88 protein-coding genes, 1 other RNA gene and 1 pseudogene are annotated in these 88,840 nt (G+C 63.8%); 40 read left to right on the plus strand and 50 right to left on the minus strand.

The window, feature by feature from the left end:
* Positions 1 to 724 precede the first annotated feature (724 nt).
* Both B7G52_RS09575 and B7G52_RS09580 read left to right on the plus strand, forming a co-directional pair.
* Positions 725 to 997 (plus strand): hypothetical protein, encoded by a 273-nt coding sequence (locus B7G52_RS09575; protein ID WP_096697387.1) that lies wholly within the window; start codon positions 725 to 727, stop codon positions 995 to 997.
* 67 nt (positions 998 to 1,064) lie between these two features.
* Positions 1,065 to 2,090, plus strand: a complete 1,026-nt coding sequence (locus tag B7G52_RS09580; RefSeq protein ID WP_096697388.1) for a hypothetical protein — start codon at positions 1,065 to 1,067, stop codon at positions 2,088 to 2,090.
* Positions 2,091 to 2,472: 382 nt separating this feature from the next.
* On the opposite strand, the gene B7G52_RS09585 is transcribed toward B7G52_RS09580, so the two are convergent.
* From B7G52_RS09585 to B7G52_RS09600, 4 genes are all read right to left on the minus strand, one after another.
* Positions 2,473 to 3,435, minus strand: coding sequence for an N-carbamoyl-D-amino-acid hydrolase (locus B7G52_RS09585; RefSeq protein WP_096697389.1), 963 nt, complete (start codon positions 3,433 to 3,435; stop codon positions 2,473 to 2,475).
* A gap of 80 nt (positions 3,436 to 3,515) precedes the next feature.
* A complete protein-coding gene (locus tag B7G52_RS09590; RefSeq protein ID WP_096697390.1) occupies positions 3,516 to 4,751 on the minus strand; it encodes a Zn-dependent hydrolase in 1,236 nt (411 codons plus the stop codon).
* Entirely contained in the window at positions 4,748 to 5,980 is a 1,233-nt protein-coding gene (locus B7G52_RS09595) for a diaminopropionate ammonia-lyase (RefSeq protein ID WP_096697391.1), read from the minus strand. Before B7G52_RS09595 ends, B7G52_RS09590 begins: the two co-directional genes overlap by 4 nt.
* Before the next feature lie 14 nt (positions 5,981 to 5,994).
* On the minus strand, positions 5,995 to 6,852 hold the full coding sequence (locus B7G52_RS09600; RefSeq protein WP_096697392.1) for a MurR/RpiR family transcriptional regulator: 858 nt from the start codon (positions 6,850 to 6,852) through the stop codon (positions 5,995 to 5,997).
* A gap of 209 nt (positions 6,853 to 7,061) precedes the next feature.
* Here B7G52_RS09600 and B7G52_RS09605 point away from each other — a divergent pair, with 209 nt between their 5' ends.
* The 4 genes from B7G52_RS09605 (at position 7,062) to B7G52_RS09620 (ending at position 10,073) form a co-directional block, all read left to right on the plus strand.
* The gene (locus B7G52_RS09605) at positions 7,062 to 7,859 is read left to right on the plus strand and encodes a transporter substrate-binding domain-containing protein (protein ID WP_096697393.1); all 798 of its coding nucleotides are present in this window, start codon (positions 7,062 to 7,064) and stop codon (positions 7,857 to 7,859) included.
* Positions 7,860 to 7,987: 128 nt separating this feature from the next.
* Positions 7,988 to 8,650 (plus strand): amino acid ABC transporter permease, encoded by a 663-nt coding sequence (locus B7G52_RS09610; protein ID WP_096697394.1) that lies wholly within the window; start codon positions 7,988 to 7,990, stop codon positions 8,648 to 8,650.
* A gap of 13 nt (positions 8,651 to 8,663) precedes the next feature.
* On the plus strand, positions 8,664 to 9,308 hold the full coding sequence (locus B7G52_RS09615) for an amino acid ABC transporter permease (protein WP_096697395.1): 645 nt from the start codon (positions 8,664 to 8,666) through the stop codon (positions 9,306 to 9,308).
* A gap of 3 nt (positions 9,309 to 9,311) precedes the next feature.
* Positions 9,312 to 10,073: an amino acid ABC transporter ATP-binding protein gene (locus B7G52_RS09620; protein ID WP_096697396.1), complete on the plus strand. Its 762-nt coding sequence runs from the start codon at positions 9,312 to 9,314 to the stop codon at positions 10,071 to 10,073.
* A gap of 474 nt (positions 10,074 to 10,547) precedes the next feature.
* Here B7G52_RS09620 and B7G52_RS09630 read toward each other — a convergent pair whose 3' ends face one another.
* On the minus strand, positions 10,548 to 11,501 hold the full coding sequence (locus tag B7G52_RS09630; protein WP_096697398.1) for a LysR family transcriptional regulator: 954 nt from the start codon (positions 11,499 to 11,501) through the stop codon (positions 10,548 to 10,550).
* Positions 11,502 to 11,692: 191 nt separating this feature from the next.
* On the opposite strand from B7G52_RS09630, the gene B7G52_RS09635 reads away from it, so the two are divergent.
* The 3 genes from B7G52_RS09635 (at position 11,693) to B7G52_RS09645 (ending at position 14,430) form a co-directional block, all read left to right on the plus strand.
* A complete protein-coding gene (locus B7G52_RS09635) occupies positions 11,693 to 13,030 on the plus strand; it encodes an acyclic terpene utilization AtuA family protein (protein ID WP_096697399.1) in 1,338 nt (445 codons plus the stop codon).
* Between the two features lie 3 nt (positions 13,031 to 13,033).
* Positions 13,034 to 13,336: a hypothetical protein gene (locus tag B7G52_RS09640; RefSeq protein WP_096697400.1), complete on the plus strand. Its 303-nt coding sequence runs from the start codon at positions 13,034 to 13,036 to the stop codon at positions 13,334 to 13,336.
* Positions 13,337 to 13,470: 134 nt separating this feature from the next.
* Positions 13,471 to 14,430, plus strand: a complete 960-nt coding sequence (locus B7G52_RS09645) for a tripartite tricarboxylate transporter substrate binding protein (RefSeq protein ID WP_096697401.1) — start codon at positions 13,471 to 13,473, stop codon at positions 14,428 to 14,430.
* Between the two features lie 471 nt (positions 14,431 to 14,901).
* Here B7G52_RS09645 and crcB read toward each other — a convergent pair whose 3' ends face one another.
* From crcB to B7G52_RS09665, 4 genes are read right to left on the minus strand one after another with little or no spacing between them, the layout of a single operon-like run.
* Positions 14,902 to 15,291 carry a fluoride efflux transporter CrcB gene (gene crcB, locus B7G52_RS09650; protein ID WP_096697458.1) on the minus strand — a complete coding sequence of 130 codons (390 nt, stop codon included), beginning with the start codon at positions 15,289 to 15,291 and terminating at the stop codon, positions 14,902 to 14,904.
* A gap of 43 nt (positions 15,292 to 15,334) precedes the next feature.
* A complete protein-coding gene (locus tag B7G52_RS09655; protein ID WP_096697402.1) occupies positions 15,335 to 16,636 on the minus strand; it encodes a TRAP transporter large permease in 1,302 nt (433 codons plus the stop codon).
* A 7-nt stretch (positions 16,637 to 16,643) separates the two neighbouring features.
* Positions 16,644 to 17,153, minus strand: coding sequence for a TRAP transporter small permease (locus B7G52_RS09660; protein ID WP_096697403.1), 510 nt, complete (start codon positions 17,151 to 17,153; stop codon positions 16,644 to 16,646).
* A gap of 9 nt (positions 17,154 to 17,162) precedes the next feature.
* The gene (locus B7G52_RS09665) at positions 17,163 to 18,131 is read right to left on the minus strand and encodes a TRAP transporter substrate-binding protein (RefSeq protein ID WP_096697404.1); all 969 of its coding nucleotides are present in this window, start codon (positions 18,129 to 18,131) and stop codon (positions 17,163 to 17,165) included.
* 158 nt (positions 18,132 to 18,289) lie between these two features.
* On the opposite strand from B7G52_RS09665, the gene B7G52_RS09670 reads away from it, so the two are divergent.
* From B7G52_RS09670 to B7G52_RS09680, 3 genes are all read left to right on the plus strand, one after another.
* A complete protein-coding gene (locus B7G52_RS09670) occupies positions 18,290 to 18,829 on the plus strand; it encodes a winged helix DNA-binding protein (protein ID WP_096665649.1) in 540 nt (179 codons plus the stop codon).
* A 33-nt stretch (positions 18,830 to 18,862) separates the two neighbouring features.
* On the plus strand, positions 18,863 to 22,504 hold the full coding sequence (locus tag B7G52_RS09675) for a hydantoinase B/oxoprolinase family protein (protein WP_240523382.1): 3,642 nt from the start codon (positions 18,863 to 18,865) through the stop codon (positions 22,502 to 22,504).
* Between the two features lie 90 nt (positions 22,505 to 22,594).
* Positions 22,595 to 23,128: a DinB family protein gene (locus B7G52_RS09680; protein WP_096697406.1), complete on the plus strand. Its 534-nt coding sequence runs from the start codon at positions 22,595 to 22,597 to the stop codon at positions 23,126 to 23,128.
* Positions 23,129 to 23,240: 112 nt separating this feature from the next.
* On the opposite strand, the gene B7G52_RS09685 is transcribed toward B7G52_RS09680, so the two are convergent.
* From B7G52_RS09685 to mtnP, 6 genes are all read right to left on the minus strand, one after another.
* Positions 23,241 to 24,179 (minus strand): succinylglutamate desuccinylase/aspartoacylase family protein, encoded by a 939-nt coding sequence (locus B7G52_RS09685; RefSeq protein WP_096697407.1) that lies wholly within the window; start codon positions 24,177 to 24,179, stop codon positions 23,241 to 23,243.
* A 248-nt stretch (positions 24,180 to 24,427) separates the two neighbouring features.
* A complete protein-coding gene (locus tag B7G52_RS09690; RefSeq protein WP_096697408.1) occupies positions 24,428 to 25,498 on the minus strand; it encodes a methyltransferase domain-containing protein in 1,071 nt (356 codons plus the stop codon).
* 34 nt (positions 25,499 to 25,532) lie between these two features.
* Complete coding sequence (locus B7G52_RS09695) at positions 25,533 to 26,198, minus strand: TIGR04282 family arsenosugar biosynthesis glycosyltransferase (protein WP_096697409.1); 666 nt, start codon at positions 26,196 to 26,198, stop codon at positions 25,533 to 25,535.
* 7 nt (positions 26,199 to 26,205) lie between these two features.
* Entirely contained in the window at positions 26,206 to 26,889 is a 684-nt protein-coding gene (locus B7G52_RS09700) for a TIGR04283 family arsenosugar biosynthesis glycosyltransferase (RefSeq protein WP_096697410.1), read from the minus strand.
* A 23-nt stretch (positions 26,890 to 26,912) separates the two neighbouring features.
* The gene (gene arsS / locus B7G52_RS09705) at positions 26,913 to 27,875 is read right to left on the minus strand and encodes an arsenosugar biosynthesis radical SAM (seleno)protein ArsS (protein WP_096697411.1); all 963 of its coding nucleotides are present in this window, start codon (positions 27,873 to 27,875) and stop codon (positions 26,913 to 26,915) included.
* A 20-nt stretch (positions 27,876 to 27,895) separates the two neighbouring features.
* Positions 27,896 to 28,774 carry an S-methyl-5'-thioadenosine phosphorylase gene (gene mtnP / locus B7G52_RS09710; protein ID WP_096697412.1) on the minus strand — a complete coding sequence of 293 codons (879 nt, stop codon included), beginning with the start codon at positions 28,772 to 28,774 and terminating at the stop codon, positions 27,896 to 27,898.
* Positions 28,775 to 29,003: 229 nt separating this feature from the next.
* Between mtnP and B7G52_RS09715 the strand changes: the two genes are divergently transcribed.
* The 3 genes from B7G52_RS09715 to B7G52_RS09725 are packed head-to-tail and all read left to right on the plus strand — an operon-like array spanning position 29,004 to position 33,080.
* Positions 29,004 to 31,166 carry an FAD-dependent oxidoreductase gene (locus tag B7G52_RS09715; RefSeq protein ID WP_096697413.1) on the plus strand — a complete coding sequence of 721 codons (2,163 nt, stop codon included), beginning with the start codon at positions 29,004 to 29,006 and terminating at the stop codon, positions 31,164 to 31,166.
* Between the two features lie 19 nt (positions 31,167 to 31,185).
* Positions 31,186 to 31,929: a DUF3047 domain-containing protein gene (locus B7G52_RS09720; protein WP_170954730.1), complete on the plus strand. Its 744-nt coding sequence runs from the start codon at positions 31,186 to 31,188 to the stop codon at positions 31,927 to 31,929.
* Positions 31,926 to 33,080 carry an FAD-dependent oxidoreductase gene (locus B7G52_RS09725; protein ID WP_096697415.1) on the plus strand — a complete coding sequence of 385 codons (1,155 nt, stop codon included), beginning with the start codon at positions 31,926 to 31,928 and terminating at the stop codon, positions 33,078 to 33,080. The genes B7G52_RS09720 and B7G52_RS09725 overlap by 4 nt, the downstream gene beginning before the upstream one ends.
* 122 nt (positions 33,081 to 33,202) lie before the next feature.
* On the opposite strand, the gene B7G52_RS09730 is transcribed toward B7G52_RS09725, so the two are convergent.
* Complete coding sequence (locus B7G52_RS09730; protein WP_096697416.1) at positions 33,203 to 33,718, minus strand: helix-hairpin-helix domain-containing protein; 516 nt, start codon at positions 33,716 to 33,718, stop codon at positions 33,203 to 33,205.
* A gap of 197 nt (positions 33,719 to 33,915) precedes the next feature.
* Between B7G52_RS09730 and B7G52_RS09735 the strand changes: the two genes are divergently transcribed.
* Together B7G52_RS09735 and B7G52_RS09740 are read left to right on the plus strand one after the other, a co-directional pair.
* Positions 33,916 to 34,368, plus strand: a complete 453-nt coding sequence (locus tag B7G52_RS09735) for a CBS domain-containing protein (RefSeq protein ID WP_096697417.1) — start codon at positions 33,916 to 33,918, stop codon at positions 34,366 to 34,368.
* Between the two features lie 10 nt (positions 34,369 to 34,378).
* Positions 34,379 to 34,729: a hypothetical protein gene (locus tag B7G52_RS09740; RefSeq protein WP_096697418.1), complete on the plus strand. Its 351-nt coding sequence runs from the start codon at positions 34,379 to 34,381 to the stop codon at positions 34,727 to 34,729.
* 21 nt (positions 34,730 to 34,750) lie between these two features.
* Here B7G52_RS09740 and rfaD read toward each other — a convergent pair whose 3' ends face one another.
* The 11 genes from rfaD to gyrA all read right to left on the minus strand — a co-directional run bounded on the left by rfaD (position 34,751) and on the right by gyrA (position 47,924).
* A complete protein-coding gene (gene rfaD / locus B7G52_RS09745) occupies positions 34,751 to 35,767 on the minus strand; it encodes an ADP-glyceromanno-heptose 6-epimerase (RefSeq protein ID WP_096697419.1) in 1,017 nt (338 codons plus the stop codon).
* A 16-nt stretch (positions 35,768 to 35,783) separates the two neighbouring features.
* Entirely contained in the window at positions 35,784 to 36,731 is a 948-nt protein-coding gene (gene rfaE1, locus B7G52_RS09750; protein ID WP_096697420.1) for a D-glycero-beta-D-manno-heptose-7-phosphate kinase, read from the minus strand.
* A 196-nt stretch (positions 36,732 to 36,927) separates the two neighbouring features.
* A complete protein-coding gene (gene lapB / locus B7G52_RS09755; protein ID WP_096697421.1) occupies positions 36,928 to 38,073 on the minus strand; it encodes a lipopolysaccharide assembly protein LapB in 1,146 nt (381 codons plus the stop codon).
* Entirely contained in the window at positions 38,063 to 38,335 is a 273-nt protein-coding gene (locus tag B7G52_RS09760; protein ID WP_096664683.1) for a lipopolysaccharide assembly LapA domain-containing protein, read from the minus strand. The genes lapB and B7G52_RS09760 overlap by 11 nt, the downstream gene beginning before the upstream one ends.
* A 52-nt stretch (positions 38,336 to 38,387) precedes the next feature.
* Entirely contained in the window at positions 38,388 to 38,699 is a 312-nt protein-coding gene (locus B7G52_RS09765) for an integration host factor subunit beta (protein ID WP_096664686.1), read from the minus strand.
* Positions 38,700 to 38,768: 69 nt separating this feature from the next.
* On the minus strand, positions 38,769 to 40,454 hold the full coding sequence (rpsA, locus tag B7G52_RS09770; protein ID WP_096697422.1) for a 30S ribosomal protein S1: 1,686 nt from the start codon (positions 40,452 to 40,454) through the stop codon (positions 38,769 to 38,771).
* Between the two features lie 150 nt (positions 40,455 to 40,604).
* The gene (locus tag B7G52_RS09775) at positions 40,605 to 42,587 is read right to left on the minus strand and encodes a bifunctional 3-phosphoshikimate 1-carboxyvinyltransferase/cytidylate kinase (RefSeq protein ID WP_096697423.1); all 1,983 of its coding nucleotides are present in this window, start codon (positions 42,585 to 42,587) and stop codon (positions 40,605 to 40,607) included.
* 10 nt (positions 42,588 to 42,597) lie between these two features.
* A complete protein-coding gene (locus tag B7G52_RS09780) occupies positions 42,598 to 43,476 on the minus strand; it encodes a prephenate dehydrogenase/arogenate dehydrogenase family protein (protein WP_096697424.1) in 879 nt (292 codons plus the stop codon).
* Between the two features lie 38 nt (positions 43,477 to 43,514).
* Positions 43,515 to 44,597, minus strand: coding sequence for a prephenate dehydratase (gene pheA / locus B7G52_RS09785; protein WP_096697425.1), 1,083 nt, complete (start codon positions 44,595 to 44,597; stop codon positions 43,515 to 43,517).
* Positions 44,598 to 44,688: 91 nt separating this feature from the next.
* A complete protein-coding gene (locus B7G52_RS09790) occupies positions 44,689 to 45,276 on the minus strand; it encodes a DUF2059 domain-containing protein (protein WP_096697426.1) in 588 nt (195 codons plus the stop codon).
* A complete protein-coding gene (gyrA, locus tag B7G52_RS09795; protein WP_096697427.1) occupies positions 45,276 to 47,924 on the minus strand; it encodes a DNA gyrase subunit A in 2,649 nt (882 codons plus the stop codon). The genes B7G52_RS09790 and gyrA overlap by 1 nt, the downstream gene beginning before the upstream one ends.
* Before the next feature lie 253 nt (positions 47,925 to 48,177).
* Between gyrA and ompA the strand changes: the two genes are divergently transcribed.
* From ompA to ssrA, 4 genes are all read left to right on the plus strand, one after another.
* Positions 48,178 to 48,813, plus strand: coding sequence for an outer membrane protein OmpA (ompA, locus tag B7G52_RS09800; RefSeq protein WP_096697428.1), 636 nt, complete (start codon positions 48,178 to 48,180; stop codon positions 48,811 to 48,813).
* 69 nt (positions 48,814 to 48,882) lie between these two features.
* Positions 48,883 to 49,590: a bifunctional 2-polyprenyl-6-hydroxyphenol methylase/3-demethylubiquinol 3-O-methyltransferase UbiG gene (gene ubiG, locus B7G52_RS09805; RefSeq protein WP_096697429.1), complete on the plus strand. Its 708-nt coding sequence runs from the start codon at positions 48,883 to 48,885 to the stop codon at positions 49,588 to 49,590.
* Between the two features lie 8 nt (positions 49,591 to 49,598).
* Positions 49,599 to 50,264: an HAD-IA family hydrolase gene (locus B7G52_RS09810; protein ID WP_096697459.1), complete on the plus strand. Its 666-nt coding sequence runs from the start codon at positions 49,599 to 49,601 to the stop codon at positions 50,262 to 50,264.
* 12 nt (positions 50,265 to 50,276) lie between these two features.
* Positions 50,277 to 50,663, plus strand: a transfer-messenger RNA (tmRNA) gene (ssrA, locus tag B7G52_RS09815).
* A gap of 127 nt (positions 50,664 to 50,790) precedes the next feature.
* Here ssrA and B7G52_RS09820 read toward each other — a convergent pair.
* Positions 50,791 to 52,050, minus strand: coding sequence for a phosphatidylserine/phosphatidylglycerophosphate/cardiolipin synthase family protein (locus B7G52_RS09820; RefSeq protein WP_240523383.1), 1,260 nt, complete (start codon positions 52,048 to 52,050; stop codon positions 50,791 to 50,793).
* 213 nt (positions 52,051 to 52,263) lie between these two features.
* On the opposite strand from B7G52_RS09820, the gene B7G52_RS09825 reads away from it, so the two are divergent.
* Positions 52,264 to 53,004, plus strand: a complete 741-nt coding sequence (locus B7G52_RS09825; protein WP_096697461.1) for a pseudouridine synthase — start codon at positions 52,264 to 52,266, stop codon at positions 53,002 to 53,004.
* 111 nt (positions 53,005 to 53,115) lie between these two features.
* Positions 53,116 to 53,748: a molybdopterin-dependent oxidoreductase gene (locus B7G52_RS09830; protein WP_096697430.1), complete on the plus strand. Its 633-nt coding sequence runs from the start codon at positions 53,116 to 53,118 to the stop codon at positions 53,746 to 53,748.
* 36 nt (positions 53,749 to 53,784) lie between these two features.
* On the opposite strand, the gene B7G52_RS23630 is transcribed toward B7G52_RS09830, so the two are convergent.
* Entirely contained in the window at positions 53,785 to 53,955 is a 171-nt protein-coding gene (locus tag B7G52_RS23630) for a hypothetical protein (protein ID WP_170954731.1), read from the minus strand.
* A 271-nt stretch (positions 53,956 to 54,226) separates the two neighbouring features.
* Between B7G52_RS23630 and B7G52_RS23805 the strand changes: the two genes are divergently transcribed.
* Positions 54,227 to 54,406, plus strand: coding sequence for a hypothetical protein (locus B7G52_RS23805; protein ID WP_205853045.1), 180 nt, complete (start codon positions 54,227 to 54,229; stop codon positions 54,404 to 54,406).
* A gap of 25 nt (positions 54,407 to 54,431) precedes the next feature.
* Here the strand turns inward: B7G52_RS23805 and B7G52_RS24040 are convergent, their stop codons facing one another.
* From B7G52_RS24040 to B7G52_RS09845, 3 genes are all read right to left on the minus strand, one after another.
* On the minus strand, positions 54,432 to 54,722 hold the full coding sequence (locus tag B7G52_RS24040) for a hypothetical protein (protein ID WP_240523384.1): 291 nt from the start codon (positions 54,720 to 54,722) through the stop codon (positions 54,432 to 54,434).
* A 38-nt stretch (positions 54,723 to 54,760) separates the two neighbouring features.
* Positions 54,761 to 55,144: a hypothetical protein gene (locus B7G52_RS24045; RefSeq protein WP_240523385.1), complete on the minus strand. Its 384-nt coding sequence runs from the start codon at positions 55,142 to 55,144 to the stop codon at positions 54,761 to 54,763.
* A 521-nt stretch (positions 55,145 to 55,665) separates the two neighbouring features.
* Positions 55,666 to 56,445, minus strand: coding sequence for an alpha/beta fold hydrolase (locus B7G52_RS09845; RefSeq protein WP_096697431.1), 780 nt, complete (start codon positions 56,443 to 56,445; stop codon positions 55,666 to 55,668).
* Between the two features lie 94 nt (positions 56,446 to 56,539).
* Between B7G52_RS09845 and B7G52_RS09850 the strand changes: the two genes are divergently transcribed.
* From B7G52_RS09850 to B7G52_RS09895, 10 genes are all read left to right on the plus strand, one after another.
* Positions 56,540 to 57,535 (plus strand): YncE family protein, encoded by a 996-nt coding sequence (locus B7G52_RS09850; RefSeq protein ID WP_371329008.1) that lies wholly within the window; start codon positions 56,540 to 56,542, stop codon positions 57,533 to 57,535.
* A 229-nt stretch (positions 57,536 to 57,764) separates the two neighbouring features.
* Positions 57,765 to 58,595, plus strand: coding sequence for a polysaccharide deacetylase family protein (locus B7G52_RS09855; protein WP_096697432.1), 831 nt, complete (start codon positions 57,765 to 57,767; stop codon positions 58,593 to 58,595).
* A 4-nt stretch (positions 58,596 to 58,599) separates the two neighbouring features.
* Positions 58,600 to 59,568 carry a sterol desaturase family protein gene (locus B7G52_RS09860; RefSeq protein ID WP_170954732.1) on the plus strand — a complete coding sequence of 323 codons (969 nt, stop codon included), beginning with the start codon at positions 58,600 to 58,602 and terminating at the stop codon, positions 59,566 to 59,568.
* Positions 59,569 to 59,605: 37 nt separating this feature from the next.
* Positions 59,606 to 60,532 (plus strand): EI24 domain-containing protein, encoded by a 927-nt coding sequence (locus B7G52_RS09865; protein WP_096697433.1) that lies wholly within the window; start codon positions 59,606 to 59,608, stop codon positions 60,530 to 60,532.
* Positions 60,533 to 60,548: 16 nt separating this feature from the next.
* On the plus strand, positions 60,549 to 61,481 hold the full coding sequence (locus tag B7G52_RS09870) for a molybdopterin-binding protein (RefSeq protein WP_096697464.1): 933 nt from the start codon (positions 60,549 to 60,551) through the stop codon (positions 61,479 to 61,481).
* A 235-nt stretch (positions 61,482 to 61,716) separates the two neighbouring features.
* The gene (glnA, locus tag B7G52_RS09875) at positions 61,717 to 63,132 is read left to right on the plus strand and encodes a type I glutamate--ammonia ligase (RefSeq protein ID WP_096697434.1); all 1,416 of its coding nucleotides are present in this window, start codon (positions 61,717 to 61,719) and stop codon (positions 63,130 to 63,132) included.
* Between the two features lie 148 nt (positions 63,133 to 63,280).
* A complete protein-coding gene (locus B7G52_RS09880; RefSeq protein ID WP_096697435.1) occupies positions 63,281 to 63,802 on the plus strand; it encodes a hypothetical protein in 522 nt (173 codons plus the stop codon).
* A gap of 16 nt (positions 63,803 to 63,818) precedes the next feature.
* Positions 63,819 to 64,919 (plus strand): nitrogen regulation protein NR(II), encoded by a 1,101-nt coding sequence (gene glnL, locus B7G52_RS09885; protein ID WP_096697436.1) that lies wholly within the window; start codon positions 63,819 to 63,821, stop codon positions 64,917 to 64,919.
* Between the two features lie 48 nt (positions 64,920 to 64,967).
* Positions 64,968 to 66,512, plus strand: a complete 1,545-nt coding sequence (ntrC, locus tag B7G52_RS09890) for a nitrogen regulation protein NR(I) (protein ID WP_096697437.1) — start codon at positions 64,968 to 64,970, stop codon at positions 66,510 to 66,512.
* A gap of 228 nt (positions 66,513 to 66,740) precedes the next feature.
* Positions 66,741 to 67,004, plus strand: coding sequence for an HNH endonuclease (locus tag B7G52_RS09895; RefSeq protein ID WP_096697438.1), 264 nt, complete (start codon positions 66,741 to 66,743; stop codon positions 67,002 to 67,004).
* Positions 67,005 to 67,045: 41 nt separating this feature from the next.
* On the opposite strand, the gene xth is transcribed toward B7G52_RS09895, so the two are convergent.
* From xth to B7G52_RS09935, 8 genes are read right to left on the minus strand one after another with little or no spacing between them, the layout of a single operon-like run.
* Positions 67,046 to 67,837 carry an exodeoxyribonuclease III gene (gene xth, locus B7G52_RS09900; RefSeq protein ID WP_096697439.1) on the minus strand — a complete coding sequence of 264 codons (792 nt, stop codon included), beginning with the start codon at positions 67,835 to 67,837 and terminating at the stop codon, positions 67,046 to 67,048.
* A gap of 43 nt (positions 67,838 to 67,880) precedes the next feature.
* On the minus strand, positions 67,881 to 68,465 hold the full coding sequence (locus B7G52_RS09905) for a DUF4337 domain-containing protein (protein WP_096697440.1): 585 nt from the start codon (positions 68,463 to 68,465) through the stop codon (positions 67,881 to 67,883).
* 1 nt (position 68,466) lies between these two features.
* A complete protein-coding gene (locus B7G52_RS09910) occupies positions 68,467 to 68,964 on the minus strand; it encodes a dihydrofolate reductase (protein WP_096697441.1) in 498 nt (165 codons plus the stop codon).
* A gap of 25 nt (positions 68,965 to 68,989) precedes the next feature.
* Complete coding sequence (locus B7G52_RS09915; RefSeq protein WP_170954733.1) at positions 68,990 to 69,823, minus strand: thymidylate synthase; 834 nt, start codon at positions 69,821 to 69,823, stop codon at positions 68,990 to 68,992.
* A 1-nt stretch (position 69,824) separates the two neighbouring features.
* A complete protein-coding gene (locus tag B7G52_RS09920) occupies positions 69,825 to 70,139 on the minus strand; it encodes a CcdB family protein (RefSeq protein WP_096697443.1) in 315 nt (104 codons plus the stop codon).
* Positions 70,140 to 70,141: 2 nt separating this feature from the next.
* Entirely contained in the window at positions 70,142 to 70,381 is a 240-nt protein-coding gene (locus B7G52_RS09925; RefSeq protein ID WP_096664768.1) for a type II toxin-antitoxin system CcdA family antitoxin, read from the minus strand.
* A gap of 27 nt (positions 70,382 to 70,408) precedes the next feature.
* On the minus strand, positions 70,409 to 71,896 hold the full coding sequence (locus B7G52_RS09930; RefSeq protein ID WP_096697444.1) for an FAD-binding oxidoreductase: 1,488 nt from the start codon (positions 71,894 to 71,896) through the stop codon (positions 70,409 to 70,411).
* A gap of 7 nt (positions 71,897 to 71,903) precedes the next feature.
* The gene (locus B7G52_RS09935; RefSeq protein WP_096664773.1) at positions 71,904 to 72,290 is read right to left on the minus strand and encodes a DUF2069 domain-containing protein; all 387 of its coding nucleotides are present in this window, start codon (positions 72,288 to 72,290) and stop codon (positions 71,904 to 71,906) included.
* Between the two features lie 33 nt (positions 72,291 to 72,323).
* Between B7G52_RS09935 and B7G52_RS09940 the strand changes: the two genes are divergently transcribed.
* Positions 72,324 to 73,538, plus strand: coding sequence for a YihY family inner membrane protein (locus B7G52_RS09940; protein WP_096697445.1), 1,215 nt, complete (start codon positions 72,324 to 72,326; stop codon positions 73,536 to 73,538).
* A gap of 34 nt (positions 73,539 to 73,572) precedes the next feature.
* On the opposite strand, the gene B7G52_RS09945 is transcribed toward B7G52_RS09940, so the two are convergent.
* The 5 genes from B7G52_RS09945 to B7G52_RS09965 form a co-directional block, all read right to left on the minus strand.
* Positions 73,573 to 74,280 carry a ribonuclease activity regulator RraA gene (locus tag B7G52_RS09945; protein ID WP_096697446.1) on the minus strand — a complete coding sequence of 236 codons (708 nt, stop codon included), beginning with the start codon at positions 74,278 to 74,280 and terminating at the stop codon, positions 73,573 to 73,575.
* Between the two features lie 47 nt (positions 74,281 to 74,327).
* Entirely contained in the window at positions 74,328 to 75,263 is a 936-nt protein-coding gene (locus B7G52_RS09950; RefSeq protein ID WP_096697465.1) for a dihydrodipicolinate synthase family protein, read from the minus strand.
* Positions 75,264 to 75,322: 59 nt separating this feature from the next.
* Positions 75,323 to 77,350 (minus strand): TRAP transporter fused permease subunit, encoded by a 2,028-nt coding sequence (locus tag B7G52_RS09955; protein WP_096697447.1) that lies wholly within the window; start codon positions 77,348 to 77,350, stop codon positions 75,323 to 75,325.
* A gap of 90 nt (positions 77,351 to 77,440) precedes the next feature.
* Positions 77,441 to 78,400, minus strand: a complete 960-nt coding sequence (locus B7G52_RS09960) for a TAXI family TRAP transporter solute-binding subunit (protein WP_096697448.1) — start codon at positions 78,398 to 78,400, stop codon at positions 77,441 to 77,443.
* Positions 78,401 to 78,541: 141 nt separating this feature from the next.
* Positions 78,542 to 78,883 (minus strand): Mpo1-like protein, encoded by a 342-nt coding sequence (locus B7G52_RS09965; protein ID WP_096697449.1) that lies wholly within the window; start codon positions 78,881 to 78,883, stop codon positions 78,542 to 78,544.
* A 62-nt stretch (positions 78,884 to 78,945) separates the two neighbouring features.
* On the opposite strand from B7G52_RS09965, the gene B7G52_RS09970 reads away from it, so the two are divergent.
* Positions 78,946 to 79,335 carry a thioredoxin family protein gene (locus tag B7G52_RS09970; protein WP_096697450.1) on the plus strand — a complete coding sequence of 130 codons (390 nt, stop codon included), beginning with the start codon at positions 78,946 to 78,948 and terminating at the stop codon, positions 79,333 to 79,335.
* Here the strand turns inward: B7G52_RS09970 and B7G52_RS09975 are convergent.
* From B7G52_RS09975 to B7G52_RS09985, 3 genes are all read right to left on the minus strand, one after another.
* Positions 79,327 to 80,628: a cytochrome P450 gene (locus tag B7G52_RS09975; protein ID WP_096697451.1), complete on the minus strand. Its 1,302-nt coding sequence runs from the start codon at positions 80,626 to 80,628 to the stop codon at positions 79,327 to 79,329. The two genes, B7G52_RS09970 and B7G52_RS09975, sit on opposite strands and share 9 nt — an antisense overlap.
* 128 nt (positions 80,629 to 80,756) lie before the next feature.
* Positions 80,757 to 81,578: an alpha/beta fold hydrolase gene (locus B7G52_RS09980; RefSeq protein WP_096697452.1), complete on the minus strand. Its 822-nt coding sequence runs from the start codon at positions 81,576 to 81,578 to the stop codon at positions 80,757 to 80,759.
* Between the two features lie 85 nt (positions 81,579 to 81,663).
* Positions 81,664 to 82,962, minus strand: a complete 1,299-nt coding sequence (locus tag B7G52_RS09985; RefSeq protein ID WP_096697453.1) for an O-acetylhomoserine aminocarboxypropyltransferase — start codon at positions 82,960 to 82,962, stop codon at positions 81,664 to 81,666.
* Between the two features lie 169 nt (positions 82,963 to 83,131).
* Between B7G52_RS09985 and B7G52_RS09990 the strand changes: the two genes are divergently transcribed.
* The gene (locus B7G52_RS09990) at positions 83,132 to 83,596 is read left to right on the plus strand and encodes a CBS domain-containing protein (protein ID WP_096664800.1); all 465 of its coding nucleotides are present in this window, start codon (positions 83,132 to 83,134) and stop codon (positions 83,594 to 83,596) included.
* A 163-nt stretch (positions 83,597 to 83,759) separates the two neighbouring features.
* Here the strand turns inward: B7G52_RS09990 and B7G52_RS09995 are convergent.
* Positions 83,760 to 83,999: pseudogene (locus B7G52_RS09995) on the minus strand (cupin); the annotation flags it as partial.
* On the opposite strand from B7G52_RS09995, the gene B7G52_RS10000 reads away from it, so the two are divergent.
* From B7G52_RS10000 to B7G52_RS10010, 3 genes are read left to right on the plus strand one after another with little or no spacing between them, the layout of a single operon-like run.
* Complete coding sequence (locus B7G52_RS10000; RefSeq protein WP_170954734.1) at positions 83,998 to 84,936, plus strand: hypothetical protein; 939 nt, start codon at positions 83,998 to 84,000, stop codon at positions 84,934 to 84,936. The pseudogene B7G52_RS09995 and the gene B7G52_RS10000 overlap by 2 nt on opposite strands.
* Positions 84,937 to 84,966: 30 nt before the next feature.
* Entirely contained in the window at positions 84,967 to 86,061 is a 1,095-nt protein-coding gene (gene aroC / locus B7G52_RS10005) for a chorismate synthase (RefSeq protein WP_096697455.1), read from the plus strand.
* A gap of 13 nt (positions 86,062 to 86,074) precedes the next feature.
* Positions 86,075 to 87,304, plus strand: a complete 1,230-nt coding sequence (locus B7G52_RS10010) for an MFS transporter (protein ID WP_096697456.1) — start codon at positions 86,075 to 86,077, stop codon at positions 87,302 to 87,304.
* A 175-nt stretch (positions 87,305 to 87,479) separates the two neighbouring features.
* Here the strand turns inward: B7G52_RS10010 and B7G52_RS10015 are convergent, their stop codons facing one another.
* A complete protein-coding gene (locus B7G52_RS10015; protein ID WP_096697457.1) occupies positions 87,480 to 88,361 on the minus strand; it encodes a DMT family transporter in 882 nt (293 codons plus the stop codon).
* Positions 88,362 to 88,840: the final 479 nt, after the last annotated feature.

The following is an 88,840-nucleotide window of genomic DNA, read 5'->3' on the forward strand; positions in this document are numbered from 1 at the left end:
CTTCTTCCACCGCCGCGCTTTCAGGCGGCAACAACCGTGCTACTGCACGGTCCTTGAATGCTTGTCCGTATCGAGCCACTTCTATCCTTCATCGCCGTCCCCTGGGTTTTAGGTTCTATCGGGGCGACAACTATTGTGACGCGGGGGGGTCCGCAGCATGGAAACTGCCGAAACTTCAGTCTGTCACGACAAGTAAGTAACCAGTCCTCTGCTCTTGCCCAGAAGCCACTGCGAGCTCACCGATTTGGCTTGGCTGCCTACTCAAAAAACCAAGAGCTCGAATTCCAAGTTATCAGCATCGCCTTGGCCAATGTACGAATCAAAGCTCGAACCAATAGCATCAATCCAGACAAATGCTAGTGACTGCTTGAGGTCAAAGATCGCTGCGACATAGCGATGCAGATAGTCCCCAATCAGCCTGCAGGAGTCGTTGAGTTCTCATGGAACCTGGCTGCCAAAATTGAACGTCAGGTCTGGGGAAAGTTGTGGACCCGGATTGCAGCGAGAGCGGTATTTCGGCGGCCCCTCAAACGGGGGGCTGTTTAAACCACAACATAAGTTGCCGGGTTCGTCGCTATTTTTAATGGAGCGAACTTTCCAAATGAGACAACTAAAAATGCTAGTTTTTGTAGTTGAAGCCGCCACGTTATATCGCAACACCTTGCGGTATATATTACGTTAGGCGTCGCGAACCTCAACTCGTGCATCGCAAAGGAGAAAGTTCATGATCAACCAAACTCAAACCGAACTCGCCAAGACTCTCTGGGAGCAGTCGAGAACTGCCGCACTACAGGCCCACGAGGCATGGGACCTGGTTATGAAGTCCCAGAAGATCCTGATGGACTCGATACGTAGTGCAGGGATGCCTTTCGCACTTGCGGCCGATCAATATGACAAACTAATGGAGTTTCATTCCAAGCAATACAAGGCTGCGCTCGAGTACATGGACAAGATGTCTGTCGAGTACCAGCAGCTCTTGGCACAGCGTAAGAAGTGACGCCTAACCCTTTCATCGAGCGGCCGTTAAGGCTTATGAGCGACGCTTTTCGCCTCCGAGGACTCCCATGACTTTAGTAGCGGCTTGGGTTCGAGTAACGCCGGGAGGCGAAGAGCTTGTCGTTGCGAGTGACAGTCGATTAACCGGCGGGATCACGCTCGATCACGCGCCCAAGATTTTCAGACTTGAGCGGCAAGACGCGGTAATCGCATACTGCGGCCCAACTCTCGTCGCGTACCCAATACTCTTGCAGATAAAGGCTAGTCTGGATGGTCATGAAGAAACAAAATCCCGCATACTGGACATAGTTCACCTTAAATCTCACATCGAGAAGACGATCGAGTCACTGAGGTCAAAAGTTGTGGATCTTCCGAGCAAAGATGGAACTAATCGCGCTTTCAAGTTTCTTCTGGCAGGCTACTCTTGGAAGACAAGTGCATTCCGCATCTGGACATTCCGCTTTGATCTGAAGACTGGAGAATTCAACGCCCACTCTGCCAGGAAAAGTGGGGACTTCGTCTTTATGAGCGATAGCCCCAAGAACGAGAAGCTTGCACTGGATACTCTCGTTCGATGTATACAACTCGCCCCCCATCGATCTCTAAAGCGGCTTGATTGGGAGCCGTTGACTATCCTGATGGATGTAATTCGCGATACATCTATTGAAGACATCGGCGGCCCACCGCAGCTCGTCAAAATCTATAAGCATGCCAATACACTTCCGATAAATATTCTATGGCCGACCAAGGCCGTCAGCTACGGCATACCCTGCCAGAGATTTGAAGTGACTCATCTCGGCAGACCACTACTGGGCTACGAGCGCTCTAGATATCTCACTCTCGACCCCGAGTCTTGCGAGCTTGTGGAGCCATGGCACATCAATGCACGGCTCAATTTACACAACAGTCGCGAACAGGCCTTCGTTCTGACCCAGCTTCGGCTGCGGATTGTCCGTGCAATTGCCGAGGTACGAGATGCACGGGCTAGCAAGCAAGTATTTACTAGGCTGTTCAAAGAAGGTGCGAGTGTTCAAGCATTCCAACGCACCATGGAGCGCATACAGAACACTCACTTCTCTGAATGGCACGATTAGCCCTACACGAGTGGATTACCAAACACCTAAAGTGAAGACGTCTAACATTTCCATCGAGCGGACGCGACTGCTGTCGGCTGTCCCGAGTGTCCGCAGTCAGTCTGATGCGGGCCGCGAACCACGCCCGCGTGTTGCTCAACGCTCAGCATCGGCAGCTCTTTTGGATGCAACTAAGGCCTACAGCCCTTATTCAGAAAGAGCAAGCAGCTATCAAAACAAGAGCAATCCAGCTGATTCAACCTGGCCGCTCAAGCAGACGCGAGGTGCGGCCCGCACCCCGGCGACCGCCCCGAAAGTTACCCCCACACCCTGTGCCTAGGCTGTGGATAAGGTCCTGAACAACCCGCAAATGCCGCGCCGGGGCTGGCGATGCGCGGCATGCTCAAGAAACAGGCAGCTGCAGCGGTGAGCCGTCGGCGGCCAGCGTCTCACCCTTGCGCTCGACGATCAGGCCGTAGGCATGAGGTTGCCGGTGCAGGTCGAAGTTGAAGGTGGTGCGTTTGTAGACGGCGCAAAAATCCAGGTCGCAGCGGGCGATGGCCATCTCGTCGTCCTTGGTCAGGCAGCGCGTCACCACTTCGCCGGACGGGGCGACGATGCAGCTGCCGCCTATGCTGTCCACGCCTTCTTCCAGACCGGCCTTGGCCACGCCCACCACCCAGGTGCCGTTCTGGTAGGCGCCGGCCTGCAGGGACAGCTGGTTGTGGAACAGGGACAGGTCGTCATGCGCCGGCGCCGGCGCGTTGTGCACCGGGGTGTTGTAGCCGATCAGCACCATTTCCACGCCTTGCAGGCCCATCACGCGGTAGGTCTCGGCCCAGCGCCTGTCGTTGCACAGAGCCATGCCCATGACGCCGCCAAAGGCCTGCGTCACGCCCCACCCGGGGCCGGGGGTGAAGTAGCGCTTTTCCAGGTGCTGAAAGCGCCGCCAGGGCTCGTGCTCCTTGTGGCCCGGCAGGTGCACCTTGCGGTACTTGGCCACGATGTTGCCGCTGCGGTCCACCAGGATGGAGGTGTTGTAGCGCGCCGTACCCGTGGCCTCTTGCGCCAGCTCGGCATAACCCAGGTAGAAGCCCACGCCCAGCTCCCGCGACAGGTCGAACAGCGGCTGCGTCGCGGCGTTGGGCATGGACTGCTCGAAGAAGCTGTTGATCTCGGCCTCGTCCTCGATGTACCAGCGCGGGAAGAAGGTGGTCAGCGCCAGTTCGGGAAAAACGATGAGCTGCGCACCCACGGCGTGGGCCTGGCGCATGAGATCGCAGAGGCGGGCCACCACCTGGGTGCGCGAGTCGGCGCGCTGGATGGGGCCGAGCTGGCCGAGGGCGACGTTGAGATAGCGGGGCATAAGTGAACGGGTAAAGGTTGAAAAAAGGCAGGCTTCGACGGCTCAGCCCGAACGGAGGGAGGAGGGCATGGGCGCCGGCATTACGCGGGGCGATTGGCCAGCGCCAGCACCACCTGCAGCAGCAGCTGTGCGCCGCGCTGCAGGTCGGCAGGCTCGGTGTGCTCGCGCACGTTGTGGCTCAGGCCGCCTGCGCTGGGCACAAAAATCATGGCGCTGGGGCAGACACGGGCCAGCATTTGCGCGTCGTGCCCGGCACCGCTGGGCATGCGCTGGTGGCTGCAGCCCAGGGCCTGCGCGTGCTGCTCCACCAGGTCCACCACCATGGGGTCAAAGTCCACCGGCTCAAAACGGGCCAGTGCGCGTGAGGAGATGCGCACGCCTTCGGCCCGGGCTGCTTGCTGTACATAGGCGTGCAGGTCCGCCTCGGCCTGTGCCAGCGCGGCGCTGTCGGTGTTGCGCAGGTCCACGGTGAACACGGCTTTTTGCGCGATGACGTTGATCAGGTTGGGGCTGAGCCGCAGGGCGCCCACGGTGGCCAGTTGGCGGCCACCCATGCGCGCACTGAGCTCGCGCACAAACACCGCCACTTGTGCAGCCACCAGTGCGGCATCGTGGCGCAGCGCCATGGGTGTGGTGCCGGCGTGGTTGGACTGGCCTTCCACCGTGAACTCGGTCCACGAGATGCCTTGCACGCCTTCGACCACGCCGATCTGCAGGCCCATCTGTTCCAACACCGGGCCTTGCTCGATGTGCAGCTCCACAAAGCTGTCCACCACCGGCGCGCCCACGGGGGCCGTGCCCTGGTAGCCGATGCGCTGCAGCTCGGCCTGCACCGACACGCCGTCGGCATCACAGGTGGCGAGTGCGTCTGGCAGCGGCAGGCCGCCGACATAGACCAGGCTGCCCATCATGTCGGGCTGGAAGCGCGCGCCTTCTTCGTTGGTGAACACGGCCACGGCCAGCGGGCGGCGGGTTGGCAGGCCCGCCTCGCGCAAGGTGGCCACCACTTCCAGACCGGCCAGCACACCGTAGTTGCCGTCGTACAAACCGCCGGTACGCACGGTGTCGATGTGTGAGCCCATCATCACCGGGGGTCCCTCCTCGGTGCCGGGGAAGGTGCCAATGATGTTGCCAATGGCGTCCACCTCCACGTGCATGTCCAGCGCATGCATGCGCGCCGCCGTCCAGTCGCGGCCCTGGCGGTCGGCATCGGTCAAGGCCAGGCGGTTGACGCCGCCACCGGGCAGCGCGCCGATCTGGCCCAGCGCCTGCAGGCTCTCCAGCAGACGCGGGCCATTGATCTGTGGGGCGGTCATGCGGCCGCTCCGTCCTGCAGCACCTGGGCGGCGCTGCGGCCTACCAGTTGCTGGTACAGGGCAGGGTCGGTGTCGCCCTCGCTGCCGAACAGCAACACGCGGCTGTCCGGCCCCAGGCCCAGCGAGGCGCGGGCGGCGGGGTCTTGCGCCGTGAGCAGGGCCGCAGCCAGGCCCGCCACGGCGGACTCGCCGGCCACGATGGTTGGGTCGCCACCCTGCGGGCTGGCCAGCAGGCGCATAACATCGACGGCGGCGGCATCCGGGATGGTGCAAAACGCATTGGCGCCGGTGGCCAGGAAGTCCCAGGCCAGCAGGGACACCTCGCCACAGGCCAGGCCGGCCATCAAGGTGTCCAGATCGCCCTTGACCGCGACCACGGCGCCGGCGCGCGCGCTTTGCAGCAGGCAGTCGGCACGCTCGGGCTCCACCACCACAAACACCGGGCGTTGCCCGGTGTCGCGCTCCCAGAAATACGCACACACCGCTGCCGCAAAACCCCCCACGCCCGCCTGCACGAAGACATGTGTGGGCCATTGCGGCAGGGCGCTGACGGCCTCGTGCACCATGAGCTGGTAGCCTTGCATCACGTCGCGCGGGATGTCCATGTAGCCGGGGTAGGAGGTGTCGGAAATGACAAACCAGCCATTGGCCCTGGCATCGCGGTCGGCCTGCTGCACCGCATCGTCGTAATTGCCGGTAGTGCGCACCACCTGCGCGCCGTAGCGGGCAATCGCTTCCTTGCGACCCTCGCTCACGGTGGCGTGAATGTAGATGACACAGCGGCAACCCAGCATTTGCGCGCCCCAGGCGACCGAGCGGCCGTGGTTGCCGTCGGTGGCGCAGGTGACGGTGATGTCGGCACAGGCCTGGCGCAGCGCGGGGTCGCTCTGCAGCTCGGCGTGGCTCACGCTGCGGCCCAGGCGCTGGCCCATTTCGCGGCACAGCAGGCGAGCCACGGCGTAAGCCCCGCCCAGTGCCTTGAAGCTGCCCAGGCCGAAACGCGAGCCTTCGTCCTTGTAGTGGATGCTGGCCACACCTGCGGTGCGGGCGAGCCCGGACAGGGAACACAAGGGCGTTTGCGCGTAGCCGGACCAGGAGGTGATGACGGCCCTGGCTTGCTCCAGGGCCGCCGTGCTGAGCAGCGTGCTGCGGTGCGCACCATAGGGCTCGCCGGGTTGAAAGCGGGGATTGGGCAGCAGGGTGAAGGGGTGTTGAGCTAAAGCGTTCATGGGGGTGGGAGGGTTCAGAGAGGAGATTCAAGGTCGGCCAGTTGCGCATGGACTTGTTCGATGGCGGCCATGCGGGCGCGGGCTTTTTTGGGCAACTGGGCCAGCGTGGCGGTGGCCAGGTAGTTGATGAGGCTGATGGCGCTCACATAGGAGTCAAAAATCGGCTCGTCCTGCGGCGGGCAAATGAACAGGGCCTGGGCCCGCGCCGCCAGCGCCGACACGCGGGCATCGCTCACCAGCACCAGTGCGGCGCCGGCATCACAGGCAATGCCCACCACCTGGGACAGGCGGCGGGTGCGGCGGCGAAAGTCCATGGCCAGCAGCACGTCGTTCGGCTGGATTTCGGCCAGCAGTTCGGCGTCTTCACCCGTGCCTTCATTGAGCAGATGGACCTCGGCGCGCATCTGCGACAGCAGCGCCCGCGCATAGGACGCCGCCATGTAGCCGTTGCGGTAACCGACCACCCAGACGCGGGGCGCGCCCGCCAGCAGTCTGGCCGCCTGCTGCACGCTGGAATCGGTCACGCTGTCGGCCAGGGCCTGCAATTGCTGGACGTCTTGCGCCATGTGGTGTTGCAGCGGGCTGGCACTGGTGCCCTGCTGTGCCATGCGGTACAGCGGCGAGGGCTGGGGTGTGCCGTTGCGCTGGTGCTGCCGGAAGGCCTGGAAGTCGGCAAAGCCCAGGCGTTTGAAGAAACGCGCCGTGCTGGCCTTGGAGACACCGGCCAGCGCCGCCAGCTCGGTGGCGCTGTAGGCGAGCAGGTCCTTCTCGTGGGCCAGCACCACGTCGGCCAGTTTGCGGTCCACCAGGGACAGCGCCGAGTAGTGCGCCTGAATCCGTTCGCGCAGGGGGATGGTCTTGGCCTTGGTCATGGCAGAGCGGCTGAGAGGTTTTGGTGCCGATGCCCCCAAAAGAGAGCGTATGCACCATTGTGAAACATATTTTTCATGGATTTATGGTTAAGAAACACATATTTCATATTGTCCGGCCTCTGTTTGCAAGGGCAATGCCATGCGAAACAGGTGGCATACATTTTGCGAAAGAGGTGGGGTCCCCCCATCATCTTTACAGGAACCCTTCCATGAAATTCAAAGCACTCTCCACTCTGGCTGGCCTGTTTGCCAGCGCCGTCCTGATCGTGGCCACGCCGGCCCACGCGGCGGATGAATCCCTCTCGACCGTGCTGGCCAAGAAGTCGATTGCCCTGGGCGTCGCCTCCGACTTTCCGCCTTATGGCTACATGGGCGCGGACTTCAAACTCACCGGCGTGGACGTGGCCACAGCGCAACTGATCGCCGACAAGCTGGGCGTGAAGGCCGAGTTTGTGCCGGTGAGCACACCCAACCGCATCCCCTATCTGCAGACCAAGAAGATTGACCTGATCGTCTCGGCCCTGGGCAAGAACCCGGAGCGCGAGAAGGTGATCGACTTCACCGTGGCCTACGCCCCGTTCTTCCAGGCCGTGTTCGGCCCCAAGGCGCTGAGCATCAAGAGTTTTGACGACCTGGCCGGCAAGAGCATTGCCGTGACCCGCGGCACCATCCAGGACGACGTGCTGCAAAAGGTGGCTCCTCCCACGCTGAAAATCCAGCGCTTCGAGGACGATGCCACCACCGTCGCCGCCTTCATCTCCCAGCAAACCCAGTTGCTGGCCACCGGCGCCGCCGTGGCCGCGGCTGCAGTGCAGAAGAACCCGCAGGTGCAGGCCGAGTACAAGCTGCTGCTGAAAGACTCGCCCAACTTCATCGGCGTGCGCAAGGGTGAAACCGCGCTGCTGAACAAAGTGAATGAAATCCTGCGCGCCGCCAAGGCCGATGGCACGCTGGAGCAGTATTCGCAAAAATGGCTGGGCCGCGGCACCGGCGTGTTGCCTGATTAAGGCTGTTGGGCGTTTCATAAAACAAGACACGAATCTCATGCCCGTTCGCCCTGAGCCTGTCGAAGGGCTTCGACAAGCTCAGCCCGAACGGAGTGGGTGCATCGCTTCAGCAACATTCCTGAACCACCATGATTGAATTCAACTTTGTCACCGTGCTGGAACAGTGGCCCATGCTGCTGCGCGGGCTGGGCCTGACGGTGGCGCTCACCGCCGTTTCGGCGGTGCTCGGTGTCGTGGTGGGCACGGCGTGTGCCTGGGCCCGGCTGCATGGCGGCTCGGTCCTGAAACGGGGGGTGGGTGCCTATGTGGAGCTGATGCGCAACACGCCCTTCATCATCCAGTTGTTCTTTATCTTCTTTGGCCTGCCTTCGCTGGGTGTGCGCCTGTCGGTGGAAATGGCAAGCGTGCTGGCCATGGTGTTGAACCTGGGGGCCTATGCCTGCGAGATCGTGCGTGCCGGCCTGCAGTCCACGCCCAGGGGTCAGCTGGAAGCCGCCATGAGCCTGGCGCTGTCGCCCTGGCAAACCTTCTCGCGCGTGGTGCTGCCCCCGGCACTGGCGCGCATCTGGCCGGCGCTGGTGAGCCAGATCATCATTGTGATGCTGGGGTCGGCGGTCTGCGGGCAGATCTCGGCGGAAGAACTCTCGCAGGCGGCCAATCTCATCTCCAGCCGCACGTTCCGCAGTTTCGAGTCTTACATCATCGTCACCGTGGTCTATCTGCTGCTGGCGATTGGCGTGCGGCAGCTGCTGTACTGGGCCGGACCGCGCTTCCTTTTTTCCAGCCGCTAACGGGCACGCAACCATGGTTCAGTTTTCGCTCTGGGATATTTTTACCTTTTTGCTCGGCGCCCTGCGCTGGACGGTGGCGCTCTCGCTGATTGCCTTCGTTGGTGGCGGGCTGGTGGGCATGGGCCTGCTCTTGCTGCGGTTTGCCAAGGTGCGCGGCGCGGCCACGGCGGTGGCCTGGTACGTGCAGATTTTTCAAGGCACGCCGCTGCTGATGCAACTGTTTCTGGTGTACTTTGGCCTGGCCCTGCTGGGCATGGACACCTCGCCGCTGGTGTCCGCGGCGATTTGCCTCACCCTGTATGCGAGTGCCTACCTGACTGAAATCTGGCGCGGTTGTGTCAACGCCATTCCGAAAGGCCAGTGGGAAGCCTCCACCACCCTGGCGCTGAATTTCACGCAGCAGATGCGCCATGTGATCCTGCCGCAGGCGCTGCGCGTGGCCATTGCACCCACGGTGGGCTTTCTGGTGCAGATCATCAAGGGCACGGCGCTGGCCTCGGTCATCGGGTTTGTCGAGCTGACCAAGGCCGGCCAGATGATCTCCAACGCCACCTACCAACCCTTTCTGGCCTACACCTTTGTCGGCCTTTTGTACTTTGCCCTGTGCTACCCGCTGTCGTGGTGGAGCCAGCGGCTGGAAAACCGCCGTCTGGCCTGATTTATGACCCCACCATCACCTAATCCCCCGTTTGCACTGGTCGACATCCGGGGCCTGCACAAGAGTTTTGGCGCCACCGAAGTGCTCAAGGGCATCGACCTGCAGGTCGGGCGCAAGGAAGTGGTCTGCATCATCGGCAAGAGCGGCTCGGGCAAGAGCACCTTGCTGCGCTGCATCAACGGGCTGGAGACCTTCGAGCGCGGCAACCTGGCCGTGGACGGCCAGGCCCTGCAACACAGCGACGCCAACGCCATGCGCGAGTTGCGCCAGCAGGTCGGCATGATTTTCCAGAGCTTCAACCTCTTTCCCCACCTGAGCGCCGGGCGCAATGTGATGCTGGCGCCTACGCTGGTCAAGGGCTTGCCCAGGGAAGAAGCGCGCACGCGTGCCCAGGCGCTGCTCGAACGTGTGGGACTGGGCAGCCTGTTTGACCGCATGCCCGATCAACTCTCGGGCGGGCAGCAGCAGCGCGTGGCCATTGCGCGTGCGCTGGCCATGGACCCCACGGTGCTGTTGTGCGATGAGATCACCTCGGCCCTGGACCCGGAACTGGTCGGCGAAGTGCTGCAGGTGGTGGAGATGCTGGCCAACGAGGGCATGACGCTGATTCTGGTCACCCATGAAATGGCCTTTGCCCGCAAGGTGAGCGACCGCGTGGTGTTCATGCACCAGGGGCTGATTCACGAAGCGGGCACGCCGGACGAAATTTTCAACCGCCCCCAGACGCCCGAGCTGCGGCAGTTTCTGGCTGTCTTGCACGACTGATCGCGGAAAGCCTCGGTTGGTGGGGCTGGTGTTGTTCGAAACACAGCATGGGGCAGATGATCTTTATAAGAAAAAAGGCCTTCTGTCCTTATGTCGTGAGCGCAAGCAGCTATCAAAACAGGAGCGTTTCGGCCGGTTCAGCCGTGATCGGTAAAGACGGTTGGAGCTGCGGTTCCGCATCAGCGCCCCCCTCAAGTTACCCCCACGCCCTGTTGTCTAGGCTGTGGATAAGGGCCTGAACAACTCTCGAATGCCGCGCCAATGCTGGTTCTGCCGGGCTTGCTCAAGAAACAGGCAAGGGCGGCGCCGGAGGGCGGTGATGTTTTCATCAGTCATGACACCACACCGTTCGGGCTGAGCCTGTCGAAGCCTGTCCTGAGCTTGACGAAGGGCCCTTCGATCCTTCGACAAGCTCAGGACAGGCCAAGCTCAGGGCGAACGGTCGTAAATTGCCTCTGATGAGTTATTGAAGTCTCAATAGTCTTTCAGGTCCGGCACCAGGGCGGCCAGCTTTTCATAATCGAGTTCGAGGCTGCCAGGCTGCAGCAGCGACTGCATCTGTTTTCTGATGGGTTCGGCCAGGGCATCGGCTGCGGCGGAGGGTACGCGTCCCTGCGCCCGCAGCAGAAACACCTCGCGGACGATGCCGGGTGCGGCCAGCGGCTTGATGGCAATCTGGCTGCTGGTGAAGTGGGACAGCGTCAGGCTCGGCACCAGGCTGATGCCGACCCCGCTCTCCACCAGACCCCGCACCGCCTCCAGCCGTTCGACTTCCATCACCGTGTTGGGTTTGTGCGGCCGCAAGGCCGCGTCGATCTGGTGGCGCAGGCGTGTGGTCGTCGTGAAGTGGATAAACGGAAACTGCACCAGCTCTTCAATCGTGATGGCCGCCTTGCCGGCGAGCACGTGGTCTTTCCTGCAGACGACGTAGAAGCGGTCAAGGCACAGCAGTTCCTTGTGGATGTCGGCGTCTTTTGCGTCGATGGTGGACAGGGCCAGGTCCACCTTGCCTTCCCGCACCAGGTCCACGCAGGGCTGGGGCAGGGCATCGACCACCTCGATGTCGATGGCCGGGTGTTTGCGCCGGTAGTCGGCCACCACCACCGGCAGGAAGCGCGCGCACAGCGACGGGATGCCGGCGACCGCCACGCGGTCCACGATGCTGAGGTCGCGGCAAACGCTGCCCATGACATCGTCGAAGTGCGACACCACGTCGCGTGCGGCGCGTTCAAAGCGCCCGCCGGCTGCGGTCAGGTCAACTTTGCGGGTGTCGCGGTCAAACAGCCTGGCGGCCAGCGTGTCTTCCAGTGAACGGATCAGGGAGCTGAAGGCGGGCTGGGACAAATGCATTTGCTCGGCGGCGCGTGTGAAGCTGCGCAGGTCAGCCAGTGCCAGGAAAGCACGCAGTTGACGTGTGGACAGGTTCATCCGTGCGGATGATACCCAAGGATGCCGCGGGCCAGCCCCGAGGCGCCGGCCCGCCGGGCCGATTGATTCGGTTTTCCTTTGAGTCTCATCCGGAATTTGGAATTCACAGGCGGCCCGGCTTGCGCCATAGTCCGTCTGGCGTGACCAGTCACACCTTGCTTCAACATCGCGTTCCCTGTGAAAGCCCCTTCATGAAGACTATCCGCATCGGTGCCGGCGCCGGCTACTCGGGCGACCGCATTCCCCCCGCCGTGGAGCTGGCGGAAAAGGGGGACCTCGACTACCTGGTGTTCGAGTGCCTGGCCGAGCGCACCATCGCCCTGGCCCAGCTCGAGCGCAGCAAGGACGCGCGTCTGGGCTTCGACCCCCTGCTGCGGGACCGCATGGAGGCGGTGCTGCTGGCCTGCGCCGGCAGAGGGGTGAAGATCATCACCAACATGGGGGCCGCCAACCCGCAGGCGGCCGGGCAGGAAGTCATCCGCATCGCGCGCGAGCTGGGGCTGGACCGCCTGAAGGTGGCGGTGGTCCAGGGCGACGACGTGTTGCCCGGCCTGCAGGACCAGGACCTGACCCTGCTGGAAAGCGGCGCACCGCTGCAGTCCCTGGGCAGTGCCGTGTTGTCGGCCAATGCCTATCTCGGTGCCGAGGCCCTGGTGCGGGCGCTGCGTCTGGGCGCGGACGTGGTCATCACCGGGCGGGTCGCCGACCCGGCCCTGTTTCTTGCGCCGCTCATCCATGAGTTCGACTGGTCCATGTCGGACTGGCAGAAGATGGGCCAGGGCACGGTGGTGGGCCATCTGCTGGAATGCGCCGGGCAGGTGACCGGCGGATATTTTGCCGACCCCGGTTACCGCGATGTGCCCGACCTGGCCCGCCTGGGGTTTCCCTTGGCGGAGGTATCGGCCGACGGGAGCGCCATCATCACCAAGGTGACCGGTTCGGGCGGCTGCGTCACCACCGCCACCTGCGCGGCGCAACTGCTGTATGAAGTTGAAAACCCCGCCAGCTACCTGCAGCCCGATGTAGTGGCGGACTTTTCCAAGGTCACGCTGACCCAGGTCGGCCCTGACCGCGTGCGGATCGAGGGCGCCCAAGGACATCAGCGCCCGCCAACGCTGAAGGTCACCGTGGGTTACCGCGACGGCTTCATCGGGGAAGGGCAGATTTCCTACGCGGGCCTGGGGGCCGAGGCGCGGGGCCGGCTGGCGCTGGACGTCCTGAAGCAGCGCCTGGAAGCCTCGGACATCCAGGCGCTCGACAGCCGTTATGAACTCATCGGGGTCAACGCCATGCATGGCCAGACCCTGTCCGCCGGCCACACGCCTTATGAAGTCCGGGCGCGTGTGGCCATGCGTGTTGCCACCCTGAAAGAGGCGGAGCGTGTGGCCAACGAGGTCGAAGCCATGTACCTCAACGGGCCGGCCGGGGGCGGTGGTGTCACGAAGTCGGTCCGCGAGGTGATCGCCGCGGCGTCCACCCTGGTGCCGCGCGACCTGGTTCAGACCTCAGTCACCATGATGGAGCTTTAAAAAATGCTGCTGCGCGAGATAGCCCACACCCGTACCGGCGACAAGGGCAACCGGTCCATCATTTCCGTGATCGCCTACGACCTCAAGGACTTCCCGGCGATCGAGCGTGCCGTCACCGCGGAGCGGGTGCGCGCGTATTACGCCGATACCGTCAAGGGCGAGGTCGAGCGTTATGTGGTGCCGCATCTGGGCGCCCTGAACTTCGTGCTGCACGACGCGCTGGACGGGGGCGTGACCCGGTCCCTGGCGCTGGACGCACATGGCAAATGCCTGAGCTCCGCCATTCTGGGCATGGCCATCGAATAAGCTAGGGATGTTTTCGTGATTCATGACACCCCGCCGTTCGGGCTGAGCCGCCCGTCCTGAGCGCCGTCGAAGGGGTCGAAGGCGAACGGTCGCAAGTAAACGCATTCAACAATTTTTAAACAGGAGACATCAACATGAAGTGCAAGTCGATTCTTTTCGCGGCTGCGGCCAGTTTTTCCCTGGCCGCGTTCGGCCAGGCGTATCCGAACAAGCCGATCAAGGCCATCGTGCCCTTTGCGGCGGGCAGCGCCACCGACCAGATTGGACGCGCTTTCGCGGCCAAGATGTCGGAAACGCTGGGGCAGACCATCGTGGTCGAGAACAAGGCCGGCGTCAACGGCATGCTGGGGGCCGATGCTGTCGCCAAGGCTGCACCGGACGGCTACACCATCCTGATCGGAACCAACAGCACCAACGCCGCGCTCAAGAGCCTGATGAAAAAGCTCCCCTACGACCAGGACACGGCCTTTGCGCCGCTGGGCTACATGGGTTCGGTGCCGCTGATCGTGGCCGTCAACAACGACGTGCCGGCCAAAAACCTGCGCGAATTCGTGGACCTGGCCAAGGCCAAACCGGGCCATGTCACTTTTGCCAGCGCCAGCACCTCGCAACTGGTGTCGTCTGAAATGATGGCCGGCATGGCGGGCATCCAGATGACCAACGTGCCCTACAAAAGTGGTCCTGCGGCCATGACCGACCTCATCGGCGGCCAGGTGATGATGTTCACCGCCGACTTTGCCGTCATGCTGCCGCAGGTCAAGGGCGGCAAGGTCCGCGGCCTGGCGGTGACTTCGAGCAAACGCTCACCCGCGGTGCCGGAACTGCCAACGGTCAACGAAGCCCTGGGCCTGAAGGACTATGAGCTGATCGCCTACTTCGCCATGTTTGCGCCGGCCGGCACGCCGCCCGACATCATTGCCAAACTGAACCAGGCCATCAATGCCGCGGCACAGAGCAAGGACCTGCAGGAAAAATTCGCACCGATCGGCTTCCTGGTCGAGCCCGGAACGCCTGAAGCCCTGGCCCAGCGCAGCAAGCTGGAAACGGTGAAGTGGGCCAAGGCCATCCGCGACGCGAAGATCGAGCCGCAATAAGGCGTCGGACCGGCACAACCAGGCCCGCCTGCGCCGCGTGAGCGCGGTCGGCGCGGGCACGGGTGGATGTGGATAATCGGCCTCCATCCCTTGTCTACTGGGCGCAGCAAGCTATCAAAAACAGAGCGCTTTTGATGCCGGCGACAGTCAGTAGCGAGCCGAACAGATGCAGTCGCAGTTGTTGGGTTGAACGCAAGAAAACACAAGTTAGGGGCGTACTTTTGAGATGAGATTCTTGATAGACACCGCGCTGTGCGCATCCCCTTGAGGGGGCGGCTCCTGCCGCCCCCTCAAGGGGTTCCGGTCAGAGCTCATATCCCAACATATCCCAATCGACTAGACTAGACCGCACTGCTGCCTATCAGGCGCTGTCGTTCCGGTCAGAGCTCATAGTCGTCAGATGCACCAAATGGAAAGCCGCTATATGCGGCTTTCGTCTTTTTCAATTCCAAATCGGCTTGCAGCCCTTGCCTACTGGGCGCGGTAAGCTATCAAAAACAGAGCAGTCTTGATGCCGAGCACGGTCATGAGCAGGGAGCCCAGTACATGCAACGCGGCCGTGCCCAGCGCCAGGCCGTAGCGCTCTTCCAGCAGGAAGGTGACGACTTCGGCGGAAAAGGAGGAAAACGTGGTGAGCCCGCCCAGAAAGCCGGTCACCAGCATCAGGCGCCAGACCGGGTCGAGCTGCGGCAGGGACTGGAAAATGGCCAGGCAGATGCCGATCAGGTAGCCGCCAATCAGGTTGGCGGCCAGCGTGCCCCAGGGAATGAGGCCGCCGGGCGTGAGCCACAGCGCCAGGCCCCAGCGGGCCAGCGCGCCCACAGAGGCGCCGATGCAGATGGCAAAGACCGGGTAGAACATGGCCATGGGTTTCGTGGGTTTCGTGGGTTGAGCGGGGCAGGCGCTAGCGGCTCATCTGCTCCGGCAGCCAGGTGACGATGCCGGGAAACACATACACCAGCGCAACGGCGGCGCACATCAGGAAAAACATCGGCAGGGTGACCTTGGCGATCCAGGGCAGTTCGCGGCCGGTCATGCCCTGCAGCACAAACAGGTTGAAGCCGACCGGCGGCGTGATCTGCGCCATCTCGACCACCAGCACGATGAAGATGCCGAACCAGATCGGGTCGATGCCGGCTTTCTGGATGGTCGGCATCAGCACGCCCATGGTCAGCACGACCATGGAGATGCCGTCGAGAAAGCAGCCGAGCACGATGAAGAAGAAGGTCAGCGCCAGGATCAGCTGGCCCTGGCTCAGGCCCAGCGAGGCAATCCATTCGGCCAGGTGGCGCGGCAGGCCGATGTAGCCCATGGACAGCGTCAGAAAGGCCGCACCGGCGAGGATCAGCGCGATCATGCAGTACAGCCGCGTGGCGCCCATCAGGGCCTCGCGGAAGGTGGCCCAGCTCATGGATCCCTGCAGCGCGGAGATGACCAGGGCACCCACCACGCCGATGGCCGCCGCCTCGGTGGCCGTGGCAATGCCGGAGTAGATGGAGCCCAGCACGGCGGCAATCAGCAGTACCACGGGAATCAGTGCGCGTGAGGCCGAGAGTTTTTGCAGAAAAGTCGTTTTGGCGTCGGCCGGGGGGATCTGGCCGGGATTGCGCAGGGCCCAGACCACGATGTAGCCCGAAAACAGCAAGGCCAGCATGATGCCGGGAAGCACGCCCGCAATGAACAGCTTGGCGATCGACACCTCGGCCGAAACGCCATAAACAATCATGATGATGGATGGCGGGATCAGCAGGCCCAGGGTGCTGGCGCCGGCCAGCGTGCCGACAATCATGTGTTCGGGGTAACCGCGGCGCTTGAGTTCGGGCAAGGTCATCTTGCCGATGGTGGCGCAGGTCGCCGCGCTCGAGCCCGATACCGCCGCAAAAATCGTGCAGCCCACCACATTGGTGTGCAGCAGCCGGCCCGGCAGGGCCTGCATCCAGGGCGCCAGGCCCTTGAACATGTCCTGCGACAGCCGGGTGCGAAACAGGATTTCGCCCATCCAGATGAACAGGGGCAGGGCGGTCAGCGTCCAGCTCGACGCCGACCCCCAGATGGTGACCGCCATGGCGTCGCCGGCCACGCGCGAGGTGAACAGCTGCATGCCTATCCAGGCCACGCCCGACAGCGTCAGGCCAATCCAGACGCCGGTGCCCAGGATGAAAAAGAGGGAGAGCACCAGCAGGGCCATGATGGTCAGGTCGTTCATGGCGTCCTTATTCGTTGCGCAGCGCTTCGCTGCTGGTGAGGGTTATCCGGCGGCCCTGGATCTCGAGCACCAGCTCGTCCATGAAGGCCACCACCAGGATGACGGCACCAAAAGCCATGGCCAGTTGCGGAATCCACAGTGGCGTGGCGTCACTGCCGGTGGAGATGTCGTTGAACACGCGCGACTGCCAGGCCAGCTTGCAGCTGTAGGCGGCAAACAGCAGGGCCAGCAGCGTGGCCAGGCCCAGGGCCCAGAGTTCCAGCGCTTTTTTCCAGCGGCCGCTGAGGGCGTTGACCAGCAGGGTGACGCGGATGTGCTCGCCGCGTTTGAGGGTGTGCGCCAGTGCGAGGAAGCCGCTGGCGGCCATCAGGTAGCCCGCGTAGGCATCGGTGCCCGGTACGTGGAAATGCAGCTGCCGGCTGACGATGGACAGCAGCACCATGACCAGCAGGCCCACCATGAAAAGCGCCGCCAGGGCGGCGGCGCTGTCGTACATGCCGTCAAGCAGCTTGCGCATGTCGGCGGTTTACTTGCGGTAAGCGTCAACGATGGCCTGGCCTTCAGGTCCGGCCTTGTCCAGCCACTCCTTGAGCATCACGTCGCCGACTTTTTTCATGTCGGCCTTGAGTGCGGCGGACGGCGGCAGCACCTGCATGCCGTTGGTCTTGAGGGTTTCCAGCGTCTTGGTGTTGACGGCCTGGCTGGCTGCCCAGCCGCGCGTTTCGGCGTCTGCCGCTGCCTTGAGCACCGCCTGTTTGGTGGGGCCGTCGAGGGCGTCGAAAGCCGCCTTGTTGACGATCACCGCATTCTTGGGCAACCAGGCCTGGGTGTCGTAGTAATACTTGAGGTGTTCATACAGCTTGCTGTCCACGCCGGTGGCGCCGGAGGTCATGGTGGACTCGACCACGCCGGTCGCCAGCGCCTGGGAGAACTCGGCGGCCTGCACCGTCACCGGCTGGGCACCCACCAGTTCGGCGATACGTGCGGTGGCCGGGCTGTAGGCGCGCCACTTGATGCCCTTCAGGTCGGCTGCCGAGGCCAGCGGCTTTTTGGAGTAGATGCCCTGGGGTGGCCAGGCCACCGCATACAGCAACTGGATCCCCTGCTCGCCCAGCTTCTTTTGCAGCGCCGGCTTCTGGGCCTGGTAAAGCTTCATGGCGCTGGGGTAGCCTTCGGCCAGGAAGGGCAGGCCGTCCGTGCCGAAGATGGCCCACTCGTTCTGGAAGTTGGCCAGCAGGATTTCGCCCGCCTGGGCTTGCCCGCCTTGAACGGCGCGTTTGATCTCAGGCGCCTTGAAGAGGGATGCATTGGAGTGCACGGTAATTTTCAGCTTGCCGCCGCTGGCCTTGTCCACGTCGTTGGCGAACTGCACCAGGTTTTCACTGTGGAAGTTGGTCGCGGGGTAGCCCGCGGGCAGGTCCCACTTGGTCTGGGCAAACGAGATGCCGGTGGCAAGGGCCAGGCTGGTGGCAAGGGTCAAGAGGCGAAGCTTCATGGTGACTCCATTGGTTGTATTGATTGGACGGACTTTACGCGGCTAAAGAGGGAATGATTCTGGGTGTTTCCCCTAAGTGTCAACAATTCGTTGATAAATTGTCATTCATCTGCCTACAATCTGCTGCATGCAACATCAATGCCAACAGGAGTGGGGCCATGTCAAAAAAGCCGCTGGATAAGGCTGCGGGCCCGGAGCGCTCGCCCATCGTTTCTTCTGCGCACCTGGTGTCGCCACACAGCTCGGAGATGAGTGAGTTTGAATTCGGGTTGATTGTGGCCGGCAACGCCTTTCACCGGTGGATCGTGCACTGCATGAGTGCGGCCGGCCTCAAGGACCTGACGCCGCTCGATGTTTTGGTGCTCCACCACGTGACGCACCGTGCGCGAGACAAGCGGCTGGCCGACATCTGTTTCATCATGAACGTCGAAGACACGCACCTGATCAACTATTCGCTCAAGAAACTGCTCAACCTGGGGGTGGTGGAGTCCAGCAAAAACGGCAAGGAGGTCACCTATGCATCGACGGAAGCCGGCCGTGCCCATGTGCAGCGCTACCGTGAGATCCGTGAGTCCTGCCTGATTGATGCAATGAATGCAGATGACGGATTGAACCGCGATATTGGCGAGCTGGCGCGTCTGCTGCGCGTGCTCTCCGGCATGTATGACCAGGCTGCGCGGGCTGCAGCCTCCCTTTAAGAAACCATCAAGGCAACGAACATGGCAATGGCAATGGCAACCGCAATGGAAAAGAAGCGCTGGCAATTCTGGATAGACCGGGGCGGCACCTTCACCGACATCGTGGCCAAAAAGCCTGACGGCTTGCTGGTCACGCACAAGCTGCTGTCCGAGAACCCCGAGCAGTACCGGGATGCGGCGGTTGCCGGCATACGCCACCTGCTGGGGTTGAAGGCGGGTGAAGCCATTCGCGCCGATGTGGTGGACTGCGTGAAGATGGGTACCACGGTGGCCACCAACGCCTTGCTTGAACGCAAGGGTGAGCCAACCCTGCTGGTGACGACGCGGGGGTTTCGCGATGCGCTGCGCATTGCCTACCAGAACCGGCCCCGCCTGTTCGACCGCCACATCGTCTTGCCCGAACTACTGTACAGCGCCGTCGTGGAAGCGAACGAGCGTGTCGGGGCTCAGGGCGAAGTGCTCCAGGCGCTGGATGAAGTGCTATTAAAACAGGAGCTGTTGGCGCAATACCAGAAAGGGCTGCGCAGCGTTGCGATTGTATTCATGCACGGCTACCGCTACACCGATCACGAAAAAGCGGCCAGCCGCATTGCCCGCGAAGTCGGCTTCACGCAGGTCAGTACGTCGCATGAAACCAGCCCGATGATGAAGTTCGTCAGCCGCGGTGATACGACCGTGGTCGATGCCTACCTCTCGCCCATCCTGCGCCGCTATGTGGAGCAGGTCGCCGGCGAGATGCCGGGCGTCAAGCTGTTTTTCATGCAGTCCTCGGGCGGCCTGACCGACGCCCATGTGTTCCAGGGCAAGGACGCGATTTTGAGCGGGCCGGCCGGCGGCATCGTCGGCATGGCGCGCACCGCCGCGATTGCCGGCCACGCCAAGGTGATCGGTTTCGACATGGGCGGCACCTCCACCGACGTGTCGCATTACGCCGGCGAGTTCGAGCGCGAGTTTGAAACCCAGGTGGCCGGTGTGCGCATGCGTGCGCCCATGATGAGCATTCACACGGTGGCAGCCGGCGGCGGCTCCATCCTCAAGTTCGACGGCGAGCGTTTTCGCGTCGGGCCGCAAAGCGCCGGCGCCAACCCCGGCCCGGCCAGCTACCGCCGCGGCGGACCGCTGGCCGTGACCGATGCCAATGTGATGGTCGGCAAGGTGCAGCCGCGTTATTTTCCCAAGGTGTTCGGCCCGAATGCCGATGAGGCGCTCAGCTACGAGGCGGTGGAAACGCAGTTCAATGAACTGGCCGGCCAGACCGGGCGCAGCGCCGAGGTCGTGGCCGAGGGTTTCATCAACATCGCGGTGCAGCAGATGGCCAACGCCATCAAGAAAATCTCGGTGGCGCGCGGCTACGACGTGACGCGTTACACCCTGCAGTGTTTCGGCGGCGCGGGGGGGCAGCACGCCTGCCTGGTGGCCGATGCGCTGGGCATGACCCGGGTGTTTGTGCACCCGCTGGCCGGTGTGCTGAGCGCCTACGGCATGGGCCTGGCGGACCAGAACGTGATTCGCGAGCAGGCGGTGGAGCTCAAGCTGTCGCCGTCGGCCTTGCCGAACGTGGCCGACAAGCTCGACGCACTGGCCGCCACCGCGCAGGCCGAACTGCAGCGCCAGCAGGTCAGCACGGGCGCCATCACCATGCACCGCCGCGTGCATGTGCGTTACGAGGGCAGCGACTCGGCGCTGGTGGTTCCCTTCGGCACGCTGGACCAGATCGAGGCCAGTTTTGAAGCCGCCTATCGCCAGCGTTTTGCCTTCCTGATGCAGGGCAAGGGCCTGGTGGTGGAGGCCGTGTCGGTCGAGGCGGTGGTGGCCGGCGACGCGCCGGTCGAGCCGCGCCTGCCGACCCATGCGCCGCGCGACGTGCCGCGCCGCGAAACCGTGCGCATGTATTCGGGCGGCCAGTGGCACGATGCGGCGCTGGTGGTGCGGGAAGACCTGCAGCCCGGCGACATCATCAGCGGCCCGGCCATCATTGCCGAGAAAAATGCGACCACCGTGGTCGAGCCTGGCTGGGAGGCCGCGCTCACGGCGCTGGACCACCTGGTGCTGGACCGGCGGGCCGAGCGCGCCATCCAGTTTGCGGCGGGCACCACCGTGGATCCGGTGCTGCTGGAGGTGTTCAACAACCTGTTCATGAACATCGCCGAGCAGATGGGCCTGCAACTGCAGAACACCGCCTACTCGGTCAACATCAAGGAGCGGCTGGACTTCAGCTGTGCGCTGTTCGACACCGAAGGCAACCTGATTGCCAATGCACCCCACATGCCGGTGCACCTGGGCTCCATGGGCGAAAGCATCAAGACGGTGATCCGCGAGAACGCCGGAAAAATGCAGCCGGGTGATGTCTATGTGCTCAACGACCCCTACCATGGCGGCACGCACTTGCCCGACATCACGGTGATCACACCAGTGTATTTGTCCCCCTCCCCCTGGGGGGAGGGTCGGGGAGAGGGAGGGCACATAAGGGCAAAGGCCCCAGAACCCACGTTTTACGTGGGTTCTAGAGGCCACCATGCGGACATCGGCGGCACCACGCCGGGCTCCATGCCGCCGTTTTCGACGCGCATCGAGGAAGAGGGCGTGCAGATCAACAACGTCAAGCTGGTCGAGCGCGGCGTGCTGCGCGAAGCCGAGATGGTGGCGCTGCTGAAAAGCGGCGAATACCCGAGCCGCAACCCGCAGCAGAACATGGCCGACCTGAAGGCGCAGATTGCCGCCAATGAAAAAGGCGTGCAGGAGCTGCGCAAGATGGTGGACACCTTCAGCCTGAAGGTGGTGCTGGCCTACATGCGCCATGTGCAGGACAACGCCGAAGAGTCGGTGCGCCGCGTGATCACGCAGCTCAAGGACGGCGCCTTCATGCTACCGCTGGACAATGGCGCGCAGATCCAGGTGGCGATCCGGGTGGATACGAAAAACCGCAGCGCCGAGATTGACTTCACCGGCACCTCGCCCCAGCAGGGCAACAACTTCAATGCACCGACGGCGGTGTGCATGGCGGCGGTGCTGTATGTGTTCCGCACGCTGGTGGACGACGACATCCCGCTCAACGCGGGTTGCCTGAAGCCGCTGAAGGTCATCATTCCGGCCGGCTCCATGCTGAACCCGAACCCGCCGGCCTCGGTGGTCGCGGGCAACGTGGAGACCTCCACCTGCATCACCAATGCGCTGTACGGCGCGCTCGGTGTGATGGCGGCGAGCCAGTGCACCATGAACAACTTCACCTTCGGCAACGAACGACACCAGTATTACGAAACCATTTCGGGCGGCAGCGGTGCAGGCGAGGGCTTCGACGGCACCTCGGTCGTGCAGACCCACATGACCAACTCGCGCCTGACCGACCCCGAGGTGCTGGAGTTCCGCTTTCCGGTGCGGCTGGAGAGTTACGAGATCCGCCAGGGCTCGGGCGGCGCGGGGCGCTGGATTGGCGGCAACGGCGGCGTGCGGCGCGTGCGCTTCCTCGAAGCCATGACCGCGAGCATTTTGTCGAACGGCCGCAAACATGGCGCGTTTGGCATGGCCGGAGGCGAGCCGGGCCAGGTCGGCCGCAACGTGGTGGTGCGCGCCGGCGGACAGATCGAGGCGCTGGACCACATCGGCCAGGCCGAGATGTTGCCCGGTGACATCTTTGAGATCCACACGCCGGGCGGGGGTGGCTTCGGCAAGCCGTGAGGCTGCGCCCCATTCGCTGATGTGTGGTAAAAAATGCTTGCAGCCCTTATTGCACGGGCGCAAGCAGCTATCAATTCAGGAGTCATCGACATGGATGTGGCATTCCCGGACAACTACCGCTTTCTGGCCCGCTACAACCGCTGGATGAACCAGCGTCTTTATGACGCATGCGAGGCGCTCAGCGACGAGGAACGCAAGCGCCAGCGCGGCGCGTTTTTCGGCTCCATCCACCACACGCTGACACACCTGGTGCTGGCCGACAAGATGTGGCTGCACCGCTTTGCCTCGCAGGAAACCCGATTCGCCGCGCTGCCCACGGCCGCGCTGGCCCTGCCTGAAGGCTCGGACTACACCAGCGACCTGCACCCCGACTGGCAGGATCTGCGGCAAACCCGCGCTGCACTGGACGAGGTGATTGAGCGCTGGCTGGCGGAGATGACGCCGGACTTCCTGACCAGCACCATGTATTACGCCAACACCAAGGGCGTGCAGCGCGCCCATCCGGCCTGGCAGGCGATGACGCATTTTTTCAACCACCAGACGCACCACCGCGGGCAGGCGAGCACGCTGCTGATGCAGGCTGGGGTGGATGTGGGGGTGACGGACCTGATTGCGCTGGTATAAGCAGTGGCTCCTTCCACTCTTCTGGCGTCTGCCGTCGCTCCCTGTGCTTTCATGGCCCCCTGAAGTGGTGTTGTCCCGTTCGGGATTTCCTTCACTTCGTGGCAAGACCTCCTCAAATCGCCCGCGTCAAATACACCGCTTCGCGCCCGACAATCGGCTCCCGAGTTGGCATGAACACCGTGCAGCCGTCGCACGGTGAACGCACTTCTTCAGCGCTGCCGTCGGTGGCGATCAGCTCGCCCTTGTGGAAGGTTTCAAAACCGAGCAGGGGCTTGACGAAGCGGAACTCGCTCGTCAGCACCATGCGGGTTTGCAGCAGCTCAAAGCGGCGTTGCGCGGGCAACGCGGACGGCGCCGGGGTGTGTTCGATCAGGCCAAAGTGCGCCAGAAAATCCAGCGTCACCTGGGTCGCCACATCGGCCGAGCTTTGGGCGAAGTGCTGGCCGCATTCAACCACCAGCGCCGCGCCGGCGTTGCTGCCCTGTTGGCCATGGCGGCCGTGCTGGATCAGGGGTGTGCCTGAGCCCAAACCGTCCGGCATCACCAGGTGGACGGAAGGCCGGCCTATGGCTTGCGCGACGGCCGCGTTGCGCTCGAATGCGGGGTAGACCCAGAAGGGCTCAACGGCGTGAGAGGTCGAGTGGATGTCCAGGATGTGGTCGGCCGCTGCAATCACCGGGCGCAACTCGCGTGCGCGGCGCAGCTCGGGGCTGTCTTCGGGGCCGTCCAGCCACTCGTCCGACCAGACGCGGTTGAGGTTGTGAACGACCTGGCGGTTGTCGTAGGGCTGGTCGGGGTTGAAGGCGTTGTAGGCCTCGATATGTGCAAAGCTGACGGTGAGCGTGCCGATCAGCGGCTTGATGCCGGCATCCAGCAGGTGGGTGGCCGCGACCATGCCGCAGATCTCGTTGCCGTGGGTCAGCGCGTTGACCAGCAGGTGCGGGCCTGGCCGGCCCGAGGCGAAGCGGTGAACGTAGTCGACGCCGGTGTTGCCCGCCCGGTAGGCAGACAGGTCGCGCGGAAGCACTTCGAGGGGCAGTTCAGAGGTCAATTGAGTCCTTGGGGCGTGGAGGTTGGCGGCGCTTTGCGTCGATGGATGCTACATAAATAATAGCTGAATATCGCATATGGACTGGGGCGACGGGGCTGTTTTTCACCAAGATGGCATGTTGCGCAGGCCCAGCGCGGCCAGGCGCTGCAGCGTTTCGGCGGCGACCGCCGGGTGCTCCACGGCATGTGGGCAAACACCTCGGGGCAGGGCGACGGCGAGCAGCAGGTCGTCCCGTGGCTTGACGCAAATCAGCAACAGCCGGCCGGGCCGCAAATGCCGGCGCTGCTGCCCGGCGCGCCGTCAAACGGCAGGCTGGTGCCGCAGCCTTCAAAAATGCCGTAGTGCGTGTCGAAGTTGCCGATGAAGCTGAAATGCGGTGCCAGGCGCGTGCCCTGCAGCATGTGCCAGGTGTTGCCGCAGACCGGGAACACCTTGCCGGTCTGGATGTCATGGTGTTTGTCCAGCACAAAGCGGCCGGCCTGGCCGGGGATGCTGCCCTGGTAAATCACGGCCTGGCCGTAGTCCTCGCAGGCCGACTCCAGCGCGGCCAGCTTGAAGAGCCGCCAGGTGGCCGAATAAAAACGCAGGTTGCCGGTGCGCGCCGCGAGTTGCGGGTCGGTGATGTCCAGTGGCCTGTCTTCCATCAGGCGCGGGTCGGCAAAGCCGTGGCGTTGCGCCAGGCGTTCGAAGTCTTTCCAGTACAGCGCGCCGCCCAGGCATTCGCCATACAGCACCGGGTCGTTTTTCACCGCGGCTGGCACGCGGCGGTCCGCATACACGTCGGAAAAGTAGAACTCGCCACCGGGTTTGAGCAGGCGCTGCACGCCGGCGAGCACCGCGTCCTTGTCGGGCGAGAGGTTGACCACGCAGTTGGAGACAATCACGTCGAAGCTGCCGGGCGCCAGGCCCAGCTCGTCCAGCCGCTCGATGTAGCCGTGCAGAAACGCCACATTGCTGTAGCCGAACAGCGCCGCATGGTGGCCCTGGTGCGCGCGTGCCACGGCCAGCTGTTCATCGGTCATGTCCACGCCGACCACGGAGCCGGTGGGCCCGACCAGCTGCGCCAGCGCATACACATCGCGGCCCGAGCCGCAGCCGAGGTCCAGCACGCGGCAGCCTTCGAGCAGCGGCGGGCAGACCAGGCCGCAGCCGTAATAACGTGACAACACCTCGGGGTGGATGCGTGCCAGCAGCGGCTTGAGCCATTCGGGCATGCTGCTGACGTCGCAGCAGGCGCTGGTCCTGAGGTCTGCCGTGCCCTGCAGCTGCCTGCCGTAGTAGTCGGTGACGATATCGTAGGTGTCGTGGTCGTTGCTCATGGGGCGTTTTTCCGGAAGTGAATTTGCTATTGAATCAGGAGCTGCTGGCGCTTGTACCGATTGGGCTGGAGGCCGATTTTGCTTGATGTTTCGGGGCCGCGAAGCCGGCCGGCAGGTGGACCAGGTCCGCGACTTCGTCGATGTCGTGCAGCATCGGCCCCTGCCACACGCGCAGGCCCAGCGCGCTCAGGCGCTGCAGCGTTTCGGCGGCGACTGCCGGGGTGCTCCACGCCATGTGGGTGAACACCTCGGGGCAGGGGGCCTGCAGACCGATGAGTACGTAACCGCCGTCGGCCACGGGCAGCAGCACGGCGTCGTGTTGCGTCAGTTGCCGGGCCGCCTCGCGCAGGTACTCGCTGCCAAGCGCCGGGCAGTCGGTGCCGATCAGCAGCAGCGGGCCCGGGTGCAAGGCGAGGGCGCGCTGCATCGCGCGGTCCATGCGTTCACCGAGGTCGCCATCGCCCTGCGCCGTGCAGGCCACACCGGCAGGCAGCGCCACGCCGCGCCAGGCCGGGTCGCCGGGCGCCGGGCTCATGCACAGCTCCACCGCGTCCAGGCCGGCCGCGAGTGCCTGTTGCAGCGTGTGCGCCAGCATGGCGCGCGCCAGCGCCGCCGCGCCGTCCGCGCCCAGCGCGGGAATCAGCCGGGTCTTGACGGCGCCGGGCTGTGGCGCCTTGGCAAAAATCACCAGGCGGGTCATGGCGTATTCACCGGTACCACTCGGCCAGCCGCTCGGGCGCCGCGCCGCGCCAGTAGGCAAACCGCAGCCGCCACATCAGCAGCACGGTGCGCCAGACGCCGCGGCTTTCCCAGCGCCGGCCCGAGGTGTGCACCCTGGCCCTCAAGCAGGCCGGGCGCGACAGTTTTAGCAGCCGCCGGGACATCTCGATGTCCTCCATCAGCGGCTGGACCGGGAAACCGCCGACGGCCTCGAACGCCGCGCGTGTCATGAACATCGCCTGGTCGCCGGTGGCGATGCCGGTCCGGCGCGAGCGCAGGTTCATCAAGGCGGCGATGAGCTTGAGCATGGCGGGGCGGCCCGCGATGAGCACATCAAAACGGCCCCAGACCCGCGAACCGCCGGCCAGGGCTTCGCGGACCAGCTCGTCGGCGCTGGCGGGCAGCACGGTGTCGGCATGCAGGAACAGCAATACCTCACCGCGGGCCTGCGCTGCCCCTGCGTTCATCTGCAGCGCGCGGCCGCGCGGCGCGTTGACAACGTGCGTGCCGCCAGCCAGCGCCAGCGCGGCGCTGTGGTCACTGCTGCCGCCGTCGGCCACGATGAGCTCGGCGCCGCGTGCCAGCAGCGGTGCCAGCGCCTGCAGTGCCGCGCCCAGGCCCGCGGCTTCGTTGAGCACGGGCATGACGATGGAAAGTTGGTGTACCGCCATGGTCGGGCGCCTCAGGTGTGGGCTCAGTGCTCCAGCGCGCCGCCGCAGCTGCTGCCCTGGCCGGCGGTGCAGCCATAACAGTGGCCCGCCACGCGGATGGGCTGCTCATCGATCCCGCTGCTGAGCAGATCACGCAGATGGCGCTGCAGGCCCGTGGTGCCCAGCGGCAGGCCGAGCTGCTGGTTGAAGTCGCAATCCGACAGCCAGCCTTGCCAGTCCACGCTGACCGTGTTGCGACACATCACGCCGGCCAGGTTCTGTTCCTGGAAGCTGCTCTTGAGCAAGTCCATGTAGCCGTCAAACGTGCCTTTGGACACCAGGGTCGAGCCAAAACGCTGGATGGGCATGTTGGTCAGCGCGTACAGCTCGTTGAAGACGATGCCGAAATGCGCCAGCAGCTCGCGCTTGTAGTCGGCCTGCAGCGCCTGCTGCCCGGGCGGCAGCGACGGGCCCTGCGGGTTGTAGACCAGGTTCAGTAACAAGCCGGAGCCGGCCTGGCCGTAACCGAGCTGGTTGAGTTTTTGCAGCGCGGCAATACTCAGGTCGAACACGCCTTCGCCGCGCTGCTTGTCCACATTGGCGGCCGAGTAGCAGGGCATGGAGGCCACGATGTCCACGCCTTGCGCCGCCAGAAATTCGGCCAGCCCCTCCTGCCCGGGCTCGAACAGGATGGTGAGGTTGCAGCGGTCGATCACACGTACACCCTGCGCCCGCGCGCTGCGCACCAGGTCACGAAAGCCCTCATGCAGTTCGGGGGCGCCGCCGGTCAGGTCCAGCGTGCCCAGGCCGCGCGCGGCCAGCACCTGCGGGATCAGCGCCATCGTGTCGGCATCCATCATTTCGGTGCGGTTCGGCCCGGCGTTGACATGGCAGTGCAGGCAGCTCTGGTTGCACTTGTAGCCGAGGTTGACCTGCAGGGTGTCGAGCTGCGCGCGGCGCAGGGCCGGGAAGGGCGTTTTTTTCAGCAGGGGAAGGGTGTCATGCATAAATGGGGGTCCGTTGAGGTTCAGGGCAGGAGCGCGGCCAGGCGTGCGCGCACCTCGGGGGCCATGGCGTCGGGCTGGGTGACCAGCGCGTTGTGCAAGGCGGTGTGGGCCTCGCTGGCCGGTTGTTCGGCGCCCAGCAGGCGTATCGCCTCGGCCACCACCTGCTGGGCGCGGCCCGCGTTTTTGAGCAGGTTGGCCAGCGCCATGTTGGCGTTGACCTGGGCCTCGCGCGGGTGCCAGCAATCGAAATCGGTCACCATGGCCAGCGTGGTGTAGGCGATCTGTGCCTCGCGGGCGAGTTTGGCCTCGGGCATGTTGGTCATGCCGATCACGCCCGCGCCCATGCTTCGGTACCAATGGGATTCGGCCAGACTGGAAAACTGCGGGCCCTCGATGCACACATAGGTGCCGCCTTCGTGCAGGCTGACGCCGTGGCCGGAGGCATCGGCGGCCAGCACGCCGCGCACCGCACGCGCCAGTATGCCGGCGGCGGCGGGGCAGACCGGCTGGGCCATGGAGACATGCGCGACCGCACCGTCGCCGAAAAAAGTGCTGTCGCGACGTTTGGTCAGGTCGATGAACTGGTCGGGCAGCACCATGTCCAGCGGCTTGAAGTCCTCGCGCAGCGAACCCACGGCCGACACCGAGACCAGGTAACGCACGCCGAGCTGCTTCATCGCGTGGATGTTCGCGCGGTAGGGCACTTCGAAGGGCAGCAACCGGTGGCCACGCGCATGACGGGCCAGAAACACGGCGGGAACGCCGTGGACGCTGCCGGTGACCAGCACGTCGGAGGGAGTGCCGAACGGCGTGTCCATCACATGTTCCTGCGCGTTGTCGAGCGCATCCATCTGGTAGAGGCCGCTGCCTCCGATGATGCCTACCAGTGCCTGGGTCATGCTTGCGGGTTCCTTGTTGATTTAGACTGCTTGCGGGCGCCGGCCCAAGACCATTCGCCCCATCTTTCGATTTTGAGCGAGTTTTGCAGCCAGCGGTGTTAGCCCGGCGTTAAGACCTTCTGCCAGATTGGTCGCTGCCGCGCGGGATTTCTTACACCGCCCACGCCTGTTTTGGTAAGAATCGGCGTTGTCGTCCGACTGAATCCACAGAACAACCTAGAGGACGGCCTTGAATTCACGCAAACTTTTCATCGCCGCGCTGTTGCTGGCGGGCATAGGCGCCTTTTTTGCGCTGGATCTGGGCCGTTATTTGAGCCTGGCTTTCCTCAAGGACAGCCAGGCGTCTTTCCAGGCGGTGTTTGAGCAGAAGCCGGTGTGGGTGACGCTGGTGTTTTTTGCCGTTTACGTTGCCGTCACCGGCTTGTCGCTGCCCGGCGCCGTCATCATGACGCTGGCGGCCGGCGCCGGCTTTGGCCTGGTGCTCGGGACCATCGTGGTGTCTTTCGCCTCGACGCTGGGGGCGACGCTGGCCATGCTGGCGGCGCGTTACCTGCTGCGGGACAGCATCCAGGCCCGTTTTGGCAAACGACTGGACGAGATCAACAAGGGCATTGAGAAAGAGGGCGCGTTTTACCTGTTCTCGCTGCGGCTGATCCCGGCCGTGCCGTTTTTTGCCCTCAACCTGCTCATGGGCCTGACCCGCATCAGGACCTGGACCTACTTCTGGGTCAGCCAGCTCGGCATGCTGGCCGGCACCGTGGTGTATGTGAATGCCGGCACGCAGATCGCGAAGATCGATTCGCTGCAGTCGATTGCCTCGCCGGCGCTGATCGGCTCCTTTGTGCTGCTCGGCGTGTTGCCGCTGGCGGTCAACAAGGTGCTGCAGTTTCTCAAGCGCCGCAAGGTCTACGCGCGCTGGGCCAAGGTGCGCCCCGCGCGTTTTGACCGCAACCTCATCGTGATCGGCGCCGGCGCCGGTGGCTTGGTCTCGGCCTACATCGCCGCGGTGGTCAAGGCCAGGGTGACGCTGGTGGAAGCCCACAAGATGGGCGGCGACTGCCTGAACTACGGCTGCGTGCCGTCCAAGGCGCTGATCCGCAGCGCCAAACTCGTGCACCAGATGAGCCATGGCGCCAGTTATGGCCTGAGCGACAGCACGCCGGTGTTCAGTTTCAAGGCGGTGATGCAGAGGATTCAGGCGGTCATCCGCGCCATTGAACCGCATGACAGCGTCGCGCGTTACACCGGCCTGGGAGTGGAGGTGTTGCAAGGCCATGCACGCATCGTCAACCCCTGGACGGTGGAGATCACGCTCAACGAAGGCGGCACCCAGACCCTGACGACACGCAGCATCGTGATCGCGGCGGGCGCGCGGCCCTTTGTGCCGCCCCTGCCGGGGCTGGACGACACCGGCTACCTCACCAGCGACACCCTGTGGGACGCCTTCGGGCAACTCGACGAGGTGCCGCGGCGCCTGGTGATCCTGGGCGGCGGGCCGATCGGCTGTGAACTGGCGCAGGCCTTCGCCCGGCTCGGCGCGCAGGTCACGCAGGTCGAGATGGTGCCGCGCCTGATGTTGCGTGAAGATGTGGAGGTGTCGGAACTGGCCCGCCAGGCGCTGGCCGCCGATGGCGTGCGGGTGCTGACCGGCCACAAGGCGTTGCGCTGCGAAACATCCGGTGGTGTGAAAACGCTGGTCGTCGAACACGGCGGCAGTGAACAGCGCCTTGAGTTTGACCAGCTGATCTGCGCCGTCGGGCGGGTCGCACGTCTGGAGGGCTACGGACTGGAGGAACTCGGCATCCCGGTGCAACGCACGGTGGACACCAACGAGTACCTGCAGACGATCTACCCCAACATCTATGCGGCGGGCGACGTGGCCGGCCCCTACCAGCTCACCCATGTGGCGGCGCACCAGGCCTGGTACGCCGCGGTCAACGCGCTGTTTGGCGAGTTCAGGCTGTTCAAGGCCGACTATTCGGTCATTCCGTGGACCACCTTCATCGACCCTGAAGTTGCCCGCGTGGGCCTGAACGAGCAGGAGGCCAGGGAACAAGGCGTGGCCTTCGAAGTCACGCGTTATGGCATGGCCGACCTGGACCGCGCCATTGCCGATGGCGAGGCGCGCGGTTTCGTCAAGGTGCTGACGGTGCCGGGCAAGGACACGATTCTGGGCGTGACCCTTGTCGGCACGCATGCGGGGGACCTGCTGGCCGAGTATGTGCTGGCCATGCGGCACGGCCTGGGGCTGAACAAGATCCTCTCCACCATCCATACCTACCCCACATTGGCCGAGGCCAACAAATACGCGGCCGGCGAATGGAAACGCGCGCACCAGCCCCAACGCCTGCTCGAATGGGTGCGCCGCTACCACGACTGGAAGCGGGGCTGACATGCAGCTTGTGAGGTTCATGACCCGACGGCTGGGGGCGGGGCTGGCCGTTCTGTTGTGCACGGGGGCTCCCGCCACGCAGGTGCATGCACAGGCCCTTGCGTTAGCGGCGTTTTCATTGGCCACCGGAGAGCAGCCGCCGGCGCCCTGGCGCGTGGTGGGCGTGCCGGGTGGCAAGATCCCGCTGACCAGCTATGCCCTGGTCGAGCTGGACGGGCGCAAGGTGCTGCGGGTCGAAGCGTCAAAGTCGTATGGCAACCTGGTGCATGACCTGCCTGCGCTGGCGCCCGAAGCCGGGCTGCGGCTGCGCTGGCGCTGGCGGCTGGACGAAGCGCTGCGCGGCGCCGACCTGCGCCGCCGCGAGGGCGACGACAGCCCGCTCAAGGTGTGCGCGCTGTTTGACATGCCGCTGGCCAGGCTCGGCCTGATCGAGCGCAACCTGCTGCGCCTGGCGCGTGCGGCCAGCGGCGAGAAGCTGCCGTCGGCCACCCTGTGTTACGTCTGGGACGGTGTGCTGGCGCCGGGGACCCTGCTGCCCAATGCCTACAGCGCGCGCGTGCGCTTCATCGTGCTGGACAGCGGCGAGCAGCGCCTGGGCCAATGGGTCGCCCATTCGCGCGACCTGGGCGCTGATTTTCGCCGCGCCTTTGGCGAGGAAAGTGATACGGTGCCGCCGCTGCAGGCCGTGCTGGTGGGCGCCGATGCCGACAACACCGGTGGCCGCAGTCTGGGCCATGTCGGGGATGTCACACTGTCCCCATGACTTCCACTTCGAATGCACGCCCGGGCCTGAAACACCTGGTGCTGCTGGGCGCGGGCCATGCCCATGTGCATGTGCTGCACAGCCTGGCGAAAAACCGGCCAGCGGACCTGAACATCACCGTGATTGCCCCGTATCCGCGCCAGCTGTATTCCGGCATGGTGCCGGGTTTTGTTGCCGGGCATTACAGCCTGGACCAATGTGTCATTCCGCTGGCGGGCCTGCTGGCGGGCTGCGGTGCACGTTACATCGAAGGCAGCGGCGTGGCCCTCGATGCCGGGGCAAAGACCGTGACGCTGGCCGGTGGTGAGACCGTGGCCTGGGACTGGCTGAGCCTGAACACCGGCCCGGTGATGGACCGCGAAAGCATCGAGGCGCAAATGCCCGGCGCGCGCGAACACGCCCTGTTTGTGCGGCCCATCGAAGCCTTCGGCCAGTTGTGGCCGCAGGTGGCAGCCCTGGGCCGCAGCCGGCCGATTCACCTGGCGGTGGTGGGGGCGGGCGCAGCGGGGCTGGAACTGGCCATGGCCGCAGCCCACGCGCTTCAAGGCGCCGGCTACCCGCCGGGCGGCCGCGTGAGCCTGGTGACCGGCGGCCCGCCGCCGGCCCAGAACTACCCGGCCGGTGTGCAGCGCCGGGTGGTGCAGGCCCTGCGGCGCCTGCAGATCACGGTGCTGCCCGATGCCTGCGTGGGCATGTCGGCCGGGGAAATCCAGCTGGCCGGCGGCGCGCGCCTGGCCTGCGATGCCCCCTTGCTGGCCATCGGCGCCCAGGCGCCGGGCTGGCTGGCCGGCAGCGGGCTGGCACTGGACGAAGCCGGGTTTGTGGCCGTCAACCGATTTCAGCAAAGCACCAGCCACGCCCATGTGTTTGCCGCCGGCGATGTGGCGAGCCGCATCGATGCGCCGCATCCGCGCAGCGGTGTGTATGCGGTGCGTGGCGGGCCGCCGCTGCTGTCCAACCTGCGTGCTGCATGGCAGGGCCAGCCGCTGCGGCCTTACATACCACCTGGGCGCACGCTGAACCTGATTTCCTGTGGCGGACGTTACGCGATTGCCGCCTGGGGCGGTCTGCACGTGGAAGGGCGCTGGGTGTGGCACCTGAAAGACCGCATCGACCGCGGCTTTGTGGCCCGGTACGCCGCGCCATCATGAACTGGAGCCTCCCTGAGTTGCTATGTTTTCGATAGCTTCTGGCGATTTACCTATAAGGGCTGAAGGCCGAAAAGGCATGAAAAAACCCGCGCAAGGCGGGTTGATGTGCAAGCGCAAGGCGCTTACTTTTTGGCAGGCTCGGTCTTGGCGCCGGCCTTCACCTCGGCCTTGACTTCGGCTTTGGTCTCTGCCTTGGGGGTCACGGCGGCCTTGACGTCCTTGGCGGTCTCCTTGGCTGCGTCCTTGGTGGCGATGGCCGCGCCCTTGACGGCGTCTTTGGTGGCGACCGCGGCATCCTTGGCTTTTTCGGTGACCGGCTTGTCGGCTTTCTTGTCGGCCTTGGCATCGGCCTTGACCTCGGCTTTGGCGCCGGCCTTGTAGCTGGTGCCGTTGACGGTCAGGCCATCGGCGGAAAACTTGGCGGCGCTGTCGGTGCCCACGCCCTTGACGCGGGTCACGAAGTCATTCCAGTCCTTGAACGGCGCTTTCTTGCGCTCGGAGATGATCAGCGCCGACTTCACCGGGCCGATGCCCTTGATGGCGTCGAGTTCGGCCGGGGTGGCGGTGTTGACGTCAACGGCGGCAAAGGCCACGGCAACATACATGGCGGCCACGAAGGCCAGCAGTTTCTTGAACATCAGGAAGCTCCTCAAAATGGATGGTTGAAGCAGGTGATCCCTCCCGTGAACCAGGATGTCCCGCATTTAACGGCTGTTGCAGCCGCCAGGTTGACCAGCCCGGGTACTTGCGCTGGATCAACGATGCAGGCGCCGGGACAGGCATAAGCTGCAGTATCGCCACAAAGAAGCCTCCAGGCCGCCAAAAGGAGCTGAAAATGTCCACTCGTTTGAAAGACTTTGCAACCGCCGTGGTGGCGGTGGTTGAACCCGAGACCTCGGCCTTTGTGGCCGCCCAGCTGATGCGCAAGCACCATGTCGGCGCGCTCGTCGTCGTCGATGCCGCGGAAAAGAGCCGCCCGGTCGGCATCCTGACCGACAGGGACCTGGTGCTGGCCCTGATGGCCGAAGGGCTGGACCCCGAGGTGTTTACCGCCGGAGACATCATGTCCGTCGAGCTTGTCCAGGCGAACCCCGAGATGGATGCGATGGACGCGGTGGCACTGATGCGCAGGCACCGTTTGCGCCGGCTGGTCATCGTCGATGAGGCGGACCGGCTGGCGGGTGTCGTCACGATGGAGGACATCCTGGAGTTGTTGACGCGGGAACTGGCCGATCTGGCCGCCGGGGTGATCGGTGCCAGGGACAGGGAGTTCGAGCAGCGCGCTTGAGGAGAGCCTCATGATGATTGAAAAGGGGCTTGTCGCTCTTGGGATTGTTCTTTGGGGCCTGGCCGGGCCTGCGGTTGCCCGGACCAGGACCGATGCCCTGCGCGGGGAACTGCTGTATTCGACCCATTGCATCGGTTGTCATAGCACCCAGCTGCACTGGCGCGACAGGAAGGCGGCCAGAAACTGGGCCAGCCTCAAGGCCGAAGTCGAGCGCTGGCAGAAAACCTCGGGGCTGGGCTGGCGGGAGGAGGACGTGAGCGACGTGGCGCGTTATCTCAATGCCGTGTATTACCGTTTTCCCGAGCCCGAGCCGGACGGCGCGTCGACCGCAGAAGCCGCCGCACCGGCGCTTCCCCGCTGACCGGCGCCGTCGCGGGGCCGGTCAGGCTTTTGCGGCTTCGCCCTGGGTCAAGGCGCACATGTAGGCCGCCACACCGGTCTGCACATCGGCGAAGACATGCTGGCAGCCGGCCGCGCGCAAGGCCGTCAGGTCCGCCTGGGTGTAGCTCTGGTACTTGCCGACCAGCGCGGGCGGAATGTCGATGTAGTCGATCAGGCTGCCGTGCGCGGCTTCTTCCAGAGTCAGCGGCGCATCGCCTTGCTGCTGGCGCAGGGTGTTGACGACGGCCAGCGCCACATCGTTGAAGGGCTGGGCGCGGCCTGTGCCGAGGTTGAAGATGCCGGACTTTCCGGGGTTGTCAAAAAACCAGAGGTTGACGGCCACGACATCATCAATGAAGACGAAGTCGCGCATCTGCCCGCCCCGGCCATAACCGCCGTACTCGCCGAACAGCTTGACCTTGCCTTCGGCACGGAACTGGTTGAACTGGTGAAAGGCGACACTGGCCATGCGCCCCTTGTGCTGCTCGCGCGGGCCGTACACATTGAAGTAGCGAAAGCCGGCGACCTGAGTGGCGGTGCCGGAAAAGTCGGCCCCCAGTTCGCGCCGCAGCCGCTGGTCGAACAGCAGTTTGGAATAGCCGTAGACATTGAGCGGCTTCTCGAACTCGGGCGACTCGCGAAAGGTGTCCGATCCGCCGTAGGTCGCGGCCGAGGAAGCGTAAAGCAACCGCGTGCGTTGCTCCTGGCAGGCCGCAAACAAGTCGCAGGACAGCGCGTAGTTGTTGTCCATCATGTACTTGCCGTCGCTCTCCATGGTGTCGCTGCAGGCACCCTCGTGGAAAACCGCCTCGACATTGCCAAAGGCGGAGTCGGCAAACAGTTCGTAGAAATCGTCGGCGTCGATGTAGTCAGCGATCTGCAGGTCGGCCAGGTTGCGGAATTTGTCGCCGTCGGTCAGGTCATCGACGGCAATGATGTTGTCGATGCCGCGGGCGTTCAGCCCCTTGATGATGTTGGAGCCGATAAAACCAGCGGCGCCGGTAACCACGATTTTCATGAGAGATCCTTGCGTTTCATGGCGAGGCGAAGAGCTCGCCGTAGCTGACCGTGGCCGTGCCGAACTTGCCGACCACGATGCCGCCGGCACGGTTGGCCACCGGCACGGCGTCGCGCAGGCTCAGGCCGGCGGCAGCCATCGCGGCCAGGGTGCCGATCACGGTGTCGCCGGCCCCGGTCACGTCGAAAACTTCGCGCGCCAGTGCCGGCACATGCAGCTGGCCCTGGGCGTCAAACAGCGTCATGCCTTCTTCACTGCGTGTCAGCAGCAGGGCCTGCAGCTTGAGTGCCTCGCGCAGGTTCTGCGCCTTGCGCTGCAGGTCGGCTTCATCATGCCAGGGACCGATGACCTGCTCAAGTTCGGCGCGGTTCGGGGTGATGGCTGTGGCGTTCTGGTAGCGCGAATAGTCCGAGCCCTTGGGGTCGACCAGCACCACCTTGCCGGCGGCGCGGGCCTGTGCAATCATCAGGCCGATGTGCGCCAGCCCGCCCTTGCCGTAGTCGGAAAACAGCACCGTGTCATGTGCCGGCAGCAGTTTTTCGAACTCGGCCGACTGCGAGGCCAGCACCTCGTTTTTGGGCGTGTTTTCAAAATCCAGGCGCAACAGCTGCTGCTGGCGGCCGATCACGCGCAGCTTGACCGTGGTCTTGAGCTGCGGGTCGCGGCCGAAGCAGGGCGTGATGCCGGAGGCGGCCACCAGGGCTTCGAGCTGGTGGCTGGCTTCGTCGTCGCCGACCACGCTGAGCAGCGAGGCGCGCGCGCCCACGGTCACGATGTTGTAGGCCACATTGGCCGCGCCGCCCATGCGTTCTTCCTGGCGCGTGACGCGCACCACCGGCACCGGCGCCTCCGGCGAGATGCGGTCTACCGCACCGTACCAGTAACGGTCCAGCATGGCATCGCCGACCACCAGCACGCGGGCCTTGGCAAGCTGTTCGCGGGACAGAGTTGTATGGGTTGTCATGTGTATGGATTCTTACACCAGCGGGCACCGCGGAACCGGCTTTGCCGGGCCGCTGGTGTCGCCCCCTGCAAGGGGGAGGGCGCAGCGAAGCGAAGCCACGGGGGTGTGCTTAGACATCGGCTTTGCCAGGCCGCAGGTGTCCGCCCCCTGCAAGGGGGGGAAGGTGCTACACGAAGTGAGCATCCGACGGGGGTGTTCATAACTCTTCGATCCGGCGCGCCGGGTAGCTGTCCCAGGCCTGGCAGCCGGGGCAGTGCCAGAAGTGCTGCGTCGCTTCGAAGCCGCAGGCGGCGCAGCGGTAACGCATCAGGGGCTTGGTGGCCTGGTCGAGTGCGCGCTGCACCATGCTGTGTTCGTGCGCGCTGCCCAGCTTTTCGCCGGCAAGCCATTTGGCCGCTGCCACCAGCGAGGCTTCGCGCTCCAGGTGCTGGCCGTACCACTGGCGCGGGTCGGCGGAGGCCGTATCGAGTTTGACGATGGCCTCGACCACGTCAATCGACGGCAGCTGGGCGTAGTTGGCCTTCAGCAGGTCCAGCGCGGCCGCTTGCTGGCCGCTTTGCTGCGCAATGTTGACGAGCAGGCCGGCGGCCAGCGGCAAGGCCTGCGGGGCGGTCTGCTCCAGCCTGCGCAGGGTTGCAAAGGCGTCCGCATGTTGACCCAGCTGGGTCTGGAGCTTGGCCAGGTCGATCAGCGGGCGCGGCGAGGCCGGCGCCATGGCGGCCGCCTGTTGCAGGCTGTCGAGCGCCTGGCTGGTATCGCCGGAGGCCGCGGCCGACACCGCCTGTTCGCACAGGTAGTGGGCCTGCCGGGTGCTGAAGCTGCCGTGGCTGGCGCTGTCGAGCTTGGCGGCGATGTCGGTGGCATGCGCCCAGTCGCGCGAGCGTTCGTAGATCGACAGCAGGGCCAGCCTGGCTTCCTCTTCGTAGCCCGTGCCTTCAAGTTTTCGCAACGCTGTTTCTGCCCGGTCCAGCAGGCCGGCCTTGAGAAAATCGAGGGCCAGCGCATGCTGCGCACGGTCACGCTCGGTCTGCGTCAGGTCGCCGCGCGACATCAGGTGCTCGTGCACACGCACGGCCCGTTCGTACTCGCCCCGGCGGCGGAACAGGTTGCCCAGCGCGAAGTGCAGCTCGGAGGTGTCGGGGTCGTTCTGGACAGCCTCGATGAAGGCGTCGATCGCCTGGTCCTGCTGCTCGTTGAGCAGGAAATTGAGGCCGCGGAAGTAGGCCTTGGGCGCCTGCCGGTTTTCGATCCGGAGCTGCCTCAGGTCCAGCCGTGACGCCAGCCAGCCCAGCGTGAAGGCAATCGGAAACCCGAGCAGAACCCAGGTGAAATCAAAGTCCATGGTGCATGGTGGAGGGGTTCTCGCTGAGCTGGCTCTGCTGGCTGGCGCGCACGTTTTTGCGTTTTTTCCACCAGCGCGGCATCATCATCAGGATGCCTGTGGCCAGCCCGCAGGCAAAGGTGACCAGCACGACCAACACCAGGGGCGCCTGCCACAGCGTGCCGAAAAAGAAATACACGGAAACGGCTTGCTGGTTGTTCAGCGCGAACGCAAAAAGCGTAAAAAAAATGGCTGCCTTGAGCAGCCACATGAGGTATTTCACTACAGGTCCCCTTGTGGTCCGGCAATTGTAGCCAGCACCAGGCGGGACGCCGCTATTTGACCGGAGGAGCCAGCATTTCTTCGGTCCGGGTATCCACCGCTTCGCGCAGGGCCTTGCCCGGCTTGAAATGGGGAACGCGTTTTTCCGGAATGGCAACGCTTTCGCCAGAGCGCGGGTTGCGGCCCATGCGCGGCGGACGCCGGTTGATCGAAAAACTGCCAAAACCACGAATCTCTATGCGGTGCCCACGCACCAGCGCGTCGCTCATGGCGTCAAGAATCGTCTTGACGGCATATTCGGCATCGCGGTGGGTCAGCTGGCTGAAACGTGCAGCCAGTTCCTCGACAAGATCGCTTCGGGTCATAAAAAGGAGGGGACAGAGAAATGGCGTGCCGTTCCGGGGAGCGGGCACGCCATGTCTCAGGGGTCCGGTTTACTTCTCGTTGTTGTCCAGCTTGGCGCGCAACAGGGCGCCCAGGTTGGTCAGGCCGGCGCTTTCACGCGAGGACTGCTGGCTCAGGGACGCCATGGCTTCCTGCTGGTCAACGTTGTCCTTGGCTTTGACCGACAGCTGGATGTTGCGGGTCTTGCGATCCACGTTCACCACGACTGCGGACACTTCGTCACCTTCCTTGAGCACGTTGCGCGCGTCTTCGACGCGGTCACGGCTGATTTCGCTGGCGCGCAGGTAACCAATGATGTCTTCGCCCAGATCGATCTCGGCGCCCTTGGCGTCAACCGTCTTGACCTTGCCGGTCACAACCGCACCCTTGTCGTTGATCGACACGAAGGTGGTGAACGGGTCGGAATCGAGCTGTTTGATGCCCAGGGAGATACGCTCGCGGTCGACGTCGACAGCCAGCACGATCGCTTCGACTTCCTGGCCCTTTTTGTAGTTGCGCACGGCGGCTTCGCCGGGTTCGTTCCACGAGAGGTCAGACAGGTGCACGAGGCCGTCGATGCCGGCAGCCAGGCCCACAAAGACGCCGAAGTCGGTGATCGACTTGATCGGGCCCTTGACGCGGTCGCCGCGCTTGGTGTCCTGGGCAAATTCCTGCCACGGGTTGGCCTTGCACTGCTTCATGCCCAGGCTGATACGGCGCTTGTCTTCGTCGATTTCCAGAACCATGACTTCAACTTCGTCGCCGAGGTTGACGAGCTTGCTCGGGGCCACGTTCTTGTTGGTCCAGTCCATTTCGGATACGTGGACCAGGCCTTCGATACCCGGCTCGAGTTCCACAAACGCGCCGTAGTCGGCGATGTTGGTGATCTTGCCGAACAGGCGGGTGCTTTGCGGGTAGCGGCGGTTCACGCCCATCCATGGGTCGTCGCCCATCTGCTTCAGACCCAGGGACACGCGGTTTTTCTCGGTGTCGAACTTCAGGATCTTGGCCACGATTTCCTGGCCAGCCGTCACCACTTCGCTCGGGTGACGCACGCGGCGCCATGCCATGTCGGTGATGTGCAGCAGACCGTCGATGCCGCCCAGGTCAACGAAGGCACCGTATTCGGTGATGTTCTTGACGATGCCCTTGACGGCAGAGCCTTCTTTCAGGGTTTCCATCAGCTTGGCGCGCTCTTCGCCCATGCTGGCTTCGACCACGGCGCGGCGGCTCAGCACCACGTTGTTGCGCTTGCGGTCGAGCTTGATGACCTTGAATTCCATGGTCTTGTTCTCGTACGGAGACAAGTCCTTGACGGGGCGGGTGTCGATCAGCGAGCCGGGCAGGAAGGCACGGATGCCGTTGACCAGGACGGTGAGGCCGCCCTTGACCTTGCCGCTGGTCTGGCCGGTAACGAACTCGCCGGATTCCAGGGCTTTTTCCAGGCTCATCCACGAGGCCAGGCGCTTGGCCTTGTCGCGGCTCAGCAGGGTGTCGCCGTAACCGTTTTCGACCGAGTCGATGGCCACGGAGACAAAGTCGCCGACCTGGACTTCGAGTTCGCCCTGGTCGTTCTTGAATTCTTCGAGGGGGACATAAGCCTCGGATTTGAGTCCGGCATTCACAACCACGTGGTTGTGATCAATACGCACTACCTCGGCGGTAATGACTTCGCCCGTACGCATTTCGGAGCGTTTCAGCGATTCTTCAAAGAGGGCGGCAAAAGATTCAGACATTGATTTTCCTAGTCCACAGAGCAGGGTTCCAACAGCGGGATTGCTATTGTTTTTAGAGCTGACTGCGGCGGTTGTTTGCGGATGACCCGCAGGTTAGGTTAAATGTTCCTGCTGACCGGACACTGGCGTGTCTACACGAAGGTACGGAGGTCAGAAGGGCCGGGTGCCTTGCCACCAGTCAATCACCTGCGCTACCGATTCTTCAATCGACAGCTCGGAGTTGTCCAGTGGCCTGGCGTCATCAGCGGGCTTCAAAGGGGCGGATTGCCGTGACATGTCACGCGCGTCCCGTGCCTCCAAATCCTGCTGAATCGCGGCTATTGTAGCCGGAATTCCCTTTGAAATCAATTGCTTATGGCGCCGTTCCGCCCGGTGCCGGGCGCTCGCCGTCAGGAAGATTTTCAGCGCGGCATCCGGGAAAATCACGGTGCCCATGTCCCGCCCGTCGGCCACCAGTCCCGGCAGTTGCCGAAAGCCCCGCTGCAACTCGGTCAGGGCGTCGCGCACGGCAGGATGCACCGACACCCGGGAGGCGGCCATGCCGGCGGCTTCGCTGCGGATGGCGTCCGACACGTCTTCCTGGCCCAGGAAGACCTGTTCGCCCTTAAAACGCACCGGCAGGGTGCGCGCGACGGCGGCGACGCCGGCTTCGTCATCGAGCGACACGCTGGCGCGGCCGGCGGCAAACGCCGTCAGACGGTACAGGGCGCCCGAGTCCAGGTAGTGGTAACCGAGGCGGTGCGCCACCAGGGCGGCTAGCGTGCCCTTGCCCGATGCGGTGGGGCCGTCCACACAGATCACCGGGATCAACCGGTGCTCGGTCACCGATACCGAAAACAGGGCTTCGAAGTAGTCCGGAAAGGTCTTGGCGACACATTTCGGGTCCAGAATGCGCACCGGCAGGCGCGCCGGGTTGAAGGCCGCTAGCGAGAAACACATGGCCACGCGGTGATCGTCGTAGGTATGGATGGCGGCGGTGCGCCACTGGAGCGGCGGCGTGATGCGGATGAAATCGGCGCCTTCCTCCACACTGGCCCCCAGCTTGCGCAACTCGCAGGCCATCGCGGCGATGCGGTCGGTTTCCTTGACGCGCCAGCTGGCGATGTTGGTCAGCGTGGTGGTGCCGTCTGCATACAGCGCCATCACGGCCAGCGTCATGGCCGCATCGGGGATGTGGTTGCAGTCGAGGTCAATCGCCTTGAGCGGCCAGGCGCCGCGCGAGATACGCAAGGTATTGGGCGTGCTGTCGATGTGTGCGCCCATCATCCGCGCGGCTTCCACAAAACGGATGTCGCCCTGGATGGAGTCCGCGCCCACCCCCACAACTTCGATGCCATTTTGGCCCTTGGCCGGCTCCGCTATTGCGCCAAGTGCTATGAAATAGCTAGCGGACGAGGCATCCCCTTCGACATGGATCTCGCCGGGCGAGCGGTAGCGGCTACCGGCCGGAATGGTGAAACGCTGCCAGCCTTCGCGCTGGACGGTGATGCCAAAGCGCGCCAGCAGGTTCAGCGTGATCTCGATGTAGGGGCGAGAGATCAGCTCGCCGATCACGTCGATGTGGATATCGCGTGTGGCCACCAGCGGCAGGGCCAGCAGCAGGGCGGTCAGGAACTGGCTGGAAACATCGCCGCGCACGCGGATCGGGGCATCCAGCGTCAGTCGGCCGGTGCGGATGCGCAGCGGCGGAAAACCGTCTTCGCCCAAATAGTCAATGGCGCAACCCAGGCCGCGCAGGGCATCGACGAGGTCGCCAATCGGACGCTCGTGCATGCGCGGCACGCCGGACAGTTCAAAGTCGCCACCCAGCAGCGCCAGTGCCGCCGTCAGTGGCCGCATGGCGGTGCCCGCGTTGCCGAGATACAGTTTGGCCTGCCTTTGCGCCAGTCGGCCGCCCAGGCCGTCGATGACGGCGCTGTTGCCGCTTTGCGCCACCGTGCAGCCGAGCTGCCGCAGCGCGGCCAGCATCACGGCGGTGTCGTCAGAAGCGAGCAGGTCATGCACCGTGGTGCGGCCCTCGCTCAGCGCCGCGAGCAACAGGACCCGGTTGGAAATGCTTTTGGAGCCGGGCAGGTGCACGCTGCCGCCGGCACCCGTCAGTGCTGGAAGGTCCAGGAACTCGGTATCGAACATGGCCCCGCGCCTATTTGAGAGCTTTGGGGGGGGTCATCCGCCAGTTGGCACGGGTGTGGCTCGCATGGTCGATACCTGCTTCCAGCGCATCGCCATCGCCGCTGCTGATCAGTTTTTCAAGCGAGTGCAGGGTGGCCTGGAAAATCTTCGACTGCTCCAGCAACTCTTCCCGGTTGGCAATCAGGATGTCACGCCACATTTTGGGATCGCTCGCCGCAATGCGGGTGAAGTCGCGAAACCCCGGGCCGGCCAGCGACAGGTAGTCATTGCCCTGGGCCTGGCCGGAGATGCTGTTGATCAGCGCAAACGCGATCAGGTGCGGCAGATGGCTGACGGCGGCATACGCAGCGTCATGCGACTGGGGGGACATCTTGACGACGTTGCAGCCCAGCGCCGTCCAGACATCCACGGCTTTCTGAAGCTGGACCGTGAAGGTGCGCTCGATCGGCGTCAGGATGACCTGCTTTCCGGTGTACAGGTCCGCATCGGCATGTTCGACACCCGAGACTTCCTTGCCGGTGATCGGATGGGCCGGCACAAAACAGCCGAGGTGGTCGCGCAGCACCCGGCGCGCGGCGTCCACGACATCGCGCTTGGTGGAGCCGACGTCCATGATCAACGTCGTAGGGGTGACCAGGTGGCGGATGGCCTTGAAGGTGGCCTCGGTGGCGGACACCGGCACGGCCAGCAGCACGATGTCGGCGCCGGACACCGCCAGCAAAGCCGAAGGCGCTTCCACGTCGATCACGCCCATCTGGCGTGCGCGTTCGGTCGTGGACGGCGACTTGCTGTAACCCACCACCCGCTTGACCAGACCGGCGCGTTTGAGCGCCAGTGCAAAGGAGCCACCCATCAGGCCGCAGCCAATCAAACCTAACTGTTCAAACATGAAGGGGTGCCAAGGTTGCCTGCAATTGATTCATTTTTTCAGTCGCTGACCGGGTAGGTGCCCAGCACTTTGTAGAACGCACAAAGCTGCTGCAGGTCTTTCAGGGCCGCAGCCACGTTGGGCTGCGAAGGGTGGCCCTGCAAGTCGATGTAGAAAAAGTACTCCCACTGGCCCGAGCGGGCAGGGCGCGACTCGAAGCGTGTCATCGACACGCCGTGGGTCTTCAGCGGGACCAGGATGTCGTGGACAGCGCCTGGCCTGTTCGGAACCGACACGATCAGGCTGACGCAGTCCTTGCCCGACGCCTGCGGCGCGGCCAGCACCTGCGGCAGGCAGATCACGGCGAAGCGGGTGCGGTTGAAAGCGTCGTCCTGGATCGCATGGGCCGCAATGTGCAGGCCGAATTCGGCACCCGCACGCTCGCTGGCGATGCCGGCCCACGCGGGGTTGCTGGCCGCCAGGCGCGCTCCTTCTGCGTTGCTGGAGACTGCGCGCCGCTCGGCGTGGGGCAGATGCGTGGTGAGCCAGCCCTGGCATTGCGCCAGCGCCTGTGCGTGGGCCAGCACGACCTCGATGCCGTCGAGCGACGCCGTCAGGCGCAGCAGGTTGTGGCGCACCAGCAGGCTGGTTTCGCCCACCACATGCAGCGGCGAATTCAGGAACAGGTCCAGCGTGCGTGTCACCACGCCTTCGGTGTTGTTTTCTACCGGGACCACGCCGAACTGGGCGGTGCCGGCCGTCGCGGCGCGAAACACCTCGTCAAAGCTGGCGCAAGGCACGTGTTCGATGCTGGAGCCGAAAAACTGCACCGCCGCCTGTTCGCTGAAGGTGCCGGCGGGGCCGAGGTAGGCCACGCGCTGGGGCGCCTCGAGCGCACGGCAGGCCGACATGACTTCGCGCCAGATGTGGGCGATGTTGTCCCCTTTGAGCGGACCGGGGTTGGCCGCCTGCAGCCCCTGGATGACCTGGGCCTCACGTTCCGGCCGGAAGACGGGCGAGCCGTCCTGGCGTTTGATCTCGCCGACCTCGTTGGCCAGCGCGGCACGCTGGTTCAGAAGCGCCAGCAATTGCTGGTCGACCGAGTCGATTTTTACGCGAAGTTGCTGAAGGCTTTGGGTCATGGATAAGGCGTCTCAAGCCCGGCGGGCAGGACGGCGTCGCACAGGCGGAAGGTTGGGCGACGGCACGCCGGCTTGGGGAAACAGCCGCGCGTCATTTCTTCGCGGGTTTGGCCGCTGGTGCAGCGCCTGCAGGTTTGGCCGCTGGTGCAGTGCCTACGATTTTGGTGGCGGTTTCATTGAACTGCTTGGCGCGGGCCTGGATCTCGGTTCTGGAGGACTCCACCAGTTTTTTCACAAAGACATTGACCAGATCAGGCGTGGTTGCCTTGTATTTTTTCACGGCTGGAGACTCAAAAAAAGCGGTGAGCTGCTTGAGTTCGTCCAGGGTGAATCGGTCCATGTAGGCCGGCACCAGGGCATCCCTGTTGGCCTGGCTGACCTTGCTGCCGATGATCTTGTTGGCATCTGCGGCGAACTTGGCAAGCTCTGCGTTGAGGTCTTCGGTAGCCTTGGCCTGTTTGGCCGGGGGGACGGAGGTTTCCAGCCTGGATTCCCAGCCGGCGATCAGGTCCTGGGTGGCGCTGCCGGCCAGTTGTTCGACCAGGCTGTCCAGGTCCGGCCCCTGCTGCAGGGCGACCAGCCGAGTGGCCCACTCGAGCTTGGGATCAGTCGTTTGGGCCTGGCTCGCGGCCGAGAAGGCGCAGCCAGCAATCAGGAGGGTGGTGAGCAGTTTTTTCATCAATTCGTTTCCGGGTTGGAGGCAGGTGTGCCTGTGTCTGTGTCGGTTTCATTGTCGTCCAGGCTGGCGTCGTTCTCCACGATGCGCTGCAGGCCGCTGAGCTGGGAGCCTGCGTCGAGGCCGATCAGTGTGACGCCCTGGGTGGCGCGACCCATTTCCCGGATCTCGCTGACACGGGTGCGAACCAGTACACCCTTGTCGGTGATCAGCATGATTTCATCGTCGGTGTGAACCAGGGTGGCGGCGACGACCTTGCCGTTGCGCTCGCTTTGCTGGATGGCAATCATGCCTTTGGTGCCGCGGCCATGACGCGTGTATTCCTGGATGGAGGTGCGTTTGCCGTAGCCGTTCTGGGTGGCCGTCAGCACGCTTTGTTCTTCATCTTCCGCCACCAGCATGGCGATCACGCCCTGGCCTTCGTCGAGCATCATGCCACGCACGCCGCGGGCATTGCGGCCCATCGGACGCACGTCGTTTTCATCGAAACGCACCGCCTTGCCGCCGTCCGAGAACAGCATCACGTCGTGCTTGCCGTCGGTCAGCGCGGCGCCTATCAGGTAGTCGCCGTCATCGAGGTCCACGGCAATGATGCCGGCCTTGCGCGGGTTGCTGAAGTCTTCCAGCGGGGTTTTCTTGACCGTGCCCATGCTGGTCGCCATGAACACATACTGGTCCGCCGGGAAGGTCCGCTTTTCGCCGGTCAGCGGCAGCACCACCGTGATTTTTTCGCCTTCCTGCAGCGGGAACATGTTGACGATGGGCCGGCCGCGCGAGCCACGCGATCCCGCCGGCACTTCCCACACCTTGAGCCAGTAGAGCCGGCCGCGGTTGGAAAAACACAGGATGTAGTCGTGCGTGTTGGCGATGAAGAGCTGGTCGACCCAGTCGTCTTCCTTGGTGGCCGTGGCGAGCTTGCCGCGACCGCCGCGTTTTTGCGCCCGGTACTCCGACAGGGGCTGGCTCTTGATGTAGCCCGTGTGCGAGAGTGTGACCACCATGTCGGTGGGCGTGATCAGGTCTTCGGTGCTCAGGTCGAACGAGCTGTGTTCGACCTGGCTGCGGCGCAGGCCCAGTTTGGACTGGCCGAATTCCTGGCGGATGACGGCGAGTTCTTCGCCGATGATGGTCGAGACACGTTCCGGACGCGCCAGGATGTCGAGCAGGTCGTCGATTTCCGCCATGACTTCCTTGTACTCGGCGACGATCTTGTCCTGCTCCAGGCCGGTCAGGCGTTGCAGGCGCATCTGCAGGATTTCCTGAGCCTGGGTTTCGGACAGGCGGTACAGGCCGTCGCTGCCCATGCCGAAGTCCTTCTCCAGCCCGTCCGGGCGGTAGTCGTCGGCATTGACCACGCCTCCGTCCGCGCGGGTGCGCGTCAGCATCTCGCGCACCAGGCTGCTGTCCCAGGGGCGCAGCATCAGCTCGGCCTTGGCGACCGGCGGTGTCGGCGCGTTGCGGATGATGGCGATGAAGTCATCAATGTTCGCCAGCGCGACGGCCAGGCCCTCGAGCACATGGCCGCGCTCGCGCGCCTTGCGCAGCGTGTATACCGTGCGCCGCGTGACCACCTCGCGGCGGTGCGACAGAAACACCTGGATCAGGTCTTTCAGGTTGCACAGCTTAGGCTGACCGTTGACCAGCGCCACCATGTTGATGCCGAAGGTGTCCTGCAGCTGCGTCTGCTTGTACAGGTTGTTCAACACCACCTCGGGTACTTCGCCGCGCTTGAGCTCGATGACCAGCCGCATGCCGGACTTGTCGCTTTCGTCCTGGATGTGGCTGATGCCCTCGATTTTTTTCTCGTGGACGAGCTCGGCCATGCGTTCCTGCAGCGTTTTCTTGTTGACCTGGTAAGGCAGCTCGTCAACGATGATGGACTGGCGCTGGCCCTTGTCGATGTCCTCGAAGTGGCAGCGCGCACGCATGACCACCTTGCCGCGGCCGGTGCGGTAACCGTCCTTGACCCCGTTGATGCCGTAAATGATGCCGGCGGTGGGGAAGTCGGGTGCCGGGATGATTTCCATCAGCTCGTCGATGCTGGCCTGGGGGTTTTTCAGCAGGTGCAGACAGGCATCAACGACCTCGTTGATGTTGTGCGGCGGGATGTTGGTGGCCATGCCCACCGCGATGCCGCCCGAGCCATTGATCAGCAGGTTGGGAATGCGCGAAGGAAGAACCAGCGGCTCTTTTTCGCTGCCGTCATAGTTGGGCCCGAAATCGACGGTTTCCTTGTCGATGTCGGTCAGCATCTCCTGGGCGATCTTGGACAGGCGCACCTCGGTGTAACGCATGGCCGCGGCGCTGTCGCCATCCACCGAGCCGAAGTTGCCCTGGCCGTCCACCAGCATGTGGCGCATGGAAAAGTCCTGGGCCATGCGCACAATCGCGTCATAAACCGACTGGTCGCCATGCGGGTGGTACTTGCCGATCACGTCGCCGACGATTCGGGCCGATTTCTTGTAAGGCCGGTTCCAGTCGTTGTTGAGCTCATGCATCGCAAACAGCACGCGCCTGTGCACCGGCTTGAGGCCATCGCGCGCATCGGGCAGGGCGCGACCCACGATCACGCTCATCGCGTAATCCAGGTAGCTGCGCCGCATCTCCTCTTCAAGACTGATGGGCAGGGTTTCTTTGGCAAACTGGGTCATGAGAGGCCTGAAAAGGATATTGCAACGCGCAGGGAGATAAGCCTGCTGATTTTAAGGCCTGAGCAGGGCCTGATCGGGGTGTGGCAAGTCCGCAACAAAAAACAAAGAATCTCGATTCTCTGTCAGACGAAGCCGATAGCGCGCTTGAACGGTCAATGAGCTATGGCACAATAACTGTAACGCTTTGAGTGATGGTCACTTACGGCGTGTATCCAATCGCAGCAAGTCTGCGGCTTTTCTCTAGAGGAGAACCATGAAGAAACTCAACAAAGTGGCAATGTTGTTTGCTTCCGCAGCGCTTGCAACCGCCGCTGGTGCACAAACAATTGACAACTGGAAAAACGGCACCAATGAGCTGGTCTGGAAAAACGGAACCAACGAATACTGCTGGCGCGATGCTAACTGGACCCCGGCTACTGCCGCCCCAGGTTGCGACGGCGCTATCGTTCCTGTAGCAGCTCCTGCCCCGGCTCCCGCCGCCGCAACTCCTGCCGCCCGTCCTGCTCCCGCACCGGTAGCTCCTCCCGCAGCCACCAAGGTCACTTACGCCGCTGACGCGTTCTTCGACTTTGACAAGTCTGTGCTCAAGCCTGAAGGCAAAGCCAAGCTTGACGACCTGGTCGGCAAGATCAAGGACATCAACCTGGAAGTCATCATTGCTGTCGGTCACACCGATGCAGTGGGTAGCGATTCCTACAACCAGAAGCTGTCGGTTCGCCGCTCGGAGTCTGTCAAGGCTTATCTGGTGTCCAAGGGCATCGAGAAAAACCGCGTCTACACTGAAGGCAAAGGCGAGAAACAGCCAGTTGCTGACAACAAGACTGCTGAAGGCCGCGCTAAGAACCGTCGCGTGGAAATCGAAGTGGTTGGCACCCGCGCCAACAAGTAATCCTCCAAGGATCGCTTAAAAAACCGCGCTACGGCGCGGTTTTTTTATGGGCGGGCGATAATCAGATCCATGCACACCACTGAAAACGCAGACCCGGCCGAGCTGGCCAAATTTTCCGATCTCGCCCACCGCTGGTGGGACACCGAGAGCGAGTTCCGCCCCCTGCACCAGATCAATCCCTTGCGGCTGGGCTGGATCGAGGCCCTGGCGCCGCTCCAGGGCAAGCGCGTCCTCGATATTGGCTGCGGTGGCGGCATTCTCGCCGATGCCATGGCCCGCCGGGGCGCCCAGGTTCTGGGCATCGACCTGGCGACCAAGGCGCTCAAGGTGGCGCAGCTTCACGCGCTCGAGGCCAATACCCAGGGCGTCGAGTACCGGGAGATCAGTGCTGAAGCACTGGCATCCGAACAGCCGGGGAGCTTTGATGTGGTCACCTGCATGGAAATGCTCGAGCATGTGCCCGACCCGTCCTCTGTGGTGCGGGCCTGCGCGACGCTGGTCAGGCCCGGTGGCCAGGTGTTCTTTTCCACGATCAACCGCAATGCCAAGGCCTTTCTGTTTGCCATCGTCGGAGCGGAGTACGTACTGAGCCTGTTGCCACGTGGCACCCATGAATACGCCAAATTCATCAAACCCAGCGAACTGGCCGCTTATTGCCGCCGTGCCGGGCTCGATCTGCAGCAGACGAAAGGCATGGAATACAACCCGCTGACCGGGCATTACTGGCTCAGTGCCGACACCAGCGTCAATTACCTGCTGGCCACGCAGAAACCGTGATGGGGCCGATGTTCAACGACATTGAGGCTGTGCTGTTCGATCTGGATGGCACGCTGATCGACAGTGCGCCCGACCTGGGCGCTGCCGCCGACAAGATGCGCACCGACCGCGGGCTGGCGCCGCTGCCGCTGGCCGATTACCGGCCCATGGCCGGTGCGGGCGCGCGCGGCATGATTGATATTGCTTTCGGGCTGACGCCCGACGACGACGGTTTTAGCGAGCTGAAAGAAGAATTTTTTGCCAACTACGAAGCCTGCATGACCGAGCGCACCTATGCCTTTGACGGCGTGGCCGAGCTGATTGCGGAAATTGACCGGTCCGGCCTCAAATGGGGCGTGGTGACCAACAAATCGGCGCGTTTTACCCTGCCGCTGACGCGCAGGATGCCGCTGTTTGGCTCCGCGCGGACCATCATCAGTGGCGACACCACCCCGCACGCCAAGCCGCATCCGGCGCCGCTGCTGGAAGCCGCCCGTCAGCTCCAGCTCCATCCCGGGCGCTGTGTCTATGTCGGTGATGACGAGCGGGACATCGTCGCCGGGCGCGCCGCCGGCATGCCGACCGTGGCCGCAGCCTACGGTTACCTCGGTGTGCTGGCAGATACCCGTCACTGGAAAGCCGACGCCACCATTGTTTCGCCGTCATCCCTCTTGAATTTGCTGCGAATGGCTTAAACTAGTTAACTTGGGGCTGCATTGGTTTCGACGTGGGTTCGGACGCGGTGTGGTGCATGTCGAGCTGAGTGTGCTCGTAAAACTGATTCAAACAAACTAACTGCAAACGACGAACGTTTCGCACTCGCTGCTTAATTGCCAGTGAGCTTTACAACAGCAGGCCGATGGGCTGGGCAAGGGGTGTTTAGCGCAAGCTAAATGCTCCCGGCTGTAAAGATAATTTCATCGGCTGGCTCCGGGCTGGGTACCTTAACCCGGGGCAAGAAAATAGGGTGCTGGCGTCCTGTGTAGCGTGCGACTGCGCGACACAGGTGGCGAGACTCAAATCAGACCGCTAAACATGTAGATCTGCCCGAACAAGGCTTGCGGACGGGGGTTCAAATCCCCCCAGCTCCACCAGACCGCATGACAAAGGCCGCTAACTAGAGATAGTCAGCGGCCTTTTTTCTTGGGTAAATCGCAACCCGAACGTGCAATGCCCGACTTCTTTTCCGTGCCCTGCGGCAACCCGCCGCTTCTGCCTTTGTCAGAGCTGGGACTCAAGCAGCAGCGCCAGCCGCTCCATGATTTTTTCCTTGAGCGGGCGCGCTTCCCATTGCTCGTAGGTGATCCGGCGTGCGCGCTTGAGGTCGTCTTCAAACACCTGGGTCTGACGTTTGGCAAAGTCGGCGTCGAAGACGTTGAGGTTGGCTTCATCGTTCAGGCGGAAGGAGCGGTTGTCAAAATTGGTCGAACCGACCGAAACCAGCAGCTGGTCCACCACCATGGCCTTGACGTGGTACATGCTGGGCTGGTACTCGTAAATCTCCGCCCCGGCCCTGAGCAGCGGGCCCCAGCTGCCCCGGGATGCGGCGCGAACGGTGTCGGTGTCGATGATTTCGCCGGGCGTGATGATGCGCAGTTTGACGCCGCGCTTGAGCGCTTCGGTCAAGGCCTTGCTGGTCAACTCGTCAGGCACAAAGTACGCGCTGGACAGGTCGATGCTGCGGGCAGCAGCCGTGATGGACAGCAGGTACATCAGCTGCATGCTTTCGCTGCCGCCCGACGGAGAGCTTGAAAACACCTGCGCACGGCTGTTGCCTGCGGGCGCCAGCGCCGGGAAGTAGGCCTCGCCGTGCATCACCCGACCGGTCACCTTGAGCCAGTTGTCCATGAAAACCGCCTGCATTTGCGCCACGGCCGGGCCTTCAATGCTGAAATGCGAATCGCGCCAGTGGTCGGCGTCCTGCCCGTTGCCGGTCCACTGCGGTGCTATGCCGACTCCGCCGGTGAAGCCGAGGCCGCCATCCACCACCAGCAGCTTGCGGTGGGTGCGGTTGTTCATGCGCCCCCAGTTGTACCAGTGCGGCTTGTGAAACTTGCGGATCTCCACGCCAGCCGCCTCCATTTTTTCAAGGAAGGAGCCGTCGATCTTGGCACTGCCGACCCAGTCCAGCAGCACATGCACCTTGACGCCGGCCTGGGCGCGCTCGGTCAGTGCGTCGGCAAACTCGCGGCCGATGTCGCCCGACCAGTAAATGTAGGTTTCAAACGTGATGCTGCGTTTGGCCCCGCGTATAGCGGCCAGCATGGCCGGAAAGATCTGGTCGCCGTTGAGCAGTTCCCGCGCCCGGTTGCCGCCGACCAGCGCCGGCCCCAGCAGCGAGCCCATGGCCCGCAGGTACTGCGGGTCTGCGGTGTTGTACAGGCGGGGGAGTTCACGGTTGACGTTTTTCTCGCCGGTGGTGAAGTTGGCGGCAAGCAGCACACCGGCCAGCGTGGCCAGGAAGGTGATGAGAATGGTCATGACAAGGCGTTTTTTGTTGATCATCGTGGGGCTGCCCATGCGCTGTGGTTGAAGGAAAGACTGGCGGCCTGGGCGCAAGCGCCGGCAGCTTTGCGCCAGCGCGCAATGCAAGGCAATTTAAGCCGCGATGACATTGCGCTGTGCGGGAAGCAGCCGCTTTGCCAAGTAGGCGGGCGGCCCGACTTGCCGGGCGACAATAGCGCCATGGTCACCATGCAACTTCAAGACATTCTTTTCTCCCAGGGTTTCGGTACGCGGCGCGTCTGCGCCGGCTTGATTCAACAGGGTTTTGTGGCTGTAGCCGGCGCCCCTTGTGCGGAACCTGCTATTGATTTCGTAGCGGATGGGCTGCACTTCACGGTCCAGGGCGTGGACTGGGAATACCACGAGAAGGCCTACCTGATGCTGCACAAGCCGGCCGGCTACGAGTGCTCGCAAAAACCCAGCACCTACCCGAGCATCTACACCCTGCTGCCGGCGCCGATTCGCCAGCGCGGCGGCGGGGCGGCGGCCGGTGTGCAGGCGGTCGGGCGGCTGGACCAGGACACCACCGGCCTGCTGCTGCTGTCTGACGACGGCAAGTTCATCCACCGCATGAGTTCACCCAAACACCATGTGCCCAAGGTGTACGACGTCACGGCCAAACACCCGGTCGATGACAAACAGGTCCAGAAGCTGCTGGCTGGCGTGGTGCTGGACGACGACCCCAAGCCGGTGCGCGCCGCAGCCTGCGAGAAAACCGGCGAGCAGACCTTGCGCCTGACCCTCACCGAAGGCAAGTACCACCAGGTCAAACGCATGATTGCGGCGGTGGGCAACCGGGTGGAAGACGTGGCGGGCCTGCACCGCTCCCGCATCGGGTCGCTGGATCTGCCGGCCGACCTGAAACCCGGCCAATGGCGCTGGTTGACGGCGCAGGACCTGGCGGCCATTGCCGGCGCACCCACGGTCTGAGGCGACGCGCGTCAGCGCCGGATCGGGAAAACCCCAGTCGGAGGCACCTGACACCCGGTTACGCTGTATTTCTTTGTAAAAAGACCTACAAATGTTACCGGGGAGGCCGTCATGAAAAACCATCGCCGTCACTTTCTGGGCGTCGCCGCCATCGGGGCGGTGACCCTGCCTTCGCTGGGCCTGGCGCAGCACGCCCCCAGTGGCTCCCGCAGCTCCACGCTGTTGACGGTGGGAGGGCTGATCGGCAGCGGCAACCGTGGCGCGCTGGATCCGGCCATGGACCGGATGCTGGTGCGGCAGAACATCAGCTTCTCCAAGGCGCGGGTGTTCGACTTTGCCAGCCTGGCGGCGATGCCGTCCGCCACCATCCAGCCGACCCTGGAATACGACGGCAAGCCGCACACGCTCAAGGGGCCCTTGCTGACCGACGTCATGAAGGCCTGCGCCGTCACGGTCACGCCGCAGACCCTGTTCAAGCTTTATGCCGTCGACGGATACACGGCCCAGTTGCCGGCCGCCGACGCCACCCACTACCGGGTGATCGTGGCCACCCACCTGGATGGCCGGCCACTGGCCCTGGGCGGGTTGGGCCCGCTCTGGGTGGTCTACGACGCGGACCGGTTTACGGACACGGCGGCCAAGCCGCTGTCTGCTCGTTTTGCCTCGAGTCCCTGGGCGACCTATTACATCGATGTGACCGACGGCTGCGGCTGCACTCCCGAGCCGGACAAAAAAACAGGCTGAAAAGCGTTGAACTCCTTGCTGGACGGGCGCAGGCAGCTAATCAATCCATAGCAATCGCACAGCCTCCCAGGGCACATCCTTCAGGAAGCGCACCGCCACTTCCAGCGTCCTGTCGGGCTGGTCGCGCTGCGGTGAATGCCGCAGTCGGGCAGCCCGCAGTTGCATGGTCTGCGGCGCGGCCGGCGCCAGTTCGCCGAGGTGTGCCATGGGGCCGGCGCGGGCAAGGCGTGCCAGAGTCCGCTGCGTCGATCAGGAAAAGCTGGCCCAGACGCGCGGGCGGCCCCAGAAAGCCGAGGGGCTGTTGCGCGGTCGGCCATGACCCTGTTCCTGTCCGGCCCGGTGCAATAGGCGTGTGGCAAACCACATGCCATTGCCGGACATTCTTTTCTCTCGGGGCTTTGGCACGCGGCGCGTCTGCGCCGGCTTGGTTCAACAGGGTTTTGTGGCTGTAGCCGCCGTCCCCTGTACGGAGCAAGCTATGAATTTTGTAGCGGAGGAGATGAACTTCACGGTCCAGCGCGGGGACTGGAAATACCATGAGAAGTCCTGCCTGATTCTGCACAGGCCGCCCGGTTGCAAGTGTTCGCAAAAACCCAGTAGCTACCCGAGCATTTCCACCCTGCTGCCGGCGCCGGATCTGGCCGGTATTGCGGCCTGACCGCATTTCATGCACCGTCGCCGGTTCAGGTCAGCCGGTACCCGTTGGCGTGTCTCAATTCGGCCGGACGGCTGTTGGCCTGAATGAGGAAGGCGTCGTGCCACTGACTGGGTATGCCGCTGGAACCGCCATGCTCGTCATTGGCGGTTTTGAGGCCGCGCATGCGGCGCTGCTGCACCAGCGTCTTTTTCAGGTTGATGCGGGCGGCCTCCACGGCGGCTTCCTCGCGCTTCAAGTACCTGGCTCTTGACGCCACTTCACCGAGGAATTCGTTGCGAATTTCTGCCGGGCTGGGCAGCCGGCCGGGGTTGACCACGATGTAGGAAATGCCGCATTGCGCGAGTAAATTTTCTTTCAGGATACTGCTCTTTCGCGAGAGGCCGAAAGGCTTGGGTACATCGACACAGCCGACAACGTGGCCGTCACTGGCACACACTGAAAACGTGCAATTGGTGTTCTTGAGCAATTCATACAGGTGCCGGCCGTTTTCGCTGGCGTTGGCCGGGTGAAGCGGGTCACCGGCATTTTGATCATCACATGATGGTCATCAAAGGTTTCTGCGAGCCAGCGCCAAACCCGCAATTCCTCCGCGTTCACCAGTACCCGCGCATGCAGTGGCCAATGCGCAGGGATACGTTGTTTTCCCAGCTTGGCCCAATGTAGCCACAATCCAAACCACAGGCTGAGCATTGCCAGCAGGGACAGCCAGATCAACGCCCATTGCGAATTTTCCGTCATGTTGTAACCTCCCCGAATACTTACCTATAGTTACAAGTTAAACACTGCTCCTAATTTGCGTGTTTGGAAATAGAAATAATCACAATTTCTTCATAAAAAAATAGAAATTAACCCTTTATATTTAAAAATTGTGTGGTGTGTATAACAAAAAGGTGTCGAGCGCTTGCTTCATCGTGGCCATCACTCTGGGCGTGTCCATCGACAGGTAGGCCGGAATCCCCGGCCATTCGGTGCAGGACCCGCATCGCTTCGGACAGGCGCTTTGGCCGGGGAGGGGGTAGCACGCTGGACATTCGGGTCTTGGCCGCTTGAAGCCAATGGCGAACGGGCGCAATCAGCTGCTGACTTGACAGCGCGCCTTGCAGTCCGCCTGGGTTGGGACGGGGCGGCCGGGCATCGGCCGCAGCCGTCCATTTTTCATTGCCTCCTTGTGCCATCACCGGTGATGGGCTCGCAAATCCGGCAGCCATGGTCCTTGCTGAGGCCAATTTCCGCTGTCCAGACCCCCACCCGATGCGCTTCTAACGCATGGGCTGCAAAAAGCCGGCAATGGCTTCCAACGTCCTGTCGGGCTGGTCGCGCTGCGGCGAATGGCCGCAATCGGGCAGCCGCAATTGCATGGCCTGTGGCGCGGCCAGCGCCAGCTCGTCGAGCTGCGCCAGGGTGCCGTATTCGTCGCCCAGCCCCTGGATGGCCAGCAGCGGCGCACTGATGCGCCGGCAGTCGGGCCGGATGTCAAAGCTGCGAAAACCGGGCGACAGCCAGACGTCGTTCCATTGCCAGAAAGCGCAGTCCACATCGGCATGGTGGCGGGCCAGGCGCACGCGCAGTGCGCCAGACTCGAATGCCGCGGTGGCCTGGGCAATGGCTTGAATCGCGACATCCTCAACCATCAGGTGCGGCGCCATGACGATGGCGGCGCTCACCGGATGCCGGCTCGCATGGAGCAGGGCGATGCTCGCGCCGTCCGAGTGGCCCAGCAGCACGGGCTGGGCGATGCCCTGGCTGGCCAGCAGGGCCGGCAACACCTCCCACGCTTCGCGGTGCATGTAGTCGGGCGCCAGGCGGCCGGCGCCGCGCACATCGGGCACGGCATCGGACTGGCCGTAGCCGCGCCGCGAATACACCAGGCCGGCGCGGCCGGTGGCCTGGCAGACTGCTTGCGGCCAGCTGCGGCCGCGCTGGGTCCACAGGCTGACCGAGCCCAGGCCTTCGTGCAGGAAAACAAGCGGTGCCAGGCCGGCCGAACCGGCGATGGACTGCACTTCAAGCCGTGTGCCGGCGATCTCTACCAAATTCATCACCGGATCGTAAGGGATGTAAGCGGACCGGGCCCCTGGCGCGTTGATAAAGGCCTGCCGGTAAACTTCCCGGTTGTCCGAAGAAAGCCATTGCGTGAATTTCCCCCTCCGTTTGTTTGCCGCCGTCCTGTGCACCTGCCTGGGCGCAGCCGCTGTTCCGGCCCAGGCCCAGACGCAGACGCAGACCATGCCCCTGCTGGTGCTCAATTCGCTCAGTGACAGCGTCAGCGTCATCAATCCGGCCGACTGGACGGAAACCCGGCGCATCCCCACCGGCAAGCAGCCGCACCACCTGTACCTCACACCTGACGAGAAGTCGGTGATCGTGGCCAACGCGCTCTCGGACACGCTGACCTTCATCGACCCCCGGACCGCCGAGGTCCAGCGCGTGGTGCGCGGCATCATCGATCCCTACCACCTGCGCTTTTCGCCCGACATGAAGTGGTTTGTCACGGCGGCCAACCGGCTCAACCACATCGACATCTACCGCTGGGACGGCACCGATGTCACGCTGGTCAAGCGTGTCCCCACCAGCAAGACGCCCAGCCATTTGTGGATAGACAGCAAAAGCACCACGGTGTATTCGTCGATGCAGGACAGCGACGAGCTGATCGCGATCGACCTGGGCACCCAGACCATCAAGTGGCGCACGCCGACGGGCCTGACGCCCGCCGACGTGTTCGGCACGCCCGATGACAAATTCCTGCTGGTCGGACTAACCGGCAGCGACGCGGTCGAGGTTTACGACGTCAGCGGCAAGCAGCCGCAGCGCAGCCGCAGCATCAAGACCGGCGCGGGTGCCCATGCCTTTCGCGCGCTGGGCGACGGCCGCCATGTGCTGGTCAGCAACCGGGTGGGCAACACCATCAGCAAGATCGACCTGCAGACCATGGCCGTGGTGGACGTTTACCCGGCGCCTGGCGGACCCGACTGCATGGATGTCTCGCGTGACGGAAAATTCATTTATGTCACCTCGCGCTGGGCGCGCAAACTCACGGTGATCGACATGGCCAGCCGCAAGGTGGTGCGCCAGGTCAATGTTGGAAAGAGTCCCCATGGCGTCTGGACGCTGGATCACGCGCCTAGATAGGCCCCCACGGTTGCTCACTTCGTGTAGCTCCCGAGGCCTTGCAGGCCGCGGCTCGCCGGAGGCTTCGCCTCTGTCGCCTGTCCAAGGCTGCGCAGGCAGCTTTGGAGCCGCAGGCTCCAGCCCCTCGGGGGCCGCTGCGCCTGCGGCCCGGCCCTTCGGCAAGCTCAGGACAGGCCAAGGCCGGTTCCGCGGCCCCGGCTTGAAGGGGAGGGCTCTGCGGCCGTTCGTTATGCTGTTGACTGCTACGTTTTTTATAGCTTCTGGCGCCCGTTCGGCATGGGCTGAAGGCTGTTTTGATGTGCAAGGAAAGCCCGGAAAGCCGCTGTACCTCACGCTGGACACGGGTCACATGGACGTGGCGCCGCTGATCGCGGACATCCTTGCCAAACACCAGGTCAAGGTCACTTTTTTTGCCGCCAACGAGCGCACAAAAACCGGGGACGGCAGCCTGGGAGCGGCCTGGGCGCCCTGGTGGAAGGCGCGCGCCGCCGAAGGCCACGAATTCGCCTCCCACACCTGGGACCACAGCTACTGGCGCGCCGACCTGCGGCCGGCGACGGGCGGGCCGACGCAGTTCCGGATCAAACCGTCGGCCGGCCCGTCCGAAGGCCGGGAGTTCACCTGGACGGCTGCGCAGTACTGCGAAGAGATCGGCCGTGCCGGCGCGCGGCTGGAGGCCATCACCGGCAGGAAGCCGCTACCGCTGTTCCGGGCGCCGGGCGGCAAGACCTCGCCGGCCTTGATGGCGGCGGCCAAGGCCTGCGGTTATGAGCATGTGGGCTGGTCGCCCGCCGGCTTTCTGGGCGACGAATTGCCCAGCGGCCAATACCCCAACGACCTGCTGCTGAAAAAGGCATTGCGCGATATCCGGCCGGGCGACATCCTGCTGGCCCACCTCGGCATCTGGTCGCGCCAGGACCCCTGGGCGCCCGCCGTGCTGGAGCCGCTGATCGTCGGGCTGAAAGAGCGCGGCTTCTGTTTTGCGACGCTGCGCGAGCACCCGCGCTACAAGGCCTGGGTTGCTGTCAGCCGGCCCGTGACGGCGCCCGCGGCAAAATAGCACCATGGACAGCTTGATCAACGCGGTGGGCAACGGCTTTTCTGCCGTGCAGCAATGGCTGTTCGAGGCTGTGGTGCAGCCGGCCCTGTTCGCGCTGGGCCTGGCCAACCTGCTGGAGGACGCCTTCCTGGGGACGGCCTGGCTCCTGGTCGGTGTCATCCAGATCCTGGTGCTGCTGGTGGTGTTTGGCCCGCTGCAGCGCTGGCGCCCGGTCGAGCCGGTGCAGGACCACGCAGCCATCCGCACCGACATCCTCTACACCCTGATCCACCGGCTGGGCCTGTTCCGCATCGCCTTGTTTTTGACGCTGGAGCCGGTGTTTGACGACCTGTTTGGTGTCCTGCGCACCGCCGGCTACGGCACTTCTCACCTCGACCAGCTCTGGCCCGGCGTCACCGATGGCGCGGTGGCCAGCTTCCTGATCTACCTGGTGGCGTTTGACTTGCTGGGCTACTGGATTCACCGCGGCCAGCACCAACTGGATGTCTGGTGGCGCCTGCACTCGCTGCACCACGCGCAGCGCCAGATGACGATGTGGAGCGACAACCGCAACCACCTGCTCGACGACATCGCGGTCGACTGCCTGCTGGTGCTGGCCGCGCAGCTGATCGGTGTGGCGCCCGGGCAGTTCATCGCCATCGTCGCGCTGACCCAGCTCAGCGAAAGCCTGCAGCATGCCAATGTGCGGCTCTGGTTCGGGCAGGTGGGCGAGCGCCTGTGGGTCAGCCCGCGTTTCCACCGGATGCACCACAGCATAGGCATCGGCCATGAGCCGGCGGGCAACAACACGGCCAGGGGCCACAACTTCGGAGTCTTGCTGCCCTGCTGGGACGTGTTTTTCGGCACCGCCAACTTCGAGCATCGTTACGACCCGACCGGCGTACGCGACCAGGTCGAGCAGTCGCGCGATTACGGCCGCGGTTTCTGGTCGCAGCAGTGGCTGGGGCTCAAACGGCTGGTGGGACTGGCCTGAAGCCGCAGCAGTCACCGTGGCGGGTTATCCTCAGGCCATGAACAAGCTTCTTGATTCGTTCTGGCGCGCAACCATGTACTGCCTGCACCCCCGGGTGATTGCGCTGTCGTTCTTGCCGCTGATCATCATGGTCGTCATCTCACTCGGGCTCGGTTATTTTTTCTGGGAAGACGCCCTGGCCGCCGTGCGCAGTGGCCTGGAAAGTTATGAGCTGCTGAGCACCATGGTGCGCTGGCTCGAGGGCCTGGGGCTGGGCAACCTGCGGGTGGTGCTGGCGCCGGCGCTGCTGCTTTTCATGGCCATCCCCGTGATTGTGATTGCCGCGCTGCTGTTTGTCGCGATGCTGATGACGCCGGCCATGGTGGCGCTGGTGGCCGAGCGCCGCTTCCCGCTGCTGGAGCGGAAGAAGGGCGGCTCGCTTGTGGCCAGCCTGTTCTGGTCGCTCAGCTCCACCCTGCTGGCGGCCATCGCGCTGGTCGTCTCGATGCCGCTGTGGCTGGTCCCGCCGCTGATACTGATCCTGCCGCCGCTGATCTGGGGCTGGCTGACCTACCGCGTGATGGCCTACGACGCGCTGGTCGACCATGCGAGTGCCGAAGAGCGGCGCGAGATCTTTCGCCTCCACCGCGGCAGCCTGCTCGGCATCGGCGTGCTCAGTGGCTACCTGGGCGCCGCACCCAGCCTGATCTGGGCCTCGGGCGCGATGTTTGTCGCCATGGCGCCCATCCTGGTGCCGGTGGCGATCTGGATCTACACCCTGGTGTTTGCTTTTTCATCCCTCTGGTTTTCCCATTACTGCCTCGCGGCGCTGGAGCAGCTTCGCAAGCAGAACAATGCCCTGGTCCCCGATCCCCTTGCGCAGGATGCTATTGAAACGATAGCGGATGGCGTCCTGCCCGCAGGCCCCGCTGGGCCTGCGCCGACACTCGAGGCGCCGGGCGGCCAGCCCGGTTCCCTGTCATGACTTTTCTGGTTTTTCCATGACCACACACTTCGGACTCATCATCGTCGGTGACGAAATCCTGTCGGGCAAACGCGCCGACAAACACCTGCCCAAGGTGATTGAACTGCTGGCCGCGCGCGGCCTGCCGCTCAGTTATGCCGACTACGTGGGCGACGACCCCGAACGCATCACGGCCACGCTGGCGCGCGCCTTCGCCGCCGCACGCGCCACGGGGGATGTGGTCTTCTGCACCGGTGGCATTGGCGCGACACCGGACGACCACACCCGCCAGTGCGCTGCGCGGGCGCTGGGCGTAGAGCTGGCGCTGCATCCCGAGGCCGAGCGCCTGATCCGGGAGCGCATGCAGGACATCGCCAGGGAGCAGGGCGTGCCCTATGAGCCGGACCGGCACGACAACATCCACCGCCTGAACATGGGCATGTTTCCGGCAGGCGCTGAGATCATTCCCAACCCCTACAACAAGATCCCCGGCTTCAGCTGCTTTGCGGATTCTTTAGTCCAGCCGGGGCCGCGGAACGGGCTTCGCCCGGCCGCAGGCGCAGCGGCCCCTTTACACGTGAAAGGGGCAGGGAGTGGCCGCAGGCTCGAAGTGAGCGACCGTGGGGGCGTCCATTTCCTGCCGGGTTTTCCTGTCATGGCCTGGCCGATGATGGCGTGGCTGCTGGACATGCACTATGCCGGCTTGCACCAAAAATTGGCCAACCTGGAAAAGTCGGTGATTGTGATGGGGTCCATGGAGGCTGCGTTGACGCCGCTGATGCTCGACATCGAGGCCCGCCACAGCGGGGTCAAGGTGTTCAGCTTGCCCAGCGTGGACCACCCCGAGTACGGCCGGCACATCGAGCTGGGCGTCAAGGGCGCACCCGATGCCGTCAACTCGGCCTACCCGGCGCTGCTTGCGGGGCTGCACACTTTTAATGCCAAGCTTGGCCCCGAATTGGTGCGTTAATTAATTGCACCGATAAAGTGCATTTCTACTTGGCACTTTTTTGGTGCGTTAATTTTCTCGCTCCTTTTGCGTTTTTGCGCGTCCAGTGCTGCCCAAACGGGGGCCGGATGACGGCACAATCAGGGGCTTGGCTTTAAATCACCGGCAAACACCCGCGAGGGAGGTTTGGCACAAAAAGTGCATTCGACCATGCCGAAACAATTTTTTAACCACCATCCAGCAACAGGAGATTCTGATGGCAAAGACCGTCGCAGACGTCATGAAAATGGTCAAGGAAAACGAAGTCAAGTTTGTTGACTTCCGTTTTACCGACACCCGGGGCAAAGAGCAGCACGTGACCGTGCCCGTGTCCCACTTTGACGAAGACAAATTCACTTCGGGCCATGCCTTTGACGGCTCTTCTGTTGCAGGCTGGAAAGGCATTGAAGCTTCCGACATGCAGTTGATGCCTGACCCGAAGACGGCCAACATCGACCCGTTCTTCGAAGAAACCACGCTGTTCATGAGCTGCGACGTGCTGGAACCCAGCGACGGCAAGGCCTATGACCGCGACCCGCGCTCCATCGCACAGCGCGCCGAGGCCTACCTCAAGGCGTCTGGCCTGGGCGACACTGCCTATTTCGGCCCCGAGCCTGAATTTTTCATCTTCGACGACGTGCGCTGGAACACCGACATGTCGGGCACCTTCTTCAAGATCGAAGAGTACGAAGCCCCCTGGAATTCGGGCGCCAAACTCGAAGGCGGCAACCGCGGCCATCGTCCCACCGTCAAGGGGGGCTATTTCCCGGTGCCGCCGGTCGACAGCACGCAGGACATGCGCGCCGAGATGTCCCTGATCCTCGAATCGCTGGGCATCCCGGTTGAAGTGTTCCACCACGAAGTGGCCGGCGCCGGCCAGAACGAAATCGGCACCAGGTTCAGCACGCTGGTGCAGCGCGCCGACTGGACGCAGATCCTCAAGTACGTGGTGCAGAACGTGGCCAATGCCTACGGCAAAACCGCCACCTTCATGCCCAAGCCCATCGTTGGCGACAACGGTTCCGGCATGCACGTGCACCAGTCGATCTGGAAAGACGGCAAGAACCTGTTCGCCGGCGACGGCTACGCCGGCCTGTCGGACTTTGCGCTGTACTACATCGGCGGCATCATCAAGCATGCACGCGCGCTGAACGCCATCACCAACCCCGGCACCAACAGCTACAAGCGCCTGGTGCCTGGTTACGAGGCGCCGGTCAAGCTGGCCTACTCGGCGAAAAACCGCTCGGCATCGATCCGCATTCCTTACGTGGCCAACCCCAAGGGCCGCCGTATCGAGGCGCGTTTCCCCGATCCACTGATGAACCCCTACCTCGGCTTCTCGGCCCTGATGATGGCTGGTCTCGATGGCGTGGAAAACAAGATCCATCCCGGCGAAGCCGCCACCAAGGACCTGTACCATCTGCCGCCCGAGGAAGATGCGAAAGTGCCAACCGTGTGCCACAGCCTGGACCAGGCGCTGGACTGCCTCGACGTGGGCCGCAGCTTCCTGACCAAGGGCGGTGTGTTCACCGATTCCATGATCGACGCCTACATCGAGCTGAAAATGGGCGAGGTCACGCGTTTGCGCCAAGCCACCCACCCGATCGAGTTCGACATGTACTACTCACTGTAATTTTTTACAGTCTGTGGTCAAAAAAGGACGGCGAAAGCCGTCCTTTTTTATTGGGCCGCATGGTTATCTGGTAGCCCATTTTGCTTTTTGACACCTTTGCGTGATACTGACAGACCGTCCTTGCCCTAACAGGCGCTTGGGGTTACGCATGAAACCTACAGTACTTCTTTCAATTTCGACCCTTCTCCTCGCCGGCAGTGTCTCTGCTGCGCTTGCGCAGGAGCGCATCTACCGCTGCGGCGGCAAGGAAGGCGCTGCGCCCGAATACATCAACAACGCCAAGGATGCGCAGTCGCGGGGCTGTAGGCAGATTGAAGGCGGCAATGTGACGGTGGTCCAGACCATGCCGCAGAGCCGGCCTGCTGCGGTGCGTGTGGCTGCAGCGGCGCAGGCATCGCCTGCCGCTGGCAACGACGCGCAACGCGCCCGGGACAGCGACACACGCGCCATCCTGGAGTCCGAACTCAAAAAGGCCGAGCTCCGGCTCGCCGAGCAGCAAAAAGAGTACAACAACGGCCAGCCGGAGAAGCAGGGCATCGAAGGGCGCAATTACCAGCGCTACCTGGACCGTGTGGCTGAAATGAAGGAAAGCATCGCCCGCCACGAGAGCGACATCGCCGGCCTGAAGCGTGAAATTTCCCGTTTGCCGGTAAACACCGTCCGTCAGTAACCCGTTCTGCGTCAGAATGGAAGGCTTGAAAAAGCCCACTCTTTCCGCGCCCGCCGCCGCTCCGGCCATCCCCCGTTTCCAGTCCTTTGACCTGCTGGCCACCCTGGTCGCCGTGGTGCGCACCAACGGTGTGGTGGTGTTTGCCAACGCGGCGCTCGAAGACGCGCTGGGCACCTCGCGCCGCACCATCGAAGGCTCCCAGCTCCCCGACTGCTTCACCGAGCCGGCCATCCTGCACAACGCACTTGAAGGCGCGGGCAGCAATGAATTTGCCGCGCTGCGTTACGACGCCTGGCTCAAACCGCTGAACCGCGAACCCATGCCCGTGCATGTGGTGGTGGCGCAGACCGACACACCGGGCGAGGCCATCGTGGAGTTGCTGCCGCTCGAGCAGCAGGCCAAGCAGGACCGCGAGGAGCGCCTGATCGACCAGGCGCAGGCCAACAAGGAGCTGATTCGCAACCTGGCGCACGAGATCAAGAACCCGCTGGGCGGCATTCGGGGCGCGGCGCAACTGCTGCAGATGGAGATCGAGTCCAAGGAGCTGACCGAGTACACCCAGGTCATCATCCACGAGGCCGACCGCCTGCAGTCCCTGGTGGACCGGTTGCTGGCACCGCACCGCCGGCCGCACCTGGTGGGCGACGTCAACATCCACGAGGTGTGCGAACGGGTTCGCTCTCTGATCCTGGCGGAGTTTCCGCGGGGTCTGCGCGTCATGCGCGACTACGACATCTCGATTCCCGACTTTCGCGGTGACCGTGAGCAGCTGATCCAGGCGGTGCTCAACATCGCGCACAACGCCGCACAGGCGCTCGCCGAGCGTGTTGCCGCGGGGGATGCGCAGATCACTTTCAGGACAAGGATTGCCCGACAAGTAACTTTTGGCAAGCAGCGCTATCGCTTGGCACTGGAATTGCATGTTATCGACAATGGACCGGGTGTTCCGGACTCCATCAAGGACCGTATCTTCTATCCCCTGATCTCGGGGCGCGAAGGCGGTTCCGGACTGGGGCTGACATTGGCGCAAACCTTTGTTCAGCAACACCACGGCTTGATTGAGTGCGAGAGCGTCCCCGGCCGCACGGATTTCAAGTTGCTGATACCTCTGCCTTGACATCCGTTGTCTTTGACAGATAACCGGTAGTACCAAAGGGACGAGAACATGAAACCGATCTGGATTGTGGACGACGACCAGTCCATCCGGTTTGTGCTGGAAAAAGCCTTGCTGCGTGAAGGCCTGCCGACGCGCAGTTTCACCAACCCGCGCGAGGTGCTCAGCGCGCTGGAAAGTGCGACAGAAGAAGACGGCCCGCAGATCCTGGTCAGCGATATCCGCATGCCAGGCGGCTCGGGGCTGGACCTGCTTGAGAAGGTCAAGGAAAAACTGCCCGGCCTGCCGGTCATCATCATGACGGCCTTTTCCGACCTGGACAGCGCCGTGTCGGCCTTCCAGGGCGGGGCTTTCGAATACCTGCCCAAACCGTTCGATCTGCCCAAGGCGGTCGAGCTGATCCGCCGCGCGGTGGAAGAAAGCCAGCGCGAGGAGGTGGCCGAAGAACGCATGGCCGCCACGCCCGAAATGCTGGGCCAGGCGCCCGCCATGCAGGACGTGTTCCGCGCGATTGGCCGCCTGAGCCAGAGCATGGTGACGGTGATGATCACCGGCGAGTCCGGTTCCGGCAAGGAACTGGTGGCGCGTGCGCTGCACAAACATTCACCGCGCGCCAACGGGCCTTTTGTGGCCATCAACACGGCCGCCATCCCGAAAGACCTGCTCGAGTCCGAACTGTTCGGCCATGAGCGCGGTGCCTTCACCGGCGCGCAGACCATGCGCCGCGGCCGCTTCGAGCAGGCCGACGGTGGCACGCTGTTCCTCGACGAAATCGGCGATATGCCGTTTGACCTGCAAACGCGGCTGCTGCGCGTGCTCTCCGACGGTAACTTCTACCGCGTCGGCGGCCACAACGCCGTCAAGACCAATGTGCGCGTGATTGCCGCGACGCACCAGGACCTGGAGCAGCGCGTCAAGGAAGGCGGTTTCCGGGAAGATCTGTTCCACCGCCTCAACGTGATCCGCCTGCGCCTGCCGGCGCTGCGCGAGCGGCGCGAAGACGTCTTCATGCTGACGCGCCACTTCCTGCAGCAAAGCGCCAAGCAGCTCGGCGTGGAGCCCAAGCGCATTTCCGATGCGGCTCTGCAGCAACTGAGCACCTTCAGTTTTCCCGGCAATGTGCGCCAGCTCGAGAACATCTGCCACTGGCTGACCGTGATGGCGCCGGCCCAAGTCATCGAAGCCAAGGACCTGCCGCCAGAAGTACTGGGGGCCGCGCCCGAACCGGGCAGGGCGCCGGTGCCCGTCGAAGGCGGCTCGGCGCCGCAGCGGCCTTCGTCCATGCCGGCGGAGTTGCCGCGGGCCGCCGCGCCTGACGTTGCGCATGCCGGCGCCGCGGTGCCGCCCGCAGAGGCGGGCAGCCAACCCATGGCTGCCAACGGCAGCAGCTGGGAAAGCGGGCTCGAGGCCGAAGCCATGGCCTTGCTGGCGACCGGGCGCAGCGACGTGTGGGATGTGCTGACCCGGCGCTTCGAGTCGAAGCTGATCCAGACGGCGCTGCTCAACACGCGCGGCCGCCGCATCGAAGCCGCGCAGAAGCTGGGCATAGGCCGCAACACCATCACGCGCAAGATCCAGGAGCTCAATCTGGAGTGATGGAGCCCCCACGCTTGTCGCTTCGCGTACTGCGCTGCCCCCCGAGGGGGCGCTGCGCCTGCGGGCCGGCAAAGCCGGACCCGCGGCCCCTGCTTGAAAAGAGATGCCTCCGCAGGCGTCGCTATTTATCCGTTCGTCCTGAGCTTGTCGAAGGATGCCCCCCTGAGGGAGACGCTGCTTGAATGTAGATCCCGCGTGGACCGTGTCGCTCTGATTTAAAGTCCAGCCATGAGCCGTTTATCCCTGACCCGCGACAAGATCTACAAAACCGTGGCGCGCCAGCTGCATGGCCAGGTGCCCTGCTGGGTCTGCGGTGAACATGTGTTGCCGGCGGCCGCCACGCTGGAGCACATCCGCCCCGTGAGCGAAGGCGGCAACAGCCATGCGGAGAACCTCGCCATCAGCCACGAGGTCTGCAACGGCCAGCGGCATGCGCTGGGGAAGGTGGCCGAATCGGCGCAGTCACCCGGGCAGGTGCAGCGCCGCTTGTAGCTCAAAACTGGCTGCGCCCCTTTAATGGCGGGCGCAGGCAGCTACGCTTTGGATAGCAAATCGAACTCGGCGATCACCGGCACGTGGTCGCTGGGGCGTTCGTTTTTGCGCGGCAGCTTGTCGATCACGCAGCTCTTCACGGAGGGTTTGAGCGTGTCGCTGACCAGGATGTAGTCAATGCGCAGGCCGCGGTTGCGGCGGAAGGCGAACTCGCGGTAGTCCCACCACGAGTAACTTTTCTCTGGCTGCTCGAACAGGCGGAAAGCATCGTGCAGGCCAAGTCCCAGCAGCCCTTTCAGGTGCTCGCGCTCTTCGGTCGTGTGGTGGATGGTTTCGCGCAGGCCCTCGGCGTCATAGGTGTCGCGGTCGTCCATCGTGATGTTGAAGTCACCCACCACCACCAGCCTGGGGTGGGCCGCGAGTTCTGCCTTGAGCCAGGTGCGCAGGCCGTCCAGCCAGCGCAGCTTGTACTCGAACTTGTCGGTGCCCGGCGCCTGGCCGTTGACGAAATAACCGTTGACCAGCCGCAACTCGCCCTGCGGCGTGTCCAGCGTCGCGGCAACCACGCGCGACTGCTCGTCGCTGAACCCGTTGATGTTCTTGACGATGTCGCGCGGTGGCGTGCGGCTCAGGATGGCCACACCGTTGTAGGTCTTCTGCCCGAAGACGGCGCACTGGTAACCGGCAGCCGCCAAAGCCTCCAGCGGAAACTTGTCGTCGCTGAGCTTGAGTTCCTGCAGGCACAAGGCATCGACGGGGTTGGCGGCCAGCCAGTCGAGCACCTGCGGCAGACGCACCGCCAGCGAGTTGACATTCCAGGTCGCGATTTTCATGATTTTTGTGCCCCGGCCCTTTGAATACGGGCGTGAGTTGCTATCAAATATGAAGCAATGCCAGGGCGCCTACCAGCAGGCCCACGCCGGCGAGTGCGAACATGCCGTACTCCAGCCACTTCTTGCGCGTCAGCAGGGCAATCGCCGCCAGGGCAATCGACACCTGCAGCACGGTGGTCGCCTGCGCCCAGCGGTGATGGAGGTGCATTTGTTCGTCGGACGACTTGTCCCAGGCTGTCGCCTCGGATTCGAGTTTTTCGGCGACCGCCTTGATCTCGTTCTTCTCGGTTTCGTAGCGGTCGATCTTGCCCTGGTAGGTGACCTTCTTGTCGTCAGGCGCCAGGTCGCGCGCAAATTCGGCCAGTGACTGCTTGGTACTTTTGGACTGAAAGTAATTCCATTGGTTCGACGCTTCGGTCTTCTTGATCGCTGCGTTGTTTTTATACAGGCCTGCGTTGGCCTGGGTGGCCCCGCCCATGTAGGAAAAAATGGCACCGACGGTGGCAATGATGGCCGTCACCACGGCGATCTGCGCGATCATGCCGCCGCCTTTGTCGTGCCCGCCCTGCGCGGCGTGCTCCAGTTCGTGGTCGTGCGGTCCATGTACGTGAAATCCTGCTCCTGACATATCAAGTCTTCCTGTGTTTGTTGTAAGTGATGAAACTGAACTTCAGGCCGTTCGACGATGTGTGGTCATCTCTGGCGGTTTCCACCCATGCCGGGCCCAGCTCCGGCGCCAGGGCATCCCCTGCAAAGTCCTGCGCAATCTCGGTGACCTCGGCGCGGCTGGCCAGCGGCTCGGCCTGCGCATAAATCTGCGCACCACCGATGACCCAGACCTCAGATGCAGCGCCGGCCAGCTGCAGGGCGGCTTCAAGGCTGCCGGCGCGCTGCGCGCCTTCGGCCTGCCAGTCCGCTTGCCGCGTGATCACGATGTTGGTCCGCCCCGGCAGCGGGCGGAATTTCGGCGGCAGCGAGTCCCAGGTCTTGCGGCCCATGAGGACCGGGCAGCCCTGGGTGAGCTGCTTGAAGTGCGCCAGGTCTTCCGGCAGATGCCAGGGCATGGCGCCGTCCTTGCCGATGACGCCATTGGCCGCGCGGGCGTAGATGAGGTTGATGCGGGGCATGTCGGGCGTCAGGCGCTGCCGCAGACTAAACCGCCACCGGCGCCTTGATCGCCGGATGGTGTTCGTACTCGAGGAACTCGAAGTCGTCGAACTCGTAATCGAAGATCGAAGCGGGCTTGCGCTTGATATTGAGCGTCGGGTAGGGGAAGGGCGCGCGGCTCAGTTGCAGTGCCACCTGATCGGCGTGGTTGCTGTAGATGTGGCAGTCGCCGCCGGTCCAGATGAAATCGCCGACGTCGAGGTCGCACTGCTGCGCCACCATGTGGGTGAGCAGGGCGTAGCTGGCGATGTTGAAGGGCACGCCCAGGAAAATGTCGGCGCTGCGCTGGTAGAGCTGGCAGCTGAGCTTGCCCTTGCCGCCCGGCTCGGTGGCCGGGGCCACGTAAAACTGGAAAAACGCATGGCAGGGCATCAGCGCCATCTTCGACAGGTCGGCCACATTCCAGGCGCTGACGATGATGCGGCGCGAGTCGGGGTTGGTTTTGAGGGTCTGGATGACTTCGGCGATCTGGTCGATGTGACCGCCGTCCGGCGTGGGCCAGCTGCGCCACTGCACGCCGTAGACCGGGCCCAGGCTGCCGTCCTCGCGTGCCCACTCGTCCCAGATGGTCACGCCGCGTTCCTTGAGCCAGTTGTTGTCGCTCGAGCCCTGCAGAAACCACAGCAACTCGTGAACGATGGACTTGAGGTGGACCTTCTTGGTGGTCACCAGCGGGAAGCCTTCGTTGAGGTCAAAACGCATCTGGTAGCCGAACACGCTCTTGGTGCCGGTGCCGGTGCGGTCGGCCTTGAACACGCCGTGGGTGTCCACATGGCGCATGAAATGTTCGTACTGGGAGCGGATAGGGCGGGGCGACACGTTAATAAGCTCCAAAAAGGCAGTCCATGGCGGCAACGATGAGTTCACTCTGGTCTTGCAGACCGGTAACGCGCTTTTTCAATTCCCGCGCCGGAAACGCGGCGAGGGCGGCGGTGTCCAGCACCACCACTTTACCGTCGACTTCGAATACGGGGTTCAAGTCACGCATGGGATGCGGGTACAGCGCGGCTGGACGCATGGGGATGACAACGCGTGAATCCAGACTGTTGATGTAATCGTTCTGGACATCCAGCAGAAAGGGCGCGATCTTGCGCAGCGTGGCATCGGGGTTGGCATAAACATCGTAACGTGCCATCGCTAGAAGGTCCGGTAGTTCGCCAGCGGCAGGCCTTCCCTGGCGATGCGTGCGTTGTACTCCGCGACGGCCTCCCGGTTTTCCTCGTTCCATTGCTCCCAGTAACGGCGTCGCACCTCGGCGGCCAGCAACGTGTCAACGGTCTGGGAAACATTCATGCCCATCTCGCGCGCCATTTCCAGCACCTTGGCGTTGAGCGAAAGGTTGGTGGCCTTTTTGGCCGCGTTGTCAAATTTCAGCATGGCGCATCTCCATGAATCATGCGCATATTATATGCGCAGCACCCGCCCGGGGTTCATCAGGTTTTCGGGATCCAGGCCCCGCTTGATGGCCCGCATCAGGCTAAGGGCCACCGGCGATTTGTGCTTTTCGAGCTTGTCGAGTTTGAGGCTGCCGACGCCGTGTTCGGCCGAGATCGAGCCGCCGAAAGCCTGCACCGAGTCGTAGACCAGGGCGTTGACGTTTTCTTCCTGGTCGCGCAGAAACGCGGCCGCGTCGCCTTCGGCCGGGGCCTGCACGTTGTAGTGCAGGTTGCCGTCGCCGAGGTGGCCGAAGTTGACGAGGCGCACGCCCGGGATGGCCGTTGCGAGCAACTGGTCGGTGACGCGCACAAACTCGGGGATCAGCGAGACCGGCACCGAGATGTCGTGTTTGATGTTCAGGCCTTCCTCGGCCTGCGCCAGCGGAATGCTTTCGCGCACGTGCCAGAGCTGGTGCGCCTGCTGCAGGTTTTCCGCGACCACGGCATCGGTGACGCAGCCTTCTTCCATGGCGGTTTCCAGCAGGCGTTCGAACTGCTCGCGCGCATGGCTTTCCGACTCGTGGTCGGAGTTTTCCAGCAACACAAAATAAGCCCCCACGCTCCCCACTTCGTGTGGTTCGCTGCCCCCCGAGGGGGCTGCATCCGGCTTGGGGCGGCCCTGCGCCGATGCGTCATCGGTGAACGGTATGCGTTGTTGCGGAAAGTGTTTGGCCACCAGGCCCAGCGCAAACTGGCCCATGACCTCGAACCCGGTCAGGCCCGCGCCCAGGTGGCGGTGCGCCAGCCCGAGCAGGGTGACGGCGGCATCCATCGACGGCACGGCCGCCCAGGCGGTGAGCTGCGCGGCCGGCATGGGGTAGAGCTTCATGGTCGCGGCCGTGATGATGCCCAGCGTGCCTTCGCTGCCGATGAACAGGTCGCGCAGGTCGTAGCCGGTATTGTCCTTGCGCAGGCCGGACAGGCCTTCCCAGACCTCGCCCTGCGCGGTGACGACTTCCAGCCCGAGACAGAGGTCGCGCGTGTTGCCGTAACGCACGACCTGCGTGCCGCCGGCGTTGCTGCCCAGGTTGCCGCCAATCGTGCAGCTGCCCTCGGCGGCCAGGCTCAGCGGAAACAGGAAGCCGGCTTTTTCGGCGGTTTCCTGCAGGGTCTGCAAAATGCAGCCGGCCTCGACCGTCATGGTCAGGTTGGCGCTGTCGATGGCGCGCACCGCGTTCATGCGCTGCAGGCTCAGCACGAGCTGGCGGCCGGAGGCGTCGGGCGTCGAGCCGCCGACCAGGCCGGTGTTGCCGCCCTGCGGCACCATGGACACGCCGGCCGCGGCGCAGGCCCGGACGACGGCCGCCACCTGCGCCGTATTGGCGGGGCGGACCACGGCCAGTGCCTTGCCGCGCGCGCGTTTGCGCCAGTCCAGCTCCCAGGCCGAGAGGTCGCCCCCGGTCAGCACGTGGGCGTCGCCGACGATGGCGCGCAAGGCATCGAGAATCTTGTCCATAGGGTTTTCAGGCAGCAGGTTGAATGGTTTTCACGCCATTTTTCAGGCGGATGCGCACATGCAGGGCGCAAGCGGTGAACAGCAGCAGGCACAGCACGACTTCGGCCATGGCCAGGTAGTTGCCGGGCGGCTTGTCGCTCCAGGCGCGCACCGCGCCCTCGGTGAAATACAGCCAGACCATCAGGCTGAGCCAGCGGTAGGTGTACATGCGGTTTTTCAGCAGGCCGGCCAGCGGAAAACACAGCGGCAGCACCTTCAGGGCCAGCAGCGAGCCGCCTGGCCGCAGTGGCGCCAGCCACATTTCCCAGGCCAGGCCGAGAATGATCAGGGCAGCCAGGCTGCCCACGGCCAGCCAGCGTGTGGCGTCTATCTGTGTTGTTTTGTCGATGGTCATGTTGATGCTTGTGTCGATGGCATGATACCGGGGATGAAATTCCAGCAGTCCCTGCAGCAGTTATTGACGGACCTGTCCCACTTTCCCTGGCGCGACACCGCCATCACGCTGCGCCAGCGCTTCCGCGACGACCACATGGGCCTGACGGCCAGCAGCCTGACCTTCACCACCAGCATCGCGCTGGTGCCGTTTTTCACGGTCGCGCTGGCCATCTTCACCGCCTTTCCGATGTTTTCCAAGCTGCAGGGCGCGCTGCAGGTGTGGCTGGTCAACAGCCTGATTCCCGACAACATCTCGCGCCAGGTGCTCGGTTACCTGACCCAGTTCGCCAAGCAGGCCAACAAGCTCGGTGTCGCCGGCCTGGCGGTGTTGCTGGTCACGGCGATCGCGATGATCCTGACGATAGACCGCACGCTCAACGGCATCTGGCGCGTGAAAAAGCCGCGGCCGCTGGCGCAGCGCGTGCTGATTTACTGGGCCGCCATCACGCTGGGCCCGCTGGTGCTGGGCGCCAGCCTGGCGGTGACCTCTTATGTCGTGTCCGGCTCGCGCGGCGTGGTGGGTGACATGCCCGGCGTGCTGCGCGTGTTGCTGGACGTGCTGCAGTTCTTCCTGCTGGCTGGTGGCATGGCGGCCCTGTACCACTATGTGCCCAACACCTTTGTGCGCTGGGCTCACGCCTGGGCCGGCGGCCTGTTTGTCGCGGCGGGCATCGAGCTGGCCAAGAAGCTGCTGACCCTGTACCTGAGCAGCGTGCCGACCTATTCGATGGTGTACGGCGCTTTTGCCACCTTGCCGATTTTGTTGGTCTGGATTTACGTGGCCTGGGTCATCGTGTTGATGGGCGCGGTGATCGCCGCCTACCTGCCCAGCCTGCTGGCCGGCGTGGCGCGCCGCGGCAGTGCGCACGGCTGGCAGTTCCAGCTGGCAGTAGAACTGCTGCAGCAACTGCACCGGGCGCGCAGCACCACGCGCATCGGGCTGGAGGCTTCCGAGCTGGCCAGGGCGCTGCAGGTGGACGTGTTGCAGCTCGAACCCGTGCTGGAGACCCTGATGGCGCTGGACTGGATAGGCCAGCTGACCGACCCGGAGGACGAACACGAGGCGCGTTACCTGCTGCTCGTCGATCCGGTCTCCACCGCGCTGGAGCCGCTGATGGCGCAGCTGCTGCTGAGTCAGGACCCGTCCATGAAAAATTTATGGGAAAACGGGCGTTTCTCGATGCTGCGCCTGCGTGACGTGTTATGAAAATGATAGCAAACAGGGCGCCTGCCGCACGCGTTCACTGGCCGGTTTTTTTCGCCGCTTCGTAACGCGCCTTGTTCTCCGCGTTGGGCGGGTACAGCCCTGGCAGGGCCGCACCCTTGTCGACCTCACCCATGATCCAGGACTCGAGCCGCTCCTGTTCGGGTGCCAGCAGCAGCATCTCCTCCAGCAGCGCCGCCGGGATCAGCACCGCGCCGTCGTCATCGACCACGATCACATCACCCGGAAACACCGCCACGCCGCCGCAGGCAATCGGCCGCTGCCAGTCCACAAAGGTCAGGCCCGCCACGGAAGGCGGTGCCGCGGCGCCGCTGCACCAGACCGGCAAGCCGGTGCCCAGCACGCCGGCCTGGTCGCGCACCACGCCGTCGGTCACCAGCGCCGTCACACCGCGCTTTTGCATGCGAGCGCACAGGATGTCGCCAAAAATCCCGGCGTCGCTGACGCCCATTGCGTCCACGACGGCGATGCAGCCCGCCGGCATGTCCTCGATCGCCGCGCGGGTCGAGATCGGTGAGGACCAGGACTCGGGCGTCGCCAGGTCCTCGCGTGCCGGCACGAAGCGCAGCGTGAATGCGCGGCCCACCAGGCGCGGCTGGCCGGTGCGCAGCGGCCGGGCGCCGCGCAGCCAGACATTGCGCAGGCCTTTTTTCAGCAGCAGGGTGGTCAGCGTGGCGGTGGTGATCTGCGAGAGAAGGGCGATGGCTTTGGGGTCAAGCTGCATGGGGATGGGGCTGTTCACGGGAGTCTCCGTCAAGGGTTGAAATGGGTTCAGGCAATTTCAGCCAGGCGCCGGGTTTGCCGGCTGGTCAGGCGTGCAATGTCGGCAATGTCAGCCGCCGAGAGTTTGGGGCCGGGCTTGCGGATGGCCGCGCTGGCGATCACGCCGCGTTCGGCCAGGATGTGCTTGCGCACCGCCAGGCCGATGCCGGCCTGCTGCTCGTAGCGGGCCAGCGGCAGGTAGGCATCGAAAATGTCGTGCGCTTTTTCAATGTCGCCGGCCGCATGGGCCCGGCACACGTCCACCATCATCTCGGGATAGGCAAAGCCGGTCATGGCGCCATCCGCGCCGCGCGTGAGTTCTTCGGGCAGGAACAGGCCGCCGCCATTGCCCGTGAGGATGGAAACGCGCCGCACCTCGCCGCGCTCGCTGGCTGCGCGAATGCTGGAGAGCTTGGCCAGGCCGGGGCAGTCTTCGTGCTTGAGCATGACGCAGGTGGGGGCGTTGTTCAGGATGCGCAGGATCACCGGGGTGGACATCTGCACGCCTGTGGATACCGGGTGGTCCTGCAGGACCCAGGGCACGTCCGGCCCCAGGGTTTCACTGACCATGTCAAAGTAAGCCACGATCTGGTCGTCGGTGCGCACGGTGGAGGGCGGCGCCACCATCACACCGGCGGCCCCCATGGCCATCACGCTTGTCGTCAACTCGCGCATGGGGGCGAAGCCGGGGGCGGACGCACCGACCACCACCGGCACGCGGCCGGCTGTCCGGGTCAGCACCTGTTTGACAAACAGGCGCGATTCCTCGGCCGTCAGCTTGGTGGCTTCGCCCATGATGCCTAGCACGGTCAGGCCGGTCACGCCCTGGTCCAGGCAGAAATCGACCATGCGGTCGGTGCTGGCCAGGTCCAGCGCACCGCTGTCGGTGAAGGGGGTGACGGCAATCAGGTAAACGCCTGTGGCGCAGACATCAAGTTTGTTCACAACCAACTCCAGAAATGAGGTCTTGTTTCCGCGACGGGGGAGGAGGCACAGCCATCGGTTCAGGCCGGCTGCAACTGCCTGCGGAAGTATTGCATGGCCAGCACGGCGATCACCAGCCCGAACCCGGTCACATCGGCCACGGCGCTGGGGTAGACCAGGGCAAAGCCGGCGACGATCAGCATCCAGCGCTCCGGCAGCGTGGTGCGCTTCAGGGCCCAGCCCTGAAAACCGCCGGCCAGCGCAGCGATGCCGATGGCGGCGGTGAGCGTGACCTCCGCGATGGACCACCAGTTGGCCGTGGCGAGCGCCTTGGTCGAACCCATCAGCAGCAGCCCCTGGCCTTCGGGCGCGAGCACGAACATGAAGGGCACCAGGAAGGCCGGCACAGTGTACTTCCAGCATTGCAGCGTGGTCTTGTAGGGGTCGCCGCCGGTGATGGCGGCCGCGGCAAACGGCGACAGCGCGGTGGGCGGCGACACTTCGGACAGCACCGCGTAATAGAAGATGAACATGTGCGCGGCGAAGTCGGGCACACCGAGCTTGATCAGCGCCGGCGCCGCAATCACCGCGCAGATGATGTAGGACGCCGTGACGGGCACGGCCAGGCCAACGATCCACACCACCAGCGAGGTGTACAGCGCGGTCAGCAGCAGGGAGCCGCCCGCGTAGTCGATCACGATGGAACTGAACTTCAGGCCCAGGCCGGTGAGCGTGACCACGCCGACGATGATGCCCGCGCCGGCGCAGGTGGCCGCGACATTGAGCACGCCTATCGAGCCGCCTTCCATGGCTTTCACGAAAGGCGACTGGAACAGGTTTTTGCCGAGTGAGCCCTTGCCCTGAAACAGGTCGTAGGAAAACAGGGCCGTGTCGCGGCGCAAAAAGCTGGTGAGGAAGGACACCACCGTGGCCCAGAACACCGAGAGCACCGGCGAGAAGCCCCACATCATGAAAGCGACGATGGAAACCAGGGACAGAAAGTGGAACCAGTATTTTTTGGTCAGGTTCCAGACGGAGTCCGCCTTGGCGAATGCCGTTTTGCCCATGCCATATTTGCGGGCATCGATTTCCACCATCAGGAACAGCGCCAGGTAGAAAAGAAAAGTTGGAATCACTGCCATCAGCAGCACATCGAGGTAGGAGATCTTCAGGAACTCGGCGATCAGGAAGGCCGCGGCGCCCAGCACCGGCGGCGAGATGATGGCGCCCAGCCCGCCCGCGGCCAGCAGTCCGCCGGCGGCATTTCTTTCGTAACCCGCCTTGGCGAGCATGGGGTAGGCCACGGCCCCCAGCGTCACGGTGGTGGCGACGCCCGAGCCGGACGGCCCGCCCAGCAGAAACGAGGCCAGCACCACGGTGCGGCCCGCGCCGGTCGGCTTGCCGCCCATCGCGGCAAACGAAAAATCGATGTAGAACTTGCCCGCTCCCGAGTACTGCAGGAAGGCACCGAAAATCGTGAACAGGATGATCAGCGAGGACGACACATCGACCGCCACGCCGTAGATGCCTTCCAGCGTCATGTACATCACGCCGATCAGGCGGCCGACTTCGTAGCCCTTGTGCGTCCAGGGGGCGGGCAGCCAGGGGCCGAACAGGGCATAGAGGAGGAAGGCGGATGTGATGACCGGCATGATCCAGCCGTTGGTGCGCCGCATGGCTTCGAGCACCAGCACGATCAGCCCGATCCCGAAAACGATGTCCCAGGGCTCGGGCGAGGTGTTGCGGTCGGTGAAGTCGTCGCCACCCAGGATCAGGTAGACCACGATGGCGATCGACAGGGCCGCGGCGATCCAGTCCCACCACATGATGCGGTGCCGGAAGCGGCTGGCGACGGGGAACACCAGAAAGCACAGGAACAGCACGAAGCCGACATGCACCGGGCGCAGGGTTTGCGTGGGAACAATGGCGTAGGCGGTGTAGAGATGGAACACCGACATGACAAAAGCCGTCAGCGTGACGAAAACAGCCAGCCAGCCCTTGAGCTTGTTGGCCGCGCCTTCCTCGGCCTCGATGAATTCCTCGGCCTTCAGGCGGGCTGACTCGCTGACGACGATCTCCGGCGTATCCGGTGTGATGGGTTGGCTCATGCGGTGGGTATCTTCTTTGGGGGGAGCTTGCGGAACGAGAGGCAGAAAGCAAAACCCCCGCGGTGAGGCGGGGGTCGGTTGGCGCAAGGCTCAGTTGAGCTTGATGCCTTTTTCGGCAAAGTATTTCACCGCGCCAGGGTGAAACGGAATCGGCGTGGCGCTTGTCTTCTGGTTCTCGAGCTTGAAGTTGGCCGCTTCCTTGTGCACGGCAATCAGGTCGTCGCGCTTGTCGAAAATCGTCTTGACGATGTTGTAGGCGGTCTTGTCGTCCATGTTCTCGTGGGCGACCAGAATGTTCATCACGGTGGCCTGCTTGTTGTCGGTGTCCATGCCCCGGTAGACCTCCTTGGGGATCACGTCCTCGACGTACAGGTTGCCGTACTTTCTGTTCATCGCAGGCACCACCTCGGCATGGTCAACCATCTTGAGCTTGGTGCCGGGTGTATTGGCCAGGTCGGTCACGCCGGCGGTGGGCAAGCCGCCGACCCAGAAGAAGGCGTCGATCTTGCCGTCCTTGACGGCATTGACCGATTCGGCAACGCTGAGGCGCTCGCGCTTGATGTCGCGGTCCTTGTCCAGGCCGGCGGCTTCGATCACGCGAAACGCCATCACCTCGGTGGCGCTGCCGGGCGCGCCGGTGGACACGCGCTTGCCCTTGAGGTCGGCTATTTTGGCGATGCCCCGGCCCTCGACGCTGACCACATGCATGCGGTTCGGGTACAGCACCATCAGGGTCTTGAGGGGCACCTTGTTGCCCTTGAACTTGTCTTCGCCGCGGTAGGCATCGAGCCCCGCATCGGTCATGCTGAAGCCGATATACGGTTTGCCGCTGGCGATCAGCTTGAGGTTGTCGACCGAGCCGCCCGTGACTTCGGCCGTGGCCTGCATGCCAGGCACATGTTTGGACAGCACGGCCGCCATGCCCCCGCCCATGGGGTAGTACACACCACCGGTGCCCCCGGTGGCGATGGAGATGTTTTGCGCGCCAGCGCCGAAGGACAGCGCAAGGCCTGCAAGCAATGCGTAAAAGCGGGGTTTGAAAATCATCATGTTTGTCTCCTTGTAGGCACGGGCGGGCTGACCAGCCCCTGCAGTTTTTATTCTGACACGTGGTTTTGTTAGCACACTAATAGTTTTCCCGCAGATGGGGCGGGGTGGCGAGTTTTGCTTTCTCGCCTGGCCGGAGGTGGCTCAGAGCTTGACCTTGCCGGTCCAGATGTCCTTGTACATGACCCAGTCACCCATGAAGCTGTAGAGCGGGCGCTTGAAGGAGGCAGGTTTGTTCTTTTCAAACACGAAGTGGCCGACCCAGGCAAAGCCGTAGCCGCACAGCAGGCCGGCCAGCAGCCACCACGGGTTGCGCGTTGCGACCAGCGCCGCCAGGCACAGCAGCGAGAGGCTGGAGCCCGCGAAGTGCAGGCGGCGGCAGGTGCGGTTGCTGTGCTCGCTCAGGTAGAAGGGGTAGAACTCGGCAAAGCGCTTGAAGGCTTTGGCGTCTGCCGCTGGGCGCGTGCTGGAGGGGGTGGTGTCCATGGCTTGTCTCCGGGCGTTGTTGTGGGCCGATGATCGCTACTTTTCCAAGCACAATAGCAGCTATGTCTGATGTGTTCAACTCCCGCTCCCCGAATGATGCTGCCAGGCGCTGGGTCGTGTGCCTGTGTGCCGACTGGTGCGGCACCTGCCGCGATTACCGGCCGGTTTTCGACCAGGTGGCTGCGGAGCACCCGGGCACATCCTTCATCTGGCTCGATATTGAAGATGAGGATCAGGCGGCGCTGGTTGGCGAGCTGGACATTGAAACTTTCCCCACGTTGCTGATTGCCGATGGCGCCAGGCTCCGGTTCGCCGGTCCCTTGCTGCCCCATGCCGGCACGCTGTCGCGCCTGTTGGGGGCGCTGGACAAGGATGGCGCCGTGGTCACTGCGGCCGATCCGGCCCTGAACGCCTTGGTGCAAACGCTGCACCAGCAGATCAGCTCAGGCTGAACCCACCTCAAACGGGGCGTTCAAAAAACCCCTGAAACGGGCACGTCCGCCGCGGGTCGGCGCAACGGTCAGGCGGTAGTCGGGGAAACGCTGCAGAAAGCGCCCGACGGCGATGCGTCCCTCCAGCCGCGCCAGGCTCAGACCGGCGCACTGGTGGATGCCGAAACCAAAGGCCAGGTGCCGGTTGTTTTCGCGCGTCAGGTCCAGCTGTTCGGGGTGGTCGAATTGCGCCGGGTCGCGGTTCGCCGCGCCTAGGCACAGCGTGAGCAGCGCGCCTTCAGGCAGGTCCACGCCGCCGACCTGGCAGTCCTTGAGCGCACGGCGGTTGCCCAGCTGGTTGGATGACTCGAAACGCAGGAACTCGTCAATTTCAACAGTCAAATCAGCCTCTGTCCCTTGCTGGTCCTGCGCAGGCAGCTTCATTTTTGATAGCAGATGCGCCCGGGCGCCGGGCCACTCCTGCAGGGCAACCAGGGCGTTGCCGATCAGGTTGGTGGTGGTTTCGTGGCCGGCGTTGAGGATGAAAACGCAGTTTTGCAGCAACTCGGTCTCGCTCAGTTTTTCACCGGTCTCCTCGCCCTGAATCAGGCGCGTCAGCACATCATGCTCCGGATCGCCCGGATTTTTTCGGCGCTCGGCCACCAGGGTCTGGAGGTAGGTCGTGAACTCGCTGACATTGCGGTTGCCCAGCGCTTCCTGTTCAGGTGTGAGTTTGGGTTCGAGCGCGCCCAGAATCGCCAGCGACCAGCCGCGCAGCGGTGCGCGGTCGGCATGGGGCACGCCCAGCAGGTTGCCGATGATCTCCACCGGAATCGCCGAGGCAAAGTCCTCGATCAGGTCGCCGCCGCCCCTGGCTTCGATGGCATCGAGCAGGCCGTCCACCAGCGTGACCAGCCCCGGCTCCATGTCGGCAATGGCCCGCCGCGTGAGGGCGCCCATGATGAGCTTGCGCACGCGTGTGTGCAGCGGCGGGTCATTGAACACCAGGCTGGTCGTGTGGTGCTCGAGCAGTGGTGCGCCCGCGCCGTACTTGGGCGTGAACTCCACCTTCTTGTCCGAACTGAAGGTCTGCGCATCACGGTAGACCGCCACGAGGTCGGCGTAACGCGTGAGGAAATACGAGCCGTCGGGCATGCGCCGCACCGGCGCGGTCTCGCGCAGCAGGGCGTAGACCGGATAGGGGTTGGCGTAGAAGTCGGGCGGCAGGGCGCGCAGGTCGAAGCTGGCGGCAATTTCCCGCACACGTTCGGGCGACAGGGGCGGTGTGATGGCGAAGGGCGTGGCGTCGGTCATGCGGCGATTTTGGCACGCAGACAGCCACAGCGCCGGCCGGTTGCGGGCCGGGTTCAGGCGGGTCGCCGGATCTGCGCACGGGCGTCAGCCGCCTGGCGTTGCGCTGCGGCCGCGCCTTGCTCTTCAGGTCACGGGGTTTTCAGGAAATCCCGCATCGCAAACAGCGTTGCCTCCGGCGCCTCGGTCATCTGGTGGTGGCCGACCGGCAGGCTGGCGACCTGCACGGTTTTGCCGCTGGCCCGGGCCTTGGCGATCAGCGGCTGCGCGGCTTTGGCCTGCGTCATCTGGTCCTGCGCGCCGAGCAGGAACAACACCGGGCAGGTGATCTGGGTGATGGCGTTGTCGCCATTGGCATAACTGTCGCAGGCCTTGAAGCCGCGGTGAAAGACATTGACCTGGGTGTTGCTGGCCAGCACGCGCCGGCCCAGCGCCATGCTGGCGCCATAGACCCAGGTGCCCGGGCCCAGCGCCGAGGGCGGTGCGGCCAGGGTGCTGCGCGAAAACACATTGATCATGGTCAGCGCCTTCAGAGGCTCGGCCAGCGAGGCATCGAGCAGCGTCTGCGACACCTTCATCGGGTAAGCCGTGCCGACCAGCACGAGGTGGCTCACGCGCTCTTTCAGGCGGGACGCGGCCTCCAGCGCAATCAGCGAACCCCAGCTGTGGCCAACCAGCGCGGCGCGCTGCACGCCGGCCGCGTCGAGCAGGGCGGCCACGAAGTCGGCGGCTTCTTCCACCGTCGAGGGCGCCTCGCCCGCGCTTTTGCAGTGGCCCGGCAGATCCACGGCCAGCACGTTCCAGCCGTGGTGGGCCAGGTAGCGGCTTTGCAAAATCCAGACACTGTGGTCGTTGAGCACGCCGTGGATGAAAACCACCGTGGGTTTGGCTGCATCGAAGGGCTTGCCGCCGGTGTAGCAGTAGGTGGGGTGGCCGTTGACTTGCAAATACATATCAGTGGATCTCCAGACCGTTCGCCCCGGGCCATGTCGAAGGGAGGGCTTCGACAGGCTCAGCCCGAACGGGGTTGTGGGTGGTTCAGGCGGCTTTTTCCGCAGCCTTCAGGGCGCGCTTCAGGTCGTCAATCAAATCATCCGGATCTTCCAGGCCGATCGACAGGCGTATCGTGCCCTGCGTGATGCCGGCGCCCGCCAGCGCTTCGTCCGTCATGCGGAAATGCGTGGTGCTGGCCGGGTGAATCACCAGGCTGCGGCAGTCGCCGACGTTGGCCAGGTGGCTGAAGACCTTGAGGGTTTCGATGAAGGCCTTCCCCTGCTCGCGGTTGCCCTTGATGTCGAAGCTGAAGACTGAGCCGGCGCCGCGCGGCAGCAACTTTTTGGCCAGCGCGTGGCTGGGGTGGGTCTCCAGCATCGGGTGGCCGACGCGCGCCACCAGCGGGTGGCTGGCGAGAAAGGCGACGATCTTTTCGGTGTTGCTCATGTGCCGCGCCATGCGCAGCGGCAGGGTCTCGATGCCCTGCAAAATCAGCCACGCGGTGTGCGGGCTCATGCAGGCGCCGAAGTCGCGCAGGCCCTCTCGCCGCGCGCGCAGCAAAAACGCGCCCACCGTGCTTTCCTCGCTGAACACCATGTTGTGAAAACCGTCGTAGGCCTCGGTCAGTTCGGCGAATTTGCCGGACTTTTCCCAGTCGAAGCTGCCGCCGTCGACCACGATGCCGCCAATCACCGTGCCATGACCGCTCAGGAACTTGGTGGCCGAGTGGTAGACCAGGTCGGCGCCGTGGTCGAAAGGCTTGATCAGCCAGGGCGAGGTCAGGGTGGAGTCCACCAGCAGCGGCACGCCGGCCTCGTGCGCGATGCTTGACACGGTGGGCATGTCCAGCACGTCCAGCCCCGGGTTGCCGACGGTTTCGCCGAAAAACAGTTTGGTGTTGGGGCGCACCGCGGCGCGCCAGCCGGCGATGTCGCCGGGTTTGACAAAAGTCGTTTCAATGCCGAAACGCCGCATTGTGTAGTGCAGCAAATTCTGGCTGCCGCCGTACAGCGCCGTGCTGGCGACGATATGCGAGCCCGCGCCCATCAGCGTGGCAATAGACAGGTGCAGCGCGGCCTGGCCGCTGGCGGTGGCAATCGCGCCTATGCCGCCTTCCAGCGCGGCCACGCGCTGCTCCAGCACCGCGTTGGTCGGGTTGCTGATGCGCGAATAAACGTGGCCGGCGCGCTCCAGGTTGAACAGGCTGGCGGCGTGGTCGCTGGATTCGAAGACAAACGAGGTGGTCAGGTGAATCGGCACGGCGCGCGCACCGGTGGCCGGGTCGGGCGCGGCGCCGGCATGCAGGGCCAGCGTGTCGAAGCCCGGGTCAGAATAGCCAGACATGGTGTCTCCAGAAAATGGCGGAAGGAATCGGGAAAAACGGCAGCCAGTCTGAAACAACTTCAGGTGGCTTGCAAACGGATTGTGGGCTATATTTGATCTGAATTTTCCGCCGGGCGGTACCGGGGAAGAACCTGAAAACTGCCGAGACAAATTCCTGAAGGAGTGCCCCATGAAAGTCCTAGATATTCTGCGCGTCAAAGGCAACACGCTTTACACCGTCCAGCCCGATGAGCCGCTGTCCAAGGCGACCCAGATCATGGCGGAAAAAGACATCGGTTCGCTGGTCGTCATGGAACACGGCGACCTGGTGGGCATGCTGACTTTCCGCGAAGTGATTCTGTGCATTGTCAAAAACGGTGGCGAGATCGGCAACACGCTGGTACGCACGGCGATGGACGATGCGCCGCTGACCTGCACACCCGACACCGAGATCGACGAAGTCCGCCGCATGATGCTGGGCCGCCATGCGCGCTACATGCCGGTACTCAACAAGAAAGTCCTCGAAGGCGTGATCTCGTTTTACGACGTGGCCAAGGCCGTGGTCGATGGCCAGAACTTCGAGAACAAGATGCTCAAGGCCTATATCCGAGACTGGCCGGCCGAGGATGAGCCAAACCAGGCGCCTTTGCTTTGAGTTGCGTGGGGGTGGCATGAACTGTTTGCCTGATTTTCTCTCCCTTCCGGAGAGCGAGCGCGCCAGAACAGCCTGTCGCAGGCAGTGATTGCAACGCGCTTTGCTACATATTCAATAGCTGTCAGCGACTGCTGCTAAAGGGCGGGAGGCAGATTCGTCCACACATGAAGCGGCCGCAGCCCTTGACCATGACAACTATCTGGAAATCCGCCGCATGGCGGTGCCAGCCCGTGCCTGTTTCTGGTGCCATGTTCGCCTTGACCAGGTGCGCGATCACCTTGCCGTGCGTGGCTTCGGCAATGCCCAGGTCGCGGTAAAGAAAGAAATCCCGCAAACCGCCGGAAACAAACTGTGTATCTCCGGGTTTGACGTGGGAAAACAGGGTGGTGGTGCGGTCCAGCATGGGGGCTCCTTCCAGCAGTGCATCAATGAGGAATGCTGCGCTGCAGCAAGCAGGAGGTGTTCCAAGTGCTGGCCGCTTGAGCAAGTTGCCCTTCCATGTTTTGCGTCAAGCCACGGTCCATTTGGTCATGGATGTACATTCAACTGGAAGGATGAACAAAAAAAGGGGGGGCAGGATGGACGCTGCATTCAAGCGAATCTTCAAAAAAACGCTGATCAGAATTCTGATCATTTGTGTCCTGACGAACTGGTTCGTCTTGGGGATATATTTTTGGAAGTTCGCTCCAGGAAATTGGCTTGAGTTGTCTGCCAGCCAAGAAATTTGGGCTCAGTTCGGCGATTTTTATAGCGGGCTGATGGGTCCGTTTCTCTCCTTTCTCGCTTTTGTTGGAATCCTTTTTACCGTGCTACTGCAGATGAAGCAGCTTGATCTCGCTAAGCACCAAGCAGAAGTTCAAGAGATGCAGCGTGTACTTGCAAGTATCTCTGCGCAGATGGACCAGATGCTGAACGTGGTTCCTCCCTACTACGCCGCTAACCAGCAAGTACGCAAGGATGCAGCCCCTCTAACTCTGTTCGATCACATCTCCGCGTTTGGCACAGATCTTCTAAAACCAATTCAAGATCAGAATTTCGCGAATGCGTTTAATCAGTCAATCGTTAATGATGTGAAGCAAGACATATCGATGAGCGTCAGCGCTCTTGCGCTGGAGTTCCACAGCCTCGGCTGGGCGCTCGAAAAATATATTGCTGCAGGTGGAAACGAGACAATCGTGGAGTTCTACAAGTTCCGCTACGGCGCGATCATCACGTGGCTTGACGTCATGGGGGTTATCGGTGCGACCTCCAGGATTCGGTCAGTTATCGACTTGAACGTATTAAGGCAAGCAATGGTTGGCAATGAGCCGGGTGGAGACAAAGCAGGTCGCGGCTACTAAGCCACACCATTCATCTGGGATAATCCCCGCATGAGCGGCAACACCTTCGGCACCTTATTCGCAGTCACCAACTTCGGTGAATCCCACGGCCCGGCCATTGGCTGCGTGATTGATGGCTGCCCGCCCGGCATGGCGCTGAGCGAGGCGGACATCCAGGGCGACCTGGACCGGCGCCGGCCTGGCACCAGCAAATACGTGACGCAGCGCAACGAACCGGACGCGGTGGAGATCCTTTCCGGCGTGTATGAAGGCAAGACCACCGGCACGCCGATCTGCCTGCTGATCAAGAACACCGACCAGCGCAGCAAGGACTACGGCAACATCCTGGACACCTTCCGGCCCGGCCATGCGGACTACAGCTACCTGCAGAAGTACGGCATTCGCGACCCGCGCGGCGGCGGCAGGGCCTCGGCCCGGCTGACCGCGCCCATGGTGGCGGCCGGTGCAGTGGCCAAGAAGTGGCTGCTGGAGAAATACGGCACCACCTTTCGCGGCTGCATGACGCAGATCGGCGACATCGCGATTCCCTTCGAAGCCTGGGAGCACGTGCCGAACAACCCGTTTTTTGCGCCGGTAGCCGATGTAGCCAAGCTGGAAGCCTACATGGACGAGTTGCGCAAGGCCGGTGACTCCTGCGGCGCGCGCATCCGCGTCACCGCCACCGGCATGCCGGTCGGCCTGGGCGAGCCGCTGTTCGACAAGCTCGACGCCGACATCGCCTTTGCCATGATGGGCATCAATGCCGTCAAGGGTGTGGAAATTGGCGCGGGGTTTGCCAGCGTCACGCAGCGCGGCACCACGCACGGTGACTCGCTGTCGCCCGCGGGCTTCAAGTCGAACAACGCCGGTGGCGTGCTGGGTGGCATCAGCACCGGGCAAGATCTGGAAGTGTCGATTGCCATCAAGCCGACCAGTTCCATCCTCACGCCGCGCGAGTCGGTGGACATGGCCGGCGCACCGACCACCGTGGTCACCAAGGGCCGGCACGACCCGTGTGTGGGCATACGCGCCACGCCGATTGCCGAGGCCATGCTGGCGCTGGTGGTGATGGAGCATGCACTGCGCCAGCGCGCGCAGTGCGGCGACGTGGTGCCGCCCATGCAGGCGATCAAGGGCTCCGTGTGAACCGGGCCTGACCATGCCTGAAGCTGCGGCCAGGCGCCGCCAGCTGGTGCCGTTTGCGGCGCTGTCGGCCAGTTATTTTGCGCACATCGGGTTTTTCAACCCGTATCTGCCGCTGTGGCTCAAGGACCTGGGCTTCAGCATCCTGGCGATCAGCCTGCTGACCTCGGTGCAGGCCGCCACGCGGCTGTTTGCGCCCTACGGCTGGGGCGCGCTGAGCGACCACACCGGGGAGCGCGTCAAGCTGCTGCGTTACGGCGCCACGGTGGCACTGATCTCGTCCCTCGGCCTGTGGCTGGACTTTGAGTCCACCTACGGCGTCTGGTGGCTCACGGCCGTGCTGCTGGTGATGTTCACCCACACCAGTTCCATGATGCCCATGAGCGAAGCCGCCATGGCGCACCTGATCAGCCAGGGCGGTGCCTTTGACGCACGGCGTTACGGCCGCGTGCGCCTGTGGGGCTCGCTGGGGTTCCTGTTCACGGTGTTTGCCGCGGGCAGCTGGTTCGAGGTTTTTGGCATGAAACACTTTCCGGCCTGGACCTTCCTGTCGCTCTTGGCCGTGACGGTCAGCGTCTGGCTGCTGCCGGACCTGAAGGAGGCGGTCAGTGCCCACGACCTGAAGCTGCCGGTGTTGCCGATTCTTCGCCAGCGTGCCGTGGTGTGGTTTTTTGCGTCGGCGTTTTTTCATGTGCTGGCGCACATCAGCATTTACGTCTTTTTCTCGCTCTACCTCGACGCGAATGGCTACAGCAAAACCATGATCGGCGTGTTGTGGGCGTTTTCGGTGGTGGTGGAAATCGGCTGGTTCTACACCCAGGGCCGCTGGCTGCCGCGGCTGAGCCTGACCGCCTGGCTGATGGTGTGCTCGGCCGCCATGGCGCTGCGCATGGGCATCACCGCCGTCTGGCCCGGTGTGCTGCTGCTCATGCTGGTGGCGCAGGCGCTGCATGCGCTGACGTTTGCGACGCACCACACGGTCTGCATCGCGCTGCTGTCGCACCATTTCCCCGGACGGCTGCGCGGCCGCGGCCAGGCGTTGTACGTGGTGGTGGCTTACGGCCTGCCGGGTGTGCTGGGTGGCCTCGTTGGTGGTTTGCTCAGTTCGGCGTTCGGGCTGGTCAGTGTGTACTGGGCCTGCCTCGCCGCGAGCCTGGTCGCGACGGCCTGTGCCTACCAGGCCTGGCGCGTGCAGCGCAGCCTGGACGGTCTGAACCCCTCTCCCTCTGGGAGAGGGCAGGGGTGAGGGCGGCGGCCTGCGCGTCAAGTTGCAGCAAGTGAGGGGCTGGCGGCCCTCACCCCAACCCTCTCCCGGAGGGCGAGGGAGCTCAGGACGTGATTGCAAGAGCATTTTAGGCCTGCAGCCCTTGTCCCACGGTCGCAAGCAGCTATCAATACAGTAGCGTACGGCGCTGAACCGGTCAGCGTTCCGGCGGGGCGCGAAAGGGGTTGAAACCGGTGATCAGCGCGGTGGCGGCCAGCACCAGCACGCAGCCGGGCGCCATGCCCCAGGTGACCGGCTCGCCGAGGAACATGCCGCCCCAGGCCACGCCGAACAGCGGAATCATGAAAGCCGCCGAGGTGGCGGCGCTGGCCGTGATCTCGCGCATCAAGCGCATGCTGATCCAGTACATCAGGCCCGAGGTGAAGATGCCCAGCACCGCCACGGCGATCAGTGCGCCGCTGGTGTAGTGGGCCGAGGGCAGCGCCACACCGGAGGGCAGCAGCAGGATCAGCGCGGCCGCCACATGCACCACGGCCGAGGCCGGCAGCGGATCGTGCGCCATGGTCGCGCGTTTCATCAGGATGGCGCCAAAGCCATAAGCAGCGGCAGCGGCGGTGCAGGCTAGCGCGGCCAGCACGACGCGGGGCGTCACCGCCACCGGCCCCAGCTGCACCAGCAGGGCGACACCGGCAAAACCCACGGCACAACCGAGCAGGCGGCGCGACGAGAGCCGCTCCTCGCGCGCGAGCGCGGCGCCCAGCACGCCGAACAGCGGCGCCGTGGCGTTGAGCACGGCCGAATACCCGGCCGGGATCACCAGCGCGGCCCAGTTGAAGAGCACAAAGGGCGCGACCACGGTCAGCACGCTGAGCAGCGCCAGGCGCGGCCAGGCCGCACGCGGCGGCCAGTGCTCGCGCAGCGCGCGCATCAGCAGGGTCAGCACCAGCGCCGCCAGAATGCAGCGCACACCGGCCAGCAGCCACGGACCGAACGCCGGGCTGGCAATGCGAAGCAGGGGAAAGGAGCCACCCCAGAGGGCGGACAGGGCGATGAGCTGTAGGAAGTGTCGGGTGTGCATGAAAGGCCGGTCGGATCAGGGGATTGTCCGGGATTCGGGGCGGGTGTGCAGGGGGAAGCTCAGGCGTGTCTTGGCTCTTGTTCTCTTGTCTGACATCATGGGTTTGCCGACAAGCCGGGTCTCGGCCCGGCGGCCGACTCACTTTCTCTTGCGTCGCCAAGAGAAAGTAAGCAAAGAGAAGGCGACCCGATGGTCTGGGTCCCTTCGCTTCGCTACGGGCAACCTGCGGTGCTCGGCAAAAGCGGGGTCTCGCTCGAACTCGCCTTCGGCTCAGACAATCGCGAGCCCTGATCCGCTTTTGCCTGCGCTCCCCGGCCCATCCCGACGGGTGGGGAAACGAATGCGGGTTCGGGATCGGGTGCGGGGAGACATGACGTGCGAAGCGCGTCATGTCGGGCTCAACAGACCGTCATGTTTGCACGCGAGCGCAGCACACACGGCCAAATGAAGCTCCCCGCCATCGCCCAGCGGGGCGAGGG

It is taken from the genome of Polaromonas sp. AER18D-145, from assembly GCF_002379095.1.
Lineage (GTDB): Bacteria > Pseudomonadota > Gammaproteobacteria > Burkholderiales > Burkholderiaceae_C > Polaromonas.

What these genes read in the sequence shown, in the direction of transcription:
- B7G52_RS09575 (WP_096697387.1), top strand. Translation starts at nt 725, where the DNA reads ATGATCAACCAAACTCAAACCGAACTCGCCAAGACTCTCTGGGAGCAG.
- B7G52_RS09580 (WP_096697388.1), top strand. Translation starts at nt 1,065, where the DNA reads ATGACTTTAGTAGCGGCTTGGGTTCGAGTAACGCCGGGAGGCGAAGAG.
- B7G52_RS09585 (WP_096697389.1), bottom strand. Translation starts at nt 3,435, where the DNA reads ATGCCCCGCTATCTCAACGTCGCCCTCGGCCAGCTCGGCCCCATCCAG.
- B7G52_RS09590 (WP_096697390.1), bottom strand. Translation starts at nt 4,751, where the DNA reads ATGACCGCCCCACAGATCAATGGCCCGCGTCTGCTGGAGAGCCTGCAG.
- B7G52_RS09595 (WP_096697391.1), bottom strand. Translation starts at nt 5,980, where the DNA reads ATGAACGCTTTAGCTCAACACCCCTTCACCCTGCTGCCCAATCCCCGC.
- B7G52_RS09600 (WP_096697392.1), bottom strand. Translation starts at nt 6,852, where the DNA reads ATGACCAAGGCCAAGACCATCCCCCTGCGCGAACGGATTCAGGCGCAC.
- B7G52_RS09605 (WP_096697393.1), top strand. Translation starts at nt 7,062, where the DNA reads ATGAAATTCAAAGCACTCTCCACTCTGGCTGGCCTGTTTGCCAGCGCC.
- B7G52_RS09610 (WP_096697394.1), top strand. Translation starts at nt 7,988, where the DNA reads ATGATTGAATTCAACTTTGTCACCGTGCTGGAACAGTGGCCCATGCTG.
- B7G52_RS09615 (WP_096697395.1), top strand. Translation starts at nt 8,664, where the DNA reads ATGGTTCAGTTTTCGCTCTGGGATATTTTTACCTTTTTGCTCGGCGCC.
- B7G52_RS09620 (WP_096697396.1), top strand. Translation starts at nt 9,312, where the DNA reads ATGACCCCACCATCACCTAATCCCCCGTTTGCACTGGTCGACATCCGG.
- B7G52_RS09630 (WP_096697398.1), bottom strand. Translation starts at nt 11,501, where the DNA reads ATGAACCTGTCCACACGTCAACTGCGTGCTTTCCTGGCACTGGCTGAC.
- B7G52_RS09635 (WP_096697399.1), top strand. Translation starts at nt 11,693, where the DNA reads ATGAAGACTATCCGCATCGGTGCCGGCGCCGGCTACTCGGGCGACCGC.
- B7G52_RS09640 (WP_096697400.1), top strand. Translation starts at nt 13,034, where the DNA reads ATGCTGCTGCGCGAGATAGCCCACACCCGTACCGGCGACAAGGGCAAC.
- B7G52_RS09645 (WP_096697401.1), top strand. Translation starts at nt 13,471, where the DNA reads ATGAAGTGCAAGTCGATTCTTTTCGCGGCTGCGGCCAGTTTTTCCCTG.
- crcB (WP_096697458.1), bottom strand. Translation starts at nt 15,291, where the DNA reads ATGTTCTACCCGGTCTTTGCCATCTGCATCGGCGCCTCTGTGGGCGCG.
- B7G52_RS09655 (WP_096697402.1), bottom strand. Translation starts at nt 16,636, where the DNA reads ATGAACGACCTGACCATCATGGCCCTGCTGGTGCTCTCCCTCTTTTTC.
- B7G52_RS09660 (WP_096697403.1), bottom strand. Translation starts at nt 17,153, where the DNA reads ATGCGCAAGCTGCTTGACGGCATGTACGACAGCGCCGCCGCCCTGGCG.
- B7G52_RS09665 (WP_096697404.1), bottom strand. Translation starts at nt 18,131, where the DNA reads ATGAAGCTTCGCCTCTTGACCCTTGCCACCAGCCTGGCCCTTGCCACC.
- B7G52_RS09670 (WP_096665649.1), top strand. Translation starts at nt 18,290, where the DNA reads ATGTCAAAAAAGCCGCTGGATAAGGCTGCGGGCCCGGAGCGCTCGCCC.
- B7G52_RS09675 (WP_240523382.1), top strand. Translation starts at nt 18,863, where the DNA reads ATGGCAACCGCAATGGAAAAGAAGCGCTGGCAATTCTGGATAGACCGG.
- B7G52_RS09680 (WP_096697406.1), top strand. Translation starts at nt 22,595, where the DNA reads ATGGATGTGGCATTCCCGGACAACTACCGCTTTCTGGCCCGCTACAAC.
- B7G52_RS09690 (WP_096697408.1), bottom strand. Translation starts at nt 25,498, where the DNA reads ATGAGCAACGACCACGACACCTACGATATCGTCACCGACTACTACGGC.
- B7G52_RS09695 (WP_096697409.1), bottom strand. Translation starts at nt 26,198, where the DNA reads ATGACCCGCCTGGTGATTTTTGCCAAGGCGCCACAGCCCGGCGCCGTC.
- B7G52_RS09700 (WP_096697410.1), bottom strand. Translation starts at nt 26,889, where the DNA reads ATGGCGGTACACCAACTTTCCATCGTCATGCCCGTGCTCAACGAAGCC.
- arsS (WP_096697411.1), bottom strand. Translation starts at nt 27,875, where the DNA reads ATGCATGACACCCTTCCCCTGCTGAAAAAAACGCCCTTCCCGGCCCTG.
- mtnP (WP_096697412.1), bottom strand. Translation starts at nt 28,774, where the DNA reads ATGACCCAGGCACTGGTAGGCATCATCGGAGGCAGCGGCCTCTACCAG.
- B7G52_RS09720 (WP_170954730.1), top strand. Translation starts at nt 31,186, where the DNA reads ATGACCCGACGGCTGGGGGCGGGGCTGGCCGTTCTGTTGTGCACGGGG.
- B7G52_RS09725 (WP_096697415.1), top strand. Translation starts at nt 31,926, where the DNA reads ATGACTTCCACTTCGAATGCACGCCCGGGCCTGAAACACCTGGTGCTG.
- B7G52_RS09730 (WP_096697416.1), bottom strand. Translation starts at nt 33,718, where the DNA reads ATGTTCAAGAAACTGCTGGCCTTCGTGGCCGCCATGTATGTTGCCGTG.
- B7G52_RS09735 (WP_096697417.1), top strand. Translation starts at nt 33,916, where the DNA reads ATGTCCACTCGTTTGAAAGACTTTGCAACCGCCGTGGTGGCGGTGGTT.
- B7G52_RS09740 (WP_096697418.1), top strand. Translation starts at nt 34,379, where the DNA reads ATGATGATTGAAAAGGGGCTTGTCGCTCTTGGGATTGTTCTTTGGGGC.
- rfaD (WP_096697419.1), bottom strand. Translation starts at nt 35,767, where the DNA reads ATGAAAATCGTGGTTACCGGCGCCGCTGGTTTTATCGGCTCCAACATC.
- rfaE1 (WP_096697420.1), bottom strand. Translation starts at nt 36,731, where the DNA reads ATGACAACCCATACAACTCTGTCCCGCGAACAGCTTGCCAAGGCCCGC.
- lapB (WP_096697421.1), bottom strand. Translation starts at nt 38,073, where the DNA reads ATGGACTTTGATTTCACCTGGGTTCTGCTCGGGTTTCCGATTGCCTTC.
- B7G52_RS09765 (WP_096664686.1), bottom strand. Translation starts at nt 38,699, where the DNA reads ATGACCCGAAGCGATCTTGTCGAGGAACTGGCTGCACGTTTCAGCCAG.
- rpsA (WP_096697422.1), bottom strand. Translation starts at nt 40,454, where the DNA reads ATGTCTGAATCTTTTGCCGCCCTCTTTGAAGAATCGCTGAAACGCTCC.
- B7G52_RS09775 (WP_096697423.1), bottom strand. Translation starts at nt 42,587, where the DNA reads ATGTTCGATACCGAGTTCCTGGACCTTCCAGCACTGACGGGTGCCGGC.
- B7G52_RS09780 (WP_096697424.1), bottom strand. Translation starts at nt 43,476, where the DNA reads ATGTTTGAACAGTTAGGTTTGATTGGCTGCGGCCTGATGGGTGGCTCC.
- pheA (WP_096697425.1), bottom strand. Translation starts at nt 44,597, where the DNA reads ATGACCCAAAGCCTTCAGCAACTTCGCGTAAAAATCGACTCGGTCGAC.
- B7G52_RS09790 (WP_096697426.1), bottom strand. Translation starts at nt 45,276, where the DNA reads ATGAAAAAACTGCTCACCACCCTCCTGATTGCTGGCTGCGCCTTCTCG.
- gyrA (WP_096697427.1), bottom strand. Translation starts at nt 47,924, where the DNA reads ATGACCCAGTTTGCCAAAGAAACCCTGCCCATCAGTCTTGAAGAGGAG.
- ompA (WP_096697428.1), top strand. Translation starts at nt 48,178, where the DNA reads ATGAAGAAACTCAACAAAGTGGCAATGTTGTTTGCTTCCGCAGCGCTT.
- ubiG (WP_096697429.1), top strand. Translation starts at nt 48,883, where the DNA reads ATGCACACCACTGAAAACGCAGACCCGGCCGAGCTGGCCAAATTTTCC.
- B7G52_RS09810 (WP_096697459.1), top strand. Translation starts at nt 49,599, where the DNA reads ATGTTCAACGACATTGAGGCTGTGCTGTTCGATCTGGATGGCACGCTG.
- B7G52_RS09820 (WP_240523383.1), bottom strand. Translation starts at nt 52,050, where the DNA reads ATGACCATTCTCATCACCTTCCTGGCCACGCTGGCCGGTGTGCTGCTT.
- B7G52_RS09825 (WP_096697461.1), top strand. Translation starts at nt 52,264, where the DNA reads ATGCAACTTCAAGACATTCTTTTCTCCCAGGGTTTCGGTACGCGGCGC.
- B7G52_RS09830 (WP_096697430.1), top strand. Translation starts at nt 53,116, where the DNA reads ATGAAAAACCATCGCCGTCACTTTCTGGGCGTCGCCGCCATCGGGGCG.
- B7G52_RS23630 (WP_170954731.1), bottom strand. Translation starts at nt 53,955, where the DNA reads ATGGCACACCTCGGCGAACTGGCGCCGGCCGCGCCGCAGACCATGCAA.
- B7G52_RS23805 (WP_205853045.1), top strand. Translation starts at nt 54,227, where the DNA reads ATGAATTTTGTAGCGGAGGAGATGAACTTCACGGTCCAGCGCGGGGAC.
- B7G52_RS24045 (WP_240523385.1), bottom strand. Translation starts at nt 55,144, where the DNA reads ATGACGGAAAATTCGCAATGGGCGTTGATCTGGCTGTCCCTGCTGGCA.
- B7G52_RS09845 (WP_096697431.1), bottom strand. Translation starts at nt 56,445, where the DNA reads ATGAATTTGGTAGAGATCGCCGGCACACGGCTTGAAGTGCAGTCCATC.
- B7G52_RS09855 (WP_096697432.1), top strand. Translation starts at nt 57,765, where the DNA reads ATGCTGTTGACTGCTACGTTTTTTATAGCTTCTGGCGCCCGTTCGGCA.
- B7G52_RS09860 (WP_170954732.1), top strand. Translation starts at nt 58,600, where the DNA reads ATGGACAGCTTGATCAACGCGGTGGGCAACGGCTTTTCTGCCGTGCAG.
- B7G52_RS09865 (WP_096697433.1), top strand. Translation starts at nt 59,606, where the DNA reads ATGAACAAGCTTCTTGATTCGTTCTGGCGCGCAACCATGTACTGCCTG.
- B7G52_RS09870 (WP_096697464.1), top strand. Translation starts at nt 60,549, where the DNA reads ATGACCACACACTTCGGACTCATCATCGTCGGTGACGAAATCCTGTCG.
- glnA (WP_096697434.1), top strand. Translation starts at nt 61,717, where the DNA reads ATGGCAAAGACCGTCGCAGACGTCATGAAAATGGTCAAGGAAAACGAA.
- B7G52_RS09880 (WP_096697435.1), top strand. Translation starts at nt 63,281, where the DNA reads ATGAAACCTACAGTACTTCTTTCAATTTCGACCCTTCTCCTCGCCGGC.
- glnL (WP_096697436.1), top strand. Translation starts at nt 63,819, where the DNA reads ATGGAAGGCTTGAAAAAGCCCACTCTTTCCGCGCCCGCCGCCGCTCCG.
- ntrC (WP_096697437.1), top strand. Translation starts at nt 64,968, where the DNA reads ATGAAACCGATCTGGATTGTGGACGACGACCAGTCCATCCGGTTTGTG.
- B7G52_RS09895 (WP_096697438.1), top strand. Translation starts at nt 66,741, where the DNA reads ATGAGCCGTTTATCCCTGACCCGCGACAAGATCTACAAAACCGTGGCG.
- xth (WP_096697439.1), bottom strand. Translation starts at nt 67,837, where the DNA reads ATGAAAATCGCGACCTGGAATGTCAACTCGCTGGCGGTGCGTCTGCCG.
- B7G52_RS09905 (WP_096697440.1), bottom strand. Translation starts at nt 68,465, where the DNA reads ATGTCAGGAGCAGGATTTCACGTACATGGACCGCACGACCACGAACTG.
- B7G52_RS09910 (WP_096697441.1), bottom strand. Translation starts at nt 68,964, where the DNA reads ATGCCCCGCATCAACCTCATCTACGCCCGCGCGGCCAATGGCGTCATC.
- B7G52_RS09920 (WP_096697443.1), bottom strand. Translation starts at nt 70,139, where the DNA reads ATGGCACGTTACGATGTTTATGCCAACCCCGATGCCACGCTGCGCAAG.
- B7G52_RS09925 (WP_096664768.1), bottom strand. Translation starts at nt 70,381, where the DNA reads ATGCTGAAATTTGACAACGCGGCCAAAAAGGCCACCAACCTTTCGCTC.
- B7G52_RS09930 (WP_096697444.1), bottom strand. Translation starts at nt 71,896, where the DNA reads ATGGACAAGATTCTCGATGCCTTGCGCGCCATCGTCGGCGACGCCCAC.
- B7G52_RS09935 (WP_096664773.1), bottom strand. Translation starts at nt 72,290, where the DNA reads ATGACCATCGACAAAACAACACAGATAGACGCCACACGCTGGCTGGCC.
- B7G52_RS09940 (WP_096697445.1), top strand. Translation starts at nt 72,324, where the DNA reads ATGAAATTCCAGCAGTCCCTGCAGCAGTTATTGACGGACCTGTCCCAC.
- B7G52_RS09945 (WP_096697446.1), bottom strand. Translation starts at nt 74,280, where the DNA reads ATGCAGCTTGACCCCAAAGCCATCGCCCTTCTCTCGCAGATCACCACC.
- B7G52_RS09955 (WP_096697447.1), bottom strand. Translation starts at nt 77,350, where the DNA reads ATGAGCCAACCCATCACACCGGATACGCCGGAGATCGTCGTCAGCGAG.
- B7G52_RS09960 (WP_096697448.1), bottom strand. Translation starts at nt 78,400, where the DNA reads ATGATGATTTTCAAACCCCGCTTTTACGCATTGCTTGCAGGCCTTGCG.
- B7G52_RS09965 (WP_096697449.1), bottom strand. Translation starts at nt 78,883, where the DNA reads ATGGACACCACCCCCTCCAGCACGCGCCCAGCGGCAGACGCCAAAGCC.
- B7G52_RS09970 (WP_096697450.1), top strand. Translation starts at nt 78,946, where the DNA reads ATGTCTGATGTGTTCAACTCCCGCTCCCCGAATGATGCTGCCAGGCGC.
- B7G52_RS09975 (WP_096697451.1), bottom strand. Translation starts at nt 80,628, where the DNA reads ATGACCGACGCCACGCCCTTCGCCATCACACCGCCCCTGTCGCCCGAA.
- B7G52_RS09980 (WP_096697452.1), bottom strand. Translation starts at nt 81,578, where the DNA reads ATGTATTTGCAAGTCAACGGCCACCCCACCTACTGCTACACCGGCGGC.
- B7G52_RS09985 (WP_096697453.1), bottom strand. Translation starts at nt 82,962, where the DNA reads ATGTCTGGCTATTCTGACCCGGGCTTCGACACGCTGGCCCTGCATGCC.
- B7G52_RS09990 (WP_096664800.1), top strand. Translation starts at nt 83,132, where the DNA reads ATGAAAGTCCTAGATATTCTGCGCGTCAAAGGCAACACGCTTTACACC.
- B7G52_RS10000 (WP_170954734.1), top strand. Translation starts at nt 83,998, where the DNA reads ATGGGGGCTCCTTCCAGCAGTGCATCAATGAGGAATGCTGCGCTGCAG.
- aroC (WP_096697455.1), top strand. Translation starts at nt 84,967, where the DNA reads ATGAGCGGCAACACCTTCGGCACCTTATTCGCAGTCACCAACTTCGGT.
- B7G52_RS10010 (WP_096697456.1), top strand. Translation starts at nt 86,075, where the DNA reads ATGCCTGAAGCTGCGGCCAGGCGCCGCCAGCTGGTGCCGTTTGCGGCG.
- B7G52_RS10015 (WP_096697457.1), bottom strand. Translation starts at nt 88,361, where the DNA reads ATGCACACCCGACACTTCCTACAGCTCATCGCCCTGTCCGCCCTCTGG.